General features: G+C 63.6%; 74 protein-coding genes. 39 read left to right on the top strand and 35 right to left on the bottom strand.

The genetic code is table 11. From position 1 onward, the window contains the following. Positions 1 to 206: 206 nt before the first annotated feature. From AC57B1_RS14545 to garD, 6 genes are all read right to left on the bottom strand, one after another. Positions 207 to 1,559, bottom strand: coding sequence for a TRAP transporter large permease (locus tag AC57B1_RS14545; RefSeq protein WP_408349466.1), 1,353 nt, complete (start codon positions 1,557 to 1,559; stop codon positions 207 to 209). A gap of 7 nt (positions 1,560 to 1,566) precedes the next feature. Further along, positions 1,567 to 2,046, bottom strand: a complete 480-nt coding sequence (locus tag AC57B1_RS14540; protein WP_091802057.1) for a TRAP transporter small permease — start codon at positions 2,044 to 2,046, stop codon at positions 1,567 to 1,569. A 146-nt stretch (positions 2,047 to 2,192) separates the two neighbouring features. Further along, complete coding sequence (locus tag AC57B1_RS14535; protein ID WP_091802060.1) at positions 2,193 to 3,185, bottom strand: TRAP transporter substrate-binding protein; 993 nt, start codon at positions 3,183 to 3,185, stop codon at positions 2,193 to 2,195. 634 nt (positions 3,186 to 3,819) lie between these two features. After that, positions 3,820 to 4,746, bottom strand: coding sequence for an SMP-30/gluconolactonase/LRE family protein (locus AC57B1_RS14530; RefSeq protein ID WP_496417841.1), 927 nt, complete (start codon positions 4,744 to 4,746; stop codon positions 3,820 to 3,822). Then, positions 4,743 to 5,585 carry an NAD-dependent epimerase/dehydratase family protein gene (locus AC57B1_RS14525; RefSeq protein WP_408301386.1) on the bottom strand — a complete coding sequence of 281 codons (843 nt, stop codon included), beginning with the start codon at positions 5,583 to 5,585 and terminating at the stop codon, positions 4,743 to 4,745. The genes AC57B1_RS14530 and AC57B1_RS14525 overlap by 4 nt, the downstream gene beginning before the upstream one ends. A 70-nt stretch (positions 5,586 to 5,655) precedes the next feature. After that, positions 5,656 to 7,245, bottom strand: a complete 1,590-nt coding sequence (gene garD / locus AC57B1_RS14520; RefSeq protein ID WP_496417840.1) for a galactarate dehydratase — start codon at positions 7,243 to 7,245, stop codon at positions 5,656 to 5,658. A 237-nt stretch (positions 7,246 to 7,482) separates the two neighbouring features. Here garD and kdgD point away from each other — a divergent pair, with 237 nt between their 5' ends. From kdgD to AC57B1_RS14505, 3 genes are all read left to right on the top strand, one after another. Further along, positions 7,483 to 8,400, top strand: a complete 918-nt coding sequence (kdgD, locus tag AC57B1_RS14515; RefSeq protein WP_496417839.1) for a 5-dehydro-4-deoxyglucarate dehydratase — start codon at positions 7,483 to 7,485, stop codon at positions 8,398 to 8,400. A gap of 200 nt (positions 8,401 to 8,600) precedes the next feature. Beyond that, complete coding sequence (locus AC57B1_RS14510; protein WP_408349457.1) at positions 8,601 to 9,953, top strand: MFS transporter; 1,353 nt, start codon at positions 8,601 to 8,603, stop codon at positions 9,951 to 9,953. 233 nt (positions 9,954 to 10,186) lie between these two features. Next, positions 10,187 to 10,930, top strand: coding sequence for a FadR/GntR family transcriptional regulator (locus AC57B1_RS14505; RefSeq protein WP_496417838.1), 744 nt, complete (start codon positions 10,187 to 10,189; stop codon positions 10,928 to 10,930). Positions 10,931 to 11,057: 127 nt separating this feature from the next. Here the strand turns inward: AC57B1_RS14505 and AC57B1_RS14500 are convergent, their stop codons facing one another. Further along, positions 11,058 to 12,641, bottom strand: coding sequence for an aldehyde dehydrogenase (NADP(+)) (locus AC57B1_RS14500; protein ID WP_496417837.1), 1,584 nt, complete (start codon positions 12,639 to 12,641; stop codon positions 11,058 to 11,060). 223 nt (positions 12,642 to 12,864) lie between these two features. Between AC57B1_RS14500 and garL the strand changes: the two genes are divergently transcribed. From garL to AC57B1_RS14485, 3 genes are all read left to right on the top strand, one after another. Next, positions 12,865 to 13,665 carry a 2-dehydro-3-deoxyglucarate aldolase gene (garL, locus tag AC57B1_RS14495; protein ID WP_408184920.1) on the top strand — a complete coding sequence of 267 codons (801 nt, stop codon included), beginning with the start codon at positions 12,865 to 12,867 and terminating at the stop codon, positions 13,663 to 13,665. Positions 13,666 to 13,696: 31 nt separating this feature from the next. Further along, complete coding sequence (locus AC57B1_RS14490) at positions 13,697 to 14,590, top strand: 2-hydroxy-3-oxopropionate reductase (protein ID WP_408301394.1); 894 nt, start codon at positions 13,697 to 13,699, stop codon at positions 14,588 to 14,590. Between the two features lie 243 nt (positions 14,591 to 14,833). Further along, the gene (locus AC57B1_RS14485) at positions 14,834 to 16,849 is read left to right on the top strand and encodes a glycoside hydrolase family 28 protein (RefSeq protein WP_496417836.1); all 2,016 of its coding nucleotides are present in this window, start codon (positions 14,834 to 14,836) and stop codon (positions 16,847 to 16,849) included. A gap of 170 nt (positions 16,850 to 17,019) precedes the next feature. Here AC57B1_RS14485 and AC57B1_RS14480 read toward each other — a convergent pair whose 3' ends face one another. Both AC57B1_RS14480 and AC57B1_RS14475 read right to left on the bottom strand, forming a co-directional pair. Further along, positions 17,020 to 18,312, bottom strand: a complete 1,293-nt coding sequence (locus AC57B1_RS14480; protein ID WP_408349443.1) for an MFS transporter — start codon at positions 18,310 to 18,312, stop codon at positions 17,020 to 17,022. Between the two features lie 29 nt (positions 18,313 to 18,341). Then, complete coding sequence (locus AC57B1_RS14475) at positions 18,342 to 19,178, bottom strand: NAD-dependent epimerase/dehydratase family protein (protein ID WP_408349440.1); 837 nt, start codon at positions 19,176 to 19,178, stop codon at positions 18,342 to 18,344. Between the two features lie 635 nt (positions 19,179 to 19,813). Here AC57B1_RS14475 and AC57B1_RS14470 point away from each other — a divergent pair. The 4 genes from AC57B1_RS14470 to AC57B1_RS14455 all read left to right on the top strand — a co-directional run bounded on the left by AC57B1_RS14470 (position 19,814) and on the right by AC57B1_RS14455 (position 23,520). Beyond that, positions 19,814 to 21,229: a cytochrome ubiquinol oxidase subunit I gene (locus AC57B1_RS14470; protein ID WP_496417835.1), complete on the top strand. Its 1,416-nt coding sequence runs from the start codon at positions 19,814 to 19,816 to the stop codon at positions 21,227 to 21,229. A 40-nt stretch (positions 21,230 to 21,269) separates the two neighbouring features. Further along, entirely contained in the window at positions 21,270 to 22,274 is a 1,005-nt protein-coding gene (gene cydB, locus AC57B1_RS14465) for a cytochrome d ubiquinol oxidase subunit II (protein ID WP_091802103.1), read from the top strand. Further along, a complete protein-coding gene (locus AC57B1_RS14460) occupies positions 22,249 to 22,440 on the top strand; it encodes a hypothetical protein (RefSeq protein WP_408184916.1) in 192 nt (63 codons plus the stop codon). The genes cydB and AC57B1_RS14460 overlap by 26 nt, the downstream gene beginning before the upstream one ends. Positions 22,441 to 22,770: 330 nt before the next feature. Then, on the top strand, positions 22,771 to 23,520 hold the full coding sequence (locus AC57B1_RS14455; RefSeq protein ID WP_408349435.1) for a response regulator transcription factor: 750 nt from the start codon (positions 22,771 to 22,773) through the stop codon (positions 23,518 to 23,520). A gap of 44 nt (positions 23,521 to 23,564) precedes the next feature. Here AC57B1_RS14455 and AC57B1_RS14450 read toward each other — a convergent pair whose 3' ends face one another. After that, a complete protein-coding gene (locus AC57B1_RS14450) occupies positions 23,565 to 25,532 on the bottom strand; it encodes an ATP-binding response regulator (RefSeq protein WP_496417834.1) in 1,968 nt (655 codons plus the stop codon). Positions 25,533 to 25,974: 442 nt separating this feature from the next. On the opposite strand from AC57B1_RS14450, the gene AC57B1_RS14445 reads away from it, so the two are divergent. Continuing rightward, positions 25,975 to 26,766 carry a hypothetical protein gene (locus tag AC57B1_RS14445; RefSeq protein WP_408301406.1) on the top strand — a complete coding sequence of 264 codons (792 nt, stop codon included), beginning with the start codon at positions 25,975 to 25,977 and terminating at the stop codon, positions 26,764 to 26,766. Between the two features lie 202 nt (positions 26,767 to 26,968). After that, positions 26,969 to 30,427, top strand: a complete 3,459-nt coding sequence (locus AC57B1_RS14440; RefSeq protein WP_496417833.1) for a GMC family oxidoreductase N-terminal domain-containing protein — start codon at positions 26,969 to 26,971, stop codon at positions 30,425 to 30,427. Positions 30,428 to 30,500: 73 nt separating this feature from the next. Here AC57B1_RS14440 and AC57B1_RS14435 read toward each other — a convergent pair whose 3' ends face one another. Then, positions 30,501 to 31,913 carry an FAD-binding oxidoreductase gene (locus tag AC57B1_RS14435; protein WP_496417832.1) on the bottom strand — a complete coding sequence of 471 codons (1,413 nt, stop codon included), beginning with the start codon at positions 31,911 to 31,913 and terminating at the stop codon, positions 30,501 to 30,503. Beyond that, positions 31,910 to 32,899, bottom strand: a complete 990-nt coding sequence (locus tag AC57B1_RS14430) for an isopenicillin N synthase family dioxygenase (protein WP_091802123.1) — start codon at positions 32,897 to 32,899, stop codon at positions 31,910 to 31,912. The genes AC57B1_RS14435 and AC57B1_RS14430 overlap by 4 nt, the downstream gene beginning before the upstream one ends. Positions 32,900 to 33,186: 287 nt before the next feature. Between AC57B1_RS14430 and AC57B1_RS14425 the strand changes: the two genes are divergently transcribed. The 5 genes from AC57B1_RS14425 (at position 33,187) to hutC (AC57B1_RS14405) (ending at position 37,220) form a co-directional block, all read left to right on the top strand. Next, positions 33,187 to 34,014 carry a transporter substrate-binding domain-containing protein gene (locus tag AC57B1_RS14425; RefSeq protein ID WP_091802126.1) on the top strand — a complete coding sequence of 276 codons (828 nt, stop codon included), beginning with the start codon at positions 33,187 to 33,189 and terminating at the stop codon, positions 34,012 to 34,014. 116 nt (positions 34,015 to 34,130) lie between these two features. After that, positions 34,131 to 34,781 (top strand): amino acid ABC transporter permease, encoded by a 651-nt coding sequence (locus AC57B1_RS14420; protein ID WP_091802129.1) that lies wholly within the window; start codon positions 34,131 to 34,133, stop codon positions 34,779 to 34,781. A 31-nt stretch (positions 34,782 to 34,812) separates the two neighbouring features. Continuing rightward, positions 34,813 to 35,475, top strand: coding sequence for an amino acid ABC transporter permease (locus tag AC57B1_RS14415; RefSeq protein WP_091802132.1), 663 nt, complete (start codon positions 34,813 to 34,815; stop codon positions 35,473 to 35,475). 19 nt (positions 35,476 to 35,494) lie between these two features. After that, positions 35,495 to 36,364: an amino acid ABC transporter ATP-binding protein gene (locus AC57B1_RS14410; RefSeq protein ID WP_496417831.1), complete on the top strand. Its 870-nt coding sequence runs from the start codon at positions 35,495 to 35,497 to the stop codon at positions 36,362 to 36,364. A 52-nt stretch (positions 36,365 to 36,416) separates the two neighbouring features. Continuing rightward, positions 36,417 to 37,220, top strand: a complete 804-nt coding sequence (hutC, locus tag AC57B1_RS14405) for a histidine utilization transcriptional repressor HutC (RefSeq protein WP_496417830.1) — start codon at positions 36,417 to 36,419, stop codon at positions 37,218 to 37,220. A gap of 24 nt (positions 37,221 to 37,244) precedes the next feature. Here the strand turns inward: hutC (AC57B1_RS14405) and hutC (AC57B1_RS14400) are convergent, their stop codons facing one another. The 9 genes from hutC (AC57B1_RS14400) to AC57B1_RS14360 all read right to left on the bottom strand — a co-directional run bounded on the left by hutC (AC57B1_RS14400) (position 37,245) and on the right by AC57B1_RS14360 (position 45,841). Continuing rightward, positions 37,245 to 37,928, bottom strand: coding sequence for a histidine utilization transcriptional repressor HutC (gene hutC / locus AC57B1_RS14400; RefSeq protein ID WP_496417829.1), 684 nt, complete (start codon positions 37,926 to 37,928; stop codon positions 37,245 to 37,247). A 170-nt stretch (positions 37,929 to 38,098) separates the two neighbouring features. Further along, on the bottom strand, positions 38,099 to 39,748 hold the full coding sequence (locus AC57B1_RS14395) for an HAL/PAL/TAL family ammonia-lyase (RefSeq protein WP_496417828.1): 1,650 nt from the start codon (positions 39,746 to 39,748) through the stop codon (positions 38,099 to 38,101). A 37-nt stretch (positions 39,749 to 39,785) separates the two neighbouring features. Then, a complete protein-coding gene (locus AC57B1_RS14390) occupies positions 39,786 to 40,577 on the bottom strand; it encodes an ABC transporter ATP-binding protein (RefSeq protein WP_091802147.1) in 792 nt (263 codons plus the stop codon). A 35-nt stretch (positions 40,578 to 40,612) separates the two neighbouring features. Continuing rightward, positions 40,613 to 41,368, bottom strand: coding sequence for an ABC transporter permease (locus AC57B1_RS14385; RefSeq protein WP_496417827.1), 756 nt, complete (start codon positions 41,366 to 41,368; stop codon positions 40,613 to 40,615). 14 nt (positions 41,369 to 41,382) lie between these two features. After that, complete coding sequence (locus AC57B1_RS14380; protein WP_091802154.1) at positions 41,383 to 42,105, bottom strand: ABC transporter permease; 723 nt, start codon at positions 42,103 to 42,105, stop codon at positions 41,383 to 41,385. A gap of 161 nt (positions 42,106 to 42,266) precedes the next feature. Next, complete coding sequence (locus AC57B1_RS14375) at positions 42,267 to 43,127, bottom strand: transporter substrate-binding domain-containing protein (protein WP_091802157.1); 861 nt, start codon at positions 43,125 to 43,127, stop codon at positions 42,267 to 42,269. Positions 43,128 to 43,400: 273 nt separating this feature from the next. Next, positions 43,401 to 44,081 (bottom strand): methyltransferase family protein, encoded by a 681-nt coding sequence (locus tag AC57B1_RS14370; RefSeq protein WP_496417826.1) that lies wholly within the window; start codon positions 44,079 to 44,081, stop codon positions 43,401 to 43,403. A 12-nt stretch (positions 44,082 to 44,093) separates the two neighbouring features. Beyond that, positions 44,094 to 44,930, bottom strand: coding sequence for an arylamine N-acetyltransferase family protein (locus AC57B1_RS14365; protein WP_496417825.1), 837 nt, complete (start codon positions 44,928 to 44,930; stop codon positions 44,094 to 44,096). Between the two features lie 227 nt (positions 44,931 to 45,157). Beyond that, a complete protein-coding gene (locus AC57B1_RS14360) occupies positions 45,158 to 45,841 on the bottom strand; it encodes a hypothetical protein (protein WP_091802166.1) in 684 nt (227 codons plus the stop codon). A 336-nt stretch (positions 45,842 to 46,177) separates the two neighbouring features. On the opposite strand from AC57B1_RS14360, the gene AC57B1_RS14355 reads away from it, so the two are divergent. From AC57B1_RS14355 to AC57B1_RS14330, 6 genes are all read left to right on the top strand, one after another. Further along, on the top strand, positions 46,178 to 47,701 hold the full coding sequence (locus AC57B1_RS14355) for a carbohydrate porin (RefSeq protein WP_408349405.1): 1,524 nt from the start codon (positions 46,178 to 46,180) through the stop codon (positions 47,699 to 47,701). A 100-nt stretch (positions 47,702 to 47,801) separates the two neighbouring features. Next, positions 47,802 to 48,977 carry an NHL repeat-containing protein gene (locus AC57B1_RS14350; RefSeq protein WP_496417824.1) on the top strand — a complete coding sequence of 392 codons (1,176 nt, stop codon included), beginning with the start codon at positions 47,802 to 47,804 and terminating at the stop codon, positions 48,975 to 48,977. A 37-nt stretch (positions 48,978 to 49,014) separates the two neighbouring features. After that, positions 49,015 to 50,322: an iron uptake transporter deferrochelatase/peroxidase subunit gene (gene efeB / locus AC57B1_RS14345; RefSeq protein WP_408349399.1), complete on the top strand. Its 1,308-nt coding sequence runs from the start codon at positions 49,015 to 49,017 to the stop codon at positions 50,320 to 50,322. Between the two features lie 61 nt (positions 50,323 to 50,383). After that, entirely contained in the window at positions 50,384 to 51,415 is a 1,032-nt protein-coding gene (locus AC57B1_RS14340) for an iron ABC transporter substrate-binding protein (protein ID WP_496417823.1), read from the top strand. Beyond that, complete coding sequence (locus tag AC57B1_RS14335) at positions 51,416 to 53,020, top strand: ABC transporter permease (RefSeq protein WP_408349396.1); 1,605 nt, start codon at positions 51,416 to 51,418, stop codon at positions 53,018 to 53,020. Positions 53,021 to 53,048: 28 nt separating this feature from the next. Further along, a complete protein-coding gene (locus AC57B1_RS14330) occupies positions 53,049 to 54,107 on the top strand; it encodes an ABC transporter ATP-binding protein (RefSeq protein ID WP_496417822.1) in 1,059 nt (352 codons plus the stop codon). Between the two features lie 91 nt (positions 54,108 to 54,198). Here the strand turns inward: AC57B1_RS14330 and AC57B1_RS14325 are convergent, their stop codons facing one another. Further along, the gene (locus AC57B1_RS14325; RefSeq protein ID WP_496417821.1) at positions 54,199 to 55,080 is read right to left on the bottom strand and encodes a LysR family transcriptional regulator; all 882 of its coding nucleotides are present in this window, start codon (positions 55,078 to 55,080) and stop codon (positions 54,199 to 54,201) included. A 102-nt stretch (positions 55,081 to 55,182) separates the two neighbouring features. Between AC57B1_RS14325 and AC57B1_RS14320 the strand changes: the two genes are divergently transcribed. Then, positions 55,183 to 56,106, top strand: a complete 924-nt coding sequence (locus tag AC57B1_RS14320; protein ID WP_408184899.1) for a DMT family transporter — start codon at positions 55,183 to 55,185, stop codon at positions 56,104 to 56,106. Between the two features lie 163 nt (positions 56,107 to 56,269). Here the strand turns inward: AC57B1_RS14320 and AC57B1_RS14315 are convergent, their stop codons facing one another. Then, positions 56,270 to 57,568, bottom strand: coding sequence for an MFS transporter (locus AC57B1_RS14315; RefSeq protein WP_496417844.1), 1,299 nt, complete (start codon positions 57,566 to 57,568; stop codon positions 56,270 to 56,272). A gap of 181 nt (positions 57,569 to 57,749) precedes the next feature. Between AC57B1_RS14315 and AC57B1_RS14310 the strand changes: the two genes are divergently transcribed. From AC57B1_RS14310 to mdcH, 8 genes are read left to right on the top strand one after another with little or no spacing between them, the layout of a single operon-like run. Beyond that, positions 57,750 to 58,523 (top strand): GntR family transcriptional regulator, encoded by a 774-nt coding sequence (locus tag AC57B1_RS14310; RefSeq protein WP_496417843.1) that lies wholly within the window; start codon positions 57,750 to 57,752, stop codon positions 58,521 to 58,523. A gap of 9 nt (positions 58,524 to 58,532) precedes the next feature. Continuing rightward, a complete protein-coding gene (gene mdcA / locus AC57B1_RS14305; protein ID WP_496417820.1) occupies positions 58,533 to 60,215 on the top strand; it encodes a malonate decarboxylase subunit alpha in 1,683 nt (560 codons plus the stop codon). A gap of 2 nt (positions 60,216 to 60,217) precedes the next feature. Next, positions 60,218 to 61,243: a triphosphoribosyl-dephospho-CoA synthase gene (locus AC57B1_RS14300; protein WP_496417819.1), complete on the top strand. Its 1,026-nt coding sequence runs from the start codon at positions 60,218 to 60,220 to the stop codon at positions 61,241 to 61,243. Then, positions 61,231 to 61,545 (top strand): malonate decarboxylase subunit delta, encoded by a 315-nt coding sequence (locus AC57B1_RS14295; RefSeq protein WP_408349379.1) that lies wholly within the window; start codon positions 61,231 to 61,233, stop codon positions 61,543 to 61,545. Before AC57B1_RS14300 ends, AC57B1_RS14295 begins: the two co-directional genes overlap by 13 nt. Further along, positions 61,542 to 62,435, top strand: a complete 894-nt coding sequence (locus tag AC57B1_RS14290; RefSeq protein WP_496417818.1) for a biotin-independent malonate decarboxylase subunit beta — start codon at positions 61,542 to 61,544, stop codon at positions 62,433 to 62,435. The genes AC57B1_RS14295 and AC57B1_RS14290 overlap by 4 nt, the downstream gene beginning before the upstream one ends. Continuing rightward, on the top strand, positions 62,432 to 63,250 hold the full coding sequence (gene mdcE, locus AC57B1_RS14285; RefSeq protein WP_496417817.1) for a biotin-independent malonate decarboxylase subunit gamma: 819 nt from the start codon (positions 62,432 to 62,434) through the stop codon (positions 63,248 to 63,250). Before AC57B1_RS14290 ends, mdcE begins: the two co-directional genes overlap by 4 nt. Continuing rightward, positions 63,250 to 63,951 carry a malonate decarboxylase holo-ACP synthase gene (locus AC57B1_RS14280; protein ID WP_496417842.1) on the top strand — a complete coding sequence of 234 codons (702 nt, stop codon included), beginning with the start codon at positions 63,250 to 63,252 and terminating at the stop codon, positions 63,949 to 63,951. Before mdcE ends, AC57B1_RS14280 begins: the two co-directional genes overlap by 1 nt. Continuing rightward, a complete protein-coding gene (gene mdcH / locus AC57B1_RS14275) occupies positions 63,951 to 64,883 on the top strand; it encodes a malonate decarboxylase subunit epsilon (protein WP_496417816.1) in 933 nt (310 codons plus the stop codon). The genes AC57B1_RS14280 and mdcH overlap by 1 nt, the downstream gene beginning before the upstream one ends. A gap of 29 nt (positions 64,884 to 64,912) precedes the next feature. On the opposite strand, the gene AC57B1_RS14270 is transcribed toward mdcH, so the two are convergent. Further along, the gene (locus AC57B1_RS14270) at positions 64,913 to 65,851 is read right to left on the bottom strand and encodes a LysR family transcriptional regulator (protein ID WP_496417815.1); all 939 of its coding nucleotides are present in this window, start codon (positions 65,849 to 65,851) and stop codon (positions 64,913 to 64,915) included. A 186-nt stretch (positions 65,852 to 66,037) separates the two neighbouring features. On the opposite strand from AC57B1_RS14270, the gene AC57B1_RS14265 reads away from it, so the two are divergent. Further along, positions 66,038 to 66,817 (top strand): putative hydro-lyase, encoded by a 780-nt coding sequence (locus tag AC57B1_RS14265; RefSeq protein ID WP_408349364.1) that lies wholly within the window; start codon positions 66,038 to 66,040, stop codon positions 66,815 to 66,817. Between the two features lie 64 nt (positions 66,818 to 66,881). Then, complete coding sequence (locus AC57B1_RS14260; protein WP_496417814.1) at positions 66,882 to 68,183, top strand: MFS transporter; 1,302 nt, start codon at positions 66,882 to 66,884, stop codon at positions 68,181 to 68,183. A 16-nt stretch (positions 68,184 to 68,199) separates the two neighbouring features. On the opposite strand, the gene yjfF is transcribed toward AC57B1_RS14260, so the two are convergent. From yjfF to AC57B1_RS14235, 5 genes are all read right to left on the bottom strand, one after another. After that, positions 68,200 to 69,297 carry a galactofuranose ABC transporter, permease protein YjfF gene (yjfF, locus tag AC57B1_RS14255; protein ID WP_408184889.1) on the bottom strand — a complete coding sequence of 366 codons (1,098 nt, stop codon included), beginning with the start codon at positions 69,295 to 69,297 and terminating at the stop codon, positions 68,200 to 68,202. Next, positions 69,294 to 70,349: an ABC transporter permease gene (locus AC57B1_RS14250; protein WP_408349358.1), complete on the bottom strand. Its 1,056-nt coding sequence runs from the start codon at positions 70,347 to 70,349 to the stop codon at positions 69,294 to 69,296. The genes yjfF and AC57B1_RS14250 overlap by 4 nt, the downstream gene beginning before the upstream one ends. Continuing rightward, entirely contained in the window at positions 70,346 to 71,950 is a 1,605-nt protein-coding gene (locus AC57B1_RS14245; protein WP_408349355.1) for a sugar ABC transporter ATP-binding protein, read from the bottom strand. Before AC57B1_RS14245 ends, AC57B1_RS14250 begins: the two co-directional genes overlap by 4 nt. Positions 71,951 to 72,167: 217 nt before the next feature. Further along, on the bottom strand, positions 72,168 to 73,154 hold the full coding sequence (locus tag AC57B1_RS14240) for an ABC transporter substrate-binding protein (RefSeq protein ID WP_496417813.1): 987 nt from the start codon (positions 73,152 to 73,154) through the stop codon (positions 72,168 to 72,170). 331 nt (positions 73,155 to 73,485) lie between these two features. Next, a complete protein-coding gene (locus tag AC57B1_RS14235) occupies positions 73,486 to 74,097 on the bottom strand; it encodes an alpha-ketoglutarate-dependent dioxygenase AlkB family protein (RefSeq protein WP_408301462.1) in 612 nt (203 codons plus the stop codon). Positions 74,098 to 74,253: 156 nt separating this feature from the next. Here AC57B1_RS14235 and AC57B1_RS14230 point away from each other — a divergent pair, with 156 nt between their 5' ends. After that, positions 74,254 to 74,838, top strand: a complete 585-nt coding sequence (locus AC57B1_RS14230) for a malonic semialdehyde reductase (RefSeq protein ID WP_496417812.1) — start codon at positions 74,254 to 74,256, stop codon at positions 74,836 to 74,838. A 30-nt stretch (positions 74,839 to 74,868) separates the two neighbouring features. Here the strand turns inward: AC57B1_RS14230 and AC57B1_RS14225 are convergent, their stop codons facing one another. Continuing rightward, on the bottom strand, positions 74,869 to 75,198 hold the full coding sequence (locus AC57B1_RS14225; RefSeq protein WP_496417811.1) for a hypothetical protein: 330 nt from the start codon (positions 75,196 to 75,198) through the stop codon (positions 74,869 to 74,871). Positions 75,199 to 75,587: 389 nt separating this feature from the next. On the opposite strand from AC57B1_RS14225, the gene AC57B1_RS14220 reads away from it, so the two are divergent. After that, positions 75,588 to 76,751, top strand: a complete 1,164-nt coding sequence (locus tag AC57B1_RS14220) for a metallophosphoesterase (protein ID WP_496417810.1) — start codon at positions 75,588 to 75,590, stop codon at positions 76,749 to 76,751. A 7-nt stretch (positions 76,752 to 76,758) separates the two neighbouring features. Here AC57B1_RS14220 and AC57B1_RS14215 read toward each other — a convergent pair whose 3' ends face one another. Next, the gene (locus AC57B1_RS14215; RefSeq protein WP_496417809.1) at positions 76,759 to 77,283 is read right to left on the bottom strand and encodes a hypothetical protein; all 525 of its coding nucleotides are present in this window, start codon (positions 77,281 to 77,283) and stop codon (positions 76,759 to 76,761) included. 345 nt (positions 77,284 to 77,628) lie between these two features. Then, the gene (locus AC57B1_RS14210; RefSeq protein WP_496417808.1) at positions 77,629 to 77,817 is read right to left on the bottom strand and encodes a hypothetical protein; all 189 of its coding nucleotides are present in this window, start codon (positions 77,815 to 77,817) and stop codon (positions 77,629 to 77,631) included. A gap of 158 nt (positions 77,818 to 77,975) precedes the next feature. On the opposite strand from AC57B1_RS14210, the gene AC57B1_RS14205 reads away from it, so the two are divergent. Both AC57B1_RS14205 and AC57B1_RS14200 read left to right on the top strand, forming a co-directional pair. Next, the gene (locus AC57B1_RS14205; protein WP_496417807.1) at positions 77,976 to 78,683 is read left to right on the top strand and encodes an MgtC/SapB family protein; all 708 of its coding nucleotides are present in this window, start codon (positions 77,976 to 77,978) and stop codon (positions 78,681 to 78,683) included. Between the two features lie 161 nt (positions 78,684 to 78,844). After that, positions 78,845 to 79,099 (top strand): GlsB/YeaQ/YmgE family stress response membrane protein, encoded by a 255-nt coding sequence (locus AC57B1_RS14200; RefSeq protein WP_007176844.1) that lies wholly within the window; start codon positions 78,845 to 78,847, stop codon positions 79,097 to 79,099. 75 nt (positions 79,100 to 79,174) lie between these two features. On the opposite strand, the gene scpC is transcribed toward AC57B1_RS14200, so the two are convergent. From scpC to AC57B1_RS14185, 3 genes are all read right to left on the bottom strand, one after another. Continuing rightward, on the bottom strand, positions 79,175 to 80,689 hold the full coding sequence (gene scpC / locus AC57B1_RS14195; RefSeq protein WP_091802249.1) for a succinyl-CoA:acetate CoA-transferase ScpC: 1,515 nt from the start codon (positions 80,687 to 80,689) through the stop codon (positions 79,175 to 79,177). A gap of 193 nt (positions 80,690 to 80,882) precedes the next feature. Beyond that, positions 80,883 to 81,095: a hypothetical protein gene (locus AC57B1_RS14190; protein ID WP_408184877.1), complete on the bottom strand. Its 213-nt coding sequence runs from the start codon at positions 81,093 to 81,095 to the stop codon at positions 80,883 to 80,885. 340 nt (positions 81,096 to 81,435) lie between these two features. Beyond that, on the bottom strand, positions 81,436 to 83,601 hold the full coding sequence (locus tag AC57B1_RS14185) for an FUSC family protein (protein ID WP_496417806.1): 2,166 nt from the start codon (positions 83,599 to 83,601) through the stop codon (positions 81,436 to 81,438). A 202-nt stretch (positions 83,602 to 83,803) separates the two neighbouring features. Between AC57B1_RS14185 and AC57B1_RS14180 the strand changes: the two genes are divergently transcribed. Further along, positions 83,804 to 84,799 carry a LysR family transcriptional regulator gene (locus tag AC57B1_RS14180; protein ID WP_091802258.1) on the top strand — a complete coding sequence of 332 codons (996 nt, stop codon included), beginning with the start codon at positions 83,804 to 83,806 and terminating at the stop codon, positions 84,797 to 84,799. The last annotated feature ends 27 nt before the right edge of the window (positions 84,800 to 84,826 follow it).

The following is an 84,826-nucleotide window of genomic DNA, read 5'->3' as shown; positions in this document are numbered from 1 at the left end:
TCAGATAGGGTGCTGCGAAGCTCCATTCTTCGTCGGACACATCGGTCGGATACCCTTTGCGATCTGCTCTTTTCATCCCGCCAGGATACTAGGTCTCCCGCAAAGTGCCTAACACGCTCTAAAAGATTATTCTTTGTTTGCCGCACTGTACGAGCGCCGCCGGGCGCCCCGAAAGGGCATATTCTTCGGGACGCTAATTAAGGATTTCAAAATACCGGGTGACCATTGATCAGGCTAGGCAACCACGTGGAAAACATCGGTACATAAGTGACGATGTTGATCGCGCTGAAGATAGCCAGGTAATACGGCCACGCCACCTTGGTAGTTTCACCAATCGACACATTGCCAATCGCGCAACCAATAAACTGCACCGAGCCGATCGGCGGGTGCACCAGGCCCAATGCGCAGTTCAGCAGGATCATGATCCCGAACTGCACCGGGCCGACGCCGGCGTGCATCGCCATCGGCAGGAACAGCGGCGTGGTGATCAGGATGTGCGCCGCCATATCGACGAACGTGCCGAGGAAAATCTGGATCAGGTTGATGTACAGCAGCATCAGCCAAGGCAGGCTGGTCGCGCCGTCGAGCATGTGTTCGATCGCGTCCGGAATCTCCAGATACGCCATCTGGTAGCGCAGCATGTTCGACACGCCGATCAGCAGCAGCACCACGCCGGTCGTCTTGGCGGCTTTGGAAAGCGCGTGAAACAGCTTCTTCATCGTCATCGAGCGATACACGACGATCGTCAGCACCAGCGAATAAAACACGGCGATTGCAGCGGCTTCTGTCGCGGTCGCAATGCCCTTTGCCACGCAGACCAGAATGATCGCAATCACCATCAAGCCGGGCAATGCGCCAAGGAATGTGCGGGCCACGGCGAACCAGCCGGGGAATCGCTGCAGTTCCGTCGAGCCGTCGGCACGGCGCGGATAACCGTATTTGACCGCTTGCCAGTAGGCGGCGACCAGCACGAAACCCATCACCCACAGCACCGGCAGCAGACCGGAAAACAACAGATCGCCGATCGACACGCCGCTCATCGGGTGTCCATTCAACGTGCCGGTGATACCCTGCGCCGCGAATGCGTAGATGATCATGTTGGTCGACGTCGGCATCAACGCGCCCGCCAGCGACGAGTGCGTCGTCACGTTGACCGCATAAGCCGCGCTGTACCCTTCACGCTTCATCAACGGAATGACCACGCCGCCCATCGCCGACGTATCCGCCGAGGGCGAACCGGAGACCCCGCCGAACAGCGTGCAGGCCACTACGTTGGCCATGCCGAGACCGCCGCGGAAATGCCCGACCGTGGCTTGCGCGAAACGCAGGATGCGGTCCGCAATGCCGCCGTGCAGCATCAGCTCACCGGACAGGATGAAGAACGGGACCGCGAGAAACGAAAAGCCGTTGATCCCCGAGATCATCGACTGCATGGCGGTGGCCGCCGGCAAACCCTCATACAGATAGGTCAGGACGCACGAAAGCCCTAGCCCGAATGAAACAGGAACGCCGAGAAGAAGAAAGACAAGGAAACTGACGGAGAGGATGGCGAGTTCCATGATTGCTCTATTTTTGTTTCTGTGCAAAAAGCGCGAGCAGGTTCTCTAGCGAGAACATTGCAATGCAGACGCTGGCAAAAACCGGGATGCAATAACGCAAAGATTCAGGCAAGCCAATAATGGGAATCCGGTCCTCCATGGTGGCCTCCACCATCTGCAGACAGCCGAAGAAAACCGCTACCGCGAACGTGATCAGGCAAATGTGCTGAAAGGCCGTCGCGACGAGTTGACCCTTCGGCGGCAATTTCTTGACGAGCGAGTCGAGCCCGATATGGCCGCCTTCGCGCACTTTGAGCGCGGCGCCGAACATGGCGATCACGATCACCAGCAGAAGCGCGATGGGCTCGACGAAATCCGGTGCATCGCTGAATACGTAGCGCATCACGACGCTGTAGATCACCAGCAGGCTCAGCACGGCGAGACTCACCGACGCTACGACAACCAGCACGCGGAACAGAAAATCATTTGGGCGCTTTATGAAACTCATTGACCCCATCCTTGCATACGACCGACCTGTCTTTATTAGTCAGCAATCCTGTTCGACTCTTCAGTTCAGGAAGCGCGCAGCGGCAGCGCTCACGACTCTTCTCGCGAGCCCTTCGCGCCGCTGCGTTGCTTCCTTTCAGGCGAACCTTATTTGACTGCCTGGATTTCGTCGACGATCTGCTTCATTTGCGGGGTCTTTTCGTACTTCGCCCAGACCGGCTGCATGACCTTGACGAACGCTGCGCGATCGATCTGCGACGCGCCGACGATGGTCGCGCCGCCCTTCGTGACAGTCTTGCTCGCGTCGGCTTCGCGCGCGGTCCACAGCTTCTGGTAGTAAGGCACCGAGTCGGCGGCAGCCTTCTTGATGATTTCCTGTTCCTGCGGGGACAGCGTGTCCCACACCTTCTTCGAGAACACCAGCACTTCCGGCGTCATCGAATGCTGGGTTTCGGAGTAGACCGGCGCGACTTCGAAGTGCTTGGTTTCTTCGTACGACGGCAGGTTGTTTTCAGCGGCATCCACCAGACCCGTCTTCAGGCCCGTGTAGACCTCGGCGAACGGCATCGGCGTGGGCGTGCCGCCCATTGCGCGGATTTCGTCGACCATCAGGTCGGACGGCTGCACGCGAACCTTCAGGCCCTTCATGTCAGCCGGCGTATGAATCGGCCTCTTCGTGTAGATCGAACGCGCGCCGCTCTCGTAGAACGTCAGCGCGATCATGCCCTTCGCCTTGAAAGCGTCGAGAATCTTCTGGCCTTCCGGGCCGTACATCACTTTGCGGAAATGGTCGATGTCGCGAAACAGGAACGGCAGCGACGGGATCATCGATTCAGGAACGATTTCGTTGAACGCCGCGCCGTTGGCGCGCGCCATGTCCAATGCGCCGATGCGCACCTGATCGATCGTGTCGTTCTCGGAACCCAGCGCGCTATTGCCGAAGACCTTCACCGTGTCCTTGCCGTCGGTTGCCTTCTTGATCTGCTCTCCCATGTATTTCACCGCCATGTTGGTCGGATAGGTGTCGCCATGCACGTCCGACACGCGGAACACACGCGCTTGTGCCGACACGGTGCTGAAGGCCAGCGCCGAAGCCGCGACGATCATCGAAACACGGGAAAAGGCAAACTTCTTGTTCATCGTGAAATTCCTTGAAAAATTGACCATCCAATCGATTGCGGGGGCCGCCTGCGGAGGGCCGCTTACGGGTGACCGCCTTCGGATGCGACATGGTTTTGCTGCGTCTCCCGGCTCGGCACCCGCCACCGCTGGTGGTCACGCGCGCTTTGCCGTGCTGGTCTGTGCAACTTCCCCGGCGCAGATACTCAGCACTCCTGTCAGACAACTCGACTCTTTTACTTTTGCTTCAACTGCTCGGCTTGCGCCTCACGCGCGAGTCATCGCGCACGAGACGTTGTCCGCCTCATACCGAATAACCTGAAATTCACAGAAAGGAATTTGTTTGGGCTTATATGTTGTACGACGACATATGAAGTCTATAAAAGGCGGTTTGAGTTGTACAGACGGTATTTACCCGCACCGCAGAGACGTCGGCAGGGATGACCGATCGATCGCATGCTGAGGCTAAGCGCCAGCTGGCGCGGCCTTACCGATGCGGAGACCAGCGTCGCCAAAAGCTATTTTCCGCGGCCGCACCGCGGGGCGACCGTCGCCTTTCCACCACAATGTTGTACGACGAGTGACGAATTGGATAGCCAAAACAAAGGCGCCGGACATGTCGACATGTCCGGCGCCTTGCTCCAGCACGCTCCGATTACAACTGACCCGCGAACTCCGGTTCTGGCAACCCGGTTACGCCAGCCCGCACGGCGAACAGATGGCCGTCGTGCTCGCTCGCATTCGCGGGACGGATCGACGTCACGAACAGCGTATCCAGATCGCGCCCACCGAAGGCGCACATGGCCGGCTTGGTGGCAGGCACGGCAATCTGCCGGTCGAGTTTTCCTTGAGGCGTAAAGCGCAGCAACAGGCCGGCGTCGTTCGCGCAAATCCAGTAGCAGCCGTCGGCATCCACCGCGGCGCCGTCAGGACGGCCCGCATGATGATTCAGATCGGCGAACACGCTACGGTTGCGCGGCTCGCCGGTTTCGATGTCAAAGTCGAATGCCCAGATCTGCCGGCGCAAAGGATGCGAGTCCGACAGGTACATGGTCGTACCGTCCGGCGACCACGCGAGGCCGTTCTGCGTGATGAGCGCGTCGACGACCGGCGCGGACAGCACACCGCGCTCGTCGAATCGATAGAGCGCGCCGGCCGGCGTGGCCGCTGCCATGTCCTGCACCATCGTGCCGGACCAGAAGCGTCCCTGGCGGTCGCAACGGCCGTCGTTGAAACGCATGTCGTCGCATGGGAAGTCCGGCGCGGCGAGCTTGCGCCCTGTCACCTGCACGGGTTCGCCGTCAGCCGAACCCTCAGTGAGCGCGACGGCGAAAAGCCCGGTCTCGCAACCGGCCAGCACCGTACCGCGCCGATTGAACGCAATGCACGCCACTTTCTCCGGCAACCGCCATTCGGAGCGCTTACCCGAATCGACGTGTAGCCGCACGATCTTTTGCGCCGGAATGTCCACCCAGTAGAGCGCCTGTTCCGCCACACGCCACACCGGGCTTTCGCCGACGGAGGCCGGTGCCTGTCCCGCTGCCTCCACCCGCTCCACTCGCGGGTTCGCCGCGGCGCTCACCGCTTCGGCTCCATCGGGCCGGCCAGCACGAATGGGCCGCCTTGAAAACGCTGCGTCGGATCGTCGAGGTTGGTCGTGGGTGCGGCGACCGGAAAGAGATGCTCGAATTCGATCGAACTGTCCTGCGGACGAAAGCCCAGGAACGCCGCTTTGGTGTTATCCACCCACTTGGTCCGGTTATCGGAGACGCCGTAGACGATCGCGTGGCCCACGCGGTTGGTGAACAGCGAGCAGCGCACCAACTCGATGAAGTCGCGATAGCTCAGATACGTGACGAGCATGCGCGGATTCTTCGGCTGCTCGAACGACGAGCCGATCCGCAGGCACACCGTCTCGAGACCAAAACGATCGAAGTAGTATCGCGACAACGATTCGCCGAAGCACTTCGTCACGCCGTACAGACTATCGGGACGCAACGGCGCGTCGACATCGACCACCTCCGTTACCGGATGAAAGCCCACCGCATGATTCGAGCTCGCATACACGATGCGCTTCACGCCCTGCTTCTGCGCAGCCGAATAGAGGTTGTACAGGCCGCGAATATTCGCTTCGAGCAGATCTTCAAACGGCGCCTCGACGGAAATGCCGCCGAGGTGAATCACCGCGTCCACGCCTTCGAGCAGCGCGTGAACGGCGGCTTCGTCCGCGAGATCGACGCTCGCGGCTTCTTCGTGCGCCGCCACGTCGCCGAGCGGCGCGATATCCGAGACGCGCACGATATCAGCCCACGCGGCGAGCGCGCCACGCAATTGCTTGCCCAGGTTGCCCGCCGCGCCAGTCAGCAGCAGACGGCGGAAGGGTTTCTGTGCGGCGCCGCGATCGAGGTTCGAGTCAGTCATGTTTCTATTGTGGTGTGAGTGCGATCAGGTCTGCATGATGCATACAGACCTGGTGTGTCGAGCGAGCCGATCAGGTCACCGGCGCCGGATTGAACAGCACCAGCGCATTGTGGAGCTTGAGTTTTTCCGCGCACGTTTGCTTGCGTCCGCTGGCGATGTCGAGCATCAGGCGGAACAATTCCCAGCCCACCTCTTCGATGCTCGCCGCGCCGGTCGCGATGGTGCCGGCGTTGACATCCATCAGGTCATGCCAGCGGCGCGCGAGGTCCGAGCGCGTTGCGACCTTGATGACCGGCACCTCGGCGAGGCTATAGGGCGTGCCGCGTCCGGTGGTGAATACGTGCAGGTTGATACCGGCCGCCACCTGCAACGTCCCGCAGATGAAATCGCTCGCCGGCGTAGCCGCGTAGATCAGGCCTTTCTGCTTGACCTTTTCGCCCGGCGACAACACGCCGGAAATGGCCGAATTGCCGGACTTGATGATCGAGCCCATCGCCTTTTCGACGATGTTTGACAAGCCACCCTTCTTGTTGCCCGGCGTGGTGTTGGCGCTGCGGTCCGCGCCGCCGCGCTTCAGATAATCGTCGTACCACTGCATCTCGCGGATGATCGCCGCGGCGACCTCCGCGTTCGCCGCGCGCGCCGTCAACTGATCGACGCCGTCGCGCACTTCGGTGACTTCGGAGAACATGACCGTCGCGCCGGCACGCACCAGCAGGTCGGTCGCGAAGCCCACCGCGGGATTCGCGGTCAGTCCGGAAAACGCGTCGCTGCCGCCGCATTGCACGCCAACCACCAGATCGGACGCCGGGCAAGTTTCGCGACGGCGATTGTTGAGCCGCTTCAGATGACCCTCGGCCATTCTCATGATCGACTCGATCATCGACTGGAAGCCGACGTGCGCGTCGTCCTGAAGCACCACGACGTCGCCGTTCAGATCAACCTCGATATCGCCGATATCCGCGACTTCCGCGACGTTCGCGGCCGCGGCGATCGGAATCGTGCCGGGCGGCATCAGGCGTTCGGGCTGCAGCTTCTCGCAGCCGAGGCTGACCATCATCACCTCGCCGCCGAAATTCGGATTCAGGCTGATATTGCGCACGGTGCGGATCGGCACCATCGCGTCGGGCGCGTCGATGGCGACACCGCAGCCATAGGTGTGGCCGAGGCTCACCACGTCGTCGACATTCGGGTACTTCGGCAGCAACTCGGCCTTGATGCGGGTGACCGCATGCTCGACCACGTCGGCCACGCATTGGACCGTGGTCGTAATGGCGAGAATGTTGCGCGAGCCGACCGAGCCGTCCGCGTTGCGGTAGCCCTCGAAGGTGTAGCCCTCGAGCTGCGGCATTTCCGGCGCCTTGATCGTGGCGATCGGCAGATCCTCGAGTCCCGGCGGGCTCGGCATGCGGATCACATGTTCGTTGATCCAGCTGCCTTTCGGCAACGCCTTGAGCGCATAGCCGATCACCACGTTATAGCGGATGACTTCGTCGCCCTCGGCCAGATCGGCCAGCGCGACCTTGTGCCCTTGCGGCACGCGCTCGCGCAATGCCAGACCATCGGGAAATACCGCGCCCTCACCCAGACCGCCGTCGTTGACGACGATCGCGACGTTGTCATTGGGGTGAACGCGAATGTAGAGCGGAGATTGTTCCATTGCATCGATCCTTATAGCGCTGCACACCTGTCGCGCCGACTATTCATACGTCATCCTACAACATGAAAGATTGCGCAGACGTTCCGTATTTACCCTAGGACAAGCATTATGCTGCGAAATGACCGTTGAGTTACCGAAATTCTTGTTGTACGATGACGTATAAGAAATCTCCATTTCTACTGATCGAACCCTCCGCGGAACCATCCGCGAACTATTCCGACGCTCTGGATACTCATCATGACGACACCGCAGGAACTCAAGCAGATCGTTTCCGAAGGCCTCCTGTCCTTCCCCGTTACCGACTTCGACGAACGGGGTGATTTCCGCGCCGACACGTATGCCGAGCGCCTGGAATGGCTCGCTCCTTACGGCGCGTCGGCACTGTTCGTGGCCGGCGGCACGGGCGAATTCTTCTCGCTCACACACAACGACTATTCGAACGTGGTGCGCACCGCCACCGAAGTCTGCAAGGGCAAGGTGCCGATTCTCGCCGGCGCGGGCGGCCCGACGCGTGTTGCGATCGCCTACGCCCAGGAAGCCGAACGTCATGGCGCGAACGGCATTCTGCTGATGCCTCATTACCTGACGGAAGCCTGCCAGGAAGGCATCGCCGCGCATGCGGAAGAAGTCTGCAAGTCCGTGCCGAACATGGGCGTGATCATCTATAACCGCGCGAACTCCAAGCTTAACGCCGATATGCTCGAAGGGCTGGCCGAGCGCTGCCCGAACCTGATCGGCTTCAAGGACGGCGTGGGCGAGATCGAGAACATGGTGTCGATCCGCCGCCGCCTTGGCGACCGCTTCTCGTATCTCGGCGGCCTGCCGACCGCGGAAGTCTATGCCGCCGCGTACAAGGCGCTTGGCGTGCCGGTGTATTCGTCGGCGGTGTTCAACTTCATTCCGAAGACCGCGATGGACTTCTACCGTGCGATCGCCGCCGACGATCACGCGACCGTCGGCAAACTGATCGACGAGTTCTTCCTGCCGTACCTGGCCATTCGCAACCGCCGCGCAGGCTACGCGGTCAGCATCGTCAAGGCGGGCGCGAAGCTGGTCGGCCACAGCGCCGGTCCGGTCCGCGCGCCGCTGACCGATCTGACGGAAGAAGAAATGGCCAGGCTGGACGCGCTCATCAAGACGCTCGGCCCGCAGTAATCCGGCCGGCGTATCAGACGCAAACAACACCCGGCGGCCGTGCGAACGATCGCCGCACGCACGGCACCGCAAAGAGCGCCCGGGACGGCAACGTCGCCGGGCGTTTTTGTACCGCACGCCAGTATCGACGAGGCCCGCGGCTCGTTGCGCCGCGACGCCCGGGAGCCTGCTCCCAAGCATAAGAACTTCAGGAGATGTCCATGGAAATGAGCCGCACGGCGAGTGCCGCCCACATCGCGAAGCGCACTCGAGTTCGCTACGCGATCCTGCTGCTGATCTTTCTGATCACGACCTTCAACTACGCGGACCGCGCCACGCTCTCGGTCACCGGCTCGGCCATGCGCGCCGAGTTCGGCTTCGACGCGATCCGCATGGGTTACATCTTCTCCGCGTTCAGTTGGGCTTACGTGCTGTCGCAACTGCCGGCCGGTTGGCTGCTGGATCGCTTCGGCGCGCGGCGCGTCTACGCCGCGAGCATTTTCTTCTGGTCGCTCTTCACACTGCTGCAAAGCTCCATCGGTTTGCTGGGCAGCGCAGCGGCGGCCGTCACCGCGCTGTTCGTGCTGCGCTTCGCGATGGGCGCGGCCGAATCGCCGGCTTTTCCGGCCAATGCCAAGGTGGTGGCGAGCTGGTTCCCGACCAACGAACGCGGCACGGCGTCGGCCATTTTCAATTCGGCGCAATACTTCGCGGCGGTCGTGTTCACGCCGCTGATGGCGTGGCTCACCCACGCGTTCGGCTGGCACATGGTGTATGTCGTGATGGGCGTGACGGGACTTCTTCTCGCGCTTACCTGGTTGAAGGTGATGAAGAACCCCGCCGATCATCCGCGTGTGTCGCGCGCCGAACTGGAGTACATCGAACAGGGCGGCGGCGTGATCAACGGGCAGAAGAAAGCCCGCGCCGCCGACAACATCGAAAATACCGGGGGCTGGCATCTGGTTCGCCAACTGCTGGGCAATCGCATGCTGCTCGGCGTCTATCTCGCGCAGTACTGCATCAACGTGCTGACCTACTTCTTCCTCACCTGGTTTCCGATCTACCTCGTGCAGGCGCGCGGCATGACGATCCTGCAAGCGGGCCTCGTGGCTTCGCTGCCCGCGATCTGCGGATTCTCCGGCGGCGTGCTCGGCGGAATCCTGTCCGACGGGCTGATCCGGCGCGGCCATTCGCTCACGATCGCGCGCAAGGTGCCGATCGTCGGCGGCATGCTGCTGTCGGTGTGCATCATCGGCTGCAACTATGTGACGACCGATTGGGTCGTCGTCGCCCTCATGTCGCTTGCGTTCTTCGGCAAAGGCATCGGCGCGCTCGGCTGGGCCGTGGTCGCCGACACGTCGCCGAAGGAAGCGCTCGGCCTGTCCGGCGCGATCTTCAATATGTTCGGCAACGTGGCCGGCATCGTCACGCCGATCGTGATCGGCTATCTCGTGGCGAAGACCGGGTCGTTCAACGGCGCGCTGGTGTTCGTCGGCATCAACGCCCTGCTCACGGTGTTCAGCTATCTCGTGATCGTGAAAGACATCAAACGGGTCGAGTTGCGCCCGCGCTAAAGATGCGGCGCTTATCGGTGCGGTTAGCGGTGGGGTTGTCGTCGCAGTTATCGTACTTCCCTGCGGCGCTGAAACAGACGCCGCCGCAGCGCGAGACGCGCCGGACAGCACGCCGATGCCACGCCGAGCGCCGCCACGCAAAATGATTCGGCCTCTATATAATCAGTCGTCAGACGACGGTATAATGAAACGCATGAAGTGTTCGCAACTATCTGATTCAAGGGGCGTTTTCGATGGCTACACCACTGGCATCCGCAGCACCGCCACGACGCGCTCGTAATCTTGCCGAGTTCGTCGTCAGCTACGTCACCGAGCAGATTGCCTCCAACGCCCTGAAACCCGGTGACAAGCTGCCGACCGAGTCACAGCTCATGGTCACGCTGAGCGTGAGCCGCACCGTCATTCGTGAAGCGATTTCGCGCTTGCAGGCAGGCAAGATCATCGAGACGCGGCATGGCATCGGCAGTTTCGTGCTGGAGCCGCAGCGCGAAAAATTGGGCATCGACATGGTGCCCGCCACCACCTTGCGCGACGTGTTGTCGATCCTGGAACTGCGCATCAGCCTCGAAACGGAATGCGCGGGGCTCGCCGCCCAGCGCGCCAAGCCGGATGACCTCGCGCGCATGCGCACCGCGCTCGACGCGATCGAAGCCACGCGCCACAACGGGCTGGATAGCGTCGACGCCGATCTGCAATTTCATATTTCGGTGGCGCGCGCGACCGGCAACCGTTATTTCGTCGACATCCTCACGCAAATGGGCAGCGCGCTGATTCCGCGTAACCGGCTCGATTCGGCGGGCATTGCGCGCGCAGAACCGGACGCGTATCTGTCGCTCGTGAACCTGGAACACGAAAGCATTCTCGAAGCAATCACGCGACATGACGCGGAAGGTGCGCGCGCGGCCATGCGCATGCATCTGTCCAACAGCCGCGAGCGCTTGCGGCGTGCGAACGAAGGCGCCGAGGCGAATAGCTGATCCGCTTCGTCGCCGCGAAGTCATGGCGCAGACAGTCGCCGTGAACGCAAAGAGAAATGGCCGGGGATCGAACTGACCCCGGCCATTTTTCATTTCACGCGATCACTGATCGCGGCTCACCCGGCACTCAGCTGCGCGCGATCTCGCCATCGCGGCGGCGCCACAGGTTCAGCGGGTTGCTGTCGGTCAGCGCCTCGGGCAACAGATCGGACGGGAAATCCTGGTAGCACACCGGGCGCAGGAAGCGCTCGATCGAGGTCGTGCCGACCGAAGTCGCTCGGCTATCGGACGTGGCCGGGAACGGGCCGCCGTGCACCATCGCGTGCGACACCTCGACGCCCGTCGGGAACCCGTTGACCAGAATCCGGCCGGCCTTGCGCTCGAGAATCGGCACCAGCTTCCTTGCCGCCGGAAGGTCGGCGCTATCCATCTGCACCGTGGCGGTCAACTGACCGGCAAAATGCTCGGCGACCGCCAGCAACTCCTGCTCGTCCTTGCAACGCACGATGGTCGAGGCCGGGCCGAACACTTCGTCTTCCAGCGCCGGCGTGGCGAGGAACGTCTGTGCATCGGTTACGAACAACGCCGCGCGAGCCTGCGTCGGGCCGCTTGCTTCCACGCCGTGCGCCACGGCTTCCACGCCTTTGATCGCAGCCAGCTTGCCTTCGCCCTCTTCATAAGCAGCGTGGATGCCGGACGTCAGCATGGTTTGCGCGGGTTTGCCGCTCAGTGCGTCGGACGCGGTTGCGACAAAGCCCTTGAGCGCGTCGCTGTCCACGGCAATTGCGAGACCCGGATTGGTACAGAACTGACCGGCGCCGAGCACCAGCGAATCGACGAAGCCGCGCGCGATGCTCTCGCCGCGCTGAGCCAGCGCGTTCGGCAAAAGGAACACCGGATTGATGCTGCTCATTTCCGCGTAGACCGGAATCGGTTCGGCACGCGCCGCCGCCACGCGCATCAGCGAGGTGCCGCCCGCGCGCGAACCAGTGAAACCGACCGCCTTGATCGCCGGATGCGCGACCAACGCTTCGCCAACGGAATTCCCCGCGCCGACGATCAGCGAGAACACGCCTTCAGGCAAATCCATCTCTTGCGCGACACGCTGGATCACACGGCCGACCATCTCCGAGGTGCCAAGGTGAGCGCGGTGCGCCTTCACCACTACCGGACAACCGGCAGCGAGCGCCGCCGCCGTGTCGCCGCCGGCCACCGAAAACGCGAGCGGGAAATTGCTGGCGCCGAACACCGCGACCGGGCCGAGCGGGATCTTTTGCATACGCAGGTCGGAACGCGGCAACGGCTTGCGCTCCGGCAGCGGCGAATCGAGCGTGGCGGCGAGCCACTGACCGGCGCGCACGACTTGCGCAAACAGTTTGAGCTGCCCCGTGGTGCGGCCGCGTTCGCCTTCGAGACGCGCCTTGGGCAAGCCCGACTCCTGTTGCGCGCGCTCGATCAGCGCATCGCCCAATGCCGTGATGCCGTCGGCGATGCGTTCGAGAAATTCGGCGCGCACCGTGAGCGGCAACTGGCGGTACGGATCGAAGGCCTGCCGCGCGAGTTCACAGGCCTCGCCGACGTGGGCAACCGAGCCGCTGCCGAAAACCGGCTCCGCGATGTCCGATCCCGTGGCAGGATTGAACGCATGCAATGGTTTTTCCTCGCCGCGCACCGTTTTGCGGCCTATCAGCATTTCGCCGGTAATAGACATTTCGCTTTCCTTGGATAAAGACCTAAGATATAGGTCATCCTACAACATTGCGGGGTACACGCGCAACCGGAAACGCTTACCCCGCAAGGAATTCGGGTTTACGTGGCCGTTACAACCGGCGAGGTCGGTGCTAATCTGAAACCTAGACATACGACGACCTATAACTATCGTTTTGCCGTCGTCGCAGCTTGCCCGATCCATCGTCGTTCGAGGAAATCCGCCCATGCCTGCCGTCACGCCCTACCAGCCCTTACCCAATAGTTTTCGCCGCGCGGTGCGCGGCGGCGAAACCCTGATCGGCTGCTGGGCGTCGCTCGCCAGTCCGATCGTGACCGAACTGCTCGGCGTGATCGGCTTCGACTGGATGCTGCTGGATGCCGAACACGCGCCGAACGACGTGCTGACGCTGATCCCCCAACTGATGGCGCTCAAGGACAGCGCGAGCGCGCCGGTCGTCCGGCCGCCGGCCAACGACAGCGTGTTCATCAAGCGTCTGCTCGATAGCGGCTTCTCGAATTTCCTGGTGCCGTTCGTCGACAGTGCCGAAGACGCGGCTCGCGCCGTCGCCGCCACGCGCTACCCGCCGCAGGGTATTCGCGGCGTTTCGGTGAGCCAGCGCGGCAATCGCTACGCGACCGTGGCCGATTACTTCGACATTGCCAATGACAACGTCTGCGTCATCGTGCAGATCGAAAGCCGCAAGGCGGTCGAAGCGATCGACGACATTCTCGCCGTGGACGGCGTGGACGCCGTGTTCGTCGGGCCATCCGACCTCGCGGCCGCCTACGGCCATATCGGCAACCCGAGTCACCCCGACGTGCAGCAGGCCATCGCGCACGTGTTCGAACGCGCACACGCCGCGGGCAAGCCGAGCGGCATCCTCGCCCCGGTCCAGGCCGACGCGGAGCGCTACATCGCGATGGGCTGCCGCGTCGTCGCGGTGTGCGCGGACATGGGGCTGCTGAAAGGCGCCGCGCAGACGGTTCAAAAACACTTCATGCAGAAACAGGCGGGCCAGCAGTAAGCCGGCCGCCGCGACATCTCCGGAGCATTCCATGCAAAAAGCAGGCTTTATCGGACTCGGCATCATGGGCAAGCCCATGGCCGCCAACCTTCTCAAGAACGGCGTCGCGCTGGCCGCGTTCACGCGCAGCGGCGTGCCCGACGATCTCATCCAGGCGGGCGCCGTCGCGTGCGACAGTCCGGCCGCCGTCGCCGCGCATGCCGACGTGATTTTCATCATGGTGCCGGATACGCCCGATGTGGAACGCGTACTGTTCGGCGAACAGGGGCTCGCCGGCGCGCTGCGCGCGGGGCAAACCGTCGTCGACATGAGCTCCATTTCGCCGATGGCCACGCGCGAGTTCGCGGCGCGCGTGCGCGAGCACGGGGCCGACTATATGGATGCTCCGGTGTCCGGCGGCGAAGTCGGCGCCAAGGCCGGTTCGCTGACCATCATGGTGGGCGGCGAATCGGCGACCTTCGAGAGCGTCAAGCCGCTCTTCGACATGATGGGCAAGAACGTTACCCTGATCGGCGGCGTCGGCGCGGGTCAGGTGTGCAAGGTGGCCAACCAGGTGATCGTTGCCGCGACGATCGAGGCAGTCGGCGAAGCACTGCTGCTCGCGTCCAAAGCCGGCGTCGATCCGGCGCGCGTGCGTGAAGCGCTGATGGGCGGTTTCGCGTCCTCGCGCATTCTCGAAGTGCACGGCGAACGCATGACCAAGCGCACCTTCGACCCGGGCTTTCGCATCGAACTGCACCAGAAGGATCTGAACCTCGCGCTCTCGACCGCGCAATCGCTCGGCGTATCGCTACCGAATACTGCTACCTGCCAGGCTCTGTTCAATGCCTGCGTCGCGCATGGCGGCAAGGCATGGGATCACTCGGCGATGGTGCGCGCGCTCGAAATCCTCGCCAATCACGAGATCGGGCAAAAACCGGCGTAAACCGCACTTCTGTCTTTCAGGCGCCGCTGCGCTTGCCTTATGCAAATAGGCAAGACGCAGCGGCGCATGCGTGCGTTCGCTTTCTGTTTCGCTACGCGTCAGCAAAGCTGCGCCATTTCGCACCGAGAAAATTTTCTTACGAATATTAAGGATACCTTACGTTAACACAACGCCTTCGACAAGTCGTATCCCCCCGAATAGCAACGACTTTTAACAACGCCCGCAAAGGGCAAGGAGACAACCGTGGCAATCATCGATAAAAACAGCGGCAAGCGTGCGATATCAGGAACGCCCGGCCAGACCGAACCGAATTCGCCCGCTCGCCGTGCCTTTATCGTGCTGGCGGGAACGTCCGCGGGCGCGACCCTGCTCGGCGGCCTATCCGCTTGCGGCGGCTCGGTCAACGGCGGCACGACCACGCCGCCTGTCGTACAGGATCCGATCTGGGGCACATCGGGCGCCGCGACGCAGATCATCGCGTCCTTGCAGGGCATTACCCAGTCGATGTTCCCGGCACGCGACTTCGTCGTCACGCAATACGGCGCCGCGCCATGCGCCGTCGCCGCCGCGACCAATCCGTACACCGGCTCGGCGTCCGTCGCGAGTCCAGGTTCGAATCTCACCAACGCCGCTGCTTCGTTCGACTCCCGTCCTGCCTTTCTCGCCGCCATCCAGGCCTGCAACGCCGCCGGCGGCGGACGCGTGGTCGTGCCGGCCGGTACGTGGTATTGCGCCGGACCGATCGTCCTGCTCAGCAACGTGAACTTCCACCTCAGCGCGAATTGCACGATCTACTTCAGCCCGAACCCGGCGGACTACGCGAAGGACGGCCCGGTCGCCTGCGGCGCCAACGGCAACCTGTTCTATAGCCGCTGGCAGGCGAACGACTGCCTGAATTACGGCTCCCCCGTCTACGCGCGCAACCAGACCAACATTGCACTGACCGGCGAAGACGCGAGCTCGGTGCTCAACGGACAGGCCATGACGCCGTTCGCCGGCAGCGGCAACACCGCGACGTGCTGGTGGACCTTCAAGGGATCGAACGGTGCGTACGGGTGCGTGAATTCGTCGACACCGTCGCAGGCGTATCTCAATCCGAAGAACGTCGACCTGAAAACCGCCGCACCCGGCATTTCCGACGCGCTCTACGCGCAACTGACCAGCCCCACGACACCCTGGCAGGAGGACCAGAACTATCTGCCTGCCCTCTCGGAGGCAGGCGTGCCGATCGCGCAGCGCGTGTTTGGCGTCGGCCACTATCTGCGTCCGTGCATGGTCGAGTTCCTCGGCTGCACGAATGTGCTGATGGAGAACTACACCACCAACAACACACCGTTCTGGCAGCATCATCCGACCGATTGCAAGAACGTCGTGATTCGCGGCGTGACGACCAACAGCATTGGCCCGAATAACGACGGCTTCGACCCGGACGCGTGCAACAACGTGCTCTGCGACAGCGTGACGTTCAACACCGGCGACGACTGCATCGCGATCAAGTCGGGTAAGGATCTCGATACACAGTACGGTCCCGCGCAGAATCACGTGATCCAGAACTGCACGATGAATAGCGGCCACGGCGGCATCACGCTCGGCAGTGAAATGGGCGGCGGCGTGCAGAACATCTATGCGCGCAATCTGAAGATGCTGAACCAGAACTGGGCGACCAACCCGCTGAACATCGCGATTCGTATCAAGACGAACATGAATCGCGGCGGCTTCGTGAAGAACTTCTACGTCGATACGGTCACGCTGCCCAACGGCGTCAGCCTCAAGGGCGGCGGCTACGGCAGCGCGTTGCTGAGCGGCAGCCCGATCAATGCCACGGTGCCGCTCGGCGTCGTGACGGCGACTGCCGCCAATCCGTCGGCGGCACAGGGCGGGCTGATCACGTTCGACTGCGACTATCAACCGGCCAACGACGCGATTCGCATCCGTCCGGCAGTCGTGCAGAACGTTAACATTTCGAACGTGACGGCGAGCAACGTGACGGTGGGCGGCGTGACCGGCTCGTGCTTCCAGGCGATCGTCGCTCAAGGGCCTGTCGCGTTCGACTACAACGGCGCGGCGCCGACCCCGACCATTCCGCCGATCACCGGCGTGACGATCTCGAACTGCAATCTGGGCACGGCGGTCTCGGCCGGACCCGCTAGCGCGACGACGCCCGGGCCGATTTACGCGTACAACGTCAACGGCATTACGTTGAACAACGTGGTGATCGGCGCGACGACATACAACACGACGGTCGTCGATAAACGTTGAGCGGTAGAGGGTTGAACGGCTGGGCGAAGCGCGAGCGCCGCCCAGCCGCGAAGGTTGAAGAAACGCAGTGAGCACAAGCAAAAATGACGGCGCCCGAAAGCGCCGCCATTTTTCTATTGACCGGCGCGCTCGATCAGCGCCGGGTGTTCGTCATCGCAACATGGCCAGAATCACTTCGCGACCGCGCTCACCGGCGTCCAGCGCGGCTCGGGCGTCTTGTCGGCACTCTTCGCCAGCAGGCACACCACAGCGGCCGCGATGATGTCGAACACGGCCAGCACGACGAACAGCGGGCTGTAGCCGACCTGCGTCACCAGCACGCCGAACAGCGCCGTGAACGCCGCAGCACCCAGATAGCCCGCCATGCCACCCATCCCGGTCGCGGTGGCGACTTCATTCTTGCCGAACATATCGGACGTGATCGCGTAGAGCGCGCCCGACAAGGTCTGATGCGCAAACCCGCCGACGCACAGCAGCGCCACCGCCACATAAGGACTCGCTACCAGACCGACGCAAGCCGGCCCGATCATGCACAGCGCGCCGACCACGAACACCATCTTGCGCGATGTGAACAGCGACACCTTCGCGTACTTGTGAAACAGCGGACTGAGATAGCCGCCCAGCACGCAGCCGATATCCGCGGCCAGAAACGGCATCCACGCATACAGCGCGACTTCCTTCAGGTTCATGTGACGTTCGGTCATCATGTACAGCGGAATCCACGCGTTGAAGGTCTGCCACGCCGGTTCGGAAAGAATGCGCGGAATGCCGATCGCCCAGAAGTCGCGGCTGCCGAGCATGGCGAACCAGCTGCGCCTGGCGGCGCCGGCGTCGCTGTGCTTCGCTTCCTGGCCGCTGAGAATGTAGTCGCGCTCGGCGTCGCCCAACAGTTTCTGCTTACGCGGATGCTTGTAGAGCGCCATCCACAGCACGCTCCAGACAATGCCGGCCACGCCGACGATCACGAACGCGAGCTGCCACTCTCCGCGCAACAATGCCCAGACCACCAGCGGCGGCGCCAGCAGCGCGCCGATCGACGAGCCGATGTTGAACCAGCCGATCGCCACCGAACGCTCCTTGGCGGGGAACCACTCGCTCGTCGCCTTGACGCCGGCCGGAATGCCGGCCGCTTCCGCAACGCCGAGCAGGCCGCGGAAGAACGCGAGGCTGCGCCAGCCCGTCGACCACGCCGCCGCGGCGCACGCCAGCGACCAGGCCAGCGCGAACACCGCAAAGCCGATCTTGGTGCCGACGGTATCGAGCACAAAGCCGGCGACCGGCTGCATGAAGGCATAGCAAAGTTGCCACGCCACGACCACGTGCGAATACTGCTCGGTGGTGATGTGGAGGTCCTTCATCAACGTCGGCGCCGCCACTGAGAGCGTATTGCGCGCGAGGTAATTGATGATGAGCCCGGCCGCGACCAGGCTGACCATCCACCAGCGGATACCCTTGATTTTCATTGCTGCGTCTCCTCGTAATCCTCGTCGGCTCAAACGGGCCGCGTTGCGGGATGGGCCGAGCCGTCCGGGCCCGCATCATCGCGCGAATAGTCGATACCCACAAAGCTGCCGCCCTGGAAGCGTTGGCCCAGCGCGTCGAGCGGATTCGGCCGTGCAAGAATTTCTTCGGCGTAGGTTTCGGCGTTTTGCGTCGGCTGATAGCCCAGACGTGCGGCGCCGCTGTTGTCCCACCAGCTTCGCGTGTTGGCCGACACACCCCAGATGGTCAGGAAACCCACGTCCTCGGCCTCGACACAGCGGTCGAGGAAATGCAGCAGATCGCGATGCCCGAACCAGGTGCTCAGATGCCGGGGCTCGGTGGGCCGCTCGAGGCAGCTGCCGATGCGTACGCACACACTCTCGATACCGTGCTTGTCCCAGTACATTCTGGCCAGCGCTTCGCCCCACACCTTGCTCAGACCGTAGAAACCGTCCGGGCGCAGCTCGCAGTCGAGGCTGAGATGTTCGGTGACGGGATACATGCCGATGGCGTGATTCGAACTCGCGAACACGATACGCCGCACACCCTGGCGGCGCGCACCTTCATAGACTTCGACCAGCCCGCGCAGATTGTTCTCGATGATCTCCGGCAGCGGCCGCTCCACGCTCGTACCCGCGAAATGGATCAGCACATCGACACCCGTCAGCAGCCGGTCCACGACTGCAGGGTCGCGCAGGTCGCCGTGCATCACGTCCTCGCCTTCCACGAGCGGCACGAGGGCTTTCGAGCCCGCGGCCGAGCGCAACGGCGTGCCGCGCGCGATCAACGCGGCGCGTACCACCGAGCCTAGCTGGCCACCGGCTCCACTGAGAGCAATCTTCTTCATAGGGTTCCTTTACTGCGCCTTGCGCGATCGAACTCGGGGTACCGCAATCGCTTGGTCATTGGATGAACCGCTTGCCGATTTAGCGATAGTTGTACGATAACGTACTATCCGCGATGGCGAACCGGATTTCAATTAGGCACTTACCCTTATTCGATTTGACATTACAGCAAATTTCCTTGGATAAACAAACGTCTAGCCTCAACTCATTTATGTGACATCGTATAACTTGAAGTGCGTTTTCAGCGGCAAATTCTTCAGCGTGACGCGCGGCGGACAGCCGACTGTCTCGGCGATTCGAAACGCGAGCGCGGACACTTGAGCAAGTATGGCGGCCTGCGGTTCTCTATGCGCAACCCTCTTCCTGCGACGCTGTTGCAGCGCGGTCGATTGCCGCAGTTGCGGGGCGTCGCGCGCCGGTCATCGCAAGAGGGCATTCAGGAAAACTTGATATCCATCAACGGTTTGGCGTCTCAAAAAGAAAATCGTCATAAAACAACGTGGTTTTTTGACGCACACCGCACCGCAGCAAAGTTTTCGTCGATCCCCTACGCTTGCGTCATCTGCCCAGCGCAGTGCGCACCGACACCGGTCGACGCGCGTAGTCCGCCCCCGCGGTCATCACGCACTTCACGCTCATGAACTCCGCTTTATCGGCATTTGATCTCGCCCGCATCCAGTTTGCGTTCACTGTCTCCTTCCACATCATTTTTCCGGCGCTCAGCATCGGTCTCGCCAGTTTCATTGCCGTCCTCGAATGGCGCTGGCTGAAAACCGGCAAGGCGTACTACAAAGATCTCTGCCTGTTCTGGTCGAAGATCTTCGCGGTCGCCTTCGGCATGGGCGTCGTCTCCGGCGTCGTGATGAGCTATCAGTTCGGCACCAACTGGTCGGGCTTCTCCAGTTTCGCCGGCCCCGTCACCGGACCGCTTCTCATGTACGAGGTCATGACGGCGTTCTTCCTCGAAGCGGGCTTCCTCGGCATCATGCTGTTCGGCTGGCAGCGCGTGAGCCCGCGCGCCCACTTCGGCGCCACGTTGATGGTGGCGATCGGCACGCTGATCTCGACCTTCTGGATTCTCGCCTCCAACAGCTGGATGCAAACGCCGCAAGGCTTCGAAGTCGTGAACGGCCGCGTCGTGCCGCTCGACTGGTTCAAGATCGTGTTCAATCCGTCGTTCCCGTACCGGCTCGCGCATATGGCGCTCGCGGCGTTCATCGTCGCGGCGCTGGTGGTGGCGGCGGTCGGCGCGTGGCATCTGCTGCGCGGCCGGCGCGACCCTGCCGTCAAGAAGATGTTCTCGATGGCGCTTTGGCTGCTGCTGATTCTCACGCCGATCCAGGCTTTCGTCGGCGATCAGCATGGTTTGAACACCCGCGAATATCAGCCGGCCAAGATCGCGGCGATCGAAGGCCTGTGGGACACCGAAAAAGGCGGCACCGCGCTGAACCTGTTCGGCATTCCCGACATGCAGGCGGAAACCACGCGCTACGCCGTGTCGATTCCGCACCTGGGCAGCCTGATCCTTACGCATAGCTGGGACGGCGAGATTCGCGGCCTCAAGGAATTCCCGCCGCAAGACCGGCCGAACTCGACGGTGGTGTTCTGGAGCTTCCGTATCATGGCGGGCCTCGGCGTGCTGATGATCCTGATGTCGGTCGCCGCGTGGGTGCTGCGCCGCCGTGAGCGCCTGTTCGAATCGAAGTGGTTCCAGCGCGTGGCCGTGGCGATGGGGCCGACCGGCTTCATCACGCTGCTGGCCGGCTGGGTCACGACCGAAGCGGGACGTCAGCCGTGGGTGGTGTACGGCGTGATGCGCACCTCGCAGGCTGTGTCGCCGCTGACCACGCAGCAGGTCGGCATCTCGCTGATGGCCTTCGTGGTCGTCTACTTCCTCGTGTTCGGCACCGGTATCTACTACATGCTCAAGCTCATGCGCATGGGGCCCGCTCTACCGGGTCATACGCCGCACGGTGCGCCGGAGCAACGCTCACCGAACCAGACCGCGCGCCGCCCGCTTTCCGCCGCCGATCACATGATCGACGCCGCCTGACCCGCCCGGCTTCAGCAACGACTTGCGATAGAGAAAGAACATGGACGTAACCGTAGTGTGGGCCGCGATCATCGCGCTGGGCCTTTTCATGTATGTGGTGCTGGACGGCTTCGATCTGGGCATCGGCATCGTCTTCCCGTTCTTCCCCGACGAGAAGGAACGCGACCTGATGATGAACACGGTCGCGCCGGTGTGGGACGGCAACGAAACCTGGCTGGTGCTCGGCGGCGCCGGTCTGTTCGCGGTGTTTCCGGCGGTCTACTCGACCGTGCTGTCCGCGCTGTATCTGCCGCTGATCTTCATGCTCATCTGCCTGATCTTTCGCGGCGTGTCGTTCGAGATTCGCGCCAAGGCCAATCGTACGAAGCATCTGTGGGACCTCGCGTTCATCGGCGGCTCGGCGGGCGCGACGTTCTTTCAGGGCATCGCGCTGGGCGCGTTCCTGCAGGGCATTCCCGTGATCGACGGCGCCTATGCGGGCGACGCCTTCGGCTGGCTCACGCCGTTCAGTCTGCTGACGGGTCTCGGACTCGTCGTCACCTATGCGCTGCTCGGCTGCTGCTGGCTGGTGGCGAAGACGGAAGGCGATCTGCAACGCCGCCTGCATCGCGTGGTCTGGCCGCTGACGATCGTGCTGCTCGGCTTCATCGCGATGGTGAGCGTGTGGACGCCGCTGCAGGATCCGAACATCGCACAACGCTGGTTCCATGACGGCCTCTTCTACCGTTTGCTGCCCGTACCGTTCCTCGTGGCGGTCTGCGCGTTCTTCATGCATCGTGCGGTGCGTGAGCGGCATCACAACACGCCGTTCGGACTCGCGCTGCTGCTGGTGCTGCTGGGTTACGCGGGGCTGCTGGTGAGCCTGTGGCCGTACGCGATTCCGTCGAGCATGACGCTCTGGGAAGCCGCCGCGCCGCGTTCGAGCCAGATGTTCACGCTGGTCGGCGCAGCGGTCATTCTGCCGATCATCATCGCTTATACGACGATGGGTTATTGGGTATTTCGTGGCAAGGTGCGTCATGGCGACCAACATCACTATCACTAAGCAGACAAACGCGGGTGCAAGTCATCGCGCATCGTCCGCGCCGGCGCGCAAGCTGCCGGGCTGGCTCTGGTTCATCGCGCTGTGGTGTTTCGGCGTAGGCTCGGCCATGTCGCTCGGTTTCGCATTCAAGATTCTGATGAATGCGACGTTATTTGCAGTCAAATAGAGACTGCTTTGACGTGGTTCGATCCGGTGCGCATAACCTTCGGAATCCTGCATGGGCAGCTTCAAAAAAGGGCCGTTCGGCTCGTCTACCATGCAAGCCGGAACCTATGCGCGGGAGACCTGCCTTACACATCATGCAGTGCATCGGACCCCATGGCGATTTGACAAATAAACGGTTACACGAGCGGCACGCCGGAAGGCGCGCCGCGCCACCGGTCAGGCATATGATCGCGGGGTGGGCGGCAATGATGCGATTCACGAGGCTAGAAGTAAAACGAGACCCTATAACCGCGGCGGCCCACATCGGGCAGGCCCGACTCGCGGAGCCATCATGAAGTTTCTTGTAGCCGACGACCATGAACTGATCCGCGAGGGCGTCAAGGGTATGCTGCGCGGCCTCGATCCCGACGCCCAGTTCGACGAAGCCGATAACTGGGAGACGCTCGCGACCCTCGCGCGTCCCGACGCCGATCACGATCTTGCCATCGTCGATCTGCACATGCCGGGCATGAGCGGTGCTTCGTCGCTCGAAGTGCTGCTGAAAGCGAACCCCGCGCTCCCGCTCGTCGTCCTCTCCGCCGAAGAATCACCGGACGAAATGCGCGCGGTGCTGGCCGCCGGCGCGCTCGGCTTCGTGCCGAAGCGCCAGCCCGCCAGCGTCATGCTCAAGGCAATCGAACTGGTGCTCTCTGGCGGCGCCTACGTACCCATGGAAGCGCTGAGCTTGCTGGGCTGCCGGGAAGCGCAGGCGGCGCCCGCGCACGTCGAAGCAGATGCGGCTCCGTCTGGCGCACGCGCGCCCGGCCAGAGCAGCGCCGCGCTCACGGAACCCCTCGCGCAGATTCAGGCGTTGCAGCCGCACCAGCAGCATCTATTGGAAAATCTATCGCCGCGCCAGCAGGACATCATGCGGCTCGTCCATCGCGGCTGGACCAACAAGATGATCGCGCGCGAGCTGGGTGTCGCGGAGGGGACGGTGAAGGTGCATCTGTCGGTGATTTTCCGGGCGCTCGGTGTACATAACCGATCGACGGCGATCGCTGTCATCAACGGCTGGCTGGAAGCCGGGAAAACCCTGTAGAACGAGGTGCGGGACGGACGGCGTTCGCGCCCGTCTGTTCGCTTCTATTTCTGCGGTTCGCTTTGCGACGGGGTGCTTTGATACTGGGTGCTCTGGGTCTGGCTTTGCGAGCCTATTCTCGATTCGCCTTGCGGCAGACTCTCGCCGGCCCGCATCACACGGTTCGCCGGTCGGCCGGCTGTCTCTTTGCCTGCTTCTTTTCCCGGCGGATCCCCGCGCGATTCCAGCGCGGCCGACGCCCGCCCCTTATCCAGCTCCGCTTGCTGCCACAGCATCTCCAGCGTGCGCCGCAGGCGCGCCGGCGTGACCGGCTTATGAAGCACCGGAATCCCCTGCAACGCGAGCGCCGCCAGTTCCGCCGACGCCATGTCGCCCGTGATGAGCAGCGTCACCACGTTGTCGTGCCCCGCGCGCGAGAGCGCGTTACGCACCGCAGTCAGCGCCTGCGCGCCGGTACGGTGATTCGCCAACTGGTAATCGCACAGCACGGCATCGGGCACGAAGCCGCCTTCGAGCGCCGCGAGCGCGTCGGCCTCGTCGCGCGCGCCGAGCACGCTGCAACCCCAGCGGCCCAGCAAACTGACGAGGCCTTCGAGAATCGACGGATCGTCGTCGATGCACAGCACGCGCCGCCCTTGCGCCGACGGACCGCCGGCCACCGCTTCGTTCAGGCTCGCGACAATGCCGCCGGCATCGCCCGCCTGCACCGGGAAGCGAAACACCGAACCGCGGCCCGGAGCCGAGCGCAGTTGCAGCTTGCCGCCGAGCATCTCGACCAGCCGCTTCACTGTCGGCAAGCCGAGACCGTGGCCCTGGCGCGCGTCGCGTTGCGGATTGGCGACCTGATAGAACTCCTCGAAGATGCGTTCGTGCTCCTCGACAGGAATGCCGATGCCCGAGTCGCGCACTTCGACATAGCCGCCCGTCGGCCGCCCCGCGCGGCGAACGCCCAGCCAGATCGCGCCTTCTTCGGTATAACGCACCGCGTTCGAAAGCAGATTGCTCAGTACGCGTTCGAGCAGCACGGGGTCGTCGTGCACGACCATCGTGGTCGGCGCGATACGCAGCGCCAGCCCTTTGGCGGCAGCCTGCGGACGATACTGGCTGCCGACCCGTTCGAACAGCTCGGAGAGCCGGAAATGCAGCCGGATCACCTGCGTCACGCCGCTTTCGAGCCGCGCCAGATCGAGCACCTGGTTGAACAACTGGTTCAGCGCCTCGACGTTGTAGACGATGTGCTCGGCAGTCTTCGCGTGCTGCGCGGGGGTTGCCGCCGCATCGTTAAGCGATGCCGCGAGCAGGCCGATAGCATGCAGCGGCTGACGCAAGTCGTGACTGGCAGCCGCAAAAAAGCGTGTCTTGGCCAGGCTCGCTTCTTCGGCCACGCGTTTTTGCGCGGCCAGCGACTCCGCCAGATATTGCTGGTCGACGCGCGCCTGCACGACCTGCTGGAACAGCTTGCGATAACTCAGCGCATAGACGTTGATCGCGCAAAAGAAAAACGCGAGGACGATCGCGAGAATCGTGCGGTCGAACGTGTGCGTACCGAAATGCATGACGATCGACGGAAACAGCAGAAAAGGAATCGCGGTCGAGAAATTCAGCAGGTCGAAGCCATTCGACATGAACACGCCCGCGGCGAGCGTCACGAGCATGACTGTGTGCAGCAGCGGCAAGTCGGTTTGCGGGCTCTGGAACGCGAACCACACCGCGATGCCCGGCGCGCTGTACAGCAGCACGCCGCGGAGCGCATGCAGATAGATCCAGCCGCGCGGCGAGACGAGCGACGGATAGCGTCGGTTGCAAATCCATAGCGCGAGGCTGCCGCAATTGGCTGCCGCATAGAAACCGAAACACGCGATAAACAGCGGCGGCGACGGTATCTTCGGCCAGTAGATCGCCACCAGCACCGCGATCGAAAACCAGTGCGAAAAGAAAGCGATCGGATCCTGCGCGTATAACACGCGCACCAGATCTTCGTCGATGGCACGCTGGATCGGGTCAGCCCGCATTGCGCGGTCTCCTTGTGTCGATCGTATCGATCTTATCGATCGGAGCCGGCGCTTTAGCGCCTACTCTGGTCCATGCACAGTTCCGGGCACGGCACGTTCGGTGAGGTCGCCTGAAAGCGCGGCGACGCGGGTGGCGCGGATCTGGTTGCGACCGCATCGGTTACGGCGTGGCTTTGCGTGCGCGATGCAACTGCGCTGCGGCAGTGCGATGCGATCTCCCCGTGCAAGCTGTTTCTCTTCAGACGAATAAGATGCGCTTTGCCGGATGGTTTACCCGGCAGTTTACCCATCAGCTACCACTTAATCCATATAGGCGAAGCCGCCGCTGGAAACCATACTTAAATCACATTCTCCAGCGCGGCTTCAAAGCTTCACCATCCACACCCCGCCTGCAGTTCAGGCTCACCGCGCTCCTTGGCCTTACCCCTTCTGGAGGTTTTTCATGGGCGCAGTTCCGAGCCACGAGTTCGTCCGCAATCTCGACGATGCCATCCTGCCGGATTTGTGGCGCCGGCGTACCCGATTGTCCGGCGACGAAATGGTGTCGATGGTCGAACTGGTCAAGCGGGCGTTGCGAACCTATCACCCGCTCGAGTTGCAGGCGCTCGGCGAGGACAAGGAAGAGCTGGTCGCCCAGTTCATCTACGCGAAAGTCCTGCGGCTCGCGCCCGGCCATACGGAAACCCGCGCCTGCGCCGACAGCGCGCCGTCCAACGGCTACGCCCTGTGCGCGTATTTCCGCCGCTACCTGATCGACTGCCTGCGCAGCGCCGGCCATCAGCGCAACGTATCGATGGAAAACGAAGGCATGGCGCAGGAAATCGATCTTCATGCGCAAGCGCTGGAAGACCCGGTGGAAAGCGTGCTGCTGCAATACGGCCTCGACGAGCAGCGCGTGCGGCTCTCGGCGCGTGCCTTTATCGAGAGCCTCGACGAGCCGGAGCGAATCGTGCTGGCCGGCAGCCTCGGTTGGTGCTCGGAAGGAAAAGGCGGGTTGTCGGCAGTCGCTGCGCAGCATCGGGTGCCCTCGTATCACTATCGCGCCGTCAAACTCGGCGTCACCATGAAGAAGACGGCGGGCGCCGAGGATTTTTCCAACACCAAGATCGGCCGCTGGCTCACGGACGAACTCGGCATTGACATCGACATCGATAATCGCCCGGCCATTCTGCTTGCGCTGAACCTGCTCGCCGCCGAATCGAGCGACAGCGAAATGAATGAAGCAGCCGCCTAACAGCGAACGCTCAGGCGAGTCCCGGCCACTCGCACCGGCTCGCGACGCCGCGGACGTGGCACACCGGAGCCGTGCGCCCAACACGATGCGCCTTTTTTTGTGAGCGCGCACCGCCTAGGATAAAAAAGCCGTCGCCGCACGCCGTCTTGCTTCCGAAGTCCTGTTGTCTTTCCCCGCACTCATTCCAGACGAGGTGGTCGTGATGAACCGCTTATCGAGCGCCGTGACCGCTATTCAATCGCACTACGACGTGGTCGTGGTGGGTTCCGGCTACGGCGGCGCGATCGCCGCATGCCGCATGGCGCGTGCCGGACGCCGCGTGTGCGTGCTCGAACGCGGGCGCGAATTCATGGCGGGCGAATTCCCTCGCACGCCGTTTCAGGGCGCCGCGCAAGTGCAATACAACACGGCGTTAGCCCATATCGGCTCGCCACTGGCACTGCTCGAAGTGCACGTGAACGAAGACGTGAACGCGGTAGTCGGCTGCGGTCTGGGCGGCACCTCGCTGATCAACGCGAATGTCGCGCTCGAAGCCGACCCGCGCCTGTGGGACGACGAACGTTGGCCGGCCGCGCTGCGCGCCGACAAGGCGGCCCGCGACAAAGGCTACGCGCTCGCCCGCGCGATGCTGCAACCGTCGCCCGTGCCGAAGGATTACCCGACGCTGCCGAAACTGCAGGCGCTCGAAACGTCGGCGCAGGCGCTCGGCATGGAAGACCGCTTTACGCGCCCGGATATCACCGTCACCTTCGAAGACCGCGTGAATGCCGCGGGCGTCGAGCAGAAGGCGTGCGTCGGCTGCGGCGATTGCAATTCGGGTTGCAACTACGACGCGAAGAATTCCACCCACATGAACTATCTGCCCGACGCCGTGGCGCACGGCGCGCAGATTTTCACCGGAGCCGCCGTCCATTCCGTCCGGCGCGACACGGCCACGCAAAAATGGATCGTCGGCTATCAACTGGTGAGCCTCGGCCGCGAAAGCTATGGCGCCCCGGACCTGTTCGTGAGCGCCGATATCGTCATCGTGTCGGCCGGCACGATCGGTTCGACCGCGTTGCTGCTGCGCTCGCGCGATCAGGGGTTGAGCGTCTCCGGCATGCTCGGCAAACACTTCACCGGCAATGGCGACGTGCTCGCCTTTGCGTACAACACCGACCCCGTGATCAACGGCGTGGGCTGGGGCGCGCACGAGAAGGGCGAAATCCCGCCGGTCGGGCCGACCATTACCGGCCTCATCGATCATCGCAATACGGGCAACGTCAAGGACGGCTTCGTGATCGAGGAAGGCTCGCTGGCCGGACCGGTGGGCGCGGCGCTCGTCGGCCTGCTCGGCGCCGCCGCGCCGCTGGAAGGTGTGGATGTCGCGCCGCGCTCGCTCGCGGACCAACTCGCCTACGACGCCCGCGTGTCCGAAAGCTTCCTGCGCGGCCCCTATCACGGCGCGCTCAATCACACGCAAAGCTACCTCGTCATGGCGCATGACGACGAAAACGGCCAGATCGACGTGGACGACAAAGGCCAGCCGCGCATCGTGTGGGAGAACGCCGGCAAGCAGCCGATCTTCCAGGTGGTCGAAGCAGCGCTCAAGCAGGCGACCGTGCCGCTCGGCGGCAAATACCTGCGCAATCCGATTTCCACTGAAATTGTCGGCAACCGCACCGTTACCGTGCATCCGCTCGGCGGCTGCGGCATGGGCGAGGATGCGGAGCGCGGCGTGGTCGACCATATGGGCCGCGTGTTCAGCGGCGCGACGGGCAACGCGGTGCACGACGGTCTCTACGTAATGGACGGCGCCGTCATGCCGATGTCGCTCGGCGTCAATCCGCTGCTCACCATTTCCGCGCTGGCCGAACGCAATTGCGAACTGCTGCTGGCTACGCATCCGGTGACGGCCGCCTCGTCTGCCGGGGCAGCGGCGACGCCGAGCTTACCGCCTGCGCCGACACCCGAACTCGCTTCCTCGTCGTTGACGCCCTCCTCGCCGCAGAAGATCGGCCTGCAATTCACCGAAACGATGATCGGCACCTACACGCCGGTCGTGGCGGGCGAAGCCGCCACGAGTCCGATCGAGTTCACGCTGACCGTCGAATCGGAAGATCTCGCCGACATGCTCAGCAATCCGCAGCATCTGGCGCGAACCGCGGGTACGCTGACCTGCCCTGCGCTGTCCGCGCAGCCGATGACGATCTCCAATGGCACCTTCAATCTGTTCGTGGTCGACGCGTCCGACGTGGACGAGCGCAACATGAACTACCGCATGACGCTCAATTCCACCGACGGCAAGACGTACTTTCTGAGCGGACAAAAGATCATCACCCGCACCTCGCCGATCAATTTGTGGGAGCAGACCAACACGCTATACGCGGAGATTCGCGAATCGGCGCAAGCGGACGCGCCGCTGATCGGCAAGGCAACACTGATCATCACGCCCGAAAATTTCCTCAAGCAGCAACGCACGCTGGAAGTCACCCATGCGCCCGATCTGAAGACGCGCCTCGAATGGACCCTGAAATTCGGCAAGTTCTTCGCGGGTGTGCTGTTCACCGAATATGGCGGCGTGGCCGCGCCCTTGCAGTACTTCAACCCGAATGCAGAACCGCGCCTGAAGCGAGCGTTGCGCGCGCCGGTGCCGCAGGTCTTCTTCTTCGACACGCCCGATGGAACGAAGCTCAGACTCACGCGTTACCTCGACCCCGCGAACAAAGCGGCGCGCCCCGTGCTGCTGATTCACGGTTCGGGCGTATCGAGCCGCATTTTTTCCACCGACCTGATCGCGACCAACATGGTCGAGTATCTTTGCGCATCAGGCTACGACGTCTGGCTCGTCGATCTGCGCGTCAGCATCGAAATGCCGAGTGTGCTCGTGCCGACCAACGTCGACAAGGTGGCGCGCGAGGACATTCCGGCCGCGGTCGCCAGAATCCGCGAGTTGACCGGCGCCCCGGAGATTCAGGCACTGGGACACTGCCTGGGCGGATTGGCGTTGAGCATGTCGCTGCTGTATGGACTCGAAGGAGTGCGTTCGGCGGTCATCTCGCAGGTGTCGACTCACCCGGTGCCGGGCACGCTACAGAAGATCAAGGCCGGCCTGCATATCCCCGACATCATGAAACACCTCGGCGTGCTCGACCTGACCGCCTATACGGAACACAAGTCGTGGCCCCACAATCTGCTCGATGAGGCGCTCAGGTTCTACCCGCTCGATCACGACGAGGGTTGCGGCAATCCGATCTGCCACCGCGCGACCTTCCTGTACGGCCTGCTCTACGAACATGCACAACTGAACGAGACGCTGCATGCGAATCTGCAGGAATTGCTTGGTGTGCATGACGTCGAGGTATTCAAGCACCTCGCCACCATGGTGCGGGCCGGCAAAGTGGTCGATGCCGCCGGCAAGGATGTCTATCTGACAGGCGCGGACGGCATGAAAGGACTGGAAGGCATGCGCCGGCCGATCGGCTTCATTCACGGCGATAGAAACGAAACCTATCTGCCGAAAAGCACGCTGCTCACGTACGAGATGCTGACCGGGCACTTCCCCGAGCAGCCTTACGAGCGGCACATCATTCCGGGCTATGGCCACATCGACTGTATCTTCGGCAAGAACGCCGCCGTGGATGTCTATCCGGTGATCGCGAAGTACCTGGACGCGCATTGACTCAGGGCGAGCACGCCTACACTCACGTGTCTCACGCGCCGTCACGCGTCTCTCGCGTAACGGCGCAGCGCGTTCAGAACAGCTTGCCCGGATTCAGAATTCCGTGCGGGTCAAGCGCATGCTTGATCGCGGCCATCGCGGCCAACTCTGCCGGCGAGCGCGAGATCGGCAGGAACTCGCGCTTGAGCAGACCAATGCCGTGTTCGGCCGACACCGAACCATGCAGCGGCCCGAGCATGTCGTAGACAAACGCGTACACCGCGTGATGATCGACACCGGGGATCGAATGGCCGTCCACCGTGACATGCAGATTCGAATCGCCGATATGTCCGAAGAAATACGACGCATTGCCCGGCCAGCGCTGATCGAGCGCCGCGCGGCAGCGGTCGACGAAAACGCCGATCTCCCCGATCGGCAAGCTCACGTCGAAGTTGATCGCGTCGAGCCGCACCGGAAACTCCGCGGTGCATTCGCGAATCGCCCATAGCGCGCGCACGTCGGCCACCGACTGCGCGATCACGGCGTCGCGGATCGCGCCCGCTTCGAGCGCTTCTGTCAGCGCGGCGGAAAACCGTTCGCCGCCATCGCCCGCATCGAAGCTCGCGTGTTCGATCAATGCATAGAGCGGGTGCGCTTCGGCGAACGGCGAACGCGTGCCGGTCAGCTTCACGCCGAAGTCGTAGAAGTCCGGCCACATGATTTCAAACGCGCCAATATCGTTGCCAAATCGCGTGGACAAGCGGCGCAGCAGATTCACGGCGGCATCGTAGCCATCGAGTGCGACCAGCGCGGTGTGGCGCGCGACGCGTGGCGGATGAAGCCGCAGCACCGCACGCGTGATCACGCCGAGCGTGCCCTCCGAGCCGATGAACCAGTGCTTGAGGTCATAGCCGGTGTTGTTCTTCACCATCTTGCCAAGTGACGTCAGCACGTCGCCATTGGCCAGCACGACTTCGAGGCCGAGCACCTGGTCGCGCGCGGTGCCCGACTGGATTACCCGGTTGCCGCCCGCGTTGGTCGCGAGATTGCCGCCGATCTGGCAGGACCCGCGCGCGCCGAGATCGAGCGCGAGTTCGAAGCCGGCTTGCGCGGCGGCTTCCTGCGCGTCTTGCAAGGTCGTGCCGGCGCGCACGGTCAGCGTGGCCGACGCGGCATCCACTTCCTCGACGCCGGCCATCCGTTCGAGCGACAACGCAATGTCCGTGGCACGCGCAATCGCGCCGCCCGCAAGGCCGGTCATGCCACCTTGCGGCACCACCGGCTGGTGAGCCGCATGACAGATCGACAGCGCACGCGCAACCTGCCCGGTGGTGCGCGGCAGTAGCAACGCCGCGGGCCGCGTTGGATCGTGGCGTGTCCAGTCGGTCATCGCGCGTTCGCCGATCTGCCCGCCCACGCGCACGCTGTCTTCACCGAGCGCGGCGCGCAGCGCGTCGAGTGTCGCGGAAAGCGGCGCTGTGTGACCCGCCGTGCTGTTGTCTGTCATGCAGTGGTTCCTTGCGCGCCTTCAGCGGCGCGTTTCTTCCGATAGCCCATCGAGTCGTTGATACGCCCGAGAATATAGTCGCCCGCGGCGACCGGCTGATACTTGAGGTCCGCTTCGTTCGTACCGAGATCGCGCGGATCGACCATCGCGCCGTAAGTCGGATCATAAAACGTCGCGATCGAATAGCGCTCGCGACCCGACGCATTGATCACGCGATGCAGCGTGGAACGGAAGCGGTCGTTGGTCCAGCGCGCGAGCAGATCGCCCACGTTGACCACGAAGCTGCCTTCGACCGGCGGCGCGTCCACCCACGTATTGTTGGCGATTTCGCGCACCTGCAGGCCGCCCACCTGATCCTGCCACAACAAGGTGATGCAGCCGTAGTCGGTATGCGGCGCGACGCCGAACTGATCGTCGTCCGATTGGGGCGGCTGCGGCGGATAGTAGACCATCTGCGTGCGCTGCATCCGCTTGGTATATCGCGGCGCGAAAAAATGTTCGTCGACGCCGAGGCTCACCGCCACCGCGCGCAGCAGATCCGCGCCGCACGCCGCGACCGCTTCGTAGTAGCCATATAGCGCGGGACGCAGCTCCGGCATGAAGTCCGGCCAGTTATTCGGCCCACGCAGTGCCTGACCTGCCAGCACGTCCGGGTCGTCTTCCGGCAATTCGAGGCCGATGCTGAAGAACTCCTTGTAGTCGGGACGTTTGGCCTCGTACATGGTCGCGTCACCGAGCGCATTGAAGCCGCGATGCCGTTGATTGACCGCCGCGCGCCGCTTGGTCTCCACCGGAAACGCGAAAAAGCGGCGCGCCGCCTGCGCGGCGGCATCGATCGAGTCTTGCGGCACGCCATGATTGACGATGTAGAAGAAGCCGATCGTCGTGCACGCTTCACGGATTTCCTGTGCGACGCGCTGCAAAGCCTGCGGGTCGCCCGCGCGAACGCCGGCGAGATCGATGATCGGAATGCGGGTCACGGGCATCGCGCTGCTCCTGATGGGCGGATCGAATCGACTGATGAAAAAACCACATGAAAGCGCGTGAATCGTCTACGGGAAGACCTCGTTCCGCCTCACGCATTGCAGTTGTATATACCGCCAAAAGCACACCCGCAAGCTGCTTCGCACCGCTTCATATAAGGGCTTTTCTCTACTCGAGTGTTTATTTTTTTCGCGCGAAAACTGCGGTATATACTGCCTCGCATGACTCGCGCCGAACCCGTTTCGTGCATCACCTTCGCGCGACACCGCTTTGCCAACCGGAGAATCCCATGAGCATCCTTGCAGGCTGGAAGTGTCGTTTGGTCATGCTGGCGTTGTGCGCGGCAAGCGTCACCGCCCACGCGGAAGACCAACTCGCCAAAGTGAAGAAAGCCGGCGAACTGGTGGTCGGCACCGAGATGCAGTTCGCGCCCTTCGACTTCCTCGAAAACGGTCAGCAAGCGGGCTTCAACAAGGATCTGTTCGCCGAGGTCGGCAAGGAAATGGGCGTGAAGGTGCGCTTTATCGACTTGCCCTGGCCGAGCGTGCTGCCGGGTCTGGAAGCGGGCAAGTTCGACATGGTGGGCGGCCCGCTGACCGTCACCAAGGCGCGCATGGAGCGCTACACCTACACGCTGCCGATCGCGGACGCAACGGATGCGCTGCTCAAACGCGCGAACGATTCGTCGCTCAAGCAATCGTCGGATATCGCGGGCAAGACGGTGGGCGCCGGCAAGGGCTCGGCGCAGCTCGACCAGTTGAAGGCCTACGTCGCCACGCTGCCCAAACCGCCTGAAATCCGCGAATACGTCGACAACAATCAGGCTTACGCCGATCTCGCCGCGGGCCGGATCGTGGCTGTCGCGAACTCCATGACCAACATTGCGTATGTGGCCAAGCAGCGCCCGGAAACGTTCGCCGTGGTGCAGCCTCCGTTCGGCGCCAAGGTGTATTTCGCCTACTGCCTGCGTAAAGATGCGGACAGCAAGCCGCTCGCCGATGCGTTCAACGCCGCGCTAGTAAAAATGCACAACGACGGACGCCTCGCCACCTTGCAGAAAAAATGGTTCGGTGTCGCCATGGATGCGCCGACAACCATGCCCGCGCCGAACTATTGATCGCCTCATGCTTTGCCCGGCTCACGTGCTGATTTCGATGCACGTGTCGTGATGCAAGCGATGCGGACCGCGCCCCGGGCCGCATCGTGTTTCCCGTTCTAGCGAGTGCGACGCTTATGTTCAGCACGACCGTCTTCCTCCAGGGCTTACCGCTGCTGCTGCATGCGGCGCTCGCCACCATCGGCATTTCGCTGACGGGACTGCTGATCGGCTTCTTCGTGGCGATCGGCGTGTGCGCGGCGCGCCTCTCGCCGAATCGCGCGGCGCGCATGTTCGGCGGCGCCTATGTGTTCTTCTTTCGCGGCGTGCCGATGCTGGTGCAACTGCTGCTGGTGTACTACCTGCTGCCGTTCGCGGGCATCAACGTGTCGCCCGTCGTCGCGGCGATCAGCGCTGTGTCGCTGTGCTCCGCGTCCTATATCGCCGAGATTCTGCGCGGCGGTTTTCTCAGCATTCCGCCGGGCCATCTCGAAGCCGCCCGCATGCTCGGCCTCTCGCCATTCGACATGCTGCGGCGCATTCTCGTGCCGCAAGCGTTCCGCTTGACGCTGCCGTCGCTCGTCAATGAAATGGTGCTGCTCATCAAGGCTTCCTCGCTGATCTCGGTGGTGGGCGTGGCCGAACTGACGCGCACCGCGCAGAACATCGCCGCCAGCACGTATCGGCCGCTGGAAGCCTATCTTGCCGCAGGGCTGATCTACTTCGTGATCTGCGGCGCGCTCGCGCTCGTCGCACACGCCGCCGAATACCGCTTGCAGCACGCCTGAGCGGCCCAGCGTTCGACCTCGAATCCACGCCATGCAAAAGCTCGATCCCACCGTCATCACGCACAACCTGCAGCCGATCGCCGCGGGCCTCGCCACGACGCTCGGCACCTGGGCTGCGGGCGTCGCGATCGGCATCGTGATCGGCTTTCTAATCGCCGTGCTGCAACTCTTCTGCGGACGCTGGGTGCGCGGCGTATTGCGCGTCTATATCGAACTGTTTCGCGGCACGCCGTTTCTCGTGCAGCTCTTTTTGCTGTATTACGGCGGCCCTTCGTTTGGCCTCACGCTGGAACCAATGACCGCGGGTGTGCTCGGTTTGGGCCTGTACGGCAGCGCCTATTTCGCCGAAGCTTTCCGCTCCGGTTTCCAGTCGGTGCCGCCAGGTCATCTCGAAGCGGCGTCGTGCCTGGGTCTCACACGCTGGCAGGCGGTCATGCGCGTTCAGGTGCCGCAAATGCTCGTGCTGATCGTGCCTGCATTGACTAATCTGATCATCGTATTGAGCAAGGAAACGGCCGTGCTGTCCATCGTCACCGTGCCTGAACTCACGTTCGTGCTGACCGGTATCGGCTCGGCGACCTTTGCCTTCGTCGAAACGCTGCTCGTGCTGTGCGTGTGCTATCTCGCGCTGGTCGAACTGACTTCGCGCGCGGGCATGTGGGCTGAAACCCGCATCGCACGCTTCATGGCATGAACGGAAACGGAACCCTCCTATGAACGCCATCGCCGACATGCCCTCCTCCGCGCCTACTGCCAACATCGAAGCATCGCCCGGTGCGCCGTTGATCGAAGTGCGCGACCTGCGCAAACGCTTCGGTGAAGTCGAAGTGTTGCGCGGTGTCGATCTCGAGATCGCGCGCTCGGAAGTGGTGTGCATCATCGGCCCGTCCGGCTCGGGCAAGAGCACGCTGTTGCGCTGCCTCGCCGCGCTAGAAACCTACGATCAGGGCGACGTACGCATCGAAGGCGAGCTGCTCGGTTACAGCGAGCGCAACGGCAAACGCGTGCGTGCGTCGCAAAGCGAGATCAACCGCGTACGGCGCAACGTCGGCATGGTGTTTCAGCAGTTCAATCTGTGGCCGCACATGACGGCGCTCGGCAATGTGATGGAATCCCTGCTGCGCGTTCGCCATCTGTCGCGCGACGAAGCGCGCCGCCGCGCCAACGCCATGCTCGAAACAGTCGGCCTCGCGCACAAGGGCGACGCGTATCCGGCCAAACTCTCGGGCGGCCAGCAGCAGCGCGTGGCGATTGCGCGAGCGCTCGCCATGGAGCCGCACATCATGCTATTTGACGAGCCGACCTCGGCGCTCGATCCGGAACTGGTCGGCGAAGTGCTGCAAGTGATGAAACAGCTCGCGCGCGACGGCATGACGATGGCCGTGGTCACGCACGAAATGGGTTTCGCCGCGCAGGTCGCGGACAAAGTCATGTTCATCGATCAAGGCCGTATCGCCGTGCAAGGCAAACCGCGCGATGTCTTTCACGATGCCGGACAGCCGCGCTTGCGGCAGTTCCTGCAAAACTACTTCGACCGCAACGCTTTCTGGACGCGCGGCGCCGACGAGGCGCAGCCGCTATGAGCGCGCGCCGCTTTCCGCCTGCCTCACGCGGACACTGACGCCAAGGCCGCCGATGTCCTCCACCGTTCGCAGCCGCGCTCACGACAAGCCGCTTTCCGCCGCGGCGCTGAAAGCCGCGCGCGCCGCGGCCGAGGCACCCGCCGCTCGCTACGAACAGGTCAAGAGCCATATCCGCCAGATCATCGAATCGGGCGAACGCCAGGCGGGCGACCGTTTGCCGTCCGAACTCGATCTGGTCGCGACACTCGGCGTGTCGCGCATGACGGTCAATCGCGCGCTGCGCGAGCTCGCCGAAGAGGGACTGGTGACGCGCGTTTCCGGTGTCGGCACCTTCGTCGCGCAAAGCAAGCCGCAATCCACGCTGCTGATGATCGCCCATATCGGCGACGAGATCCGCTCACGCGGCCACGAATATCGCTACGACACAGTGCTGCTGCAACGCGAAACGGCTTCAGTGATGGTGTCGAACGCGCTGGGGCTGGCGCCGGGTTCGTCGGTGTTTCATGTGATCTGCGTGCATCGGGAGAACGGCTTGCCGGTGCAACTGGAGGATCGCTATGTGAACCCGGCTATCGCGCCGGATTTTCTACAGCAGGATTTTTCGGCGATCAGGCCGTCGGAATATCTGTTCGAGATCGTGCCCGCGCACGACGTCGAACACGTAGTCGACGCGGGGCTGCCCACGCGCGCCGAAGCCGACCTGCTCCAAATCCGCGCCGAGGAACCGTGTCTCACGCTGATGCGCCGCACGTGGACGAGCGGTGTGGCGGTCACGTTCGCGCGTTTCGTGCACCCCGGCTCGCGCTACCGGCTGGGCTGCCGCTTCTCGCCGGATCTGTCGCAACGCCAGGGTTGAAACCGCGCTCTAAGTGAAGCCGCGCTAGACGTTGCCCGCCAGATGAAAACGCGACGCCGGGTGCCACAACCGCACCGACGTCGCCACATCGTCACCTACCCATGTGCGACGCCAGAGTTGCAGGCACGGCTCGCCGATATCCATCATCAGATGCCGCCGCACATGGGCGTCGGGCTTCTGCGCGTAAATGCGGAACTCCGCGCGCTGGATCGGCGCGAGCCGCACCATGTAGTGATTCGGCGTCTCGATCGTGAAATCCTGTTCCAGGTAATCGGGAAACACCTTCGGGTTGACGTAGCGGTCCTCGTACTGGATCGGCTCGCCCTCCTCGCTATGCACGATGCACGAGTGAAACGCCGGCCCGCTGGCGAGACCGAGAGCTTCGAGCGCGTGCGGGTCGTCGCTCGGTTCGAGCGTCAGCACGCGCGCCGAATGGCGGTGGCCGCGCGCGGCGATTTCGTCGGCGATATTGCGGATTTCCAGCACGGTCGATTCGTAGCGCTGCGGCGCGACGAAGGTGCCCGAGCCTTGCACGCGCGTGAGCACGCGTTCGGTGGTCAATTCGCGCAGCGCGCGCGACACCGTCATGCGCGCGACGCCAAATTCCTTGACCAGTTCCGTTTCAGAAGGAATCAGTCCGCCGGGCTTCCAGTCCCCTTCGCTGATGCGGCGGATCACGTAGCGTTTGATCTGCTCGTAAGCGGGCATCGCTTTCGCTGGGGTCTCCCGTTTGCTATCAGGGCAGCCCTGCGTCTCTGCGCTTCGCGCGTTTGTAGTTGTGTTCACTCCGACCTCGTGGGTGGTACGCGGGTTCTACCTGGTTGGTACACCTCGACCGGCGCGCCGGCGGGTAAGCCCGCGCACCGGCACTATTTCCATCATGCCATGTGCGCGGCGGCGTGCCCGTCGTTGACGGCGATACTCGCGGCGGCGCGAACGTGGCCCGCGCCCGCCTGACTCGTGACCGTTGCAGGCCTCGCCAGCTCGGTGCCGTCGACGGACGTGTTCGGCCGAGGGCCAATGTTACCAGGGTTCGGCAACGGCGGCGGCGCCTCATCGGCGATCATGCGAAAGGCGATGCTCATGTCGTCCGCGAGCGGACGGTCGTCGCGGTACGCCGGCACGACACGGCGTACGCGCTGCCAGAGCGCTTCAGTATGCGGCGCGCGCGGCGCGTCGATACTTTGCAGGTCGTAGGCCTGCGCGGCCGCCAGCAATTCGATCGCGAGGATGCGCCCGGCGTTGTCGATGATTTCCAGCGCCTTCAGCGCGGCCGGCGTAGCGTGGCACAGGTGGTCTTCCTGCAAGCCCGACGTGATGCCGCCGTCGAGACTCGCGGGCAGCGCGAGACGCCGGTTCTGCGCGACCAGCGAGGCCGCGGTGTACTGCGCGATCATGAAGCCGGAACAGGTGCCGCCCGGCTCGGCGAGAAACGCCGGCAGGCCGCTGACCAGCGGATTGACGAGGCGGTCGAGGCGCCGCTCGGCCATCGCGGCGACTTGTGCGATCGCGGTGGCGAGACTGTCCATCGCCAGCGCGATCGAAGCGCCCACCGCGTGCGCCTGCGAATACACGCGCGGGTCTTCCGGCGTGCCGGCGACGATCGGGTTGTCGGTAATCGATGCGAGTTCACGATTGACCACGTCGGCGGTCGCGGTGAGCACATCGCGCGCGGCGCCATGCACGTGCGGAATGGTCCGCATGCTCAGCGGGTCCTGCGTGCGGTGGCCGACCACCGCCGCGAGAATGCCGCTGTCGGCCAGTGCGGTGCGCATTCGCTCGCCGACCAGGTTCAAGCCCGGCGAAATACGCAATGCCAGCGAATCTTCATCGAAAGCCGCGAGCTGGCCGCGCAGATTCTCGAAGCTCATCGCGGCGACCAAGTCGGTCCAGTCGAGCAGGCGTTCGGCCCGCGCGAGCGCCAATGCCGCAAGGCCCGTGACGCACGGCGTGCCGTTGATCAGGCTCAAGCCTTCCTTCGCTTCGAGCACCAGCGGTTCGAGCCCGAGCCGCTGCAACGCATCGCGTCCTTTGAGCCGCTCGCCGCGAAAACGCGCGTAACCCTCGCCGATGCAAACAAGTGCGATATGCGCCATGTGGCTCAGATAACCGACCGAGCCGAACGCGGGTACTTCCGGCAAGCAATCCGCGTCGAGCAGCGCCACCAGCTGGTCGGCGACTTCGAGCCGAATCCCCGAATGGCCGTGCGCGAAGTTGTTGATGGCCGCGGCCATGATGGCGCGCGTTTCAGCGACACCGAGCGGCGCGCCGACGCCGACCGCGTGGCTCATCAGAATGTTGCGCGACAACGTGCGTTGTTCGGACGGCGAGACGATCACGTCGCACAACGCGCCTACGCCGGTATTCACGCCATACGCGCGAATCCCGCGCTCGACGATCTGTTCGACGAGCACGCGCGCCGCCGCGATGCGCGCGCGGGCGTCGGCGGAAAGCTCGAGCGGCTCGCCGGCGGCAACCGCTGCCACCTGAGCCCAGTCGAGAGGACGATTGGAACGGATTACGGCCATGTCAGCGCTCTACTTGGAAATTACCTGGTGATACTGATCAGTTCGTGGTGCGGTCCTGATGGCTCGAAACGAATTGCCTGAAGCGATCCGACTTGCATTCGACGAACACTTCGTCGGGCGTGCCGTCGGCTTCAACTTGCCCCTGATGCAGGAACATCACGCGATTGGACACATGGCGCGCGAAACCCATCTCGTGCGTGACGACCAGCATGGTGCGGCCCTCTTCGGCCAGCGAGCGCATCACGCGCAGCACCTCGCCCACCAGTTCGGGATCGAGCGCCGAGGTCGGCTCGTCGAACAGCATGACTTTCGGATGCATCGCCAACGCGCGCGCAATCGCCACGCGCTGCTGCTGCCCGCCTGAAAGATGCGCGGGATAGTGGCCGCGCTTTTCCGCAAGGCCGACTTTCGCCAGCAGGGCCTCCGCCTCTTCCACCGACTCGGCACGGCTGCGCTTTTGCACGCGCATCGGCCCTTCGATCAGATTTTCCAGCACCGTCATATGCGACCAGAGATTGAAATTCTGGAACACCATGCCCAGTTGCGAGCGCACCCGATCCACCTGGCGGCGGTCGCTCGGCTGCAGCTTGCCGTCGCTGCGGCGCTTCATTTTCAACTCTTCGCCGGCCAGGGCGACCGAGCCGTCATCGGGTGTTTCGAGCAGATTCAGGCAGCGCAGAAAGGTGCTTTTGCCCGAGCCGCTCGCGCCGAGAATCGAGATCACATCGCCCTGGTGGGCGTCGAGTGAAATGCCCTTGAGCACGTGGTGATCGCCGAACGATTTATGAATGTTCTTGACCGACAGTGCAACGGGTGCCGTAGCGTTCATGGGATTCTCCAGATTCATCCAGGATGGGCGGCCGTTCAAGGCGCGGCGCGACGCGCTTCGGTGGTGCCGGAAACTTTGCGGCTCACGGCGGCCTGCGGGCGCGCAGCTCGCAGGTGGCGCGACAGACGCGTTTCGAGCAGGCCGAGCAGCCGCACGATGACAAAATTCAGGAACAGGTAGATCAGCGCGGCGCAGATGAAGACTTCCGTCGTGCGATAGGTTTGCTGAATGATCTGCTGCGCGACTCCGGTCACTTCCCACACGGTGACGAGACTCGCGAGCGCGGTCGACTTGACGAGCAGCACGGCTTCGGTCGAATACGCCGGCAGACACTGGCGCAAGGCGATCGGGCCAATCACGCGGCGCAGCAGCGCGAAGCCCGACAGGCCGATCGAATAACCGGCCTCGATCTGACCGACCGGCACGGCCATCAAGCCGCCGCGAATGATCTCGGCGGTATAGCCGGCCGTGCATAACGCAAGCGACAACACCGCGCACATGTAGGGCTCGCGCAGTACCGGCCACAGGAAGCTCTCGCGTATCACGCCGAACTGGCCCATGCCGTAGTACACGAGGAACATCTGGATCAGGAGCGGCGAGCCGCGGAACACGAGGATATAAGCGCGCGCGAAGCGATTCGGCAGCCAGTGCGGCGATACGCGCATCGTGACGATCACGAGCGAGAGCAGGCCGCCGAGAATCAGCGAACAGAAGAACAGGCCAAGCGTGGTCGGCACGGCCGCGAGCAGTTGCTTGAGCGTGTCGAACAGAAAGTCGAAGTCGAAATGCATGATGGCCGCCCTCGTCAGTTACGCGCGAAGTTGCGCTTGAAGGACCGGCCCACGCGCGCTTCGGCGCGGTTGAAGACGCGGTTCGAGATGCTGGTCATGAGCAGGTAGAGCGCGCCGCCCACCACGAAGAACGTGAAGTATTGGTGCGTGGACCCCGCCGCCACCTGGCTCGTGCGCAGCAATTCGGCGAGCCCCGTCACCGAGATCAGCGCCGAGTCCTTCAGGCTGAGTTGCCACACGTTGCCGATGCCGGGCAGCGCGAAACGCAACACTTGCGGAATCAGGATGCGGCGCGCCATGGTCAGCGTCGGCATGCCGATCGAGCGCGCGGCTTCGAGTTCGCCACGCGACACCGCCAGCACCGCCGAGCGGTACACCTCGGCCTGATAGGCGCCTGAAATCATGCCCACGGCGAGCGCGCCGATCACGAACGGCGGCACGCCGACAAAACCGTCCGCGCCGAACCACTGGCCGATGGTCGTGACAAGCGTCGAGCCGCCGAAATAGAACAGATAGATGACGAGCAGTTCAGGCACGCCGCGAAACACGGTGGTGTAGATATCGCCGATTACGCGCAACGTGCGCAAACGCGACAGCTTGGCCGCCGCCACCAGCGCGCCGAACACGGCGCCGACCGCGAGCGCCGCGAGCGTGAGCGCGACGGTCATCAATGCCGCGAGCAGTAGTACGCCGCCCCAGCCTTCCGGCCCGAAGCCGAGCATCTGTATCAGAGCCATTCCCTACCTCTCATCTTCATCCACTGCGGCGGATCCGAACCAGCCGGCTCGCGCAGTGAGGCCGTCGCGCGCGCCGCATCTTCCGAACGCGCTCAGGAAAACGCCGGGCCGCCCGCAGCTGTTGCCTCGCGCGAAGCAACAGGCTCGGGGCGCCCGCCAAATCAAGGCGTGACGTCGGTCTTGAACCACTTGTTGGAGAGCTTCTTGACGGTGCCGTCGGCAAGCGCGGCGCTGATCGCGGTGTCGAACTTCGCTTTCAGATCGGCGTCCTGCTTGCGGAACGCCAGGCCTTCACCCGGGCCCCAGATCGGGCCGCCGATCTTCGGGCCGGCCATCGCGATCGACGCGGTTTCTTTCTTGTCGATGTTGGCGGCGTAGTACGTCACGTCGTCGAACGAGGCGTCGATGCGGCCGTTGGCCAGATCCAGATCGCGTTCGGGCGAAGTCTTGTAAACGCGGATCGTGGCGATGTCCTTGAAGCCGTCGTTGATGAACTTGGTGTAGACCGTGCCCGACTGGATGCCGATGGTCTTACCCTTCAGCTGCTTGCGCAACGCGTCGACGGTCGGCTGGTCGGCCTTCGGATCGCCCGACAGCTTCACGACGCCGGCACCCGGCGCGGCCTTGGGCAAAATCTTCGCGTCGGCCACGGCGAACGTGGCGGGCGTCGCGGCGTACGGCTTCGAGAAGGCAATGATTTTCTCGCGCTCCGGCGTAATCGAAATCGCATCCATCAGGACATCGAACTTGCCAGCCTGCAGGCCGGGAATCATGCCGTCCCAGTCTTGCGCCACGAGGTTGCATTGCAGCTTGATGCGCTCGCACAGGTTGGCGACCAGTTCAGGCTCGAAGCCGCCCAGTTTGCCGCCTGGCAAGGTCAGGTTCCACGGGGCGTAGCCGCCTTCGAGCGCGATCGTCACTGTCTTCCAGTCTTTGGCCTGCACCGGTGCCGCGAAAATTGCCACGGCGCCGATAACGGCGCCGATCAATGCTTTTGCTGCCGTCGTGCGCTTCACTTTCACGTCGAAACTCCTTTGATTGAGGAAACCGTCGAACCGAGTGTTTAACTGCTGTTTAATTTGTATAGACAAGTCTGCATGAGTCAAAAAGCCGCTGCAAGACAATTTGCGGGAAATTGGCGGGATTACCGGGTAAGCCCCTAGTCGATGCCGTGCGACGGGACTTCTCGGGGAGTTTTTACGTGTGATATGCGGATGGCGCGTGTCGCCGCATCGGCGTGCGCCTTTTGTTTTGTCTAGACAGGTTGATACGCAGCGATGGTGCCGCGATGCACATCACCAGATAAACGGCACGAACCGATAACGCACGCGCGCCATGTAGTCCGTGTAACCGTCGAGTTGCGCGGCCAGCACGCGCTCCTCGCGCACCGCGCGCCAGCCGATACCGATCACCATGACAGGCACGAGGGCGAGTCCCCACAACGACCCGAGCAGCAAAGGCGTGCCGACGAACATCAGCAGCGCGGCGGCGTACATGGGATGACGCACATGCGCGTAGAGGCCGGTGTCGATCACCTTATGGCCCCGGCTTGCCTGGATCTTCACGACCGGCGCGGCATAAGTATTGGCCTGAAACACAAAGCGGCACATGAAGAGGCAAAGGAACACGCACAGCGAGCCTAGGCTGACCAGCGCGACCGGCAGCGGCGCGGTCCAATGAAAGCGCATCGCGTCGAACGCCATCAGAACCAGCCAGCCGCACCACACCACCGCGACGGCCACCATGAATATGCGGTCCCAGCGGCTTTGCTGCTCCTGAACGAAAGGCGACAGACGCTCGGCGAGCAGACCGGGATCATGACGCGCGAGCCACAAGCCGATCCATAGACTCAGCACGCCCAACTCGATCACGTACCACCACGCGGCCGGCCACGCAAAGGTGCCCGCCGCGCCGAACAGCAGCGCGCCCATGCCGAGCAGCCACACCACCGCTTGAAAAATGAGGCGCGCGACCATGACCGTTCGTTGCTAGGCGGTTTTCGGCGGCGTGCGCACGCGCTCGAATATCTCGGCGATGTCGATCTCACCGGTATTCAGGCCGAACTGATCGCGCAGACACGCGGCGAGTTCGGCGGCGCTCGCGAGCTGCCGCTCGCTGATGAGCCGGCCGTCCGCGGCGCGTTCGCTCAATTGATCGTTGAGCAGCGCGAGCCGCGCTTCGGGCAGCACACGGCACACGATCAGCGTGCTCGCAAAAATCGCTTCCGGCGATGTCGACGTATACCAGTTCGAGGTTTCGTAATCGATCCACTCGACCGGATGCAGATCGAAGCGATAGACGCGCGCCCAACTTTCGTCGCGTGCCTGCACTTCGAGATAGAGCGCCTCGCGCGATGCGTCGGCAAGACGGAACGTACCGAGTTCGGTGGACTGCGCGAGTCCCGCGGTCAGCCGCAGCGGCGCGGTCAGCGTCACGCTGCCGAAGCCGACGTCCGCGATCCAGGCTTCGCCGCGTATGTCGACGCGCAACACCATGTGCGTGCGCGGCGGAACGGCGTCAGATTCGCGGCCCCACAGCACGCGCCCGAGCAACGGAGTGACCGTGAAGCCCAACTGAAGCAGCACGTCGGCGAACAGCGCGTTCTGTTCGAAACAGTAGCCGCCGCGGCGTTCGGTGATGAGTTTGCGCTCGACCGCCTCAAGATCCAGTTTCACCGGGCGCCGCGTGAGCGGGTTCAGGTTCTCGAACGGGATCGCGCGCGGATGCAGCCGGTGAAGCGCCTGCAAGACTTCCAGCGTGGCCGCGCGCGGACCGTCGTAGCCTATGCGGGCGAAGTAGTTTTGCAGATTCACTGTGTGCGGCATCGGCAGGGTTCCGGTATGGTTTTGGGCGCCGGACGCTTATGCAACAGCGTGCGGCTGTGTGCGGTGATTTGCGGCCAAGCGGTTTCGGAAATCGATCATAGCCGCTTTCAGGGCCCGCTCGCTGCCGTGCTGCTTACCTGTTTTCGTAGGCAGCGGCCCGCGCCGCCCGTGCGAGGGCGGCGCGCTTCGCCGAGGCCGCTTGTTGCATGGAGCCTGCCTACTTCCCCTTACTGCCCGCCCTTCAACGCCGAGGTGGCAATCGACGGCACGCTGATGCCGTGGCTCGACGCGAACTGCACGGCCGAACTCAGCGTGGACATCAACGATTGCAACTGGCCCGGCGCCGATTGCGCGATGTAAGAGGCGCTTTGCGCCGTCTGCGGATTCATGCCGGACTGCAGCAGCGACGACGGACTCATCTGGCCGATGCTGCCGAGCCCCGACTGCAAGCTGGAATATTGGCTCACGCCTTTACCCAGCGACGACAACCCTTCCGTGAAGGCCTCCTTGTTGATCGGCGTAGCCGACGCACTGCCGCTCGCCCGGCTCGCGAAGGCTTGCGTCAGCGTTTGCGACAGCGACTGCTGCGTGCTGCCCACCTGAGTCAGTTGACTCACCGAGGGCGTGCCGCCGCTCAGCAATCCCGCCGCCTGCTGCGCCTGCCCCGCCGCGCTGCTCATGCCCATCGCGGAGGCAAGACTCGACTGGCCGCTGAGCACCTGCTGGTTCGCACCTACATAGGTCTGCAACAACTGCGAGACACCGCCCGACGAAGCCGTCGCCCCGGCGCCCGCCGAACTGTCGCCGCCGCCTATACCGAACTGTTTGAGATTCAATTGCGCATTCGACGCGCCACTCACCAGCAAACCGCTGCTCGCCAGCAGCGAAATCAACATCTTGCGTTTGTTCATATCCCTCTCCTGAATGGGCGTTTTGGGTATTCGTGCGAGTTCGACACGACACCCCGGAACGCGTTCGATATGACTACATCCATACGGTTCCATTACGTCTTTATTCACTTCGAATTACACGCAAATGCCATCCAATAGCAGCCCGTAAAGAACAAAGTTATAAGTCAGTAATATTGATGCGAATCGTTCTCATTTGTGTTGACGCACCCATTTCGCATGCGTACGATCTCGCCATCTGCTGCAACGGGTGTCGCGAACCATGCGGCAAAATCGCTGGCACGCGCCGACGCGCCGCGATGGTTCAAATCAGTCGATACAACACCAATAAGGATTTCGATGAAGTTCGCCGAATTCAACGGACCTGGCGCGAAGGCGCGTCCGTTTCGCGATTCCGTGCCGCGCGCCAAGGCGGCGTGCCGTTCACGGTTGCCTTCCTTGCGGCGCGCCGCGCTTTGCACGGCATTCGCCTGGGCGTCGCTGACTGCCGGCGCCGCGATGGCCGAAGCCAATCCCGACGCCACGCCGGAAGCGCCCGAGGCCGACCTGAAGATTCAGGCGACGCAGACGAACCAGTGGACCGGCTTCTGGAATCGACAGCAGATGCTCGGCGACATTGGCGGCTTGCGCCCGTGGCTCGGCAAATACGGTGTGACCTTCACGCTCACCGAAACCAGCGAAGTGCTCGCCAACCTGCGCGGCGGTCTCGCGCGTGGCGCCGACTACGACGGCCTGACGACCGGCACCGTGCAACTGGACACGCAAAAAGCCTTCGGCTTGCCGGGCGGCCTCTTCAACGTCAGCGCGTTGCAGATTCACGGCGCCAATCTCAGCGCCAACAAGCTCGGCACACTGAATACGGCGAGCGGCATCGAAGCGGATGACGCCACCCGCCTGTGGGAACTGTGGTACCAGCAGTCGTTCCTGAACAAGCGCCTCGACGTGAAGATCGGTCAGCAAAGTATCGACCAGGAATTCATCACGAGCCAGTACTCGGCGCTGTTCGTCAACACGATGTTCGGCTGGCCCGCCCTGCCCTCGTACGACATGCCGTCCGGCGGCCCGGCGTATCCGTTGTCCGATCTGGGCGTGCGCGTGCGCGGCCAGATCACGCCTTCATTGACCGCGTTGGCCGGCGTGTTCGACGGCGATCCGCTCGGCAACAACCCGGACAACAAGAGCGGCACCAACTTCAATCTGCACAACGGCACGCTGTTCATCGGCGAATTGCAGTACGCGATCAACCAGCCGGCCGACGGCGAAATGGTCGGCGCGGGCGGCGGCGGTTTGCCGGGCACCTACAAGCTCGGTGTCTGGTACAACAACGGCAGCTTCGCGGATCAGCGCTACGACAACACCGGCTTGTCGCTCGCGAATCCGGCGACGAGCGGCGTCGCGCAGAACCATCACGGCGACTACAGCTTCTACGCCGTGGCCGATCAGATGATCTGGCGTCCGGACCCGGACGAAGCGCGCAGCATCGGCGTATTTGCCCGCGTGATGGGCGCGCCCGGTGACCGCAACCTGGTGAGCCTCGCCGCCAACCTCGGCGTAGTCATGAAAGCGCCGTTCGCCGGCCGCGACAACGATAGCGTCGGCCTCGCGCTCACGTACATCAAGGTCGGCAATCACGTGAACGGGCTCGATACGGATGCGCGCGCATTCAGCAATAGCCCGTACGGCATACGCACCAGTGAAACCACGCTCGAGGCGACCTATCAGTATCAGGTCAATCCGTGGTGGCAACTGCAAGCCGACGCGCAATACACGTTCAACGCCGGCGCCGGCCAGAATCCGAACGATCCGACCCAGCCGCTGCGTAACACGTTCGTTATCGGCGTTCGAACCAACATCAATTTCTGATGACGTTCGCGCCCAACTCACACGCTACCGACACATCGAATTCCATGCTTTCGATCATGACCGCAATCACCGCTTTGTGCGCAGGCACGGAGGCTCAATCGTGAACAACCCCACGCGCAAGTTTTCGCGGCGCGCCACGCGGGCCCTCGCATGGCCGCTTGCACGGCCTTTGATCGCCGCCGCTGTCAGCGTGGCCGCATTCGCGACGGCCGGCAGCGCGCAGGCCGAGCCGCAAGGCTTCCTCGAAACCGTCAAGCATCACACCACGCTGATCAATACCGTGCCGGGCAACGGCGACCAGAATCCGTACGCCGTGGTGGTCGCGCCGGTCACGGCGGGCACCGTCAAACAAGGTGACGTGCTGGTCGGCAACTTCAACAACTCGACCAATCTGCAGGGCACCGGCAGCACGATCATCAACTATCACCCGGACACCAAAGAGATGACGGTGTTCGCCACGGTGCCGCGCGATCTGAAGGAATGCCCGGGCGGCATCGGCCTGTCGACCGCGATGACGATGCTCAAGTCCGGCTACGTGATCGTCGGCAGCACGCCGAGCAACGACGGCACCACGGGCACCAAGGGCGCCGGCTGCCTGATCGTGCTCGATCCGCAAGGCAAGGTCGCCTCGACCATCACGAGCCCGAACATCAATGACCCGTGGGGCAACATGGCGGTCGTCGACAACGGCACCAGCGCGACGCTGTTCGTCAGCAACGCAGGCTTCGGCGTGGGCGGCGCGGACGGCAATCCGCCGGTATTCAAGCAGGCCACCGTGCTGCGCCTGGATCTCGACGTGCCGGCCGGCAAACCGCCCGTCGTCAAGAAAGAAACGGTGGTGGGCAGCAACTTCGGCGCGCAGGCGGATAAGGGCGTGTTCCTCGTCGGCCCCACCGGCCTCGCGCTTTCGGCCGATCAGAAACTGCTCTACGTGTCCGACGCGATCGGCAACCGCATCACCGAAATCGACGAACCGATGACGCGCGACACGAGCGCGGGCGTCGGCCGTCAACTGACCGCCGACGGCCTGCTGCACCGCCCGCTCGCCATGGTCACCGCGCCTAACGGCCACCTGCTCGTGACCAATGCGCTGAACGGCCAGATCGTCGAAATCGATCCGGCGAGCGGCAAGCAGATTTACGCGCGCTGGATCGACACCGACAAGGCGCAATCGCCGCCGGGCAACGGCGACCTGTTCGGCCTCGCAATGACACCTGAAGGCGACGGCTTCTACTACGTGCAGGACGACGTGAACACGCTCGTGCTCGCGAAGTGATTTCAATGTTCCAACGCCAAATGAAGGTGAAGTAACCATGGCAAACGATCACCCCCCGCGGCCTTCACGGCGCGGGTTTCTCAAGGCGGGCGGCGCCGCGGTCGCCGCCGGCGCGAGCCTCGGCGCGGGTCTGGCCGCGCCGCAGAGCGCGCTCGCCAGAACGCAGGCGCATGCCCCCGTCGATCCGCAACTGGCCGTCGAGCCGTTCTACGGCGCGCATCAGGGCGGCATCGTCACACCGCAGCAAAGCCACACCTACGTCGCCGCGCTCGATCTGACCACCGAGAAACGTGACGACGTGATCGCGCTGCTGCGCGCGTGGACCGACGCGGCCGCGCGTCTCACGCAAGGCGGCACGGCCGCGCCGCTGGCGACCGGCGACGCCGGCGACAACCAGGCCGCGCCCGATTCCGGCGATGTGCTCGGCCTCGGCCCCTGCGGCCTGACGATCACCTTCGGTTTCGGCCCCGGTCTATTCACGCATGAAGGCAAGGATCGCTACGGCCTCGCCGCGCGCCGCCCCGCCGCGCTCGTCGATCTGCCGCGTTTTAACGGCGACCAGTTGATCAAGGAAAAAACCGGCGGCGATCTGTTCATTCAGGCCTGCGCGAACGATCAGCAGGTCGCGTTTCACGCGGTCCGGCAGTTGGCGCGTCTCGCTTACGGCACGGCGGCGATGCGCTGGGGCCAGTCCGGTTTCCTGTCGGGTCCGCGCGGTCAGACGCCGCGCAATCTGATGGGCTTCAAGGACGGCACCAACAATCCGTCCACCGCGAAGCCGCAGTTGATGAACGAATTCGTGTGGGCCGGCGCCAGCGCCGACGCGCCGTGGATGGAAGGCGGCACCTACACCGTCGTGCGACGCATCCGCATCACGCTGGAGCACTGGGACAACACCGAGCTGGACTTTCAGGAACAGGTATTCGGGCGCCACAAGTACAGCGGCGCGCCGATCGGCAAGAAGAACGAGTTCGACGCCGTGGACCTGAAGGAAGAGGACAAGGACGGCAATCCGGTGATTCCGGAGAACTCGCACGTGCGTCTGTCGAATCAGGCGAGCAACAACGGCGCGCAGATTCTGCGGCGTTCGTACTCGTATAACGACGGCACGAACTTCTACATCGAGCGCTGGCCGCCATGGCGCCAGGAAACCGAATACGACGCGGGCCTCATTTTCATCGCGCATCAGGGCGACCCGCGCACCGGCTTCATTCCGATCAACGACAAGCTCGCGAAGTTCGACATGATGAACCAGTTCACGACGCACGTAGGCAGCGCGATTTTCGCCGTGCCGCCGGGCGCGAAGCCGGGTTCGTATATCGGCGCGGGATTGTTCGAGGCGTAATGCGAGCCGCTCAGTCGGCAAAACACAAATCAACTATCACATCAAAACGGATTTCTGGATCATGGCTTACAACTGGTTTGGCACTCGTCTGCGTGTTCTGAGCAGCGCGGCCGCGCTCACCCTGGCCGCTTTCGCGACGGTGCCGTCGGCGGCGCACGCCGCGTCGATCACGCTGTATAACGCGCAGCACGAGCAGGTCGTCAATCTGCTCGCCAAGGACTTCGAAAAGCAGTCGGGCATTTCGGTGAAGATCCGCAACGGCGAAGGCCCGGCCATGGCCGCGCAGATCGTCGCCGAAGGCGCCGCCACGCCCGCCGACGTGTACTTCACGGAAAACTCGCCCGAGCTGATGCTGCTCGAAGAGAAAGGCCTGCTGAACAAGGTGGACGCCTCGACGCTCGCCACCGTGCCGGCGCGCTTCAGTTCGCCGAGCGGCGCATGGGTCGCGGTGACCGCGCGTGAAAACGTGCTCGCCTATAACACCACCAAGGTGCAGGCATCGCAACTGCCGCAATCGCTGTTCGATCTCGCCAAGCCGGAATGGAAAGGCAAGATCGGCATTGCCCCGAGCGACGGTGACTTCCTGCCGCTCGTCTCCGCGGTGCTCGCGTTGAAGGGCGAGGCGCAAACGGTGCAGTGGCTCAAGGGCCTGAAAGCCAACGCGCAGATTTTCGACGACGACGAAGGCGTGGTCGCCGCAGTGAACCGCGGCGGTGTCGCGACCGGACTGATCAACAACTACTACTGGGCGCGCCTGCATGCCGAACTCGGCGACGGCAAAACCCGCAGCGCGATCTATCACTTCAGCAACGGCGACGCCGGCGCGGCCGTGAACGTGTCGGGCGCCGCGGTGCTGAAGTCCGCGCACAACACGGACGGCGCCCAGAAGTTTCTCGCGTACCTGGTCAGCGACCGCGCGCAGCAGTTGATGGCGAATAGCCACGTCATGTTCGAATATCCGCTGCACGCAGGTGTCGCGCCTGACCCGATTCTCAAACCGTTCGCTGAACTGAGCCCGCCGCCGCTGACCATCCAGCAACTCGGCGACGACAGCCAGGCCGGCAAGCTGCTGCGCCAGGCAGGCCTCCTGTAAATGAGCGAAGCATTGTCAGCCGGCCCGCCGGTTGTCCCCACTGCGCCGGCGCGCGCCCGTCCGCGCGCGCCGCGTGGCCTGTTCGCGGCGGCGGCACTGAGCGCTTTGCTGGTATTGCTGCCGATCGCGTTGACGTTCTGGCGTGCCGCGAGCTTCGGCGCGGCCGAGGCGATCGATCTGATCTTCCGTCCGCTGGTCGGCGAACTGCTGATCAACACGCTGATGATCACAGTCTCGACCACGCTGGTCTCCGCGGTGGTCGGCACGGCTGCCGCGTGGTTCGTCGAACGCACGCACTTGCCGGGACGCCGCGCGTGGGCCGTGTTGAGCGCCGCGCCGCTCGCCATGCCGGCCTTTATCTCGAGCTATGCATGGGTGTCGCTGAGCCTGGATTTGCAGGACTTCGCGGGCGCGCTGCTCGTGCTCACCTGCGCGTATTTTCCGCTCGTCTATCTGCCGGTCGCCGCCGCGCTGCGCGGCATGGATCCCGCGCTCGAAGAAAGCGCGCGCGCACTCGGCTGCAACCGTTGGACCACCTTCATTCGTGTAGTGCTGCCGCAACTGCGTCCCGCGTTGCTCGGCGGCATGCTGCTGGTCGCGCTCGGCGTGCTGTCCGAGTTCGGTGCGTTCACACTGCTGCGTTTTCACACGTTCACCACGCAGATCTACGCGGAATTCCGCACCAGTTTCGATGGCGGCGGCGCGTCGCTGCTCGCATGCCTGCTGATCGTGATCTGCCTGATCGTGCTGGCATTCGAGTTCCGCGTGCGCGGCGCGGCGCGTTATGAACGCGTGGATCGCGGCACCCGCCGCGCGGTGTTGCGCTACGACCTCGGAGTGTGGCGCTGGATCGTCGTCGGCGGCTTTGCGCTGCTGTCGCTCACTACGCTCGGCGTGCCGCTCGGCATGATCGGCTACTGGCTCACACAACCGGGCGCGGCTGCCGTCACGCCGGCCGACGTGTCGCCCGAACTGCTGTTCAATGCGACGCTCTCGTCGCTCGGTTTCGGTCTGGCCGCCGCGTTGCTGACCACGCTGCTGGTCGTGCCGCTCGCGTTCCTGCTGGTGCGCTATCCGACCCGTTTCGCGACGCTGTTCGAACGCACGGTGTTTCTCGCGCAAGGCGTGCCGGGTCTCGTGATCGCACTGGCGATCGTGTCGCTCGCGGTCCACGTGCTGCAACCGCTCTATCAGAGCGCGACACTGCTGGTGATCGCCTACGCGATGCTGTTCATGCCGGTGGCGCTGGTCAGCGTGCGCGCCGCCTTCATGCAGGCGCAGCCGCGGCTCGAGGAGACCGCACGCGCACTCGGCCTGAACTGGTCGCAAACGCTGTTTCGCGTGGTGCTGCCGCTGGCGGCGCCCGGACTCGGCGCGGCCGCAGCGATGGTGTTCATCTCGGTCGTCACCGAACTGAACGCGACGCTGCTGCTCTCCCCGCTCGACACGCAAACGCTCGCCACCCAGGTCTGGGCCGACACCTCGACCATGGCGTTCGCCGCGGCGGCGCCGTACGCGGCGCTGCTCACCGGCATTTCGCTGTTCGCCTCGGGCCTGCTGTTCGCGCTGCTCGGCAAGTCGGCGCTACTCGGCGAACGCGGCTGACGCGCCGCGCTTTTACCATCGGATTGTCATGAGCGAACTTCGTATCCGCGGGCTGCAAAAATCTTTCGACGGTCAACCGGTGCTGCACGGCATCGATCTTTCGGTCGAGCGCGGCACGCTGCTGGCGCTGCTGGGTCCGTCGGGTAGCGGCAAGACCACGCTGCTGCGCCTCTTGTGCGGTTTCGAACGCGCGGATGGCGGCAGTGTCGAAATCGACGGCCGCCGCGTGGCCGGCGACGGTCTGCATGTGCCGTCGGAACAGCGCCATATCGGCTACGTGCCGCAAGAAGGCGCGCTGTTTCCGCATCTGTCCGTGGCGGAGAACATCGTGTTCGGCTTGCCGCGCGCGCAACGCCGCGCGCGGCATCGCGTGGGCGAGTTGCTGGAGCTGGTCGGCTTGCCGGCCAACTTCGGCGAACGCGCGCCACAGCAGCTATCGGGCGGCCAGCAGCAACGCGTCGCGCTGGCGCGCGCGCTCGCGCCGTCGCCCACGCTGGTGATGCTCGACGAACCTTTCTCCTCGCTCGATGCCGCGTTGCGGCTCGAAACCCGGCAAGCGGTCGCGAGCGCGCTCGCCGCGACCGGCGCGACGGCCGTGCTGGTCACGCACGATCAATCCGAGGCGTTGTCGCTCGGGCATGAGGTGGCCGTGTTGTGGAACGGCCGGCTGATCCAGACGGCGACGCCGGAAAACCTCTACCGTCGGCCCGTGACGCGCGAGCTGGCGTCGTTCGTCGGTGAGGCGGTGTTGTTGCCGGGCGTGGTCAGTCAGAACCGCGTGAGTTGCGAACTGGGCGAATTGCCGCTGTCCGGGCCGATAGGCGAAGGCGCTGTCGATGTGATGGTGCGGCCCGAGCAGATCCGGCTGCTGCGCGCCGAAGACACGCTGCACAACGGCGCAACGGTGCATGACGCGGTCGTCACGGAAGTGGTCTTCCAGGGACAGGACGCAGGCGTCGCGCTGCAACTGCGCGCCGCCACGCGAACCCTGATCCGCGCGCGCGTGCCGGGTTATCTTTGCCCGCGGCCAGGCGAACAGGTCCGGCTCGCGGTAGATGGCGAGGTGACGGCTTACGCGCGTGCCTAGTCGCCGCGTTTGAACATCAGAAGGTACGAAGGCGGACTTAGCGGACTTAGCCGCCTTCGGCAACTCGACTCGCCGTCACCTCGTCTCGCCGTTAAGCGGCCGCCCCACGCGACTGAGGCCGCACCGACAAATCCTGCACCATCTGCGCGGCCAGGTAATCACACGTCGGCCGATCCGACTTGGCGCTGCGCGCCACCACGATTTCCAGCGGCGCGATGGTCGGCAAGCCCTGCGCTTCACCGAGAATCGCGAAGCGCGGCGGCACGCTGCAACGCGTGAGCGCAATCACCGACAACCCCGCATCCACGGTCGCCACCAGCCCCATCAGGCTCGCGCTGCTGAACGCCGCGCGATAGCGGATACGCGCGCCGTCCAGCGCGGCCAGCGTATGCTGGCGCGCCACGCAGCCCGGCTCGTAAAGTCCCACCGGCAGCGGCGACGCCGCCAGCACCGGCGTGTCCACGGAGGCCCCCACCCACACCTTCGGCTCGCTGCGCACGAATTCGCCGCGCAACTTGCGGTCGCGCGTGACGAAGGCGAGGTCGATCTTATTGTCGGCCAGCATCGGCGCGAGCGAGGTGCTCTGCGCGCAGACGATTTCGATCTCCACATGCGGATACAGATTCGAAAAACGCCGCAATACGGGCGACAGCAACGAGGACACGTAATCGTCCGGCGCACCGAGCACTACGCGCCCGGTGACCTCGGGCCGCACGATCGCCGACCACGCCTCCTCATGCAGCGCCAGCACGCGCCGCGCGTATTCGAGCAGCGTATTGCCCGGCCGCGTGAGCGACAGATTGCGCGTATTGCGGGCGAACAGCGTCGTGCCGAGCATGGTTTCGAGCCGCTTGATCTGCATGCTGACGGCCGCCTGCGAACGATGCACGGTCGCCGACGCCTTCGTGAAGCTGCCCGTTTCCACCACCGCGACGAAAGTGCGCAACAGATCGACGTCGAATTCCGGGTGCATGATTTATCAATTCAGCTTATGGAATTGCTCAATTTAATTCGTTTGTCGGTACCGTGCAAGCCGCGCAATACTCGCGACATACCATCACGGAGACCGCTGCGCATGTCCCTCACCCAACGCCAACAAGGCGCCATCACGCTGGCCAGCGGCGGGCTGTTGATGGGCACCATCGGGATCTTCGTCGAGGAAGCGCGGCTCGGCGCGCTGACGCTGGTGTTCTTTCGCTGCCTGTTCGGCTTTCTCGCGCTCGCCGCGTATTGCGCCTGGAAAGGCTTCTTCACGCACGCGCATTTCACACGACGCACCGTCGCGCTCGCGCTGATCTCGGGCGTGCTGATGGTCACGCAGTGGGTCGGGTTCTTCGATGCGATTCATCGCACCAGCATCGCGGTCGCTACCGTGGTATTTCACGTGCAGCCGTTCTGGGTCGTGCTGATGGGCGCGGCGTTGTTCAACGAGCGACTTGGCGTGGACCGGCTCGGATGGATTGCGACTGCCTTCGTGGGACTCGTGCTCGCGTCGGGCGTTGCGGCCACTGAGCATCTGCAAGGCCACACGAGCTATCTGATCGGCATTGGTGAAGCGCTCGCGGGTTCGGTGCTGTATGCGAGCGTCACGGTGATCGCCAAGGGACTCGGCGATTTGCGGCCGCATCTGCTGACGCTCGCGCAGTGTGCGGTGGGCGTCGTGTGCCTGCCGTTCATTGCGCCGCTCACCGCTGAGCATATCGGCCCGATGCAGTGGTTCTGGCTGGTCGGCATGGGCGTGCTGCATACGGGACTGTCGTATGTGCTGATTTACGGCGCGTTGCCCAAGCTGAGCACGCCGATCATTGCCGTGTTGCTGTTCGTGTACCCGTTGACGGCGATCCTGGTGGATGCCGTTGTGTACGGGCGGGCCTTATCGATGCCGCAGCTTGCCGGCATGGCGTTGATCGTGGTCGCGAGTCTGGGGGTCAATCTCGGGTGGCCGCTGCTTTCGTTGCTGCGGCCGGGTGGACGGGCGCGACGGCATTCGTGCGATTAATCGCCGGTAACCTGGGAGAGGTTCGCAACCCACTTCATCTGGATGCCGAATTAGTTTCACAGAATGAGATGCATGCCGACGATCCGACGATTGAACCGCCCTTGCGAAGGCTGACCACACGCAATCATGCGCGAGGCCAGCTTCACTCAGCCAGGCCGCCAGATCACTGCGGCAACACCTCGCCCTTCGTCTCCGGCGCAAACGGAATCACGAACAGGCCGACGATAAACGCCAGCGCCGTCAGCGCCACCGGCACGCCGAGCGTATGCATATGCAGCACTGCCGCGCCGAGCAGAAAATTGACGCCCGCGCCGACGAACCGCCCGAACGACGTGCAGAACGCAAACGCCGTCGCGCGCACCCGTGTTTCGAACTGCTCCGGCAGCCACAAGCTGAACAGCGCGAAATTGCCGCCAAAGAATCCCAGCACGAACAGCCACGCAATGAACGGCGCGAGACCGTTAGGCAAATAAAACGCCCAGCCGAAACTGCCGACGATCGCGATCGCCATGCCGAAGAAGTAGATCGCCAGCGTCTTCTTGCGGCCGATGCGCTCGGCTAGCGGCGGCAACGCGAGACAGCCGAGGATCGTCGCGATGGACAACAAGCCCGTGGCCAGCGAGGCCGTTCTGATCGCGTCGTTCTTGGCCATGCCGGCCTTGGTCGCCAGTTGAATCACGGCGGACGGTTCGTACACCGCACCGGCCCACAACCCGATGATGGCAATCGTCAGCAGAATGCAGGCCACCCAGGTGCGGCGCCGATACGCCGGTCCCATGATCTCGCGCAGCGGTTTGGTGCGCACGGTGCGCGCCTCGGCCTTCTGCCACTTCTCCGACTCTTTCACGCGCAGCAGGATCAGAATCGCGACCACCACGGGCACCGCGCCGGTCAGGAACATCGCGCGCCAGCCGTAATGCACGCCGACCGTGTAATTCAGCGCCGCAGCGAGGAAGAAACCGGCGTAGTACCCCGTCTGCAGATAACCGGCGCCCATCTTGCGGCGATCTTCCGGCCACGCCTCCGCCACATACGTCCCGGCCAGCGCCCACTCGCCGCCGATGCCGACGCCGGCAATGAAACGATAGATGCCGAGTTCCCACACGTTGTGCGAGGTCGCCGCGAGGCCCGTGAAAATCGCGAACGTGAAGATCGTGCCGGCCAATACCTTGGTGCGGCCGTAGCGGTCGGCGAGCGGCCCCCAGATGAACGACAGCCCCCAGCCGACCAGAAACAGCGCGAACAGGATCGAACCGGCGAGGCCGACGTTCGCCGGCGTCGCAGCATAACCCGAGCGCGGCAGCAGTTCGGTCAACGCCGGCGTCAGCACGAGCGCATAGATGAACGAGTCCATCCCGTCGAGCGTCCAGCCTGCCCACGCTCCCCAGAAGCCTGCGATCTGCGAACGATTGAGCGGCGTGCGACGCCGCGTGACCGACGTGCGGTCGGTTAGTGAACTCATCATGCTCCTCCGGCCCAACGGTTAATGTGCGTAACGGCAACGACGCGAGATGACGCGTTTGTGATGACCTGACGGCGTCCATGCACGACCGGTCAGAAGCATTGGCGAGCAGAACGGCAAAAATCTTTTGCGGGTTTGCCCGTCTGTAATTTGCGTCTTTTTATATATAATATTTAATATTATGAGCGATGCAATAGATGGTTTTCCCCTGGACGCCCCGGCGCAAAGCCCGCTTTTACCTGCGGCCGCGCCGCGTGAGAGCACGTCCCACCTGATCGCGCAGGCGCTGCGCGCGGCGATCGTCAACGGCACGCTGGCGCCTGGCGCGCCGCTGCGCCAAGACGCGATCGCGCGGCATTTCTCAGTCAGCGCAATTCCCGTGCGCGAGGCCTTGCGGCAGTTGGAAAGCGAGGGTTGGGCCAAAGCCGCTGTACACAAAGGCGCGACCGTCGCCCCTTTGTCGGCGGAAGAAGCGCGCGAGATCTACGAGATCCGCTCGGCGCTGGAAAGCCTTGCGATCGGTCTTGCGATTCCCCATCACACCGCCGCCACGCTGCGCGAAAGCGCCGGTCTGTGCCGCGCCGCCGAACGCGAAGCCGACCCTTCGCTGTATGTCGAGCGCAATGTGGCGTTTCACATGAGCCTGTACGCGCCCGCGGCGCGTCCGCAGCTTGCCGACATGATCGGTACGCTGCACCGGCGCGGCGAAAGATATCTACGCCTGAAGTTCGGCTTGCCGTCGTACAAGGGCGAGTCCGACAATGAACACGCCGCCCTGCTCGACGCCGTGCAACGCCGCGACGTGCCCACCGCGCAGGCGTTGGTTGTCGCGCATCTGCTGGGCACGGGCGACCTGCTTTATCGTTTTTTGACCGAGCGCGCGCAGGCTGAAGCCGCGCTAGCGAATCAACCCAAGCCGCGCGGCAGACGCCCGCGCGCCGCCACCGGGAGCTGAGAGAAGCCGATGAACCGACCCGCCCAAGCCGCTGCGTCCGCAGTGTCGCCCCCCACCGCCGCCCGTTCGTGGACCACGCGCCGCGACGAAAAGAACCGCCGCCTCGCCGCCATCGCACCCTGGCTGGAAGACGGCGTGCTGCCGTCGAACCGTATCGTCGATGCCCTCGAAACGCTGATTCAGCCAGGCGACCGCGTCGCCCTCGAAGGCGACAACCAGAAACAGGCCGATTTCCTGTCGCGTTCGTTCGCCAAGGTCGATCCGCAAAAGATTCACGACGTGCATCTGCTAATTTCGAGCATTGGCCGTCCAGAGCATCTGACGCTGTTCGAGCGCGGCATCGCGCATAAAGTCGACTTCTCGTTCGCCGGGCCGCAAAGCCTGCGGGTCGCGCAACTGCTCGAAGACGGCCAGCTGGAAATCGGCGCGATCTATACGTATGTCGAGTTGTACGCGCGCATGTTCGTGGATCTGACGCCGCACGTCGCGCTGCTGTGCGCGGAAAAGGCCGACCGTCACGGCAATCTGTACACCGGCGCGAATACCGAAGACACGCCGACCATCGCCGAGGCGGCCGCCTTCCGTCATGGCATCGTGATCGTTCAGGTCGACGAGATCGTCGACGAATTGCCGCGCGTCGACATTCCGGGCTCATGGGTCGACGTGGTCGTGCAGGCGGACCGGCCGTTCGCCGTCGAGCCGCTGTTCACGCGCGATCCTCGCCATATCGGCGACCTGCAGGTGCTCACCGCCATGATGGTGATTCGCGGCATCTACGAACCGTACGGCGTGACATCGCTGAATCACGGTATTGGTTTCGACACGGCCGCGATCGAATTGCTGCTGCCCACTTACGGCGAGTCGCTCGGCCTGAAGGGCAAGATCTGCCGCAACTGGACGCTCAATCCACATCCGACCATGATTCCCGCGATCGAATCGGGCTGGGTCGACAGCATTCATTGTTTCGGCAGCGAAGTGGGCATGGAGGCGTATATCGAGGCGCGTCCCGACGTTTTCTTCACCGGTAACGACGGCAGCCTGCGTTCGAACCGCGTGCTTTGCCAGCTCGCCGGGCAATACGGTGTCGATCTGTTCATCGGCTCGACCTTGCAAATCGATGCGGACGCGAATTCGTCCACCGTCACGAGGGGGCGTCTGGCCGGGTTCGGCGGCGCGCCGAACATGGGCCACGATCCGCGCGGCCGGCGTCATTCGAGCGAAGCGTGGCTCAAGCTGCTGCGCGATCAGGGCCCGGTGTCGCGTGGCCACAAGCTCGTCGTGCAAATGGCCGAGACCTACAAGAAAGGCGGCGAGCCGACCTTCGTCGATGAACTCGACGCCGTCGCGGTCGGCGCGAAAAGCGGCATGCCGATCGCGCCCGTGATGATCTACGGCGACGACGTCAGCCATGTCGTCACCGAGGAAGGCATTGCGCATCTGCATAAGGCCGAAGGTATCGACGAGCGGCGCGCGGCGATCGCCGCGGTGGCCGGCGTGACGCCAATCGGGCTGCGCGCCAAACCGGAGAAGACCGCGGAGCTGCGCCGGCGCGGCATCGTCGCGTATCCCGAGGATCTCGGCATTCGTCGCGGCGAGGCCAAGCGCTCGCTGCTGGCGGCACGTAGCATCGACGATCTGGTGACGTGGTCGGGTGGGTTGTACGAACCGCCGGCGCGCTTCAGGAGCTGGTAAGCATGGCGCCCGCTGCTTTGCTCGCGCGTACGGCGCAAGCCTCGACTTCGAGCGCTCGCGCCGTACGCGCGACCCAGGCCGATCTTCGCGCCGGACCCGCTGGAGTGGCTGCACTTGCCGGCGCCGCTGACGGCACGACCGCTCGGCGCACCACCCGCCTCGCCCCCGCGCCCTCCGACGCGCAACTCGCCCGTCACGCAGTCACCGCGCTAATCGACGAAGCGCAACTCACGCCAAAGCCCGCGCTGGTCGACCGGCGCGGCAGCGGCGCGCATCGCGACCTCGATCTCGCCACCATGCTGCGTTCGGCCAACGCACTCGAGCCGACCTTTGCCGCACTCGCACGCGCGGCGCGCCGCCGGGGCGAACCGTCCGCGTTGCTGCGCACCGAGCTCGCGCAGATCGGCCGCGCCGGCGAACTGGACATGCTGCACGCCACAGGTGGCAGCAACGCGCATCGCGGCGCGATCTGGATTGTCGGGCTGCTGGTCGCGGGCGCGTCGCTGCCTGGAGGCGCCATGCGTCTGAACGCATCGAGAATCTGCACGGGAGCCGCGCAGATCGCGTGCTTCCCGGATCGCTTCGCCGCACCGTCAGACAGTCATGGCGAACGCGCGCGTCAGCGCTACCACGTCGGTGGCGCGCGCCGCGAAGCGCAAGACGGCTTCCCGCACGTCGTCGACGTGGGCTTGCCTGCGTTGCGCGCGGCACGCGCGCGAGGCATCGACGAAAACGAAGCGCGCGTCGACGCCCTGCTCTCGATCATGGCGTTGCTGGACGACACCTGCCTGTTGCATCGCGCCGGGTTGCCCGGCCTGCACGCCGGACAGCACGGCGCGCAACGGGTGCTGGACGCGGGCGGCAGCTCGACGCCCGCGGGCCGCGCCGCCCTCGCCGCGCTCGAACACGAATTGCTGTCGCTCAATGCATCGCCCGGCGGCGCAGCCGATCTGCTCGCCGCCACCCTCTTTCTCGACATGCTGGCGCATCACGACGCCAGCGGGAGCCAGGACTCATGGAACATCTGACCTTCGACTATCCGGCGCAACGCGCCGTCACGACCCGCGCGCATGTCGGCGTGGTGGGTTCGGGCGACCTGGAAGTATTGCTCTCGCCCGCCGATCCGGCCGGCGCGCTGAGCGCGCATGTGGTCGTGCGCACCAGCGTGGACGGCTACAGCCACATCTGGAAAAGCGTGCTCGACCGCTTCTTCACCCGCTACGACGGCGCCGCGCAAATCGAAATCAACGACTTCGGCGCGACGCCCGGCGTGGTCGCGCTGCGGCTCGCAGAAGCCGTCGAAGCCGCCGAACAGGGAGACGACGCATGAACACGGTTGCGAGCACCCATCCCGCGCCGTTGCTGCGCGAAAGTTTCATCGAACTGCCGGCGCGCGAACGCGCCCGCTCGCTGCTGGATGCGGGCACCTTCCGCGAACTGCTCGGCCCGTTCGACCGGATCGAGTCGCCGTGGCTGCCGCTGCAAGGCGTCGTCTGCCAGGCGGATGACGGTTGCGTGATCGCGCGCGGCACCATCGACGGCGAGCCCGCCGTGGTCGCCGCGATCGAATCCGCGTTCCAGGGCGGCAGCATCGGCGAAGTGTCGGGCAGCAAGATCGCCGCGGCGCTCGAACTGGCCCTGCGCGACTGCGAAAACGGCAAGATCGTGCGGCCGGTCGTGCTGTTCGAAACCGGTGGCGTGCGGCTTCAGGAAGCCAACCTCGGCCTCGCGGTGATCTCCGAGATTCAGGCCGCCATCGTCGCGTTGCGCCGGCATGTGCCGGTGGTCGGCGTGATCGCGGGCATGGTCGGCTGCTTCGGCGGCATGTCGCTGGCGGCTGCGCTGTGCTCGTACCTGGTCGTCACGAAGCAGGGGCGGCTTGGCATGAACGGCCCCGAAGTGATCGAACAGGAAGCCGGCATCGAAGAACTCGACGCCAGCGATCGCCGCCGCGTGTGGCAACTGATCGGCGGCGAACAGCGAACGGCAACCGCGCTCGCCGATCAACTGGTCGACGACGATGCCGACGCGGTGCGCGCCGCCGTGCGTTCCGCGTTCACGCAAGGTGTACCGGCCGCGCATCGCACCGAACAGGTCGACCTTTTTCTGAACCGGCTCGCGCGGATCGATCCCGCCAGCGTCACGCCGGAAACCATGCGCGACGTGTTCAACCATCACGCGCAGAACGTGCAGAACGCATTGCGCAAGGAGCAAGCATGAGCGACGTACAACTCAGCCGCGGCGCGCGCTGGTTCCAGGCGCTCGCCGGCGAATCGGCCAGCCAGGCGCCCGTGTGGAGCGGCGACGCGCAACTCGGCGGCGCAACCGCCCACTTCTTCTCCGTGGTGCCCGATCCATCAAACCGCTTTCCTCGCGCCACCGACAACGTGGTCGGCCTCGAACAGGGCTGGCGGCTCGCGCGCGCAGTGCGCGACGTCATTGCACGAGACGAAGCGAGCGGCACGCGCCGCCCGATCGTCGCGATCGTCGACGTGAAAAGTCAGGCTTACGGCTATCGCGAGGAAATGCTCGGCATTCACCTCGCCTGTGCAGCGGCCGTCGACGCCTACGCGGCCGCACGCGACGCGGGTCATCCCGTGATCGCGCTGATCGTCGGACCGGCGATGTCGGGCGCCTTCCTCGCGCACGGTTATCAGGCCAACCGCATCGTCGCGCTCGACGCGCCCGGCACCATGGTTCACGCCATGGGCAAGGAAGCCGCCGCGCGCGTCACGCGCCGCACGGTCGAAGCACTCGACGCACTCGGCGAAACCATCGTGCCGATGTCGTACTCGATGGCGTCGTTCGCCAAGCTCGGCCTGCTGGACCAATTGATCGACGGCGTCGATGCCGACGCGCCCGACGCCGCGCAGATCGAACGCGTGCGCGAAGTTCTGAGCGAGCAGATTCGCAGCGTGCGCGACGATGGTCGCCGCAACCTCGCGCATCGGCTGGAATCGGCGGCGGCGCAGAAGAACCGCGCGGCGTCGATCGAAGTGCGCCGCCGTCTCGCCGAACAATGGGATGCCACGTGATGCAGGTGTGCGCCGCGCCGCCGTTTGCAATCGACCACGCGTTGTCATGCAATGCGCGGTGGCGGCCGCATGACTTGCTGCGCCTGCGACATTTGCAGGCTTTCGAGGGCGAACCGGCGTGGGTGCGCGAGGCTTTCGGACGCGCGCCGTATGCGGTCGTAAGACGCGCATTGGCGGCTGAAGGGTTCGTTGCAATCGGTATGCGCGGTGCCGGGCGCTCGCAACGCTACGGGACGTGGGCGTCGTCGGCGGATGTAGTGAGAGCCGTGTCGCCGGAAGCGCTGGCGTCATGCACGCCACTCGAAGGGCGCGGCGCATTGCCCGCGTTCGCCGCGCTCGCCGCGTTGCAGGACGACGCGGCCGGCCCGTTAGCCGCGTTGACGTGGGGCCCGAGCGGCAGCGCCGGCTTTGAACTGGCCACACGCGTGGCGACGGTAACGGCGTCGAGCGATCTCGATCTGCTGATCCGAATGGACGAAAAACCGCTCGCGCGAAACCACGCGATTGAATTGCTGGATCACCTGCAGGTACTGGCGCAACGTGTGGGCGTTCGCGTGGACGCGCAACTCGAAACGCCCGAGGGTGGCGTGGCGCTGGCCGAATGGGCCGCGGGAAAATCGCGCGTGATGGTACGCCATGCGAGCGGCCCGCGCCTGATTACCGATCCGTGGGCCACCGCGACTCACGGTAGCCACGCCTGATGCTCGCCCTGCTTTTCCCCGGACAAGGCGCGCAGACCGATGGGTTCCTGCATCGCCTGCCTCGGCATCATGCAGTGCGCGACACGCTCGAGGAAGCTTCGCAGGTACTCGGCGTCGACGTGCTCACACTGGACACGCCGGACGCACTGCGCTCGACCGTCGCCGTGCAGATCGGCTTGACGGTGGCAGGCGTGGCGCTCACGCGCGCGCTGGCCGATGAACAGCTCGTGCCGGAGATCAGCGCGGGCTTATCGGTCGGCGCCTATGCAGCGGCGGTAAGCTGCGGCGCGATTCATTTCGACGATGCGTTGAAGATGGTTCGCCGCCGTGCCGAGCTGATGGAAACGGCCTACCCATCCGGCTACGGTCTCGCCGCCATATCCGGTTTGACCGAATATCAAGTGGAAACACTCGCCGTACGGCATGCCGATGAAGACCACCAGCATGTCTACATCGGCAACGTGAATGCGCCGCGCCAGATCGTGATAGCGGGCGCGAACGAAGCGCTCGACGCCTTCATCGCACGCGCGCTGGCTGCTGGCGCGCGCAAGGCCACGCGACTCGCGGTGAGCGTGCCGTCGCATTGCGAACTGCTCGCGCAGGCCACGGACGAATTGGCCGCTTACGCTAAGGACGTGCCTTTTCACGCGCCGCACAGTACGTATGTCGGCAATCGCGGCGGACGTCCTTTGTACACGGCGGACGCGATCCGCGACGATCTCGCGACCAACATGCGCTACACCGTGCGCTGGTTCGACGCGCTCACCGTGATGCAGGAAATGGGTGCGCGCGTGCTGATCGAAGCGCCGCCGGGACAGGTATTGACCGACATTGCGCGCGAGCACTTTCCGGATACCGCCGCGCTCGCCGCCAGCACGTTCTCGTTCGATCGGCTAGTGGCCACTGTGCGACGGCGTCTGGACGTGCGCTGAATGAGCCACGGCGTGTTCGTCAGCATGCCTCAGCGTTTCCCGATCAACTGCCGCCCCATCGCCTTCGCATACTGATCGCAAGCGTTGCGCGCGACACGGGATGCCGCGAGCACACCGACGTCGGCATCGTCGCGGTAGTACATCGCGACGTCGATCGGTGGCGGCAATGGCCGTACCTGCAATTGGCCCAGTTCGCCACGGGTCAGATAAGGCTCGACGAATAACGCGGGCACGGCCGCCACCCCATAACCGTCGCGCAGCAGTTTCACGATCACCGCGACCGACGGCATGCAGGTCACCTGCATCTGCGCGAGCGGCACGCCGGCGCGCTTTGCGAGCGCCTGCACGATCCCTTCGACCGCGATTTGAGGCGCGGTGCCACGGCCGAACGTCAGCACGGGCTTGCTCAATACCGTCTGCACATGTTTCGCGCGGCTGGCCGGTATCAGATCGCTGCGCGCGATCCAGCGCACGGGATAGCTCGCCAGCAAGGTCGAGACGATCGACGCCTCGTGCTCCGCGGTTTCCTCCACCTGAATCACCAGATCCAGTTCGCCCGCCCGCAAACGCGGTCCGAGTATCGCGCTCGAATCGACCGTGAGGTCCACGACGATGCGGTTGTATTCGAGGTTCAGCATCCGGATGTAGTCCGGCAGCCAGCTATGCACCACCGTCTCGATCACGCCGAGGCGCAATCGCGTCGCCACTTGCGTCTCGTCCTGAGCGGCCAGTTGCAGCGAGCGCGTGGCCTGCACCACCGAGCGCGCATGCGCGAGCAGCCGCTCGCCATTCACGGTGAGCTGAAAGTCAGCGGCATCGCGCTCAATCAACTCGACGCCCAACTCGGCTTCGAGCGCCTTGATGCGCAGCGAAATCGCGGCGGGCGTCGCGTGCATGGCGGTGGCGGTCGCGCGAAAACTGCCCAGGCGGGCGAGCGTCAGAAAGGTTTCGACGAAGCGGGTATTCATTGCGGAGCTCTCTCAACAGCGGCGGAATGCACGCGATCATCGCCGCAAACCGGCTGCGGCGCTGTTAAGTTTAATTTAACGAAACGCAATAAAAACTCGCTGGATGGATATTTTTGACGTTACTAATCTGGGTCGCAACGCTGTAGTGTTTTCAGCCACACCGGTCTACCTGGAGCCGAGCAGTTCATGTCCTACACGCCATCCGAGTTTCGTCAGCAGATTCGCGCTCGCCGATTGTCCGGTCCGACAGCCGGCTACTGCGGAGATTATGCGCAAGCCAACCTCGCCATCCTGCCCCGTCAATACGCCGACGATTTTCTGCGCTTCTGCACGCTCAACCCGAAAGCGTGTCCGCTGCTGGGCATCGGCGAACCGGGCGACTGGCGCGTGCCCGCGCTCGGCGCCGATCTCGACATCCGCAACGACGTGCCGGCGTTTTACGTGTACCGGCATGGCGAGCGCGCCGAGGAAGTGCGCAGTCTCGACGAACTGTGGCGCGACGACCTGGTGGTGTTCGCGATCGGCTGCTCGTTTTCCTTCGAAGAAATGCTGCGGCGCGAAGGCATCGCGTTACGTCATATCGAACAGCAGGTCAACGTGCCGATGTATCGCACGCGCGAGCGCAACGTGGCGGCCGGCGTATTCGGCGGCAACCGCGTCGTGTCGATGCGGCCCATGAAGGCCGCCGACGCCATCCGCGCGATCCAGATCACCAGCCGCTTTCCCGCCGTGCACGGCGCGCCGGTCCATATCGGCGATCCGTCGCTGATCGGCATTCGCGATCTGGCGCGTCCCGATTTCGGCGACGCCGTCGAAGTGCGCAGCGACGAACTGCCGGTGTTCTGGGCTTGCGGTGTCACACCGCAAGCCGCCATCGAAAGCGCGCGTCTGCCGTTCGCGATTGCTCACAAGCCGGGACACATGCTCGTCACCGACATTCCCAACACCACGCTCGCGGTGCTGTAGACAACGCGTTTTTCCCTCACCTGCCGCGCGACGAGCCGCGGCCCACGACGACCGGAGTGCAAGCATGGAAACCGAAGCGCAGTTGACCGCCGACGCTGAAACTTACGGCGCATCCGGCACAGGGAAAGGCCCATTCGCGTGGTATCGGCAGATCTCCGGCAGTGAGAAGCGCGCCTTCTGGAGTTGCAAGATCGGCTACGTGCTCGACGCGATGGACACGCAATTCCTGAGCTTCGTCATTCCGACGTTGATCGCGACATGGGGCATCACGCGCGGGGATGCCGGCCTGATCGGCACCGTCACGCTGCTGAGTTCGGCGCTCGGCGGCTGGGCCGCCGGCGTGCTGTCGGATCGCATCGGCCGCGTCAAAACCTTGCAGATCACGATTCTCTGGTTTGCCGTCTTCACGCTGGCTTGCGCGCTGGCGCAGAATTTCGCGCAATTGCTATGGGCGCGCGGGCTGATGGGCCTCGGCTTCGGCGGCGAGTGGACGGCAGGCGCGGTGTTGATCGGCGAAGTGATCCGCGCACGCGATCGCGGCAAAGCGGTGGGCCTCGTGCAGGCGGGCTGGGCGATCGGCTGGGGCATTTCCACGCTGCTCTTCATGGCCGTGTTCTCGCTCGTGCCGCCCGATTACGCGTGGCGTGTGCTGTTCGCCATCGGTATCGCGCCGGCGCCGTTCGTGATCTGGATCCGACGCTTCGTCGACGAGCCCGAGGTGCATCGGCAGCAGAAAGCGGCGCAGACCGCCTCGCAAACGCGCACCTCGCTGCTCGACATTTTCCGTGGCGAGATTCTGTGGACGACGCTGCGCGCATCGGTGCTGGCAACCGGTGTACAAGGCGGCTACTACGCGGTGACCACCTGGCTGCCGACGTATCTGAAAACCGAACGGCATCTGAGCGTGATCGGTACCGGCAGCTATCTGGGCGTGGTGATCGTGGGCTCGTACTGCGGCTATCTCACCGGCGCCTATGTCAGCGACAGGATCGGGCGTAAGCGTGCCTTCATCGCGTTCGCGCTGGCGTCGTGCGCGATTGCGCTGATCTACACGCAACTGCCGCTCGACAATCTCTCGATGCTGGTGCTCGGCTTCCCGCTCGGCTTCTGCGCGTCCGGCATTTTCTCGGGCATGGGCGCGTTCCTCACCGAGCTGTTTCCCACCCGCATGCGCGGCTCCGGCCAGGGCTTTTGCTACAACTTCGGGCGGGCAATCGGCGCAACGTTTCCGTTCCTGATCGGCTACGTCTCGCAAACGATGACGCTCGGCCACGCGATCGGCGTGTTCGCGGCGGCGGCGTACGGTGTCGTGATCCTCGCTGCGTTGACGCTGCCCGAAACCCGAGGCCGGCAACTCAGCGCGTGAGGCACCGCCGCACTGCTCACGCCTGTTCGGGCGCGCGTCCAATCACATGCGTGTCCGGCGGCGCCGATCCGTCCGCGTGCCCGCGTTCGCGTCCCGCGGTCACGACTGCGCCGGTGCCGCCAGGGCGCCCCACTGATTTCGCGTGACGCTCGATCAGGCGTTGCAACAGGCAGAATGCGCAGAGCAACGCGCCGATCACGATGCGGGTCCACCACGAACTGAGCGTGCCGTCGAAAGTGATCAGCGTCTGGATCGTGCCGAGAATGCCGACGCCGAACAGCGAGCCGATCACATAGCCCACCCCGCCAGTCAGCAGTGTGCCGCCGATCACGGTCGCCGCGATCGCATCGAGTTCCATGCCCTGCCCTTGCAAACCGTAGCCCGACAATACGTAGAACGTGAAGACCGCGCCGCCGAGCGCCGAACAGAAGCCGCTCAGCGCATACACGCCGACGCGTGTGCGCGCGACCGGCAAGCCCATCAGCAAGGCCGAGCGCGCATTGCCACCGATCGCGTACACGTTGCGGCCAAAGCGCGTGAAATGTGCGACGTAGATTGCTGCCAGCAGCGTGACGAACGCAATCAGCACGTTGGCGGTGACCGAGCCGACGCCGATGTCGAGACGAAACGCCGAAATCTTCTGGAACGTCGGGTCGGTGATGGTGATCGACTGCGTCGTGATCAGAAAGCACAGGCCGCGCGCGAAGAACATGCCGGCCAGCGTGACGATGAAAGCCTGCAAGCGGAAGAAGTGGATCAACGCGCCCTGCACCGCGCCGAACACGGTGCCCATCAGCAACACGATCGGCAGGATCGCCCACACGGGCCAATGCATGTGTTCGGAGAGCACCGCCTCGACGATGGTCGTCAGCGCGACGACCGAGCCCACCGACAGGTCGATGCCGCCGGACACGATCACGAACGTCATGCCGATCGCCACGATCAGCAGGAACGCGTTGTCGACCAGCAGATCGAGCAGCACTTGCCACGAGAAGAAGCCGGTGTACATCACCGAGCCGAAGCCGAACAACGCGCAGAACAGCAGGATCGTGACGGCAATCGGCAGCGTGCGCGGATCGACGATATGAGCCCATGCTTCGAGGATTCGTCTCATCGCGCCGCTCCATGTTGCTTGACGAGCGACCTGCGGACCGACATGCCGATCGACATGGCGAGCGAGCGCGCCGCCGGCGACTGGATCAGGCTCACCGCCAGCACCACGGCCGCCTTGACGACGAGCGTGGCCTCGGGGGGCACGCCGATCGAATAAGTGGTGTAAGTCAGCGTCTGAATGATCAGCGCGCCCAGCACCGTGCCCACGAGGCTGAAGCGGCCGCCTAGCAGCGAGGTGCCGCCGAGCGTCACCGCGAGAATCGCGTCCAGTTCGAGCAGCAGACCGGCATTGTTGCCATCGGCGCTGCGCACGTTCGAGCTGATGAGAATGCCCGCCATTGCCGCGGTCAACCCTGAGAAGCCGTACACCGCGAAGACGAGCGCCTTGGACCGCAGACCCACCAGACGCGTGGCGACCGGATTGACGCCGATCGCGCGGATGAAAAGCCCGAGCGCCGTGCCTTCGACGAGCGCGGCGGTGGCCAGCACCGCCACCGCGGCGATCCAGACCGAACACGGCACGCCGAGCCAGTAACCACCGCCCACGAACAGATAGCCCGGCGCGCCGATCGGAATGATCTGCCCTGCTGTCAGCAATTGCGCGACGCCACGCCCGGCGACCATCAGTATCAAGGTGGCGATGATCGGCTGCATGCCGACGAAGGACACCAGCAACCCGTTCCACATGCCGCTCAGCAAACCCGTGATCAACGCAGCCAGCAGCGCCTGCGCAATCAGTCCGGCGGACGCCACCGGCTGGGTCGCCAGAATGGTGGCCGCGGCGGCGCCCGCGATCGCCACCACCGCGCCCACCGAAATGTCGATGCCGCGCGTCGCGATCACCAGTGTCATGCCGGTGGCGACGAGCACCAGCGGCGCGGCGCGATTCAGCACATCGATCGGGGCGCCGAACAGGTGGCCGTCGAGCATGCGCAGCGACAGAAAATGCGGATTGACCCACAGGTTCAGGCCGCACAGCAACAGCAACGTCACGCACGGCCAGATCAACGGGCGCTCGGCGCCGTCGCGCGCGATCCAGTTCGATAGCTTCATTCGCCGCTCCCCGCGATGAGTCGATAGATATTGTCTTCGTTGGAGGCCTGGCCGCTCACTTCGGCGATTTTGCGGCGGTCGCGCAACACGGCTACGCGATGACTGACGCGCAGCACCTCGCTGATTTCCGACGAAATGAACAGGATGCTCAGGCCGCTCGCGCACAGCGCCAGCAGACGATCCATGATGTCGAACTTGGCCGCGATGTCGATGCCGCGCGTGGGTTCATCGAGTATCAGCAGCCTGGGATCGGTGGCGAGCCAGCGCGCCAGTAGCGCTTTCTGCTGATTGCCGCCGGACAGCAAGCCGATCGGCTGTTCTGCATCCGACGCCTTGATGCCGAGCCGCTCGATCCATAGATCAGCCAGCTCGCGCGCCCGTTGCCGGCTGATCTTGCGCCACCATCCGCGCCTTGCCTGCAACGCCAGCAGGATGTTCTCGCGGATCGACAGCTCGGCGACAATGCCTTCTTTCTTGCGGTCCTCCGCGCAATAGCCGATGCCGTGGCGCACCGCGTCGCGTGGCGAACGCAGCCGCACGGGCCGGCCTTCCACCAGCATCGTGCCGCTGTCGGCGCGATCGGCTCCGAACAGGAGCCGCGCGGTTTCCGTGCGGCCCGAGCCGAGCAGACCGGCAAGGCCGAGAATCTGCCCCGGCTGCACGTCGAGGTCGATCGGCTGCATTGAGCCGCGCCGTCCGACGCCGCGCAACGCCATGAACGGCTGGCCGGCCTGCGCACCCTGCGGCCCTCCATGGCCGTCGTGGCTTGCTTGCGCCGCTTCGCGCAAACGCGCGCTCATGCGCTCGTGGCCGACCATCCTGGACACAAGCTGATCGGCTGGCAGATCGCGTGCGAGATATTCGCCCTCGCGCTCGCCATTGCGCATTACCGTAATGCGATCGGAAATGGCATACGTCTGCTCGATAAAATGCGTGACAAACAGAATCGCAATGCCAGACTGCTTAAGATGCCGAAGTATTTTGAACAGCTGCGCAACTTCACTGTCGTCGAGGCTCGAGGTCGGCTCGTCGAGGATCAGCACGCGTGCATCGACCGAAAGCGCCCGCGCGATGGCGACCATCTGCTGCACTGCGATTGGATAGGCGTCGAGCGAACGGGTGACGTCGAGCGTCACGTCGAGGCGCGCCAGCGCGGCTTGAGCCCGCCGCTTGATGTCGTTCCAGTCGATCGCGCCAAAGCGCTTCGGCTGCCGGCCCGCAAATATGTTCTCCGCCACCGAGAGGTTCGAGCACAGGTTCACTTCCTGATACAGCGTGCGGATGCCGGCCGCTTCGGCCTCCTGCGGCGAGGCAAACGCCACCACCTCGCCACCGAGGCGAATAGTGCCGGCCTCGGGCGCGACCACGCCCGTGAGCACGTTGATCAAAGTGGATTTGCCGGCGCCGTTCTGTCCCATCAATGTGTGAATCTCGCCGGGGAACAGGCGGAAATCGACCCGCTGCAACGCCTTCACGCCCGGGAATGTCTTGCTGACGCCGGCGGTGGCGAGAACGGGTTCGAGTGCGCTTGCGGCACCACCGGGATGGGTTGCGGCGGCGGCGCCAGCCAGCGGCTTTGAACTGGAAGGGTGATGCGTCATAGGCCTCGCTCGATCGGCGGTGCGTGGTTCGGCGGCCTCCAGCGGGGCTGCGCGCAAAAGAGGCCGTCCGCTGCCCAAGCAGTCGGACGGCCAGGCACCGCTGGAGAAACCTTTTTCGATCTGTCGGTACGGCGCTTCCCGGCTGCGCTTTCGTCTACTCTTTTGTCTGCGCGGCCGGGCACGCTTGTCACAATCAGGAAGCCTGATTTACTTAATGTCAGTATTTCCGTGTTGGCAGCGTTTGCGCAGCGACGCTCATCGGGAACACTGTCTCTTCTGTCAGGATACGCTTGGGCAGCGGCTTGCCGGCCACCACATCTTTCACCGCCGACATCAATTGTGGTCCCAGCAACGGACTGCACTCCACGTCCACGTTCATCTTGCCGGCAGCCATAGCCTGGAAGCCGCCTTTGGTGGCGTCGAACGAAACGATGGTGATGTCCTTGCCCGGATGCATGCCGGCCTCTTCCATCGCCTGAATGGCGCCTAGCGCCATATCGTCATTGTGGGCATAGACCACATTGATTTTATTTCCATAGGTCTTGATGAACGCCTCCATGACCTGCTTGCCGCCGGCGAGCGTGAAGTCACCGCTTTGCGAGGCGATGATCTTGAACTTGGGATCGTTTTTGATGACTTCCAGCAAACCGGCGTGCCGATCGTTGGCTGGCGCCGATCCGACCGTGCCCTGGAGTTCGGCGATGTTGATGGGGCCCTGCTCGCTCTTATAGTGATCCGCGAGCCAGTGACCGCCGCGCCGCCCTTCTTCCAGGAAGTCGGATCCGATCATCGTGACGTACAGCGAGGTGTCTTTCACGTCGACGTTGCGGTCGGTGAGGATCACCGGAATCTTTGCGGCTTTAGCCTCGCGCAGAACCGGCTCCCAGCCCGACTCGACCACCGGTGAAAAGGCGATCACGTCGACTTTCTGCGCGATATAGGAGCGAATCGCCTTGATCTGGTTTTCCTGCTTTTGCTGCGCGTCGGAGAATTTGAGCTTGATCTTCGCGTCCGCCGCCGCGGACTTGACCGACTCGGTATTCGCGGTTCGCCACGCGCTTTCCGCGCCGACCTGGGCAAACCCGAGGGTAATCTGTTTGTCTTCTGCGTAAGCGCCCGGCGCGGCTAGCGTCAGCGCGCCAAAACCCGCGCAGAGTGCGAGTGCGCTCAACACACGACATGCTGCGCGTCGTGAATTCGCCATGACTGTCTCCTGATCGTTGTTATTCAAGCGATCCATCTCACCCGTCCAGCCGTTGCGGCCCTCACGGTGCGTGGATCGTGATGTAGCGTAGTGCGCGGGGCGTTAACCGTCCAATCAAATGATTCGCGTCAGTGATATCGATTTTGGTATAGACGGCGATGTCGGTGGTAGCGCGGCGCCTGGGCGAGATTTGGCGTCGTTTGGCTGATGGCGGCTGGCGTGGGATCCGCTTTGTGCTTTTTTATGTGCTTACGTGGGTGGTGCTTCTTTGGGGCCGGCGCCTGTCCCAAACTGCCGCTGGCTCAGATTGGCGCCCCCATTGACCGGCGATTCACCGCCCCTCCCTGCGCGGTGTCACCCATCGGAAAGTCAGATTGATCCGCTCGCCCGCTACGCGCGGCTCCTTCGGCACCCGGTGCCGCCAATCCGCCTGCGTATTGCCCTTCATCACCAGCAAGCTGCCGCCCTTGAGCGAAAAAGACTGCACGACGCCGGTCTTGTTATGCCGCAGGTCGAACGTGCGCGCGACGCCCAGGCTTACCGAAGCAATCACCGGCTGAGCGCCGAGTTCGGGCTCGCGGTCGGCATGCCAGCCCATGCTGTCGGTGCCGCTGCGATAGCGGTTGATCAATACGCTATTAAAACGCGCGTCGCAAACCGACTCCGCGGCGGCCTTCAGTTCGGCAACCGTCGGCGTCCATGGTTGCGGCACGTTGCGAATTCCCGAGTAAACGTAGACGGCGTCGGGTTCGCCTTGCCACGCAGTCAGCCGCGGCAGCGGCACGCGGCCGGCGGGCGTGCCCATCATGTCCTGGCGCCATTCGACTTCTTCGACGAGTCGCGTCAAGGCGTGCGCCGCGTCCGCGGGCGGCAGCCAATCGGGATACCAGTCGACGTCGGGCGTCGGCAAAGCATCGGAAGAATGCGCGAAAAGATCCGTCATGAGATTGCCTGGTATGATCGCGCGCTCAAAGCGCGAGCGGTTGAAAACCCTGGCTATTATGGCGACAACCAGGACGACGCTCACGCGCGCCACTTGCGCTTCCATTCGTGACCGTCGTATTCATTCCCTAGCCGCAACCTTCAAAGGACCCCCAACATGATTCTCTCCGACCAGGCGCTCGATCAGCTTTTTCGCGAAGCGCGCACGCATAACGGCTGGCAGCCGAAACCCGTCGAGGACGCCCTGCTCGAACAACTCATCGAACTCGTCCTGCTCGGCCCGACCTCGGCCAATTCGAGCCCCGGCCGCTTTGTCTTCGTCAAAACGCAGGAAGGCAAGGAGAAGCTGCGTCCGGCTTTGTCTGCAGGCAATCTCGAGAAGACGATCGCAGCGCCGGTCACGGTGATCGTCGGGATGGATATGGCGTTTTACGAGCATCTGCCGAAGCTGTTTCCGCACGCCGACGCGCGCAGCTGGTTCGCGGGTAACGACAAGGCGATCGCCGACACGGCATTTCGCAATTCGACGCTGCAGGGTGGCTACCTGATTCTCGCCGCCCGCGCGCTAGGCCTGGACACGGGTCCCATGTCGGGTTTCGACGCCGCCAAGGTCGACGAAGCTTTCTTCGCCGGCACGACCGTGAAATCGAACTTCCTGATCAATCTGGGCTACGGCGACGCGTCGAAGCTGTTTCCGCGCAGCCCGCGCTTCGCTTTCGACGAAGCCGCGCGGATCGTCTGACATACGGCGCCCGGGCGCCGTTGAGCAGCATCAACGGAGGAGCGCCACGTAAAACACCACGGCGCCGATCAGCGCGCCGATGAAGCAGAAGCCCTCTTCGGCGTCGTCACCGCTTGACCTGACCCATGCCCCGACGACGCCAAACAATCCAGCGATACCGAGGGCAACACAGAGCATGACGACGTCGAACAGCGCGCTTTTACCCAGCTCGGAAAAGTCGATGTCGCGCACGCCGAAGTACAAGCCGATCGCCATCACCGATATGACCACGAGCGGCAGCATGACGTGGCTGCCCTCATGTCCGACGTGATGCGCGTGGTGCGCATGGCGGAACGGGTTGCCTGATCTGAGCAGCTTCATGTGCGCCTCCTGCCTCGCCCTCTACCGGCGACAAAACGAACCGCTACTGGTCTGCGTGGCCTTCGTGCTGGCCCTTGCTTTTGCTTTGATCCAAGCCGGTTCTATTTCAGGATAGCTCACGCCCGAGCACAATTCAAAGCCCATTTAATTGCGTCGCATTAGCCGGCTGGACGGGTCAAACACGGCCGCGGCAATGGTGCATTGCAGTACCGTCCAGACACTTTCGGAGGTGGGCGGCGTGTCACCCCGCGACCAAAATTGGCGCCCTCGGCACGCGATTACACATCTCGGTAGAATGGGTCGGCTCGTTCCATTACTGCATTGCCGCAGCGGACGAGTAGCCGCCGCTCCTATGCTCGTGCCGGCCCCTTCCCGCCTTGATCCTCTCTATGCGCCGCTCATCGTTTCTTGTTCGCATCATTCTGATTGGCATCCTGCTGCACATCTACGTCGGCTTGCGTCTGATTCCGGACATGCCGATCGATACCGCCGGCCGTTGGCTGTGTGCGCTGTGGCTCGTGCTGTCGATCTTCATCATTCCGCTCGGCATGCTGGCGCGCACCATCAAACAACAGCCGCTTAGCGACCGACTCGCGTGGGTCGGTCTGCTGGCAATGGGCTTCTTCTCGTCATTGCTGGTACTGACCTTCGTGCGGGACCTCGCGCTCGCCTCACTGCTGACCGTCGACGCAATCTGGCCGAACACCATCGCGATCGCGCACTGGCGTACCGGTTCAGCAGCGGCTGTGCCGGTGCTCGCGCTGCTCTCCACGCTTGTCGGCCTGTTCAACGCTCGCCGTCGCGCCAGGGTCGTAACGATCGAAGTGCCGATCGACGATTTACCCGCCGCGCTCGACGGCTTCACGATCGTGCAGATCAGCGACATTCACGTTGGCCCGACCATCAAAGGCCGCTATGTGGACGCAATCGTCGACGCGGTGAATCGCCTCAAGCCGGATCTGATCGCAGTCACCGGCGATATCGTGGACGGCAGCGTACCGCAACTGACCCGACACACGCAGCCGTTGTCACGGTTGAGCGCGCGCCACGGCGCTTTTCTCGTGACCGGCAATCACGAGTATTACGCCGGCGCCAACGCCTGGATCGACGAATTCCGGCGCCTGGGACTGAATGTCCTGCTGAACGAGCACGTGATCGTGGACCACGACGGCGCGCGCGCCGTGATCGCCGGCGTGACCGATTTTTCAGCGGGCCATCACGACCCGTTGCACCGCAGCGATCCGGTCGCGGCGCTCGCCGGTGCGCCTGGCGATGTGCTGATCAAGGTACTGCTCGCCCACCAGCCGCGCTCTGCCGAGGCCGCAGCAGCAGCCGGTTTCACGTTGCAACTGTCCGGGCACACGCATGGTGGCCAGTTCTTCCCGTGGAACTTCTTCGTGCGGTTTCAGCAGCCGTTCACCGCCGGTCTGGCGCGACTGAACGGACTCTGGGTCTACACGAGCCGGGGCACAGGCTACTGGGGGCCGCCGAAGCGTTTGGGCGCGCCTTCCGAAATCACGCGCCTGCGCCTCGTGCCCGGCGAGCCCGATTGAGGCACCGTTACTGCGTGGGCGCCACAGCCACGCTGACGTGCGGCGCGAACGCCACGACCACTTGCATGCCGGGCGTCACACCTGCGGTCTTTGCCGGGTCGCGGCCCTGTATATGGAACACCGACCCGTCCGCGCCTTTCAGCGCCATGATGCCCGAAGCATGGTCAATGGCCTCGACTCGGGCTGTCACGCTCTGAATCGCGTTCGACTGCCCAATCTGGGCCGCCGTGCTTTGCCCGTCCGCACTGCGCGTGACGCTTATCACCGCACTGCGCATCATGCGGATGTGAACCTTGCCGCCTTGCTTGATCTGCCCAAGACTGCGCGTATCGGCAACGTTGAACGACGCTTCGCCGCCCTGCGCGTCGAGTACCGTGACCGAATGATTTGCCTGATCGACCGCCTTCACGATGCCATCTGCCTGCAGCGTGCTGCTGCCTTCAAACGGCGCCGGCAGAGCCGCGGCGAACGATACGGGCGAAGCGGCCGCGATCAACACGCCGGCAATGACACCAAGAGCTTTAACTTTCATACATTCCTCAATTCGGATGGGCGGCGAAAACGGCAAGAAGCGGTAGGCAGCGCCAAGAACCGGCCACGTAGTGCGCATCCTGGCGCAACGGCATCTGGACAATGCGTAAGCGGAACCGCCGGAAAAAACCGCGGATCACGCGCCAAGGCCCGCACGAAGTGCCCGCGTTATGCAGACAGTGTGTTTTCCGGGATGGATACCGTCAACATTCGGAGTCCGTATTTGTGTGGGAATAGGTCTCCGATTTGCACGGAAACTTCCCAAAACATTCAGGGCAACTCATTCGTCGCCTCGCCTCATCATGGCTTGACTTAATTTTGCACAGGCGCCTAAAATCCGCCCAGTTCACTTATCCGGAAATACGATCTTGGACAGTAGCAGCAGTACCCGTCGAGCTTCGATTCGCCCGATCGCCTGATCGGCAAGATTTCCGCGCCAGCCTTTGCCTGTCGCCGTCTTGCCTGCGGGCTGACGGTGCACGTCGTTGATTCCCTTACCCACTTGTTGCCAGTCAAGTTGCAGTGATATCCGCATGGCTGAACGCCGTGCCGGCCATCCTTGCCTTTGAGCGTCGCGACGCTTTGCTCGCGCGCTGCGTCACGACTGCTCGCGCCTGTTCGATCGGGACGGACGCGCCGGTGTCACGCGCAAGGTTCACACTGTGCGAACTCGCGCCTCACCCTTGCAGACCGATGACAATCGAATTTCTCTTACGGCTTCTCGCCGCCTTCGCCTGTGACGTGGCGATCGGCCTTGAACGGCAGATGCGTCAGCGCAATGCCGGCTTGCGCACCATCACGCTGGTCGCAAGCGGCGCGTGCCTGTTCGTTACGCTCGGCGTGCTGACCGGCAACGGCACGACCGGCATCACCCAGATCGCCGCTTACGTGGTCTCCGGCGTCGGCTTTCTCGGCGGCGGCGTGATCATGCGCGACAAGGGTTCCATTCAGGGAATCAACACCGCGGCGACCTTGTGGTGCTCTGCGGCGGTGGGTGTATTGTGCGGCGCCGGTCATTACGGGCCGGCGCTGGCCGGCACCGTGGTCGTACTGCTGACCAACACCGTGCTGCGTGAAGTCAGCCGTATGATCAACGCGACGCCGGTATCGAACGCCGACCTCGTGCGCGAATACGTGCTGACAATTGTCTGCCGCGAGGCCGACGAAATTCATATTCGTACCGCCGTCTCCAACTCCATGTATTCGACGCCGTTGTCGTTTCAAAGCCTGACGAGCGAAGACGTCGAAAACGACCCTGGACGCATTCGTGTGACGGCAACGCTAAAGATGCATCCCAAAGATCAGTCGAAGCTCGAACAGATGGCCAGCCGCATCAGCATGGAAAAGAGTGTCTCCAGCGTGAGTTGGACCGCCAGAGAAGCGGAGCCGACGCCCGAGTAAGCATAGGGCGTAAGTTCCCCATATTCGCGTGCATCGTCTACACTTAGCTTGCAATAGATTTAGACAATGTTAATTCCGCGTCCTGAATATGGACTGTCCCATAACCTTCGACTAAGCTCTGACACCGTGAATTTTTCACATTCAACCATGGAGTCTCGATTATGGAACACGGCATCATTGCATGGCTCATCATCGGCGCGATCGCCGGCTGGCTGGCAGGTGTGCTCGTCAAGGGCGGCGGCTTCGGCCTGATCGTCGACATCATTGTCGGGATTGTCGGCGCGTTCATCGGCGGCTGGCTCGCCGGCGTGCTGCATATTTCGCTCGGCGGCGGCTGGATCGGCTCGATCATCACCGCGGTCATCGGCGCGGTCATTCTATTGTTTCTTATCCGCCTCATCCGGCGAGGTACCTGAGCGCCGCATGAGAAGTCTCACGGCGTCAGGGGCGAAAGCCACCTGACGCCGGTTTGACGTTAAACCCGTCCGACTTTAAAGCCCCGCTTCCTGCGCCGGCAACATCGAACCGGTATCACGCAGCCGCGTGTGCAAGGCGAAGGCCTGATCCAACTGATGCGGCGTTTGCCCGCCGCCCTTCAATGCTTCCCGATAGTAGTCGCGCAATACATCGCGATACAGCGGATGCACGCAATTTTCGATGATCAACGTGGCGCGTTCCCGCGGGGCGAGTCCGCGCAAATCGGCGAGTCCCTGCTCCGTCACGACCACGTCCACGTCGTGCTCGTTGTGATCGCAATGCGGCACCATCGGCACGATGCTCGAAATGCGACCGCCCTTGGCCATCGACTTGGTCGCGAAGATCGCGCACGACGCGTTGCGCGCGAAATCGCCGGAGCCGCCGATACCGTTCATCATGTGCGTGCCGCCCACGTGGGTCGAATTCACGTTGCCGTAAATGTCGAATTCCAGCGCGGTATTCAACGCAATCAGACCGAGCCGGCGAATCACTTCCGGATGGTTGCTGACTTCTTGCGGACGCAACACCAGACGATCGCGATAGCGTTCGAGTTCGCCGAACACCTGCGCCTGGCGCGTGGCCGACAACGTAATCGACGCGCCGGAGGCGAACGTTACCTTACCCGCGTCCATCAGGTCGAAGGTCGAATCCTGCAGCACTTCTGAGTAAATTTCGAAGGCTTCGAAAGGCGAATCGACAAAGCCGGCCAGCACGGCATTGGCGATCGTGCCGATGCCCGCCTGCAGCGGCGGCAACTGCCGGGGCATGCGCCCGTGCGCCACTTCGTGCTGGAAAAACTCGATCAGATGACCGGCGATCAACTGTGTTTCGGCATCGGCCGGCAGCACCGTGGACGAACTGTCCGGCATATCGGTGATGACGATCGCCGCGATCTTCTCAGGCGGGATCTCGATCGCTTTGGTGCCGACACGATCTTGCGGACGGACGATCGGCAGCGGCTCGCGGTGCGGCCTGCGGCCCGGAATCCAGATGTCGTGCAGTCCCTCGAGCGCGAGCGACTGAGCCAGATTGATTTCGACGATGACCTTGTCGGCAAGAATCGCAAAGCTGGCCGAATTGCCTACCGACGTGGTCGGCACAATGCCGCCGGTTTCGGTGATCGCGACGGCTTCGATAATGGCGATGTCGAGTTTGCCGAGTTGGTTCGCGCGCAGCATCTCGACGGTTTCAGACAGATGCTGATCGACGAACATGACTTCGCCGCGATTGATGGCGTCACGAAGCGTCTTGTCCACCTGGAACGGCAAACGCCGAGCCAGCACGTGCGCCTCGGTGAGCATGCGGTCCACATCATGACCGAGCGAGGCGCCGGTCATCAACGTAATGCGCAGCGGCTTGCCTTCCTGACGCGCGCGCTCGGCAAGCGCAACAGGAACAGCTTTGGCATCGCCCGCGCGGGTAAAACCGCTCGCGCCGACGCGCATGCCGTCCTGAATCAGGAGCGCCGCTTCGGCGGCTGAAGTGATTTTTCCGCGCAGCGAGGCGCAGCGAATCCGGTCTTGGTACATGAAACTCAGTCTCTCCATAATCACCAGTCCGGCCTACCGATGCGCACGTCTGCGGTGTGCTTCACTCAATAGCCGGATTGTCACCCCCGCCGCGGCGTCACGACAGGACGGCGTCGCGGCCGGGGAGTTCGTCGCGCGTCAGATGGTCGCGACAGGTCTTGCACGTATTTCAAGGGCGATACGTGACGCTGCCTTAGCTGCCGAAGTAGATGTTGCAGAAGCTCACAGGCCCGACGCACTCTTCAGCTTTGGCTGCCGGTGCAGCGGCACGGCCTCGCGTATCCGCGTTCGCGTCGTGCTGCGCAGTGGCTTGCGTGGTCTGTTGCGGGGCGGCGGGAGCCGTTTGAGCCTGAGCGACCACAGCAGACAAAGAGCAGGCGATCAGGGCGATTTTCAACACTTTCATTTCTCTCTCCAGGACTTACGATTACTGCGAGTCAGTGATGAAACTATATGGTTACCATCCACGCAGATAAACGGGGCCGCCCGGAAGTGATCTTTCCATCCTGAAGAAGGATCCGCGTATAGGGTGGATCGTGGCGTATGCGGGTGACGGCGGTGAATCGAGGCTTATGAGTTGAGCGACATGATTCCGGCGACAGGATTCGCGCCACTGGATTCGCGCCACTGGATTCGCGCCACTGGATTCGCGCCATTGGATTCGGGTCACTCGATTCGAGCCACTTGGTTCAAGCCACATGCGTCACGTCGACATAACTGAAGCCACATGACTCCGCGCCCATCCCTCAACGCACATTGAACGGTGCGTCCTTGTCGAGCAACGCAGTGCGGATAAAGTGCAGGCAACTCAAAATGCGCTGCAGATCGTGACGCTTGTCGCGCTCGGCATGGACCGTTTGCAGCACATCTTGCGCAATCCGCGTGGCCGAACTCACGGACGCCAGCGCGCGCTCGAGACTCCGCGCATCGGGCCGCTCGAAGAGCCGCGCGAGGTCGTCGCGCGTCTGCTCGACGGCGCTGCCCCAACGCGAATGCAGTGCGTGCGCATACTCCGCGCGGACCGCTTCGTTGCGCAGATCGATCACGGCGTGGCCCACTTCAAGCGTCGCGAGCATCCAGCGCAAAGCATCGCGGCGACGCCGGGAGCGTCGCGCCAATAGCACGCGCAACTGGGAAGTCAGATCGTGTGTGCTCGACTGAAAGCGTTGATTGAGTCCCGGCAGTTCGTCCTTGCATGCAGACACGACTTGCGCGCGCAGGTCGCCCATGATTTTCGCGATGAGCCAGGGCATGTCAGCCGGGAAAACGATCGCGAACACAAGCGCCGCCAGCAACAGCGACGCGATAAGCGCAATGCCATTGTTGATCAGCAAATCCGGCGCGTAAGCGACGACGTTGTCGGGCCCGGCGAGCAGGCAAAAAAACACCGAGAAACCGATCCCATATCCCGCCGCGAGTTTGCGCGTGGCGACGAATGCACCGAGCGCGAGCACCGGCGCAAGCGTGATGCACAGGAGCGGAAAGCCGTCGATGTTGGGATACACGTAGCAGGTGAACAGATAACCGGTCATGGTCGCCAGCACGGCGCCGACGGCCATCTGTACGGCCATCTTCGAGGGGTTCGGCGCGGTCGATGTCAGCGCGCAAACCAGTGCCGCACCGATCACGGCCAGGCCTCCGCTCGGCCAGTCTGTCGCGATCCAGAACCAGCCTGCGATCGCCATGACCACGGCCGAGCGGATAAATGTCATCGCGACGACAAAGCTGTTGGTTTTGCTCACGTAACGGCTGGTGGCTTGCGGCTGACCTGCCTGCTTACGCAGCGTCAGCGACGCGTAGGTCCCCGAGTAGCGGATCCATTCGTCGACGAACCGGTACAGCAGTTCCGCAGCAGTATCGAAGTCCGCAAGCGATTCCGCAGGCGAACCTTCCAGCGGCCTTCTCGTTTCGCGCACGCGCCGCGGCAAGCTCGCCTGAAAGTGCTGCAAACGGGCTGCCATGCGCGACGCGTCGACGGTCGCCTCGGGCGGCTGCGCCATGAGCGCAGCCAATTCGTGGAAGTACGGCTTGATCGCGGTGGCGATCGCCATCGAACCATTTACACGCAAACGCTTGAGCAGTTGATGCAGCGCATGCAACCGCGCGCAGGCATCCATAAACTGACTGTTCAGACGGCCGAGATGCTGGCTGCGGGAACGCATGGCCGGATCTTCGAAGGCGGCAAACGTGCGCGTCGCCTCGAAACCGACGATTTCATCGACGAGATTCGCAAAGCGTCGCTCGAATTGACCACGCTCAAGGCCGCGAACCAGCACGTCGGCGGCGAACGCAGTAAAATTTCTGTATCGAGACTGTAGTGTGTGCCGCAGCGCAAGGCTCGATCGTTGTGGCACGATCAGCGCGCTCACCGCGCTCGAAGACACGATGCCGACCGCCACTTCCGCCGCGCGCGTAAGCGCCGCCAGAAACAGGTCATGAGGCGCCGTGACATTCGGGATGCCGATCAGCGCAGCGGTGTAACCTGCAAGCACAAAGCCGTACCACCTGAAATGCCGAAACCGGACCGCTGCCGCAATGCAGGCGCTGACCCAGCTAATCATGCCGATCATGTACAACTCGGGCTGCTGGACGAACAATGCACCAAGCACGAGCGCAGCGGCTGTGCCCACCGCAGTCCCGAGAATTCGGTAGAAACTCTTGGCGAGTACCATTCCGCTGAACGGCTGCATCAGCACGAACACCGTAGTCATCGCAATGCGCGGTTGCGGCAGATCCAGCAGCATCGCAATGCCCAGCGCCAGCAGACCAGCGGTGACCGTTTTCAGCAGATGCAGCCAGACCAGGCCGTCGCTATTAGCCCAATCCAGAACGACCGGACTGAGCGATCGCAACATGACGCTCCACTGCCGGACGGAATGGGCCGTCGGCCTGATCGCATGTTCGCGTTTCATTTGAAAGCAATACACCTCGGTTGGTCGCGGAAAGAAGCACCGGAGAAAACTGTTGCTCACTCCGGCACGCAAGGCGCCGATTGTAGGAGCATGCTACGCGCGCATTAAGGGGACCGAGGCGGAACGTTCCTTCCAAAACGAACAACAATGCGCATCCTAGACAGGCGGACAATATGGCCTCTGCCGTGAAATAGAAGGATCGATGGATACGTTACAAAATATGCGAGTGTTCGTGCGCGTGGTCGAAGCCGGTAGTTTCACCGGCGCCGCGCAGTCGCTCAACTCAACGACTGGCGCGATGTCCCGCGCGGTTTCGGAACTCGAAGCTCATCTGCGGACTCGGTTGCTGAATCGTTCCACACGACGGCTTGCGCTTACCACCGCAGGCGAACGTTATCTGAAACGATGCCAGCAGATACTCGCAGATGTCGGCACCGCGGAAGAAGAAGCCAGTTGCGCGCACGAGCGCCCCACCGGCGCTCTGCGGATGCATAGCTTTGCCAGCATTGGTCAGCATTATGTGCTGCCGGCTATTTCGCGCTATCGCGCGCTGTATCCCGAGGTGACTGTCGAACTGACGATGTCGCAGCGCATGCCCGATCTTTTCGAAGGCAGTGCCGATGTCGCGGTGATCCTCGCTTCCACGTTGCCTAATTCAGATCTCGTGTCGCTTCCGTTGGGAACGACCTTCAGCATCTTGTGCGCTTCGCCGGCGTACGTGCGCACTCATGGCGCGCCGCAGAAACCAGCCGAACTGGCGCATCATGAGTGTTTGATTCTGCACACTCCGGCGTTTCCGCCGCACGATTGGGTGCTCGACGGGCCGAATGGCTGCGAAACGATGGAGGTGAATGGGCCCGTGCACGTGAACATCGCCGAGTCGCTGATTGTCGCGATTCGTGAAGGGATGGGCATTGGCATGGTGCCGCTGTACGCCGCGATTTCAGGTTTGCGTGATGGAACGTTGGTGCGCGTGTTGCCGGAATATACAGCGCAGAAGATGAATATTTACGCACTGTACCCGTCGCGTAAGTTCATCGACGCTAAGACACGGACTTGGGTCGAATTCTTGCGTACGCATCTGCCCAAAGTCATTGCACGCGATGAGGCGTTGCTTGCAGAAGTCGACAAAGCGCAGATGAGCGATGGCACGGTGCCTGTCGGTGCGAGCAGCGGCGGGGATGTCGTGCCACAGTGAAGCAGCGGTGACGTTGAGAGCGCCGCT

This window comes from Paraburkholderia sp. BGA-UO-ETr-F21, assembly GCF_059567925.1.
Note: the sequence above shows the minus strand (reverse complement) of the source record. Positions and strands in the feature narration are given on the sequence as shown.

Excerpts from the sequence above, each read along its gene's own strand:
- AC57B1_RS14545 (WP_408349466.1), bottom strand. The coding sequence starts at position 1,559 with ATGGAACTCGCCATCCTCTCCGTCAGTTTCCTTGTCTTTCTTCTTCTC.
- AC57B1_RS14540 (WP_091802057.1), bottom strand. The coding sequence starts at position 2,046 with ATGAGTTTCATAAAGCGCCCAAATGATTTTCTGTTCCGCGTGCTGGTT.
- AC57B1_RS14535 (WP_091802060.1), bottom strand. The coding sequence starts at position 3,185 with ATGAACAAGAAGTTTGCCTTTTCCCGTGTTTCGATGATCGTCGCGGCT.
- AC57B1_RS14525 (WP_408301386.1), bottom strand. The coding sequence starts at position 5,585 with ATGACTGACTCGAACCTCGATCGCGGCGCCGCACAGAAACCCTTCCGC.
- garD (WP_496417840.1), bottom strand. The coding sequence starts at position 7,245 with ATGGAACAATCTCCGCTCTACATTCGCGTTCACCCCAATGACAACGTC.
- kdgD (WP_496417839.1), top strand. The coding sequence starts at position 7,483 with ATGACGACACCGCAGGAACTCAAGCAGATCGTTTCCGAAGGCCTCCTG.
- AC57B1_RS14510 (WP_408349457.1), top strand. The coding sequence starts at position 8,601 with ATGGAAATGAGCCGCACGGCGAGTGCCGCCCACATCGCGAAGCGCACT.
- AC57B1_RS14505 (WP_496417838.1), top strand. The coding sequence starts at position 10,187 with ATGGCTACACCACTGGCATCCGCAGCACCGCCACGACGCGCTCGTAAT.
- AC57B1_RS14500 (WP_496417837.1), bottom strand. The coding sequence starts at position 12,641 with ATGTCTATTACCGGCGAAATGCTGATAGGCCGCAAAACGGTGCGCGGC.
- garL (WP_408184920.1), top strand. The coding sequence starts at position 12,865 with ATGCCTGCCGTCACGCCCTACCAGCCCTTACCCAATAGTTTTCGCCGC.
- AC57B1_RS14490 (WP_408301394.1), top strand. The coding sequence starts at position 13,697 with ATGCAAAAAGCAGGCTTTATCGGACTCGGCATCATGGGCAAGCCCATG.
- AC57B1_RS14480 (WP_408349443.1), bottom strand. The coding sequence starts at position 18,312 with ATGAAAATCAAGGGTATCCGCTGGTGGATGGTCAGCCTGGTCGCGGCC.
- AC57B1_RS14475 (WP_408349440.1), bottom strand. The coding sequence starts at position 19,178 with ATGAAGAAGATTGCTCTCAGTGGAGCCGGTGGCCAGCTAGGCTCGGTG.
- AC57B1_RS14470 (WP_496417835.1), top strand. The coding sequence starts at position 19,814 with ATGAACTCCGCTTTATCGGCATTTGATCTCGCCCGCATCCAGTTTGCG.
- cydB (WP_091802103.1), top strand. The coding sequence starts at position 21,270 with ATGGACGTAACCGTAGTGTGGGCCGCGATCATCGCGCTGGGCCTTTTC.
- AC57B1_RS14460 (WP_408184916.1), top strand. The coding sequence starts at position 22,249 with ATGGCGACCAACATCACTATCACTAAGCAGACAAACGCGGGTGCAAGT.
- AC57B1_RS14455 (WP_408349435.1), top strand. The coding sequence starts at position 22,771 with ATGAAGTTTCTTGTAGCCGACGACCATGAACTGATCCGCGAGGGCGTC.
- AC57B1_RS14450 (WP_496417834.1), bottom strand. The coding sequence starts at position 25,532 with ATGCGGGCTGACCCGATCCAGCGTGCCATCGACGAAGATCTGGTGCGC.
- AC57B1_RS14445 (WP_408301406.1), top strand. The coding sequence starts at position 25,975 with ATGGGCGCAGTTCCGAGCCACGAGTTCGTCCGCAATCTCGACGATGCC.
- AC57B1_RS14440 (WP_496417833.1), top strand. The coding sequence starts at position 26,969 with ATGAACCGCTTATCGAGCGCCGTGACCGCTATTCAATCGCACTACGAC.
- AC57B1_RS14435 (WP_496417832.1), bottom strand. The coding sequence starts at position 31,913 with ATGACAGACAACAGCACGGCGGGTCACACAGCGCCGCTTTCCGCGACA.
- AC57B1_RS14430 (WP_091802123.1), bottom strand. The coding sequence starts at position 32,899 with ATGCCCGTGACCCGCATTCCGATCATCGATCTCGCCGGCGTTCGCGCG.
- AC57B1_RS14425 (WP_091802126.1), top strand. The coding sequence starts at position 33,187 with ATGAGCATCCTTGCAGGCTGGAAGTGTCGTTTGGTCATGCTGGCGTTG.
- AC57B1_RS14420 (WP_091802129.1), top strand. The coding sequence starts at position 34,131 with ATGTTCAGCACGACCGTCTTCCTCCAGGGCTTACCGCTGCTGCTGCAT.
- AC57B1_RS14415 (WP_091802132.1), top strand. The coding sequence starts at position 34,813 with ATGCAAAAGCTCGATCCCACCGTCATCACGCACAACCTGCAGCCGATC.
- AC57B1_RS14410 (WP_496417831.1), top strand. The coding sequence starts at position 35,495 with ATGAACGCCATCGCCGACATGCCCTCCTCCGCGCCTACTGCCAACATC.
- hutC (WP_496417830.1), top strand. The coding sequence starts at position 36,417 with ATGTCCTCCACCGTTCGCAGCCGCGCTCACGACAAGCCGCTTTCCGCC.
- hutC (WP_496417829.1), bottom strand. The coding sequence starts at position 37,928 with ATGCCCGCTTACGAGCAGATCAAACGCTACGTGATCCGCCGCATCAGC.
- AC57B1_RS14395 (WP_496417828.1), bottom strand. The coding sequence starts at position 39,748 with ATGGCCGTAATCCGTTCCAATCGTCCTCTCGACTGGGCTCAGGTGGCA.
- AC57B1_RS14390 (WP_091802147.1), bottom strand. The coding sequence starts at position 40,577 with ATGAACGCTACGGCACCCGTTGCACTGTCGGTCAAGAACATTCATAAA.
- AC57B1_RS14385 (WP_496417827.1), bottom strand. The coding sequence starts at position 41,368 with ATGCATTTCGACTTCGACTTTCTGTTCGACACGCTCAAGCAACTGCTC.
- AC57B1_RS14380 (WP_091802154.1), bottom strand. The coding sequence starts at position 42,105 with ATGGCTCTGATACAGATGCTCGGCTTCGGGCCGGAAGGCTGGGGCGGC.
- AC57B1_RS14370 (WP_496417826.1), bottom strand. The coding sequence starts at position 44,081 with ATGGTCGCGCGCCTCATTTTTCAAGCGGTGGTGTGGCTGCTCGGCATG.
- AC57B1_RS14365 (WP_496417825.1), bottom strand. The coding sequence starts at position 44,930 with ATGCCGCACACAGTGAATCTGCAAAACTACTTCGCCCGCATAGGCTAC.
- AC57B1_RS14360 (WP_091802166.1), bottom strand. The coding sequence starts at position 45,841 with ATGAACAAACGCAAGATGTTGATTTCGCTGCTGGCGAGCAGCGGTTTG.
- AC57B1_RS14355 (WP_408349405.1), top strand. The coding sequence starts at position 46,178 with ATGAAGTTCGCCGAATTCAACGGACCTGGCGCGAAGGCGCGTCCGTTT.
- efeB (WP_408349399.1), top strand. The coding sequence starts at position 49,015 with ATGGCAAACGATCACCCCCCGCGGCCTTCACGGCGCGGGTTTCTCAAG.
- AC57B1_RS14340 (WP_496417823.1), top strand. The coding sequence starts at position 50,384 with ATGGCTTACAACTGGTTTGGCACTCGTCTGCGTGTTCTGAGCAGCGCG.
- AC57B1_RS14335 (WP_408349396.1), top strand. The coding sequence starts at position 51,416 with ATGAGCGAAGCATTGTCAGCCGGCCCGCCGGTTGTCCCCACTGCGCCG.
- AC57B1_RS14330 (WP_496417822.1), top strand. The coding sequence starts at position 53,049 with ATGAGCGAACTTCGTATCCGCGGGCTGCAAAAATCTTTCGACGGTCAA.
- AC57B1_RS14325 (WP_496417821.1), bottom strand. The coding sequence starts at position 55,080 with ATGCACCCGGAATTCGACGTCGATCTGTTGCGCACTTTCGTCGCGGTG.
- AC57B1_RS14320 (WP_408184899.1), top strand. The coding sequence starts at position 55,183 with ATGTCCCTCACCCAACGCCAACAAGGCGCCATCACGCTGGCCAGCGGC.
- AC57B1_RS14315 (WP_496417844.1), bottom strand. The coding sequence starts at position 57,568 with ATGAGTTCACTAACCGACCGCACGTCGGTCACGCGGCGTCGCACGCCG.
- AC57B1_RS14310 (WP_496417843.1), top strand. The coding sequence starts at position 57,750 with ATGAGCGATGCAATAGATGGTTTTCCCCTGGACGCCCCGGCGCAAAGC.
- mdcA (WP_496417820.1), top strand. The coding sequence starts at position 58,533 with ATGAACCGACCCGCCCAAGCCGCTGCGTCCGCAGTGTCGCCCCCCACC.
- AC57B1_RS14300 (WP_496417819.1), top strand. The coding sequence starts at position 60,218 with ATGGCGCCCGCTGCTTTGCTCGCGCGTACGGCGCAAGCCTCGACTTCG.
- AC57B1_RS14295 (WP_408349379.1), top strand. The coding sequence starts at position 61,231 with ATGGAACATCTGACCTTCGACTATCCGGCGCAACGCGCCGTCACGACC.
- AC57B1_RS14290 (WP_496417818.1), top strand. The coding sequence starts at position 61,542 with ATGAACACGGTTGCGAGCACCCATCCCGCGCCGTTGCTGCGCGAAAGT.
- mdcE (WP_496417817.1), top strand. The coding sequence starts at position 62,432 with ATGAGCGACGTACAACTCAGCCGCGGCGCGCGCTGGTTCCAGGCGCTC.
- AC57B1_RS14280 (WP_496417842.1), top strand. The coding sequence starts at position 63,250 with ATGCAGGTGTGCGCCGCGCCGCCGTTTGCAATCGACCACGCGTTGTCA.
- mdcH (WP_496417816.1), top strand. The coding sequence starts at position 63,951 with ATGCTCGCCCTGCTTTTCCCCGGACAAGGCGCGCAGACCGATGGGTTC.
- AC57B1_RS14270 (WP_496417815.1), bottom strand. The coding sequence starts at position 65,851 with ATGAATACCCGCTTCGTCGAAACCTTTCTGACGCTCGCCCGCCTGGGC.
- AC57B1_RS14265 (WP_408349364.1), top strand. The coding sequence starts at position 66,038 with ATGTCCTACACGCCATCCGAGTTTCGTCAGCAGATTCGCGCTCGCCGA.
- AC57B1_RS14260 (WP_496417814.1), top strand. The coding sequence starts at position 66,882 with ATGGAAACCGAAGCGCAGTTGACCGCCGACGCTGAAACTTACGGCGCA.
- yjfF (WP_408184889.1), bottom strand. The coding sequence starts at position 69,297 with ATGAGACGAATCCTCGAAGCATGGGCTCATATCGTCGATCCGCGCACG.
- AC57B1_RS14250 (WP_408349358.1), bottom strand. The coding sequence starts at position 70,349 with ATGAAGCTATCGAACTGGATCGCGCGCGACGGCGCCGAGCGCCCGTTG.
- AC57B1_RS14245 (WP_408349355.1), bottom strand. The coding sequence starts at position 71,950 with ATGACGCATCACCCTTCCAGTTCAAAGCCGCTGGCTGGCGCCGCCGCC.
- AC57B1_RS14240 (WP_496417813.1), bottom strand. The coding sequence starts at position 73,154 with ATGGCGAATTCACGACGCGCAGCATGTCGTGTGTTGAGCGCACTCGCA.
- AC57B1_RS14235 (WP_408301462.1), bottom strand. The coding sequence starts at position 74,097 with ATGACGGATCTTTTCGCGCATTCTTCCGATGCTTTGCCGACGCCCGAC.
- AC57B1_RS14230 (WP_496417812.1), top strand. The coding sequence starts at position 74,254 with ATGATTCTCTCCGACCAGGCGCTCGATCAGCTTTTTCGCGAAGCGCGC.
- AC57B1_RS14225 (WP_496417811.1), bottom strand. The coding sequence starts at position 75,198 with ATGAAGCTGCTCAGATCAGGCAACCCGTTCCGCCATGCGCACCACGCG.
- AC57B1_RS14220 (WP_496417810.1), top strand. The coding sequence starts at position 75,588 with ATGCGCCGCTCATCGTTTCTTGTTCGCATCATTCTGATTGGCATCCTG.
- AC57B1_RS14215 (WP_496417809.1), bottom strand. The coding sequence starts at position 77,283 with ATGAAAGTTAAAGCTCTTGGTGTCATTGCCGGCGTGTTGATCGCGGCC.
- AC57B1_RS14210 (WP_496417808.1), bottom strand. The coding sequence starts at position 77,817 with ATGCGGATATCACTGCAACTTGACTGGCAACAAGTGGGTAAGGGAATC.
- AC57B1_RS14205 (WP_496417807.1), top strand. The coding sequence starts at position 77,976 with ATGACAATCGAATTTCTCTTACGGCTTCTCGCCGCCTTCGCCTGTGAC.
- AC57B1_RS14200 (WP_007176844.1), top strand. The coding sequence starts at position 78,845 with ATGGAACACGGCATCATTGCATGGCTCATCATCGGCGCGATCGCCGGC.
- scpC (WP_091802249.1), bottom strand. The coding sequence starts at position 80,689 with ATGTACCAAGACCGGATTCGCTGCGCCTCGCTGCGCGGAAAAATCACT.
- AC57B1_RS14190 (WP_408184877.1), bottom strand. The coding sequence starts at position 81,095 with ATGAAAGTGTTGAAAATCGCCCTGATCGCCTGCTCTTTGTCTGCTGTG.
- AC57B1_RS14185 (WP_496417806.1), bottom strand. The coding sequence starts at position 83,601 with ATGAAACGCGAACATGCGATCAGGCCGACGGCCCATTCCGTCCGGCAG.
- AC57B1_RS14180 (WP_091802258.1), top strand. The coding sequence starts at position 83,804 with ATGGATACGTTACAAAATATGCGAGTGTTCGTGCGCGTGGTCGAAGCC.